The sequence below is a fragment of the Snodgrassella sp. W6238H11 genome, from assembly GCF_016100525.1.
GTDB classification, from domain to species: domain Bacteria; phylum Pseudomonadota; class Gammaproteobacteria; order Burkholderiales; family Neisseriaceae; genus Snodgrassella; species Snodgrassella alvi.
Genome location: NZ_JACFSH010000001.1, coordinates 57,672 through 173,014 on the forward strand (window position 1 = coordinate 57,672; position 115,343 = coordinate 173,014).

The 115,343-nt window shown below is 41.4% G+C and carries 96 protein-coding genes, 2 tRNA genes and 2 pseudogenes (2 of these 100 cut by a window edge); 52 read left to right on the forward strand and 48 right to left on the reverse strand.

Going from position 1 to position 115,343, the window contains the following annotated elements; translation table 11 throughout:
* The 7 genes from fdnG to H3V00_RS00310 form a co-directional block, all read left to right on the forward strand.
* Positions 1 to 2,119 carry the 3' portion of a formate dehydrogenase-N subunit alpha gene (gene fdnG / locus H3V00_RS00280; protein WP_198206712.1) on the forward strand. The gene continues 989 nt to the left of window position 1, outside the view, so 2,119 of the gene's 3,108 nt are visible here — the last part of the coding sequence; the start codon falls outside the window, past its left edge; the stop codon is at positions 2,117 to 2,119.
* Positions 2,120 to 2,131: 12 nt separating this feature from the next.
* Positions 2,132 to 3,046, forward strand: a complete 915-nt coding sequence (gene fdxH / locus H3V00_RS00285) for a formate dehydrogenase subunit beta (RefSeq protein ID WP_025330239.1) — start codon at positions 2,132 to 2,134, stop codon at positions 3,044 to 3,046.
* Positions 3,046 to 3,705 (forward strand): formate dehydrogenase subunit gamma, encoded by a 660-nt coding sequence (locus H3V00_RS00290; protein WP_025330240.1) that lies wholly within the window; start codon positions 3,046 to 3,048, stop codon positions 3,703 to 3,705. Before fdxH ends, H3V00_RS00290 begins: the two co-directional genes overlap by 1 nt.
* 141 nt (positions 3,706 to 3,846) lie before the next feature.
* Complete coding sequence (gene fdhD / locus H3V00_RS00295) at positions 3,847 to 4,647, forward strand: formate dehydrogenase accessory sulfurtransferase FdhD (RefSeq protein WP_025330241.1); 801 nt, start codon at positions 3,847 to 3,849, stop codon at positions 4,645 to 4,647.
* Between the two features lie 100 nt (positions 4,648 to 4,747).
* The gene (locus H3V00_RS00300) at positions 4,748 to 6,073 is read left to right on the forward strand and encodes a cation:dicarboxylate symporter family transporter (RefSeq protein WP_037393559.1); all 1,326 of its coding nucleotides are present in this window, start codon (positions 4,748 to 4,750) and stop codon (positions 6,071 to 6,073) included.
* Positions 6,074 to 6,317: 244 nt separating this feature from the next.
* A complete protein-coding gene (locus H3V00_RS00305) occupies positions 6,318 to 7,247 on the forward strand; it encodes a formate dehydrogenase accessory protein FdhE (protein WP_198206711.1) in 930 nt (309 codons plus the stop codon).
* An 88-nt stretch (positions 7,248 to 7,335) separates the two neighbouring features.
* Positions 7,336 to 7,899: a hypothetical protein gene (locus H3V00_RS00310; RefSeq protein ID WP_198206710.1), complete on the forward strand. Its 564-nt coding sequence runs from the start codon at positions 7,336 to 7,338 to the stop codon at positions 7,897 to 7,899.
* Here H3V00_RS00310 and H3V00_RS00315 read toward each other — a convergent pair whose 3' ends face one another.
* Positions 7,900 to 8,448: a TetR/AcrR family transcriptional regulator gene (locus H3V00_RS00315; RefSeq protein WP_078475087.1), complete on the reverse strand. Its 549-nt coding sequence runs from the start codon at positions 8,446 to 8,448 to the stop codon at positions 7,900 to 7,902. It abuts the gene before it with no gap.
* Between the two features lie 124 nt (positions 8,449 to 8,572).
* Here H3V00_RS00315 and H3V00_RS00320 point away from each other — a divergent pair, with 124 nt between their 5' ends.
* The gene (locus tag H3V00_RS00320) at positions 8,573 to 9,109 is read left to right on the forward strand and encodes an HPP family protein (protein WP_198206709.1); all 537 of its coding nucleotides are present in this window, start codon (positions 8,573 to 8,575) and stop codon (positions 9,107 to 9,109) included.
* 266 nt (positions 9,110 to 9,375) lie between these two features.
* Here H3V00_RS00320 and H3V00_RS00325 read toward each other — a convergent pair whose 3' ends face one another.
* Positions 9,376 to 10,443 carry a hypothetical protein gene (locus H3V00_RS00325; protein WP_198185756.1) on the reverse strand — a complete coding sequence of 356 codons (1,068 nt, stop codon included), beginning with the start codon at positions 10,441 to 10,443 and terminating at the stop codon, positions 9,376 to 9,378.
* A 532-nt stretch (positions 10,444 to 10,975) separates the two neighbouring features.
* On the opposite strand from H3V00_RS00325, the pseudogene H3V00_RS00330 reads away from it, so the two are divergent.
* Positions 10,976 to 11,380, forward strand: a pseudogene (locus H3V00_RS00330) (IS91 family transposase); the annotation flags it as partial.
* 106 nt (positions 11,381 to 11,486) lie between these two features.
* On the opposite strand, the gene H3V00_RS00335 reads toward H3V00_RS00330, so the two are convergent.
* The 4 genes and pseudogenes from H3V00_RS00335 to repC form a co-directional block, all read right to left on the reverse strand.
* Entirely contained in the window at positions 11,487 to 12,323 is an 837-nt protein-coding gene (locus H3V00_RS00335; RefSeq protein ID WP_000480968.1) for an aminoglycoside O-phosphotransferase APH(6)-Id, read from the reverse strand.
* Positions 12,323 to 13,126: an aminoglycoside O-phosphotransferase APH(3'')-Ib gene (gene aph(3'')-Ib, locus H3V00_RS00340; protein ID WP_001082319.1), complete on the reverse strand. Its 804-nt coding sequence runs from the start codon at positions 13,124 to 13,126 to the stop codon at positions 12,323 to 12,325. The genes H3V00_RS00335 and aph(3'')-Ib overlap by 1 nt, the downstream gene beginning before the upstream one ends.
* A gap of 60 nt (positions 13,127 to 13,186) precedes the next feature.
* Positions 13,187 to 14,002 (reverse strand): sulfonamide-resistant dihydropteroate synthase Sul2, encoded by an 816-nt coding sequence (gene sul2 / locus H3V00_RS00345; RefSeq protein ID WP_001043260.1) that lies wholly within the window; start codon positions 14,000 to 14,002, stop codon positions 13,187 to 13,189.
* 307 nt (positions 14,003 to 14,309) lie between these two features.
* A pseudogene (gene repC, locus H3V00_RS00350) lies at positions 14,310 to 14,462 on the reverse strand (replication protein C, IncQ-type); the annotation flags it as partial.
* Between the two features lie 68 nt (positions 14,463 to 14,530).
* Here repC and H3V00_RS00355 point away from each other — a divergent pair.
* Both H3V00_RS00355 and H3V00_RS00360 read left to right on the forward strand, forming a co-directional pair.
* Positions 14,531 to 15,670, forward strand: coding sequence for an MFS transporter (locus tag H3V00_RS00355; protein ID WP_198185759.1), 1,140 nt, complete (start codon positions 14,531 to 14,533; stop codon positions 15,668 to 15,670).
* Positions 15,671 to 15,908: 238 nt separating this feature from the next.
* The gene (locus H3V00_RS00360) at positions 15,909 to 16,478 is read left to right on the forward strand and encodes a TetR/AcrR family transcriptional regulator (RefSeq protein ID WP_078475083.1); all 570 of its coding nucleotides are present in this window, start codon (positions 15,909 to 15,911) and stop codon (positions 16,476 to 16,478) included.
* A gap of 203 nt (positions 16,479 to 16,681) precedes the next feature.
* Here H3V00_RS00360 and glp read toward each other — a convergent pair whose 3' ends face one another.
* From glp to H3V00_RS00380, 4 genes are read right to left on the reverse strand one after another with little or no spacing between them, the layout of a single operon-like run.
* Positions 16,682 to 17,872, reverse strand: a complete 1,191-nt coding sequence (gene glp, locus H3V00_RS00365) for a gephyrin-like molybdotransferase Glp (RefSeq protein WP_198206708.1) — start codon at positions 17,870 to 17,872, stop codon at positions 16,682 to 16,684.
* Complete coding sequence (mobA, locus tag H3V00_RS00370; protein WP_180296325.1) at positions 17,869 to 18,480, reverse strand: molybdenum cofactor guanylyltransferase; 612 nt, start codon at positions 18,478 to 18,480, stop codon at positions 17,869 to 17,871. Before mobA ends, glp begins: the two co-directional genes overlap by 4 nt.
* Positions 18,471 to 18,932: a molybdenum cofactor biosynthesis protein MoaE gene (locus H3V00_RS00375; protein WP_100125227.1), complete on the reverse strand. Its 462-nt coding sequence runs from the start codon at positions 18,930 to 18,932 to the stop codon at positions 18,471 to 18,473. The genes mobA and H3V00_RS00375 overlap by 10 nt, the downstream gene beginning before the upstream one ends.
* A gap of 1 nt (position 18,933) precedes the next feature.
* Positions 18,934 to 19,182 (reverse strand): MoaD/ThiS family protein, encoded by a 249-nt coding sequence (locus H3V00_RS00380; protein WP_025330251.1) that lies wholly within the window; start codon positions 19,180 to 19,182, stop codon positions 18,934 to 18,936.
* 186 nt (positions 19,183 to 19,368) lie between these two features.
* On the opposite strand from H3V00_RS00380, the gene moaA reads away from it, so the two are divergent.
* Positions 19,369 to 20,343, forward strand: coding sequence for a GTP 3',8-cyclase MoaA (moaA, locus tag H3V00_RS00385; protein ID WP_198206707.1), 975 nt, complete (start codon positions 19,369 to 19,371; stop codon positions 20,341 to 20,343).
* 71 nt (positions 20,344 to 20,414) lie between these two features.
* On the opposite strand, the gene H3V00_RS00390 is transcribed toward moaA, so the two are convergent.
* A complete protein-coding gene (locus H3V00_RS00390) occupies positions 20,415 to 22,058 on the reverse strand; it encodes a lactate permease LctP family transporter (protein ID WP_198206706.1) in 1,644 nt (547 codons plus the stop codon).
* Positions 22,059 to 22,680: 622 nt separating this feature from the next.
* On the opposite strand from H3V00_RS00390, the gene H3V00_RS00395 reads away from it, so the two are divergent.
* The 5 genes from H3V00_RS00395 to H3V00_RS00415 all read left to right on the forward strand — a co-directional run bounded on the left by H3V00_RS00395 (position 22,681) and on the right by H3V00_RS00415 (position 28,998).
* The gene (locus H3V00_RS00395) at positions 22,681 to 24,297 is read left to right on the forward strand and encodes an inorganic phosphate transporter (RefSeq protein ID WP_279118267.1); all 1,617 of its coding nucleotides are present in this window, start codon (positions 22,681 to 22,683) and stop codon (positions 24,295 to 24,297) included.
* 176 nt (positions 24,298 to 24,473) lie between these two features.
* Positions 24,474 to 25,619, forward strand: a complete 1,146-nt coding sequence (locus tag H3V00_RS00400; protein ID WP_084551814.1) for a polyamine ABC transporter substrate-binding protein — start codon at positions 24,474 to 24,476, stop codon at positions 25,617 to 25,619.
* A 454-nt stretch (positions 25,620 to 26,073) separates the two neighbouring features.
* Positions 26,074 to 26,826 carry a 5'/3'-nucleotidase SurE gene (gene surE / locus H3V00_RS00405; protein WP_037393579.1) on the forward strand — a complete coding sequence of 251 codons (753 nt, stop codon included), beginning with the start codon at positions 26,074 to 26,076 and terminating at the stop codon, positions 26,824 to 26,826.
* On the forward strand, positions 26,820 to 27,497 hold the full coding sequence (locus tag H3V00_RS00410) for a protein-L-isoaspartate(D-aspartate) O-methyltransferase (RefSeq protein WP_037393534.1): 678 nt from the start codon (positions 26,820 to 26,822) through the stop codon (positions 27,495 to 27,497). Before surE ends, H3V00_RS00410 begins: the two co-directional genes overlap by 7 nt.
* A gap of 457 nt (positions 27,498 to 27,954) precedes the next feature.
* A complete protein-coding gene (locus H3V00_RS00415; protein ID WP_198206705.1) occupies positions 27,955 to 28,998 on the forward strand; it encodes a zinc-dependent alcohol dehydrogenase family protein in 1,044 nt (347 codons plus the stop codon).
* Positions 28,999 to 29,071: 73 nt separating this feature from the next.
* Here the strand turns inward: H3V00_RS00415 and H3V00_RS00420 are convergent, their stop codons facing one another.
* The 12 genes from H3V00_RS00420 to tsaB all read right to left on the reverse strand — a co-directional run bounded on the left by H3V00_RS00420 (position 29,072) and on the right by tsaB (position 39,934).
* Positions 29,072 to 30,082 (reverse strand): aldo/keto reductase, encoded by a 1,011-nt coding sequence (locus H3V00_RS00420; RefSeq protein WP_198206704.1) that lies wholly within the window; start codon positions 30,080 to 30,082, stop codon positions 29,072 to 29,074.
* 191 nt (positions 30,083 to 30,273) lie between these two features.
* Positions 30,274 to 31,242, reverse strand: coding sequence for a LysR family transcriptional regulator (locus tag H3V00_RS00425; protein WP_084553962.1), 969 nt, complete (start codon positions 31,240 to 31,242; stop codon positions 30,274 to 30,276).
* A gap of 737 nt (positions 31,243 to 31,979) precedes the next feature.
* A complete protein-coding gene (locus H3V00_RS00430; protein WP_198206703.1) occupies positions 31,980 to 32,471 on the reverse strand; it encodes an MFS transporter in 492 nt (163 codons plus the stop codon).
* The gene (locus H3V00_RS00435; RefSeq protein ID WP_198206702.1) at positions 32,472 to 33,011 is read right to left on the reverse strand and encodes an MFS transporter; all 540 of its coding nucleotides are present in this window, start codon (positions 33,009 to 33,011) and stop codon (positions 32,472 to 32,474) included. It lies immediately after the preceding gene.
* A gap of 426 nt (positions 33,012 to 33,437) precedes the next feature.
* Positions 33,438 to 34,238, reverse strand: a complete 801-nt coding sequence (locus H3V00_RS00440; RefSeq protein ID WP_198206701.1) for an ABC transporter permease subunit — start codon at positions 34,236 to 34,238, stop codon at positions 33,438 to 33,440.
* The gene (locus tag H3V00_RS00445) at positions 34,235 to 35,179 is read right to left on the reverse strand and encodes an ABC transporter ATP-binding protein (RefSeq protein WP_084551808.1); all 945 of its coding nucleotides are present in this window, start codon (positions 35,177 to 35,179) and stop codon (positions 34,235 to 34,237) included. The genes H3V00_RS00440 and H3V00_RS00445 overlap by 4 nt, the downstream gene beginning before the upstream one ends.
* Before the next feature lie 460 nt (positions 35,180 to 35,639).
* Positions 35,640 to 35,716, reverse strand: a tRNA-Asp gene (locus H3V00_RS00450).
* Between the two features lie 32 nt (positions 35,717 to 35,748).
* Positions 35,749 to 35,824: transfer RNA gene (locus H3V00_RS00455), tRNA-Val, on the reverse strand.
* Positions 35,825 to 35,889: 65 nt separating this feature from the next.
* Positions 35,890 to 37,863, reverse strand: coding sequence for a monovalent cation:proton antiporter family protein (locus H3V00_RS00460; RefSeq protein ID WP_198206756.1), 1,974 nt, complete (start codon positions 37,861 to 37,863; stop codon positions 35,890 to 35,892).
* 99 nt (positions 37,864 to 37,962) lie between these two features.
* Positions 37,963 to 38,829 carry a uracil-DNA glycosylase family protein gene (locus H3V00_RS00465; RefSeq protein WP_198206700.1) on the reverse strand — a complete coding sequence of 289 codons (867 nt, stop codon included), beginning with the start codon at positions 38,827 to 38,829 and terminating at the stop codon, positions 37,963 to 37,965.
* A complete protein-coding gene (gene rimI / locus H3V00_RS00470) occupies positions 38,823 to 39,254 on the reverse strand; it encodes a ribosomal protein S18-alanine N-acetyltransferase (RefSeq protein ID WP_025330267.1) in 432 nt (143 codons plus the stop codon). The genes H3V00_RS00465 and rimI overlap by 7 nt, the downstream gene beginning before the upstream one ends.
* Positions 39,251 to 39,934: a tRNA (adenosine(37)-N6)-threonylcarbamoyltransferase complex dimerization subunit type 1 TsaB gene (gene tsaB / locus H3V00_RS00475; protein WP_198206699.1), complete on the reverse strand. Its 684-nt coding sequence runs from the start codon at positions 39,932 to 39,934 to the stop codon at positions 39,251 to 39,253. Before tsaB ends, rimI begins: the two co-directional genes overlap by 4 nt.
* Positions 39,935 to 40,195: 261 nt before the next feature.
* Between tsaB and gluQRS the strand changes: the two genes are divergently transcribed.
* From gluQRS to H3V00_RS00520, 9 genes are all read left to right on the forward strand, one after another.
* A complete protein-coding gene (gene gluQRS / locus H3V00_RS00480) occupies positions 40,196 to 41,089 on the forward strand; it encodes a tRNA glutamyl-Q(34) synthetase GluQRS (RefSeq protein ID WP_198206755.1) in 894 nt (297 codons plus the stop codon).
* 38 nt (positions 41,090 to 41,127) lie between these two features.
* Entirely contained in the window at positions 41,128 to 42,831 is a 1,704-nt protein-coding gene (cydD, locus tag H3V00_RS00485) for a thiol reductant ABC exporter subunit CydD (RefSeq protein WP_171991503.1), read from the forward strand.
* Positions 42,828 to 44,483 (forward strand): amino acid ABC transporter ATP-binding/permease protein, encoded by a 1,656-nt coding sequence (locus H3V00_RS00490; RefSeq protein ID WP_198206698.1) that lies wholly within the window; start codon positions 42,828 to 42,830, stop codon positions 44,481 to 44,483. The genes cydD and H3V00_RS00490 overlap by 4 nt, the downstream gene beginning before the upstream one ends.
* Positions 44,484 to 44,861: 378 nt before the next feature.
* The gene (locus tag H3V00_RS00495; RefSeq protein WP_198206697.1) at positions 44,862 to 46,406 is read left to right on the forward strand and encodes a cytochrome ubiquinol oxidase subunit I; all 1,545 of its coding nucleotides are present in this window, start codon (positions 44,862 to 44,864) and stop codon (positions 46,404 to 46,406) included.
* A gap of 9 nt (positions 46,407 to 46,415) precedes the next feature.
* Positions 46,416 to 47,564, forward strand: coding sequence for a cytochrome d ubiquinol oxidase subunit II (gene cydB / locus H3V00_RS00500; protein WP_041879090.1), 1,149 nt, complete (start codon positions 46,416 to 46,418; stop codon positions 47,562 to 47,564).
* A gap of 64 nt (positions 47,565 to 47,628) precedes the next feature.
* Positions 47,629 to 47,748, forward strand: coding sequence for a cytochrome bd-I oxidase subunit CydX (gene cydX, locus H3V00_RS00505; protein ID WP_025330274.1), 120 nt, complete (start codon positions 47,629 to 47,631; stop codon positions 47,746 to 47,748).
* A 260-nt stretch (positions 47,749 to 48,008) separates the two neighbouring features.
* Positions 48,009 to 48,290: a hypothetical protein gene (locus H3V00_RS00510; RefSeq protein ID WP_198206696.1), complete on the forward strand. Its 282-nt coding sequence runs from the start codon at positions 48,009 to 48,011 to the stop codon at positions 48,288 to 48,290.
* 371 nt (positions 48,291 to 48,661) lie between these two features.
* Positions 48,662 to 49,024: a DUF423 domain-containing protein gene (locus tag H3V00_RS00515; RefSeq protein WP_198206695.1), complete on the forward strand. Its 363-nt coding sequence runs from the start codon at positions 48,662 to 48,664 to the stop codon at positions 49,022 to 49,024.
* A gap of 28 nt (positions 49,025 to 49,052) precedes the next feature.
* Positions 49,053 to 49,541 carry a hypothetical protein gene (locus H3V00_RS00520; RefSeq protein WP_025330277.1) on the forward strand — a complete coding sequence of 163 codons (489 nt, stop codon included), beginning with the start codon at positions 49,053 to 49,055 and terminating at the stop codon, positions 49,539 to 49,541.
* Positions 49,542 to 49,638: 97 nt separating this feature from the next.
* Here H3V00_RS00520 and H3V00_RS00525 read toward each other — a convergent pair whose 3' ends face one another.
* From H3V00_RS00525 to H3V00_RS00535, 3 genes are all read right to left on the reverse strand, one after another.
* Positions 49,639 to 51,009, reverse strand: a complete 1,371-nt coding sequence (locus tag H3V00_RS00525; RefSeq protein ID WP_198206694.1) for an NAD-dependent succinate-semialdehyde dehydrogenase — start codon at positions 51,007 to 51,009, stop codon at positions 49,639 to 49,641.
* Positions 51,010 to 51,188: 179 nt separating this feature from the next.
* Positions 51,189 to 51,878, reverse strand: coding sequence for an LrgB family protein (locus H3V00_RS00530; RefSeq protein WP_025330279.1), 690 nt, complete (start codon positions 51,876 to 51,878; stop codon positions 51,189 to 51,191).
* A gap of 35 nt (positions 51,879 to 51,913) precedes the next feature.
* Positions 51,914 to 52,318 (reverse strand): CidA/LrgA family protein, encoded by a 405-nt coding sequence (locus H3V00_RS00535; RefSeq protein WP_080690438.1) that lies wholly within the window; start codon positions 52,316 to 52,318, stop codon positions 51,914 to 51,916.
* A gap of 105 nt (positions 52,319 to 52,423) precedes the next feature.
* On the opposite strand from H3V00_RS00535, the gene H3V00_RS00540 reads away from it, so the two are divergent.
* Together H3V00_RS00540 and H3V00_RS00545 are read left to right on the forward strand one after the other, a co-directional pair.
* Complete coding sequence (locus H3V00_RS00540) at positions 52,424 to 53,317, forward strand: LysR substrate-binding domain-containing protein (protein ID WP_144370498.1); 894 nt, start codon at positions 52,424 to 52,426, stop codon at positions 53,315 to 53,317.
* A gap of 230 nt (positions 53,318 to 53,547) precedes the next feature.
* The gene (locus H3V00_RS00545) at positions 53,548 to 53,898 is read left to right on the forward strand and encodes an antibiotic biosynthesis monooxygenase (protein WP_037393507.1); all 351 of its coding nucleotides are present in this window, start codon (positions 53,548 to 53,550) and stop codon (positions 53,896 to 53,898) included.
* A gap of 100 nt (positions 53,899 to 53,998) precedes the next feature.
* Here H3V00_RS00545 and coaD read toward each other — a convergent pair whose 3' ends face one another.
* Positions 53,999 to 54,514, reverse strand: a complete 516-nt coding sequence (gene coaD / locus H3V00_RS00550) for a pantetheine-phosphate adenylyltransferase (protein ID WP_025330283.1) — start codon at positions 54,512 to 54,514, stop codon at positions 53,999 to 54,001.
* An 845-nt stretch (positions 54,515 to 55,359) separates the two neighbouring features.
* Between coaD and H3V00_RS00555 the strand changes: the two genes are divergently transcribed.
* From H3V00_RS00555 to nagZ, 11 genes are all read left to right on the forward strand, one after another.
* Complete coding sequence (locus H3V00_RS00555) at positions 55,360 to 56,547, forward strand: efflux RND transporter periplasmic adaptor subunit (protein ID WP_084551801.1); 1,188 nt, start codon at positions 55,360 to 55,362, stop codon at positions 56,545 to 56,547.
* 3 nt (positions 56,548 to 56,550) lie between these two features.
* Positions 56,551 to 58,488 (forward strand): MacB family efflux pump subunit, encoded by a 1,938-nt coding sequence (locus H3V00_RS00560; protein ID WP_037393504.1) that lies wholly within the window; start codon positions 56,551 to 56,553, stop codon positions 58,486 to 58,488.
* 102 nt (positions 58,489 to 58,590) lie between these two features.
* Positions 58,591 to 59,964, forward strand: coding sequence for a TolC family protein (locus tag H3V00_RS00565; RefSeq protein WP_370570093.1), 1,374 nt, complete (start codon positions 58,591 to 58,593; stop codon positions 59,962 to 59,964).
* Positions 59,965 to 60,564: 600 nt separating this feature from the next.
* A complete protein-coding gene (dnaQ, locus tag H3V00_RS00570; RefSeq protein WP_198206693.1) occupies positions 60,565 to 61,305 on the forward strand; it encodes a DNA polymerase III subunit epsilon in 741 nt (246 codons plus the stop codon).
* Positions 61,302 to 62,009 (forward strand): 2-C-methyl-D-erythritol 4-phosphate cytidylyltransferase, encoded by a 708-nt coding sequence (ispD, locus tag H3V00_RS00575; protein WP_198206692.1) that lies wholly within the window; start codon positions 61,302 to 61,304, stop codon positions 62,007 to 62,009. The genes dnaQ and ispD overlap by 4 nt, the downstream gene beginning before the upstream one ends.
* Positions 62,006 to 62,488, forward strand: coding sequence for a 2-C-methyl-D-erythritol 2,4-cyclodiphosphate synthase (ispF, locus tag H3V00_RS00580; protein WP_084553989.1), 483 nt, complete (start codon positions 62,006 to 62,008; stop codon positions 62,486 to 62,488). Before ispD ends, ispF begins: the two co-directional genes overlap by 4 nt.
* An 87-nt stretch (positions 62,489 to 62,575) precedes the next feature.
* Positions 62,576 to 63,244 carry a ribose-5-phosphate isomerase RpiA gene (gene rpiA / locus H3V00_RS00585; protein WP_037393496.1) on the forward strand — a complete coding sequence of 223 codons (669 nt, stop codon included), beginning with the start codon at positions 62,576 to 62,578 and terminating at the stop codon, positions 63,242 to 63,244.
* Between the two features lie 161 nt (positions 63,245 to 63,405).
* Positions 63,406 to 64,056, forward strand: a complete 651-nt coding sequence (locus H3V00_RS00590; RefSeq protein WP_198206691.1) for a thermonuclease family protein — start codon at positions 63,406 to 63,408, stop codon at positions 64,054 to 64,056.
* Between the two features lie 12 nt (positions 64,057 to 64,068).
* On the forward strand, positions 64,069 to 64,710 hold the full coding sequence (gene nth, locus H3V00_RS00595) for an endonuclease III (protein WP_198206690.1): 642 nt from the start codon (positions 64,069 to 64,071) through the stop codon (positions 64,708 to 64,710).
* Positions 64,711 to 64,796: 86 nt separating this feature from the next.
* Positions 64,797 to 66,266, forward strand: coding sequence for a DegQ family serine endoprotease (locus H3V00_RS00600; protein WP_198206753.1), 1,470 nt, complete (start codon positions 64,797 to 64,799; stop codon positions 66,264 to 66,266).
* 165 nt (positions 66,267 to 66,431) lie between these two features.
* Complete coding sequence (nagZ, locus tag H3V00_RS00605) at positions 66,432 to 67,529, forward strand: beta-N-acetylhexosaminidase (protein WP_232335907.1); 1,098 nt, start codon at positions 66,432 to 66,434, stop codon at positions 67,527 to 67,529.
* A 65-nt stretch (positions 67,530 to 67,594) separates the two neighbouring features.
* On the opposite strand, the gene adhP is transcribed toward nagZ, so the two are convergent.
* The gene (adhP, locus tag H3V00_RS00610) at positions 67,595 to 68,608 is read right to left on the reverse strand and encodes an alcohol dehydrogenase AdhP (RefSeq protein ID WP_025330295.1); all 1,014 of its coding nucleotides are present in this window, start codon (positions 68,606 to 68,608) and stop codon (positions 67,595 to 67,597) included.
* Positions 68,609 to 69,422: 814 nt separating this feature from the next.
* Between adhP and truB the strand changes: the two genes are divergently transcribed.
* Together truB and rpsO are read left to right on the forward strand one after the other, a co-directional pair.
* Positions 69,423 to 70,346, forward strand: coding sequence for a tRNA pseudouridine(55) synthase TruB (truB, locus tag H3V00_RS00615; protein WP_084565417.1), 924 nt, complete (start codon positions 69,423 to 69,425; stop codon positions 70,344 to 70,346).
* 87 nt (positions 70,347 to 70,433) lie between these two features.
* Positions 70,434 to 70,700: a 30S ribosomal protein S15 gene (rpsO, locus tag H3V00_RS00620; protein WP_025330297.1), complete on the forward strand. Its 267-nt coding sequence runs from the start codon at positions 70,434 to 70,436 to the stop codon at positions 70,698 to 70,700.
* An 85-nt stretch (positions 70,701 to 70,785) separates the two neighbouring features.
* Here the strand turns inward: rpsO and H3V00_RS00625 are convergent, their stop codons facing one another.
* The gene (locus H3V00_RS00625) at positions 70,786 to 71,361 is read right to left on the reverse strand and encodes an acyl-CoA thioesterase (protein ID WP_025330298.1); all 576 of its coding nucleotides are present in this window, start codon (positions 71,359 to 71,361) and stop codon (positions 70,786 to 70,788) included.
* A 429-nt stretch (positions 71,362 to 71,790) separates the two neighbouring features.
* Between H3V00_RS00625 and pnp the strand changes: the two genes are divergently transcribed.
* Entirely contained in the window at positions 71,791 to 73,914 is a 2,124-nt protein-coding gene (gene pnp / locus H3V00_RS00630) for a polyribonucleotide nucleotidyltransferase (protein ID WP_198206689.1), read from the forward strand.
* Positions 73,915 to 74,056: 142 nt separating this feature from the next.
* Here pnp and H3V00_RS00635 read toward each other — a convergent pair whose 3' ends face one another.
* Entirely contained in the window at positions 74,057 to 75,097 is a 1,041-nt protein-coding gene (locus H3V00_RS00635) for an alpha/beta fold hydrolase (protein ID WP_198206688.1), read from the reverse strand.
* Positions 75,098 to 75,754: 657 nt separating this feature from the next.
* On the opposite strand from H3V00_RS00635, the gene H3V00_RS00640 reads away from it, so the two are divergent.
* Positions 75,755 to 76,171, forward strand: coding sequence for a hypothetical protein (locus H3V00_RS00640; RefSeq protein ID WP_025330301.1), 417 nt, complete (start codon positions 75,755 to 75,757; stop codon positions 76,169 to 76,171).
* Positions 76,172 to 76,454: 283 nt separating this feature from the next.
* Entirely contained in the window at positions 76,455 to 77,858 is a 1,404-nt protein-coding gene (gene mpl / locus H3V00_RS00645; RefSeq protein ID WP_198206687.1) for a UDP-N-acetylmuramate:L-alanyl-gamma-D-glutamyl-meso-diaminopimelate ligase, read from the forward strand.
* A 193-nt stretch (positions 77,859 to 78,051) separates the two neighbouring features.
* Here mpl and H3V00_RS00650 read toward each other — a convergent pair whose 3' ends face one another.
* Entirely contained in the window at positions 78,052 to 78,327 is a 276-nt protein-coding gene (locus tag H3V00_RS00650; RefSeq protein ID WP_110414038.1) for a hypothetical protein, read from the reverse strand.
* Between the two features lie 183 nt (positions 78,328 to 78,510).
* Between H3V00_RS00650 and H3V00_RS00655 the strand changes: the two genes are divergently transcribed.
* Positions 78,511 to 79,188 carry a helix-turn-helix transcriptional regulator gene (locus H3V00_RS00655; RefSeq protein WP_025330304.1) on the forward strand — a complete coding sequence of 226 codons (678 nt, stop codon included), beginning with the start codon at positions 78,511 to 78,513 and terminating at the stop codon, positions 79,186 to 79,188.
* 164 nt (positions 79,189 to 79,352) lie between these two features.
* Here the strand turns inward: H3V00_RS00655 and clpX are convergent, their stop codons facing one another.
* On the reverse strand, positions 79,353 to 80,615 hold the full coding sequence (clpX, locus tag H3V00_RS00660; RefSeq protein WP_198206686.1) for an ATP-dependent Clp protease ATP-binding subunit ClpX: 1,263 nt from the start codon (positions 80,613 to 80,615) through the stop codon (positions 79,353 to 79,355).
* A gap of 410 nt (positions 80,616 to 81,025) precedes the next feature.
* On the opposite strand from clpX, the gene H3V00_RS00665 reads away from it, so the two are divergent.
* The 3 genes from H3V00_RS00665 to H3V00_RS00675 all read left to right on the forward strand — a co-directional run bounded on the left by H3V00_RS00665 (position 81,026) and on the right by H3V00_RS00675 (position 83,712).
* On the forward strand, positions 81,026 to 81,976 hold the full coding sequence (locus tag H3V00_RS00665) for a D-alanyl-D-alanine carboxypeptidase family protein (RefSeq protein WP_084565414.1): 951 nt from the start codon (positions 81,026 to 81,028) through the stop codon (positions 81,974 to 81,976).
* A 471-nt stretch (positions 81,977 to 82,447) separates the two neighbouring features.
* Positions 82,448 to 83,200, forward strand: a complete 753-nt coding sequence (locus H3V00_RS00670; RefSeq protein WP_037391211.1) for an SDR family oxidoreductase — start codon at positions 82,448 to 82,450, stop codon at positions 83,198 to 83,200.
* 62 nt (positions 83,201 to 83,262) lie between these two features.
* Positions 83,263 to 83,712 carry a Fur family transcriptional regulator gene (locus H3V00_RS00675; RefSeq protein ID WP_370386278.1) on the forward strand — a complete coding sequence of 150 codons (450 nt, stop codon included), beginning with the start codon at positions 83,263 to 83,265 and terminating at the stop codon, positions 83,710 to 83,712.
* Positions 83,713 to 83,840: 128 nt separating this feature from the next.
* Here the strand turns inward: H3V00_RS00675 and H3V00_RS00680 are convergent, their stop codons facing one another.
* Positions 83,841 to 86,066: a UvrD-helicase domain-containing protein gene (locus H3V00_RS00680; RefSeq protein ID WP_198206685.1), complete on the reverse strand. Its 2,226-nt coding sequence runs from the start codon at positions 86,064 to 86,066 to the stop codon at positions 83,841 to 83,843.
* Between the two features lie 2 nt (positions 86,067 to 86,068).
* Positions 86,069 to 88,282, reverse strand: a complete 2,214-nt coding sequence (locus H3V00_RS00685) for an AAA family ATPase (RefSeq protein ID WP_198206684.1) — start codon at positions 88,280 to 88,282, stop codon at positions 86,069 to 86,071.
* Between the two features lie 406 nt (positions 88,283 to 88,688).
* On the opposite strand from H3V00_RS00685, the gene H3V00_RS00690 reads away from it, so the two are divergent.
* Positions 88,689 to 89,492 carry a carbon-nitrogen hydrolase family protein gene (locus H3V00_RS00690; protein WP_198206683.1) on the forward strand — a complete coding sequence of 268 codons (804 nt, stop codon included), beginning with the start codon at positions 88,689 to 88,691 and terminating at the stop codon, positions 89,490 to 89,492.
* Positions 89,493 to 89,691: 199 nt separating this feature from the next.
* Positions 89,692 to 91,053, forward strand: a complete 1,362-nt coding sequence (locus H3V00_RS00695; protein WP_198206682.1) for a sodium-dependent transporter — start codon at positions 89,692 to 89,694, stop codon at positions 91,051 to 91,053.
* A gap of 263 nt (positions 91,054 to 91,316) precedes the next feature.
* Here H3V00_RS00695 and H3V00_RS00700 read toward each other — a convergent pair whose 3' ends face one another.
* The 4 genes from H3V00_RS00700 to H3V00_RS00715 form a co-directional block, all read right to left on the reverse strand.
* Positions 91,317 to 92,159 carry a class II glutamine amidotransferase gene (locus H3V00_RS00700; protein ID WP_198206681.1) on the reverse strand — a complete coding sequence of 281 codons (843 nt, stop codon included), beginning with the start codon at positions 92,157 to 92,159 and terminating at the stop codon, positions 91,317 to 91,319.
* A 171-nt stretch (positions 92,160 to 92,330) separates the two neighbouring features.
* On the reverse strand, positions 92,331 to 97,118 hold the full coding sequence (locus H3V00_RS00705; RefSeq protein ID WP_181415812.1) for a calcium-binding protein: 4,788 nt from the start codon (positions 97,116 to 97,118) through the stop codon (positions 92,331 to 92,333).
* Between the two features lie 54 nt (positions 97,119 to 97,172).
* A complete protein-coding gene (locus H3V00_RS00710) occupies positions 97,173 to 98,057 on the reverse strand; it encodes a hypothetical protein (RefSeq protein WP_198206680.1) in 885 nt (294 codons plus the stop codon).
* 757 nt (positions 98,058 to 98,814) lie between these two features.
* Positions 98,815 to 101,046, reverse strand: a complete 2,232-nt coding sequence (locus H3V00_RS00715) for a calcium-binding protein (RefSeq protein WP_198206679.1) — start codon at positions 101,044 to 101,046, stop codon at positions 98,815 to 98,817.
* A 1,228-nt stretch (positions 101,047 to 102,274) separates the two neighbouring features.
* Between H3V00_RS00715 and hslO the strand changes: the two genes are divergently transcribed.
* On the forward strand, positions 102,275 to 103,189 hold the full coding sequence (gene hslO / locus H3V00_RS00720; protein ID WP_198206751.1) for an Hsp33 family molecular chaperone HslO: 915 nt from the start codon (positions 102,275 to 102,277) through the stop codon (positions 103,187 to 103,189).
* 74 nt (positions 103,190 to 103,263) lie between these two features.
* Here hslO and H3V00_RS00725 read toward each other — a convergent pair whose 3' ends face one another.
* The 6 genes from H3V00_RS00725 to H3V00_RS00750 all read right to left on the reverse strand — a co-directional run bounded on the left by H3V00_RS00725 (position 103,264) and on the right by H3V00_RS00750 (position 107,713).
* Positions 103,264 to 104,676, reverse strand: coding sequence for an aminopeptidase P N-terminal domain-containing protein (locus H3V00_RS00725; RefSeq protein ID WP_232335906.1), 1,413 nt, complete (start codon positions 104,674 to 104,676; stop codon positions 103,264 to 103,266).
* Complete coding sequence (locus H3V00_RS00730; protein ID WP_198206678.1) at positions 104,582 to 104,950, reverse strand: VanZ family protein; 369 nt, start codon at positions 104,948 to 104,950, stop codon at positions 104,582 to 104,584. The genes H3V00_RS00725 and H3V00_RS00730 overlap by 95 nt, the downstream gene beginning before the upstream one ends.
* An 11-nt stretch (positions 104,951 to 104,961) precedes the next feature.
* Complete coding sequence (locus H3V00_RS00735) at positions 104,962 to 105,171, reverse strand: hypothetical protein (RefSeq protein ID WP_025330322.1); 210 nt, start codon at positions 105,169 to 105,171, stop codon at positions 104,962 to 104,964.
* A gap of 63 nt (positions 105,172 to 105,234) precedes the next feature.
* Positions 105,235 to 105,963 carry a YebC/PmpR family DNA-binding transcriptional regulator gene (locus H3V00_RS00740; protein WP_025330323.1) on the reverse strand — a complete coding sequence of 243 codons (729 nt, stop codon included), beginning with the start codon at positions 105,961 to 105,963 and terminating at the stop codon, positions 105,235 to 105,237.
* Between the two features lie 170 nt (positions 105,964 to 106,133).
* Entirely contained in the window at positions 106,134 to 106,613 is a 480-nt protein-coding gene (locus H3V00_RS00745; protein ID WP_025330324.1) for a low molecular weight protein-tyrosine-phosphatase, read from the reverse strand.
* The gene (locus H3V00_RS00750) at positions 106,613 to 107,713 is read right to left on the reverse strand and encodes a conjugal transfer protein (RefSeq protein ID WP_198206677.1); all 1,101 of its coding nucleotides are present in this window, start codon (positions 107,711 to 107,713) and stop codon (positions 106,613 to 106,615) included. The genes H3V00_RS00745 and H3V00_RS00750 overlap by 1 nt, the downstream gene beginning before the upstream one ends.
* A gap of 214 nt (positions 107,714 to 107,927) precedes the next feature.
* Between H3V00_RS00750 and htpG the strand changes: the two genes are divergently transcribed.
* Positions 107,928 to 109,826 carry a molecular chaperone HtpG gene (htpG, locus tag H3V00_RS00755; RefSeq protein WP_198206676.1) on the forward strand — a complete coding sequence of 633 codons (1,899 nt, stop codon included), beginning with the start codon at positions 107,928 to 107,930 and terminating at the stop codon, positions 109,824 to 109,826.
* Between the two features lie 823 nt (positions 109,827 to 110,649).
* Here htpG and H3V00_RS00760 read toward each other — a convergent pair.
* The 4 genes from H3V00_RS00760 to H3V00_RS00775 form a co-directional block, all read right to left on the reverse strand.
* Complete coding sequence (locus tag H3V00_RS00760; RefSeq protein ID WP_198206675.1) at positions 110,650 to 112,023, reverse strand: amino acid permease; 1,374 nt, start codon at positions 112,021 to 112,023, stop codon at positions 110,650 to 110,652.
* An 82-nt stretch (positions 112,024 to 112,105) separates the two neighbouring features.
* Positions 112,106 to 113,356 carry a kynureninase gene (gene kynU / locus H3V00_RS00765; protein ID WP_078474310.1) on the reverse strand — a complete coding sequence of 417 codons (1,251 nt, stop codon included), beginning with the start codon at positions 113,354 to 113,356 and terminating at the stop codon, positions 112,106 to 112,108.
* Between the two features lie 161 nt (positions 113,357 to 113,517).
* Entirely contained in the window at positions 113,518 to 114,903 is a 1,386-nt protein-coding gene (locus H3V00_RS00770; RefSeq protein ID WP_232335905.1) for an amino acid permease, read from the reverse strand.
* Positions 114,904 to 115,064: 161 nt separating this feature from the next.
* Positions 115,065 to 115,343 carry the final stretch of an NAD-dependent succinate-semialdehyde dehydrogenase gene (locus H3V00_RS00775; protein WP_078474311.1) on the reverse strand. It continues 1,179 nt past the right edge of the window, so only the last 279 of its 1,458 coding nucleotides appear in the window; its start codon lies beyond the right edge, outside the window — the gene reads right to left on this strand; it ends in the stop codon at positions 115,065 to 115,067.

Below are 115,343 nucleotides of genomic sequence, written 5' to 3' on the forward strand. Positions count from 1 at the left end.
GACTGAAGACGGCAGCGCGGCACCGGAAGCAGCTCCGAAAGGTGCCAAAGGCGGGGCTGTCTATAATAATGCCAGCTGGACATACGAGCTGGATGAAAACGGCTATGCCAAAGCAGACCCGACTCTGGAAAATCCGCGTTGCGTCTGGCAGATAATGAAAAAGCATTATGCCCAGTACACCCCGGAAATGATGCACAAAATTACCGGTACACCGATTAAAGATTTTCTGCTGGTGTGTGAAGCTCTGGGGGCAACCTCGGCAAAAAACAAAGCCGGTACAATTCTGTATGCACTGGGCTGGACTCAGCATACTTATGGTTCGCAGAATATCCGTACCATGGCCATGATTCAGCTGATTCTGGGTAATATCGGTATGCCCGGTGGGGGTGTGAATGCTTTACGCGGCCATTCCAATATTCAGGGCTTGTCTGATCTTGGTTTGCTGTCTACCAGTCTTCCTGGCTATCTGAGCCTGCCTAACGAAAAGAAAAATCCGACTTTTGCTGATTATCTGAAAGTTCAGACACCTGCGGCCATGCGTCCGGGACAGCTTAATTACTGGAGCAATACGCCCAAATTTATGGTAAGCCTGCTCAAATGGTTCTTTGGTGATAAGGCTACCAAAGAAAATGACTGGGGCTATGACTGGCTGCCGAAGTGGGACAAAATGTATGATGTGCTGCAAATGACCGAAATGATGTATCAGGGCCAGATGCACGGTTTGCTGGTACAGGGTTTCAATGCCATGGGTTCCTTTCCGGATTCTAACCGTATCATCGAAGCATTTTCCCGCCTCAAGTGGATGGTAGTAATGGATCCGCTTAATACCGAAACGGCTACCTTCTGGGAAAATCATGGTGATGCGCATGACGTAGATTCCCGCTCTATCATGACGACAGTGTTCCGCCTTCCTGTCCCTTGTTTTGCAGAAGAAAATGGTTCGATTGTCAATTCTTCACGCTGGCTGCAATGGCATTATGCCGGAGCCGAAGCTCCGGAAGAAGCCAGAGCCGATCTTGAGATTCTGGCTGATTTGCATTTACGTATTAAAGCTCTGTATGAGAAAGAGGGCGGTAAAGTACCTGAACCGATTCTGAATCTGAGCTGGCCGTATAAAGTACCGCATTCACCGACACCGGAAGAAATGGCACAGGAATCCAATGGCTGGGCACTGACGGATATTAAGGACGAGAAGGGTAATATTATCGTGCCTAAAGGCGGGCAGCTGGATAGCTTTGCTCAGTTACGCGATGACGGCACAACAGCCTGCGCCTGCTGGATTTTTGCCGGTTCCTGGACTAAAAACGGCAACCAGATGGCACGGCGTGATAACAGCAATGCCGGACTGGGTAATACCCCGGGCTGGGCGTGGGCCTGGCCGGCAAACCGCCGTATTCTGTATAACCGCGCTTCCTGCGATCCGTCCGGCAAAGCCTGGGATCCTGACAGAATATTAATTCACTGGGACGGCAGCAAATGGATTGGGGCGGATGTGGCTGACTACAAGGCAGATCAGGCACCTGACACTAATATGAATCCGTTTATCATGAATGAGGAGGGTGTTGGTCGCCTGTTCTGTACCAAAAAACTGGTAGATGGCCCGTTTCCAACATTCTATGAGCCTACTGAATCACCGGTTGGCAAAAACCTGCTTTATCCTAAAGTACTGAATACACCCGCAGTGCGCTTATTTGACAGCGTTAAAGGTCGTATCGGCAATAAAGATGAGTTTCCTTGTGTCGGCACTACATATCGTCTGACAGAGCATTTTCAGTTCTGGACGAAATCCGTGAAATTGCTGATGATTGCTCAGCCCGAACAGTTTGTTGAAATCAGCGAAGAGCTGGCAGCACAAAAGAATATTGCTAAAGGCGATACAGTTAAAATCAGTACTAAGCGCGGCTGGGTAGAGGCCAAAGCCGTGGTAACCAAACGCCTGCGTCCGTTGGAAATTAATGGGCAGACCGTCCATCAGATAGGTATTCCCCTGCATGGTGGCTGGGTGAATGTTGGTGAGAAAAAACAGTTTCTCATTAACACACTCACACCATTTGTTGGTGACTGCAATACACAGACACCAGAATACAAAACCTTTTTATGCAATATCGAAAAAGCGTGAGGGGAATAAGTCATGGCTTTACAATCTTTGGATATAAAACGTCGTTCGGCTACTAATCAGCTCACGCCGCTACCACAGGCAAGAAAACCCATTGAAATTGCCAAACTGATTGATGTTTCGACCTGTATAGGCTGCAAAGCCTGTCAGGCTGCGTGTTCGGAATGGAATGACATTCGTGATGAAGTTGGCACCAATCATGGTGTATACGATAACCCGATTGACCTGAGTGCGGATAGCTGGACGGTAATGCGGTTTTCTGAAACCGAGCAATACGGCAAGCTGGAGTGGCTGATTCGTAAGGACGGTTGTATGCACTGTTCTGACCCGGGCTGTCTGAAAGCCTGCCCGTCACCGGGTGCAATCATTCAGTATGAAAATGGTATCGTCGATTTCCATCAGGAAAACTGTATTGGTTGCGGTTACTGTATTTCCGGCTGCCCGTTTAATATTCCGCGTATTTCGAAAAAAGATAACCGCGCTTACAAATGTACCCTGTGTTCAGACCGTGTGGCCGTTGGGCAGGAACCGGCCTGTGTGAAAACTTGTCCTACCGGCGCTATTCATTTCGGCAGCAAAGAAGACATGAAGTCTTTGGCCGGGGAGCGTATAAAAGACTTAAAACAGCGCGGTTTTGAGCAGGCAGGGCTCTACGATCCACAGGGTGTGGGCGGTACCCATGTTATGTATGTACTGCATCATGCGGATAAACCCAGCCTGTACCATGGTCTGCCGGACAATCCGCGTATCAGTACCACCGTTAAATTATGGAAGAGTATGCTCAAACCGATAGCAGCATTCGGTATTGCTACCGCTGCTTTTGCCGGCTGGCTGCACTACATTACCATTGGTCCGAATCGCCCTGACGATGATAAAGAACAGGTTCTGAATCGTGAAGGCGAAATCCTCAAAGATAAAGGGGACGCATAATGAAAAGATTATTAATTCAGCGATATAAAAAATCCGAGCGGTTTAATCACTGGGTAGTAGCCGGCTGCTTTGTGCTGCTGGCTGTTTCCGGTCTGGGTTTTTTCTATCCGTCTTTTTTCTGGCTCACTGAAGTTTTCGGTTCTCCGCAATTGGCACGCATCCTGCATCCGTTCATCGGAGTGGTGATGTTTCTGGGCTTTTTTATCCAGTTTTTCCGCTATGTAAAATATAATTTTTTTGAGCGGGATGATATTAAATGGTTACTGGGAATTAAGCATATTCTGCTGGGAAGAGAAATTGGTGATACTGGCAAATATAATGCTGGACAAAAATGTATGTTCTGGCTGATGTCCATCAGTATGGCACTGCTGCTTATCAGCGGGCTGATTGCCTGGCGGCAGTTTTTTTCCGGATATTTTCCAATTTGGGTGGTACGTATCGCTTTGCTAGTGCATTCTGCCTCTGCTATTCTGCTGATTGTCGGTATTATTATTCATGTATATGCCGCATTGTGGATTAAAGGCACAATTCCGGCGATGGTGGAAGGAGTGGTTAGTCAGGAATGGGCGAAAAAGCACCATCCACGCTGGTACCGCGAAATGATGGCAAAAAAAGAAGCCAAAGCGCAGCAAAATTCCACTTCACAGACAACTGAATAATTTAAATAATCATCATCTGTAGTGCTGTCTGTATGGCGTATTGTCATACAGACAGTAAAATTTTATCTTCTTGCATGATTCGGTTAATATGTCGGTACAAGTCTTTTCCGGCTGTTACCGGTTCATAAATACAGAAACCTCATGAATTACACCCCCGCCCAAAATCGCACTGTCTGGGTGGCACAGGCTGGAGAATGCAGTAGTACCAGTGATAATATCAGTGCCGAAATCCCAGTAGCACTTGTTTATAACGGTATCTCCCATGTCGTATTAATGGCTACGCCCGCTAATATTGCCGAACTGGCATTGGGTTTCAGCCTGAGTGAAGGCATCATTGAAAATGCAGAGCAAATTTATGCGATTGAAATTACTGAACATCTGCATGGAATTGTGGCTGAGATTGAGCTGGCCAGCGCAGCATTTGCACGTTTGAAAAGTCGCCGTCGCCAGATGAGCGGACGCACTGGTTGCGGACTGTGCGGTATTGACAGTCTGGCAGCTGTTCAGCCAGAAATAGAACCGGTTTTACGCGATTGGCATGTAGAATTTAGCATAATCGGGCGTGCTTTGACCGATTTTAACCATCATCAGCAACTGCGGGCGCAAACTGGTTCAGTTCACGGCGTGGCGTGGGCTGACAAGGCAGGTAAGATTGTAACCGTCCGTGAAGATATCGGCCGGCACAATGCTTTAGACAAGCTTATTGGCTGGGGATTACATGCAAAAGTGGATTGGAAGCATGGTTTTGTGGTATTGTCCAGTCGCGCTAGTTTTGAAATGGTAATGAAATCAGCAATAACCGGTATCGGGTGTATCGTGGCCGTATCTGCGCCCACCACCTATGCCATTGATTTGGCTCACAAGGCTAATATCACGCTGGTGGGTTTTGCGCGTCATAATCGCCAAGTAATTTATACCCATCCTCAATTTTTTCATCCTTAACGCATGTTTAAAACAAAAAATAATAGAATATACTCTATTGTTTTTGTTTCGCTTTTTAGATTGAATAAGAACTATATTACCACTTACAGTAAGGACGACTATGTTATCGATTATCAAACGATATAGCCGTAATTTGGCCTGGCAAATTTTAATCGCACTGATTATGGGGGTAGCACTGGGATTATATCTGCATACTTTTTCAGATCCTTCTCATCCCTACTACAAAACCTATCAGTCGTGGGTAATCAATGTATTACAACCGATGGGGGATATTTTTATCCGCCTGATTAAAATGATTGTGCTGCCCATCATTCTCAGTACGCTGACATTGGGTATTGCCGGACTGGGTAACTCCAAAAGTCTGGGTCGACTGGGCGGTAAAACCATTCTGTATTTTGAAATTATCACTACTATCGCCATTGGTGTGGGTTTACTTTTCGGTAATCTGTTTCACCCGGGTAGCGGCATTGATATTTCCAATCTGCACCACAGCAATGTCAGTCAGTACGTACAAAAAAGTGAAGCACTGGCCGAGAAGCCTCATGGTCTGGTTATAATGATTCTGGACATGATTCCGCATAATATATTTGATTCGCTTAGCAGCGGTGAAATTCTGCCGGTAATCTTTTTCTGTGTGTTTTTTGGTCTGGGCTTAACTAAGCTACCTGATAATCAGCGCCTGTTCTTTTCAGATTTTCTGAAAGTGATTTCAGACGTAATGTTCAAAATCACCAATATGATTATGCGTTACGCACCTATCGGGGTATTTGGTCTGATGACTGTTACCATCAGTAAATTCGGTTTCGGTTCGCTGATTCCGCTGATGAAACTGATTTTAATAGTTTATCTGGCGATGATAGTATTTACTCTGGTGATTCTGGGTGGCGTGGCCTATTTCTGCCGCTTTAACATTTTCACTATTATCAAAATTCTGAAAGATGAGCTGATAGTGGCTTTCTCAACCTCCAGCTCAGAAACTGCGCTGCCAAAAATGATTGAGAAAATGGAAGCATATGGCGCGCCGAAATCTATTACCAGCTTTGTGATTCCTACCGGATATTCATTTAATCTGGATGGTTCTACGCTGTATCAGAGTATTGCAGTTATCTTTCTGGCGCAGTTATACGGTATTTCTCTGTCGGTTAGTGATCAGGTAATGATTGTGATTACGCTGATGGTAGCTTCTAAAGGTATTGCCGGTGTACCGGGTGTATCGTTTCTGGTACTGTCTGCCACGCTGGCTACAACATCCATTCCGTTAGAAGGTCTGGGCTTTATTCTGGGTATCGACCGTATTCTGGATATGGGACGTACTGTAGTTAATGTAATCGGTAATGCTCTGGCTTCATTGGTTATTTCGCGCTGGGAACATGATTTTGATGATGAAAAAGCGCGGGAATATGAGAAATCACTTGGTATTAAATAATTAGTTTTCAGTAATAAAAAGGTTCAGAAATTTCTGAACCTTTTTTGTTATCCGATTTATCACATTTTGAAAAACAAATTGATAAGAGACATTATCTTTCTCTATTGATGGCATATAGAAAATCATAGACAGTAAATCCAGACAGAATACCTATTTTTGGTTAAACTTGGTTATTTAATTTGTTGATAATGATAACGGTACTATTACCTGAACAAGTAATATCGTTATATAACCGCGTTGATACATGAAAACACAAGCAACACCAGAAACCATACAAGCACAGGAATTTTTTCATATCCCGTTCTGGCAGCAGCCTCCTGTTGATATTTTCAGCCGGCGCGCATTACGGCTGAATGAATTGGCTGTAGAAGATAATAGTGACTGGCAATCATACTTACAGCTACTGGCTGTTATCAATAATGCTCAGCAAAATTTACTGGAGCAATATGCACAGGAAGCCTGGGTAATTCCTGAGACTGATAAAGATGAAGTTCCGCTTACTCTGGCATTACTGAGTGCCAATAGAGGCCTGATAGAGCGTCTGTTTACCGATTTACATGCTTTATTGCAAGCAGATTTGTCACCAACTGCTCAGCAGGTATGGAAAGAGTTATTGCAGCTCGACAGTGAAAGCCGCAACCAGTTATGCCAGCATGCATTTAATCAGCAGCTCGGAATAGCTCAGCAGGATTATCAGGTCTGGGTAAATGCAGTGGTGCAGATTGTTTATACTCATGCAGCGTTAAATCTGGCTGCTACAACGGTAAAACCTCTGTCTGAACCGGGTTTTTGCCCCTGCTGTGGTACTGATGCTGTGGGTTCAGTAATAGTCGGACAGGGTGAACTTGAAGGGTTGCGCTATTTGTGTTGTGGTGTATGCAATAGTCGCTGGCACAGTGTACGGGCACGCTGTAGTTTTTGTGATAATAGCCGTGATCTGGGCGTACACCGGATTGAACAGGTGAAAGAAGGTGTATTGGCTGGTGCAGAGGCGGAATGCTGTCCCAGCTGCCATGCTTACCGCAAACGTTATCGCCTGGCCAAGCAACAATATGCTGATCCGATTGCTGATGATTTGGCCTCTTTAGCTCTGGATATACTGTTGAATGAAGAGGGATGGCAGCGTGGCGGAGCTAATCCGTTTTTACTGATGGGAAAAATACCCAGACATTAAATTAAGCTAAAGCTGTTTGGCTTGAATAAATGATAGGGAGTCAAACAGCTTAAATAAGAAAATCTGATCTTACAGATGGATAATAAAGATGAAAAAAGCGGAGAAGTTTTTTTCCAGAGTAATTGGTCCTTTAATTATCGTATTGGGGATAATCTGTTTAGCTGAAAGTAAAAGCAATCACCAGCACTATTATCTTCCTTTGCAAAATAAAGCTAAATATCTTTTATCATTGAATTGTGCACCAAACCAATGTACTACACAGGGGAGAATGATATATAACCATCCGGAAAATATATCCGCTAAATCCATCAGTACACCAATTTATCATTTTCGCTATTATTTCCGGATAGCAGATAAAACCTATATTAATGATGATTTGCGTGTTTTTAGTGAAGGTTTTGGTTTTACCAAAACCGGACTGCGCTATTTTCCTGCAGGAGGCCTGAACTCAGCTGAATTTTTTTCAGAAGAAATCATTTTTGACCCGGCTAATCCAAATATAAATTTACCCGCGACATATGCAAAAGTTCTTCATGAGATTCCCAGCCCTTATGGCTTTTTTGAAGGTTTTTTTATTATTATAGGGGGAATTATTCTTACTCTAATCAGCTATTGGAATAAAATTTTTTTAAAAAACAGGCTTGATAAATAATTAAAGAAGTATTTCTGATACCCAATTAAAACTATTTTTTATTATTTCATCGTAAAGTAATTTATTATCTTTATAAATAAGACTGATATTACTCAGACCTTCTAATATAACCATTAATTGATTGGTTATTGCCTCATTTTGTGGGTTTTGCCGGAGTTTATCGCGGATTAAATTTCGAATAAATTCTTTATGCTCCATAACCAGCTCTTTTATTGCATTGTCGTTATGGATTTCTTCTCTTGCTCTGACAAATAAGCAGCCATTAAAATTGTCTTGATTATACCAGTCTAAATGCCATTTAAGTATCTGAATAATAGACTGTTGCTGGTCAAGATCAGCTATTGCTTCGGTAAGTTCTTGTTTAAATCGCAAGTCTCTTAGTTTTAAAACTTCAAAGATTAAATTGTCTTTGTTGCCAAAATGTTTATATAGCGTTGTTTTAGAGCAACCTGACTGGTCTCTTATTTCATCAACTCCTACGTTGCCAAAACCTTTTTGATAAAAGAGTTGTTCTGCTGTATCAGCAATTAATCTGTATGTTTTTTTCATTTATTATCCAAAGTGTTTGATAAGTGGACAGATCTGTACTATTATAAAAGTGAACAGATTTGTTCACTTTTGTGCTGGCACTAATTGCTAACACTCAAGCTAATCTTATAGGATATAAAGAATAATGAAACCATTTTTTTTCGGCAAGGAGAAACTGCCACCAAAGCCTACAAATAGTGAATTATTGCAAAGTCTGACCGGTGGTTTCGTAGCTATATTTTTTCTGATCTGGTTTAGTCGGGTAACCGGCTATACTTTAATAATGGCGCCATTTGGAGCAAGTTGTGTGATCTTGTTTGCTGTATCTCAGTCACCACTTGCGCAGCCAAGAAATGTTATTCTGGGACATTTAATTTCAGCTTTTTGCGGGTTACTGTTTTTAAAGCTATTCGGTCATGATGTTATTATTATTGCTTTGGCTGTAGGCATAGCAATTATCGCTATGCAATATTTTCGGGCAGTGCATCCACCAGCCGGTGCTAATCCATTAGTCATTTTATTAACAGCAGATAAAATAGATTATGATTTTACTTTTCTATTATTTCCAGTGCTGTCCGGGTCAGTAATATTGGTAGCAATTGCTTATTTAGTTAATAATCTTTTTAATAAAACGCATTGGCCTGTCTATTGGCTGGCACTCTTTAAAGAAAAGGAAAAATAATAATAAACCTATCATGTTGTTATCAGTAAATTGAAAAAACTGTGTGATACTTTTTTGGCGCAGAAAATTGGTCAGAAGATAAGGTAATCCAGTGTATATCAGCTTATGATAAGCTCGTAATATCCGCTGAATCAGCTGTTAAAAAAATCTTAGTTGAAATGATTTATTAATCTTTTCATGTACTGATTAATGAATCATAATCTTTTGTTTAATAAAAATATTTCAGAATTTATTGTCTGAAGACTTCGATAAACTTCAGATAGATATTAGTCGAAATCGATTTTCACGCCTTCTTTTTTAAGTATATTAGTTGCAATATTCATATCCGGCAGTGTTTCGCCGAAGTAAACCCGATTAGATAATTGCTGAGTGAATATCGAATGTATCTGATTAAATGCACCAATAGCGGTGAGATGGGACTGACCTTTAGGATCTGTAATGGATAAGACGGATTGAGTTGGCCGGTTGGTCGAATCTGTACCTGTGATATTGATTAAAATACGGTGCTCATCACCTTTACCCGGATTGTATAGCAGTTTCTGGCGAAATGTTTTAAAACGTTGCGTTGAGATTAAACGCCAGAAGCCACTATGAATTAATACATAGAAAAGGCGGTTGGTTATATTGCTGTTAAAACCAATTCGTGTGGATACTGATCTGGCTTGGGTTAACATTGGCAAGGTTAACTGATCAGGTGTATCAAAGCGATAAACCCGAAAACGTTTTTTTTCTGTAAAGCTGACCAGTCTGCTGTCTGAAAATGGCATACAGCTTTGAGTGTGTCTCTTGGCGACGACTTCAAAAGGAATCAGCATTCTGTCCATATAATCTACAGAATTGATTCCTGCGTTATCTTGCATAGAATAGAGAATATTAATATCTATGCTGTTTATCTGCTTGAATTTAAGTGTGTGCCGGATTATCAGGCTGGCAGCTACGCCAGCCATCCATGTGGAAGAAAATACTATGGGAGCATGCAACTGGTCGAATGTATGGGTATAGGTAATCGCTGTTTTTAATTTATCCGTCCAGCGAGTAATATCAAGATAGGCAATCTGATTTTTGATGGCAAAATGCAGTACGCGGTTATCGGGATCATTGGCCAGGGTTACGATTAATTGGGGTCGGATATTGTCTGGAAGCTGTGGTGCATTAATATCGAATTGTATTGCAGATGCTCTGGATAAGGTACTGGCAAATGCAGTTGAAGTATGTATATTGCGCCCGCCAATAATAATATGTACATCCGGATAATATAGATTTAACAGTGCCGCTACTTGTTTGCCTACTACACCATAGCCACCGATTAATAATACTGACAGCTGATTGTTCATGCAGACTTTCTATTTTAGGTTGATTGACCTAAAATAATATACTAAATAATTTATTTTTGGTCAATTGACCTATTTATAAAAATCATAATGTATTTCAGATATTAAAAAAGATAAACTTAACTCACTTTTTGTCAAATCATTACCACATCTTTTAGAAATGAATTTACCGGATGATTTTGAAATTATTTATCCTAATATGATTATGAATAATCATATTAGTTTAGGTTCCTCCACGAATGATTTTTTTAAATCTCGAAAATACCAACTTATGGCTTGGTTCAAGTAGTAATCCTGGTAATGTACATGGTGTTAGAGTTAATATTGAGCCGTTCAATTCAAATGTTTATATTGATATTTTATATCAACATGACCTTTGTAATGCTAATAGTGTACACACATTTTCAGAAAGTTTGATTAGAGCTTTAAATATGTTGATTCTATAAAGTTGATTATAAATGACTGACAAGGGGATCGTTGAAAGATTTGTTGTTAATATACGTAATGTAAACACAGTATTGCAAGGACGCGGAACATGCCTCATGTGGCGGCCAGGACGGCCAGCCGGGATCGGGATACTGGTCGTTACCAGAGCCACCGACCCGAGCAAACCCTTCTCTATCAGATCGTTGACGAGTATTACCCGGCATTCGCTGCGCTTATGGCAGAGCAGGGAAAGGAATTGCCGGGCTATGTGCAACGGGAATTTGAAGAATTTCTCCAATGCGGGCGGCTGGAGCATGGCTTTCTACGGGTTCGCTGCGAGTCTTGCCACGCCGAGCACCTGGTCGCTTTCAGCTGTAAGCGTCGCGGTTTCTGCCCGAGCTGTGGGGCGCGGCGGATGGCCGAAAGTGCCGCCTTGCTGGTTGATGAAGTACTGCCTGAACAACCCATGCGTCAGTGGGTGTTGAGCTTCCCGTTTCAGCTGCGTTTCCTGTTTGGGGTCGTTTGCGGGAAGGGGCGGAATCCTACGCTAAGGCTTTGGCCAGCGATATTCTCCGGTGAGATTGATGTGTTCCCAGGGGATAGGAGAAGTCGCTTGATATCTAGTATGACGTCTGTCGCACCTGCTTGATCGCGGCCGCGATAGCTAGATCGCGTTGCTCCTCTTCTCCATCCGCGTTCCAAGCTGCGGAAAGGCACCCATAAGCGTACGCCTGGTCGAGCAGGCGACGCGGATCGACGTCCAGCGCACGAGAGAATGCGTCCGCCATCTGTGCAATGCGTCTAGGATCGAGACAAAGGTCGTCTCTGTCAGCCGGATCGTAGAACATATTGGCGGCGCCAAAGCCCACTTCACCGACCAGACCGACGGGATCTATCACCAGCCAGCCGCGACTGGAGAACATGATGTTTTCATGATGCAGATCGCCATGTAGCCCACGCAGTTCCGAGGCATTGCTCATCATTTGATCGGCTATAATCGCCGCGTGGACGTAGTCAGTTTGACAACCTGCGTTTTGATCATCGCGCGCCCGCTGAAACAAAGCTGCAAAGCGATCCCGGATCGGGAGAAGGGCAGAAGGCAGGGGTTCCTCAGATGCGGCATACAGCTTCGCCATTAGTTCCGCTGCAATTTCGGTCGCCTGGTAGTCGCCGTGCTCGGCAACGATGTGAGAGAGCATTCGCTCCCCGGCATATTCGAGCAACATCAGATTGTTCTCACGACCGAGCAACCGGACTGCTCCCCTCCCATTGCGCCATACCAGATAGTCGGCCCCGCGCAGTTCATCAGCAATGTCTTCTATAGGTTTCAATCCCTTGACGATTGCAGGAGTCCCGTCTGGCAATGAAACTTTCCAAACGAGGCTGGAAAAGGTGTCCGCAATGAGAACAGGTTGCGAAACGTGCCAATGAGCAGGAAAAACAGGCGGCATGAACATCAACCCCAAGTCAGAGGGTCCAATCGCAGATAGAAGGCAAGGCGTTCGCGGTCGGGGGCTTCGATCCCCAATACATTGAATAGGACAGCGAAGGCGCGCTCTGCTTCATCTGGCGCTGCCCAGTTCTCTTCGGCGTTAGCAATCATGAGTGCCAAATCGGCATAGCGATCTGCTGTTCCGAGCCGCCCAAGGTCGATCAGACCCGTGCATTGAAGAGTTTTAGGGTCCACCATGAAGTTCGGCATGCAGGGATCACCATGGCAAACAACCATATCGGTGCGCTCTTGGTCGAGCCGCACCGGTAGCTCTCGTTCGACACGAGCCAAAAGATCGAGCTGCGGCGTACTCTTGTCCTCGTCCGGTAAGAAGTCGGGATTGACGGCATTGCGGGACACCACATCAACGGCGCGTCCGAACATTCGCGACAGCCTGCGCTCAAACGGACATTGATCAACCGATAGGCTGTGAACAGCGCCAAGTTGCTGCCCCATTGACGGCCACGCTTTGAGCAAATCCGCTCCAGACAGATCAGCCGCCGGTACTCCCGGAATTGCCGTTATCACCAAGCATGCACCCTCCTGTTCCTCCTGCCAGTTGATGACCTCGGGGCAAGCCACACCTCGACCTTTGAGCCAAATGAGGCGGTCACGCTCTCCAGCGAGCTCACCGCGGCGGGAAGCAGGTGCGATTTTCGCGAAGGCATGCCCGTCACCACGTCGAAAAACAAAATCACCAGATTCTCCGCCTCTGACAGGCAACCAGTCAGAATGCGATTCACCAAAAAAAATATTAGTTCGATTCAATGGAGGTTCCTTCAGTTTTCTGATGAAGCGCGAATATAGAGAAATATCCCGAATGTGCAGTTAACGAATTCTTGCGGTTTCTTTCAGCGCCGCCAATACCGCCAGCCCGTCGCGCAAGGGGCGCGGCTCGTGTGTGCGGATGAAGTCAGCTCCACCTGCGGCGGCGGCAAGCTCTGCAGCGAGTGTCGCGGCCCCGACATCCCCCGGACCACGGCCTGTGAGCGCGCGCAGAAAGGATTTGCGCGAAACAGACAGAAGCACCGGCAAATCGAAGCGCAGCCGCAATTCATCGAACCGCGCCAGCACCGAGAGCGAGGTTTCGGGAGCAGCCCCCAGAAAAAACCCCATGCCGGGATCAAGGACAAGGCGGTTGCGTTTGATACCGGCACCCGTCAGCGCCGCGATGCGCGCGTCAAAGAACGCCGCAATGTGATCCATGATGTCGCCAGCGGGTGCCTCGCGCCGATCTGCCTGCCCGTCTTGCACCGAATGCATAACGACGAGTTTGGCAGATGATTTCGCCAATTGCGGATAGAACGCAGCGTCTGGAAAACCGCGAATATCATTGAGATAGGCCACACCACGCGACAAGGCATAGGCTTGCGTCGCGGGTTGATAACTGTCGAGCGAGACGGGAATGCCATCTGCCTTGAGCGCGTCCAGCACCGGCGCGATACGCGCGATTTCTGTGTCGGACGAAACAGGCGCGGCGTCGGGATTGCTGGATGCCGGACCGAGGTCGATCACATCTGCCCCCTCGGCCATCAGCTTACGCGCCTGCGCAATGGCTGCGTCTGGCGCCAGATACCGGCCTCCATCGGAGAAACTGTCCGAGGTTATGTTGACGATGCCGAAAATGATGAGCGATTTATTCATGGGGGCTTCTATAATAATAATAATCGAGCATGAGTCTCATACGGATGCTCGGGTCGAAAGGGAATCCCCAGGCGAGTAACCTGTTTGCGGTGATCCATTAGCTGCAGGAGCAGAATAGCATACATCTGGAAGCAAAGCCAGGAAAGCGGCCTATGGAGCTGTGCGGCAGCGCTCAGTAGGCAATTTTTCAAAATATTGTTAAGCCTTTTCTGAGCATGGTATTTTTCATGGTATTACCAATTAGCAGGAAAATAAGCCATTGAATATAAAAGATAAAAATGTCTTGTTTACAATAGAGTGGGGGGGGTCAGCCTGCCGCCTTGGGCCGGGTGATGTCGTACTTGCCCGCCGCGAACTCGGTTACCGTCCAGCCCAGCGCGACCAGCTCCGGCAACGCCTCGCGCACCCGCTGGCGGCGCTTGCGCATGGTCGAACCACTGGCCTCTGACGGCCAGACATATTAATATTTAGTTTACTAATTATTTTAAATATGAAATTATCAAATAAACGGGATTCGATTATAAATTCATGAAAAATTATTTTGTTCTTGTTTTAGTCGGATTTGCTGGTTTTATCTCCGCCGCAGATAATTGGGTTGCTTCACTTCTTTTACCTGACATATCTGAAGATTTCGGTATTTCAATTTCTCAAGTAAGTATAGTTTTAACTGCCTATTTAATTCCATATGGGGTACTTCAACCTGTCTATGGTTATTATAGCGATCGGTATGGTAGAAAAAAAATACTATTACTACTCATGCTTTGCTTATCAATCTCCACTCTATTGTGTTCGATAGCGCCCAATATTGCTCTACTTACTGTATGTCGATTTATCACAGGGTTATTTGCAGCAGGGATTATTGCAGTTTCATTAGGGATTTTAGGAGAGTTATACGAAAAAGAAATTTTAACTAAATTTGTTGGAATTTTTCTTGGTTTAATATTTTTAGGCCAGGGATTAAGTTCAGCAGTTGGTGGGTGGTTAATTGAAATAAGCAATTGGAGAAATATATTTATATTATTTTCAATATTATCCTTATTGTCATTTTTTTCCATCTTTTGCTTACCTTCAAGTGGCTATATAAATACAAAAAAATCGGCATTTATCAAAGCTATTTGTTCATTACTAGCACAGAATACATTACGTAAAATTTACTTTCTTGCATTCTGTAATGGTTTTATTGTGCTTGGGACATATTCTTATATTGGTGCTTATTTTTCAACTTCTCTTAGTGTTGATTATAGATATGTCGGTATTGGTCTTATGTTATTTGGTATTATTTGCTTTATGACGGGGTTTCTTAATAGATTTTTTTTGAAAAATATTGCAAATAGGAAAGTATTAATATCAGGGTTTTTTTGTTCGGTAATCTTGTTACTTATGCTCATGTGCCATAACATACTTCTGACTTATTTCGCAACAATGTTTCTTGGAATGGGATATATTTTAGTTCAATCAATTCTTGCGAGTAGAGCGCTTGAGCTTGCGTTAAATGATAAAGGTCTATCATCAGGTATAATTGGTGTCGCCATTTTTGGCGGAGGGGGGATTGGTACTTACCTGGGAAGTTTGGTATTAGATGTTTCTGAATATCAAATGCTATTTTTATTATTTCTTTGTTTAATTGCGGTTCCGCTTTTGATTTCTATGTGTAGCAAGGATGTTTAAAGTTAATTTATTCAACTAGAATTGGATTCTAGTAACAATGTAATGATGGATGTCGGTATGGTTACATTGAATCCTTTAATAGTCAATCCATGAGTGAATTTTGAATTTATCGTTTTATTTATTCTAATAACATAACTGTTTCTATCGAATTTTAGTAAACTTATTACATTGAAATCTAAATTAATTTCGGAAAAATTGTTAATTAGCTTATAAAAACTTTCTTTGACAGAGAATATTGATGGCTAAATTATCTCCAAAAAAAGAACAAATACTGACTACTGCCGCGCGGTTGCTGGCGACACGGGGCGGGGTGAATTTCAGTATGCGGATAGTGGCAGATGAAATGGGAATACGGCTAAGTAATCTGCAATATTATTTCCCTACGCTGGAAAAACTCTTTAGCGCGCTGGTTGAAAATATGCTGCTACTGGTTGAGCGGAAAATAAATCTTGCGCTAAAAAGTGATGCTGAAACGATGAGTGTACTGATAGATATCATTTGCTCAGAACTTGATGATGTTTACAATTGTCAGTTAATGTGGGAAATCTGGGCACTATCTGAACGAACCACAGAAGCTCATCATGCTATTGATTTGTTTTATCAGGAATATTTAAAAAAAATAGCTTGTTTCGTCCAATCACAGAATACTTTACTCAATAATGATGAAATACAGCGGCGTGCATTAATCATTGTTAGCTTGCTCGAAGGTATATGGGTGGTTGCGGGGAAAAAACGCTCAGGCATTGAGTTGGATACAATTAAGGCAGATTTACTGCATACGATTAATCTGATTATCAGCAGCACCTGATCACGATGCGCAATATATTTATAAAACAAATTGAGCAGTAATTTAAACCAAATATAGTCGGCCATTAGCAAATTGAAATTCTGCTCAGGTTATCAGATTATTTGGCTAATCAGATAATAAAATCAGAAAAATCCTGATTATATGAAAGCCGGAAAAAGCTCTCTTGCTCTTTCCGGCCTTATTTTTGCTGAATAATTTATTTTTTATATCGGATAAACTGTCAGCCACTGTCCCTGCTGAATATCAGTTTGTGCGGGAATATCGATTAATACCTGTGCATTCACGCAACCGGAAAGCATATGTGAACCCTGTTTATTTAATGGAATAACCTCCGGACCATTATTGGTAAAGCGCAAGGTTCCGCGCAGGAATTCGCGTCGTTTTTGCCGGTTCGGGTTTATGCTGAAAGCAGCTTTGGCCTGATAGCATTCGGGTAGTGCTTGCAGAATATGACGCCCGGCGGCTGTTTGCAGTGCCGGTAGTCCAAGCAGTTTGAAGGTAACAAAGCTGGCTACCGGATTGCCGGGCAGAAGCATGACGCGGCATTCACCGATACAGCCCCAGCCAAAGGGTTTACCCGGTTTTATCGCCAGTTTCCAGTGTTCTATACTGCCTAATTGTTGCAGTGCCGGTTTAACCAGATCACGATCACCTACAGAAGCACCACCGGAAATAATAATGCTGTGGCTGCTGGTGGCGGCTTTGGAAAGGGTTTCGGTGATGATATCGAGATTATCCGGCAGAATACCGCCGTCAATGATTTCAATAAATGTGTAAGTTTGAAGACAGGCCAGCAACATGGGGCGATTACTATCATATATCTGATGTTGCTGTAACTGGCTATTGCCGCTTACCAGTTCATCACCGGTGGTAAATACGCTTACACGCAGTTTTTGGTAAACCTGTAGTTCACTGAATCCCTGTGAGGCGGCCAGTCCGATTGCCTGAGCATTAAGTAATGCACCTTTTTCCAGTAAAGTTGCCCCTTGTTTCAGCTCTTCGCCCTGACGGCGAATGTTTTCATTGGCAACGGGTGTGCTGGTGCAGCTGAGGGTGAGTCCTTCAACGCAGGTGTTCTCCTGCATAATTACTGCATCAGTATTTACCGGAATTCCGGCACCAGTGTAGATACGCATAGCCTGACCGTGTTGCAGGGTTAGCTGTCGTGTATCTCCTGCTGCGGCTGTATCGGTTAGTTGCCATTCAGAGCAATCGAGTCCGCATATCGCATAGCCGTCCATAGCGCTGTTGTCGAATGCGGGAGAGTCTGTAGTAGCTATAATGCTTTGGGCGAGAATACGCCCGGCAGCCTGATTAAGCGGTACGGTTTCAGTATCGACTATGCGGCTTGCCTGTTGCAACAGGGCTTCCTGCCCTTGGTAAAAATCCATCATAAGGTTGTTTCTCCGCTGCGCATGCTGGTAAACATTGCGCTGCTGTTATAGTTGGTAAACGGAATATTGTCGGCAAAGGTAACGATAGCATGCCGGTATGGCAGAATGACGGAGCGGATACTGTGTTTGCCAGTGCTGTTAAGCTGTTGCCGGATATGTTTTAAGTGACGCCGCCGCATCTGACAAACGACAGGGTGCAGAGTGAAAGAATCTGCGGCGCAAACAATATCAAGTTCAGGCTGGCCGGATAGTTTCTGATACAAACCGGCAATGATATCGGTGTTGAGTAATGGCAGGTCACACGGTACTATTTGCAGATATTCAATAGCTTCCGGTAAATGTTGTGCAGCACTGATGATACCGGCAAGTGGTCCCATCCCGCTATAGGCCGGTAGATCAGAATATACGGGATAGCCGTATTTTTCTATTCGGGCAATATCCCGGTTGGCACTGATAATAATGTGCTCGCTGCAGTGACCAAGCTGATGCAGAATATGTTCCAGCAATGGCTGACCATTTAGTGTGAGTAGGGCTTTATTGGCACCACCTACACGGGTACCGAGTCCGCCGGCCAGAATAATCAGCCCGAGATTTGCATTTATTCCCATGACTGTGTGCGTAGCTGGTCTGTATGTTTCATTTCTACCCAGTGCTGCTGACCATTGGCAAAACATTCTTTTTTCCAGAATGGTGCTTCGGTTTTGAGGTAGTCCATAATAAAATGATTGGCCTGATAAGCATGTTCGCGATGGCCGCTGGCAGTAAGTACCAGTACTATTTGTGCGCCTACTGGTAATTCACCCACACGATGAATGACGCAGGCGTAGGGTAAAGACCAGCGTTCGCCGGCACGGGTGATGATTTTGCTGATTTCCTGCTCGGTTACTTCCGGCATATGAGTGAGATACAGATGACTCAGTGGTTGCTGCGGGTTATCGTTGCCGCGCACTTTACCAATAAAACTGACTACAGCTCCGCAATCCGGCGCATTTTTTTCAGCCAGTGCCAGCTCATGACTGAGGTTGAAGTCTTCTGTCTGTATTTGTATGCGTGTCTGCATTTTAACCTCCGGTTACTGGTGGTAGCAGTGCGATGCTGTCTCCGTCTCTAATGGCTGTGTTGCCATGCTGAATAATATTATTTACAGCAATTTTATATACTTTTCCCTCGGCCAGTACCTCGGAGAACGGTATTCCGCGCTGCCGCAGATAGGCGAGCAGGGTATTGCTGTCATCAAAACTGCATGCAAGCTCTTCCTGTGCCATGCCCAGTTCTTCGGCAAAGCGTGCCAGATAAATAACCGTAATCATGATAAAGACATAGTTAAACCAATAATCGTTTATTATGCCGTGTTTTTTCTTTTTATGGCAGATAGCTGCTGCTAATGCTATTGGATTTAAGTAATAATTTAGGATAAAATGCCGTTCTTTTCTTAATTATTCCAATCATTTGCCTTATTCTGAAATTTTTTCTGATAACAGGCTTTTACCTATCTCATGCTGATTGACCGCTTCAACAGACGTATTGATTATTTACGAATTTCGGTAACGGATAAATGTGATTTGCGCTGTACTTATTGTATTCCGCAGGGATTTACAGAGTTTGAAAAACCGGTCAACTGGCTGTCGTTTGCTGAGATTGAGCGTGTTGCCGGCGCATTTGCCCGTATGGGCGTGTCACGTTTCCGTTTAACCGGCGGCGAACCGTTACTGCGCAAAAATCTGCCCGATCTGGTAGCACGGCTGGCGGCATTGCCCGGGGTTTCAGATTTGTCGTTAACCACCAATGGCACGCAACTGGACAGGTTTGCATATGATTTACGCAAAGCGGGACTAAACCGGCTGAATGTGAGTCTGGATTCACTGCGGCGTGAATGTGTACAGGAGATTTCCGGTAAGGATAGCTTTGATAAGGTAATAAATAGTCTTCAGACGGCACGCGATGCAGGCTTTGAGCAGATTAAAATTAATATGGTGCCGCTGCCGGGGGTTAATACCGGTGATATAGAGGATATGGTGGCGTTCTGTATTACCAATGGCTTTATTCTGCGCCTGATTGAAGTAATGCCGATGGGTGTAAGCGCCCGCGGACTGGATTATTTTAATTTACTGGAACTGATTGAAAATCTGCGCCCGAAATATCAGTTGCATGAAAGTAAACGTGTCTATGGCGGCGGGCCGGCTAAATACTGGGAAAGTGCGGATGGCCGTTTTACTTTAGGACTGATTACACCACGTTCCCAGCATTTCTGTGCCACCTGTAACCGGGTACGTATGTCTGTTGATGGGACATTGTATTTGTGTCTGGGGCAGGAGCAGAGTATGGCATTAAAACCTTTATTAATGGCAAATTGTTCTGATGTTCTGCTGGAGCAGGCAATTCAGCAGGCAGTGGATTTGAAACCGGAAAAACATGAATTCAATGAAAAACCGGATAAAATTGTGCGCATTATGGCCAAAACCGGTGGTTAGTATCCTGGTTATTGCTGTTACCGGAAACCAAAAGCCCGCTCAGGAGAGCGGGCTTTTGGTTTAGAAATAAATCAGAACAGGATGAGTGTCCACGGTAACAGATAAGTTTGTACGACGGTAAATAAGCCGGCGATTACACAGAAAAGCAGGCTATGACGTACGGTAAAGCGGAACAGATCTGATTCTTTACCAGCCAGACCCACAGCAGCGCAGGCAATGGCAATAGACTGCGGTGAAATCATTTTACCGGTTACACCACCAACTGAGTTAACGGCTACAGCCAGTACCGGATCCATACCTACCTGCATAGCAGTATTAGCCTGCAGGGCGCCAAACAGAGCATTGGCAGATGTGTCTGAACCGGTGAGGAAAACGCCTACCCAGCCAAGGAATGGTGAGAAAAACGGAAATGCTTTACCGGTATCAGCCAGCGCCAGAGCCAGTGTGGAGGAAAGACCGGAATAATTAACCACGTATGCAAAAGCCAGTACCAATCCGATAGACAGTACCGGATAGCGTAAGTCGTACAGAGTATGTTTGAATGTGTCGACAGCCAGACGTGGTTTTATTTTTAATAGCAATATGGAAATAATGGCAGCCAGTAATATGGATGTGCCTACTGCTCCTAACAGATTAAGTTTAAATTCGGCTGCGATAGGGGTGTTTTCCGTTACGATAGGTGCGGTTTTAATCACCAGATTATCAAGCCACGGCCATTGAATTTTAATCAGGCTGAATGAGTTAAACCATTCTTGCAGCGGTTTGATTGTCCAGACCGCAACACAAACAGTCAGAATAATGAAAGGCGACCAGGCCAGGGCAATTTGTTTGGCGCAGTATTCTGAAGTACTGCGTTGTTTTTCAGGCTGCTGCATGCCGCTGAACGTAAATATCTGTTTCGGCTGCCAGACCCGAAGAAACAGTGCCAGACACACCATACTAACCAGGGCAGATGTAACATCCGGCAATTCAGGCCCGACAAAATTGGCTGTGATGAACTGGGTAGCGGCAAAAGAAACACCGGAAACCAGTAAAGCAGGCCATGTCTGACGAATACCGCGCATCCCGTCCATGATGAATATCAGATAAAACGGAATAACGACAGACATCATAGGTAACTGCCGGCCGGCAAGCTGGCCGATATGAAATGGGTCAATACCTGATACTTGTCCGCCAACCAGAATCGGAATGCCCAGTGCGCCGAATGCTACTGGTGCAGTATCGGCAATCAGACACAGGCCGGCTGCATATAATGGTTTGAAACCAAGACCTACGAGTAGTGCTGCACTGATGGCAACAGGTGCACCAAATCCGGCTGCACCTTCCAGAAAAGAACCAAAGCAAAAACCAATCAGCAGCAATTGCAAACGCTGATCTTTAGTAATGGACAGAATAGATGAGCGAATGATGTCAAACTGTCCGCTTTTAACCGTAAGATTATAGAGAAAAACTGCGGTAATAATAATCCAGGCAATTGGCCACAGACCATAAAAGAAACCATACAAGGCAGAGGACAGGGCGAGAGCGGCCGGCATTTTATATGCGGCAACAGCCACGATAATTGACAGAATCAGCGTAATGGCTCCGGCAACGTGGCCTTTCATGCGCAAAACAGTGAGTGCTGCAAAAAAAAATATAATTGGTAAAAGGGCTGCCAGCAATGTGAGATAAATGCTGTTACCTAATGCCGAGTAACTTTGTACCCATTGGTGCATATATTTCTCCTCAATGTATGAGTCTGTGTGTGATAAGTTGATTGGTATGTGCGTTTTTGAAAATGCTGAGTACTATTAATTTTTTTAATGCTAACTAATACATAATGCCTTGCAGGCTGTTACTTTAAAAAATAAAAATGTTAACGTCAATGTTTGTATTTTATATTTTAATCTTTGTAATTAAAGCCGATGCGGCTGAATAAGTCTTTTTTCTGTTCAACCAGAAGATAAATTTTCAATGATAATATATTAATTATTTATTTTATTAGATTTTAGTATCTGAGAAAGCAGATTATTTTTAATTATAGGCTGGTTTGATCAGGTGATTTATAACTATATTGTTAATTTGATGTATGCTAGTGATAGCAGAGTTTAATTACTGTCTGTATACTGATACAGCAGAATGATAGATGTACAGTACTTGATTGCTGTGCGGCAAGAATAATATGAATATTGTGCTGGCGCAGAAATGCAGCTGTTTGTATACCGATTGTCTTTTATCAGCCAAATTTAGGTAATAAGGAGAATTCCGGCACTGGCAATAAAATTGTGTTTGTCACAAAACTGTCATGTTGGTCTTTTACAATAAGTCAGGGTAATTCCTAAAATTAGGGAGAAAGCTGTGTCTGCTTCGTCTGCGGCTTCGTCGTCTGGGGCAATTATGTCTGTATCTAGTAAAACCAGTAAAGTAAGTAAAATTTTATTCCTGCTGATACTAATGGGCGGTCTGGTCTATGCCGGCGTTTGTATTTATCATGATTTGCAGGGAATTCCCACTTCTTCATTGCTGGTATATGCCTTATTAACAGTAGCCCTTCTGATTGCGCTGGCGTTTGAGTTTGTGAATGGTTTTCATGACACCGCTAATGCAGTGGCCAGTGTTATCTATACGCGTTCGCTTAAACCCAATACTGCGGTAATCTGGTCTGGAACGTTCAATTTTCTCGGGGTGATGCTGTCTACCGGCGCCGTGGCTTATGGAGTGATTTCTTTACTGCCAGTAGAGCTGATTCTGCATATGGGCAGTGATGTTGGCTACGCGATGATTTTTGCTTTGCTCTCAGCAGCCATTATCTGGAATCTGAGCACTTGGTGGCTTGGCTTACCGGCTTCCAGCTCGCATACCCTGATTGGCTCAATCATCGGTGTAGGGGTGGCTAATCAGCTGATGTCGGCACATCAGGGAACCAGCGGCGTAAGCTGGAATCAGGTAATTAATGTTGGTGAATCGTTATTATTTTCGCCGTTACTCGGTTTTATTCTGGCTGCTTTGCTGTTAATTCTGTCTAAAAAATTATTGCGTATTCCTGCTTTATATAAAGCACCGGAAAATGATATGCCACCACCCTGGCCGATTCGTCTGCTGCTGATTTTTACCTGTACTACAGTAAGTTTTGCCCATGGCTCAAATGACGGACAAAAGGGTATGGGGCTGATTATGCTGATTCTGATTGGTACTGTGCCCATGGCGTATGCTCTTAACCATACTGTACCCAAGGAAGAATGGGCAAAATTTTCAGCTCATTCAGTGGCAGCACAGAAAACCATTCATGATTTGCTGCCAGCGGGCTTCGTGTTACAACAAGGTACAGATGTGCGGGCACAGGTTACAGCTTTAGTGGAAAATAAACAGGGTACGCCGGAACAACTGGACGCACTGGCTCAGTTGGTAGAAATTGTGGCGCATGATGTGAGTAAAAGCGACAGTCTGCGTAATTTACCGCCTGAACAGGTAGGTAATATCCGCAACGATATGTATCTGGTGTCTGAATCAATGACCTTGTTGCAAAAAAATGCCCTGGTTCATCAATACAGTCTTAATCAGGTACAGATGGACAGTTTAAAGACATATCATACGTCAATTGATCATGCCACTAAGTATATTCCGGTTTGGGTAAAGGTACTGGTTGCACTGGCACTCGGACTGGGTACGCTAGTTGGCTGGAAACGGATTGTGGTAACAGTGGGTGAAAAAATCGGCAAAACCCATTTGTCCTATGCACAGGGTGCTTCTGCAGAATTGGTAACGGCCGCGCTGATTTTTGCTGCTGATCGCTTTGGTCTGCCAGTAAGCACAACACATGTACTGACTTCTGGTATAGCCGGTACGATGGCTGCCAATAAAAGTGGCCTGCAAAAATCCACAATTCGTAATCTGGTAATGGCATGGGTGCTTACTCTGCCGGTTTCCATTCTGCTGGCCGGAGGCTTATTCTGGTTTTTTCGGATGATTTTCTGAGTATGTATTACTATTTGTGTTCTGAGTGGTTATAAACTCTGTAATAATTTGCCAAATGCTCTTGCATGGTACGGTATTTCACAGTTTAATGTCGGTTTAGTGGTGGCTGTGCTGGTGCACGTCATAGATACTTGCTTCCTCCCGTTTTAACGGGGCATACAAATTGGAAATCGTGTATGAAAAAATTACTGGTATTGTCAGCTATTGTAAGCTTGCTGATAGTTGCCTGCTCGGATGCCGGTACAGCAAATAAAGATGCTGCTTCCAATACTTCCAATAACGGAGTCATGAATCCGACTGACCAGCTTAATATCTATAACTGGTCTGACTATGTTGACCCTGATACAGTAAAAAATTTTGAAAAAGAAAATAATATCAAGGTTCGTTACGATTATTATGATAGTAACGAAACATTGGAAGCCAAAATTCTGATTGGTCGTTCCGGCTATGATCTGGTTGTACCATCCATTGCCAATGTCGGTCGGGAAATTAAAGCTGGTGCTTACCGGCCGGTAGATAAAAGCCAGCTGTCCTATTACAATAATATCGACCCGAATCTGTTGAAAATGATGGATAAGGTAGATCCGGGTAATAAATATGCAGTGCCTTATTTCTGGGGTATTAATACTATCGGTATCAATACCGCTATGGTAGAGAAAGCACTTGATGGCAAATTACCGGATAATCTCTGGGATCTGGTATTTAATCCGGAATATACACATAAACTGAAAAATTGCGGTATTTCTCTGTTTGACAGCCCTACAGAGCTGTATCCGCTGGCTTTGCATTATTTAGGTAAAGACCCGAACAGCAGTGAACCGGATGATATCCGTGCTGCAACCAATCTGATTAAATCCGTACGTAATGATGTGAAACGTTTTAGCTCATCAGGCTATATTGATGATATGGCTCGCGGTGATCTGTGTGTGGCTACCGGTTACGGTGGTGATTTAAACATCGCTAAAAAACGTGCTGAGGATGCTAAAAGTGGCGTGCATTTACAGGTGCTGGCACCGAAAGAAGGGGTTGGAATCTGGGTTGATTCGTTTATGATTCCTAAAGATGCCCAGAATGTAGCCAATGCTCTGAAATACATCAATTACACACTCGAACCTAAAGTTGCAGCGAAAAACGGTAATTATGTGACTTTTGCACCAGCCAGCAAACCGGCACGGGCACTGATGAGAAGTGAAATTGGTAGCGATCCCAGCATATTTCCTACTCAGGAAGTACTGGATAAGAGTTTTATCGTATCACCGAAATCACAGGATGCTGTGCGTCTGGCTGTGCGCCTGTTCCAGCAGGTAAAAGCAGGGCAGTAGCTGTTTGATATTCGCGCACGCAGGTTTCAATAAAAAACGAATCGTTCCGGTTCGTTTTTTATTTAAGATGATTAGCTTATCTTAGCGAATCATCGGAACATATAACTCTTTGAATGGGTGTAGTATGCTGATAATGGCAGAATCGTTATAGATATTAGCTGTCAGAATATGGGTAAACACTTATAATCAGAGGCTACAGCGCCAGTTCTGACTGCTGAAGGTCAGACAAAATTTGAGAGTGAATATCAGCATATTTTCATATAGCAGATAGTAAATCAATGAAATTATCAGTCATTATCGGAAATAATGGTTTTTTATTCATTTAAAATAAAAGTTTGTTCTGAGATTTACACGCTTAATCTTTAATCTGACTGGCTGCTCACGGCCGGATAAAAAGTGTAAAGAGCAGCAGCGTTAGCAGAATAAAGGTTTTAAAGTTTTAAATTGGATGGTTATGAAAATTTTAATTTGTAATGATGACGGTTATTTATCAGATGGGATCGCTTTACTGGCACAGGTAGCATCTAAATTTGCTGAAATAAGAGTTGTTGCTCCAGAAAGTGATCAGAGCGGCGTAAGCAATTCATTTACTCTGAACCGGCCTCTGTCGATTAAAAAAGCCGCAAACGGTTTTTATTATGTTAATGGCACGCCAACCGACTGTATCCATGTAGCTATGCATACCATGACTGACTTTAAACCTGATTTGGTTTTGTCCGGTATTAATCATGGTGCCAATATGGGTGATGATGTGCTGTATTCCGGTACAGTGGCTGCGGCTACTGAAGCTTTTCTGATGGGCATACCTGCACTGGCATTTTCAATTAATGATCGCAGCGGTGAGTATTGGGCAACGGCAGAAAAAGCCGTCATGACTATTCTGGAAAAAGTATGTGTACAGCCGCCGGCTGAACCGGTTTTATGGAATGTTAATATTCCGGCTGTAAAAGCAGAATCAGTGCAGGGCTATCGTGTGGCTAAACTGGGGCGCCGACACCATGACCAGTGTATCGTGCCGTATAGCAGTCCTCGCGGCGAAACCCTGTATTGGATTGGTGGCGTAGGTGCCGCTGATACTCGCTGGCAGGAAACCGATTTTAGTGATAACGAAGCAGGTTTTATTACCATTACGCCATTATCGCTGGACTTAACTAATTATCAGCAAATGGGTGCAGTCAGTACATTTTTACACGACATACAATGGTGACAGAAGTGGGACAGGGCGTAAGCTGGACCGGATATGAATTCCGGCGTGCACGAATGGTAGAGCGGCTGAAACAGATGGGTATTACCCGTGCTGAAGTATTGTCTGCTATGTCTGCTGTGCCGAGGCATGTATTCGTTGAAGAGGCTTTGCGTTCTCATGCTTATGATGATATGTCTCTGCCGCTGGGTTTAGGGCAAACTATTTCCCAGCCATATACGGTCGCAGTCATGACGCAGTTATTGTTTGCCAGACGGCCAATACAAAATAATCTGCGGATACTGGAAATCGGTACCGGTTGCGGTTATCAGACAGCTATTTTACAGGCACTGGGTTTACGTGAAATTTACTCAATAGAGCGTTTGCGTCCGTTACATGAGCGTGCCAAACAGAATTTACGTGCAGTACGTTTACTGGCTCATGCACGGCTGGTCTGTGGAGATGGTTATCTGGGTTTGCCGCAGGAAGCACCTTTTGATGGCATTATACTGACAGCTGCACCGAAAGAGGTGCCTTTGCCTTTATTACAGCAACTTTCAATTGGCGGGCGTATGGTTTTACCTTTGGATGAAGGCGGGGTACAGTTTTTATGGGTAATCGACAAAACTGCTGAAGGTTTTCAGGAAACCTGTGTGCAACAGACTTTATTTGTACCATTGGTAAATGATAATTAAACCAAAGGCATTCTGTCATTTTATTTTGCCGGTTTACATAATCACTTGAATCCAGGCATAGATACAATGCCTGTCAAACTGACTGATCACCTTTGCTGTCAGAAGAGCCTGAAAGAGTAAGCGGGATCACAGTATCAAATAACTGAACACCATTAAATGTATAAAAAATAGCTATCGTTATGAAATAACGAATAAATAATATGGGTTATGACGAAACCGACTGCTAATGTGCATTGCTTGCTGAAAAACTCTGTAAATAGCGTAAAATAATCTTGTCTTAGTATTTTTTAATGAAAAAATTAATGATGGCAAAGAGTTATTGCTAAACAATACAGAAAAAGCCGGAAAAATTCTTTGGCTCCTTCCGGCTTAATCTGAATAGTACTGATTCACTATGTTATATACAGTGATTTGGCTGTCAGAAACAGGTAAATCACAGTAATCTGGGAAAATAACTATGAAAGTAGCAGTATTCGTTGAACCCGGAAAAGTAGCTATACGGGAAATGGAAAAGCCGGTTATTCAGAAACCTACTGATGCCATTATCCGCATTATTCGTGCTTGTGTTTGCGGTTCTGATTTATGGTGGTATCGCGGAATCAGTACCTGTGAGCCGGAACGAATTGTCGGCCATGAAGCTATTGGTGTTGTTGAAGCTACCGGCAGCGCAGTAACTCATGTCCGTAATGGTGATTTTGTTATTGTACCGTTTACACATGGTTGTGGTCATTGTGCTGCCTGTAAAGCAGGTTTTGATGGTAATTGTCAGAATAAAGAAGATGAGCGCAACGGTGGGTATCAGGGTGAATATCTGCGCTTTACTAATGCAGACTGGGCTTTGGTGAAAATTCCCGGTCAGCCGCAGGATTATTCAGATGCTGTTTTAAATTCGTTACTTACTTTGGCCGATGTTATGGCTACTGGTTATCATGCTGCTGCCAGTGCTGAAGTAAAGTCAGGAGATACGGTAGTGGTGATGGGTGATGGAGCGGTAGGGCTGTGCGGAGTCATCGCGGCGAAACTGCGCGGCGCTGAACGAATTATTGCAATGAGCCGCCATCCTGACCGGGCAAAACTGGCAGAGGAGTTCGGAGCAACTGATATTGTGCCTGAGCGTGGCGATGAAGCGACAGAAAAAGTGTTGTCGCTTACCCGGCAGGCTGGTGCTGATGCAGTATTGGAATGTGTGGGAACTCAGCAATCACTGCAAACAGCAGTTGCTGTAGCCCGCCCCGGAGCAATTGTTGGTTGTGTTGGTATACAGCATGATACAGAAATTAAAACCAGCGATGTTTTCTGGCGGAATATCGGATTACGCGGCGGTATTGCCAGTGTCACCACTTATGATAAAAATTTATTACTGCAAGCTGTGTTAAATGAAGAAATTCAGCCGGGGAAAGTATTTACCCATCGGTTTGATTTAACCGATATTCAGGCTGCCTATCAGGCTATGGATCAGCGTCAGGCGATTAAATCATTAGTTATTGTCAGCCATGAATAATAGATAACTCCCGCAGCTTAACAAGCTGCGGGAGTTATCTGTATGAACAGCAACGCTTATTCTATCGATCTGATCAGAAAATTCCTTTCATACCTTCCGGTGTATAGCGTTCTCCCTGAATATTGATATGATTTTTCAGCTCATTCAATGTCTGAATATCTGCTGTATCCAGTTTTAACTGGCAAGCCTGATTATTTTCATTCAGGTATTTTTCACTTTTGGTTCCCGGTATCGGTACAATATGTTCCCATTGAGCGAGCAGCCAGGCCAGTGCGATTTGACCCATAGTGCAATTATATTTAACAGTCATGGGTTCTAATGCCTGAAGCAAACGTTTGTTATGTTCCAGATTATCATCCTGAAAACGCGGGTTGGTACGGCGGAAATCATTTTCAGCCAATTCATTTTTATTCTGAATTTTACCGGTCAGAAAACCGCGCCCGAGAGGTGAGTAGGGTACAAGACCGATATTCAATTCTTTTAGTAATGGCAGCACTGAATCATCTTCTATATGACGTGTCCATAGCGAATATTCTGTTTGCACCACATCAACCGGATGAACTGCATGGGCACGCTGCAAAACAGGGACAGAAACTTCACATAAACCGACATGGGCTATTTTCCCTGCCTGTACCAGTTCTGCCAGAGTCTGCATCGTATCTTCAATTGCAGCATTAGGATCTAAACGATGGATATAAAATAAATCGATCTGCTCAATGCCGAGTCTGGCCAGAGAGTCATCGCAGCATTGTTTAATATATTCAGGGCGATTATTAATGTTGCGGTTATAACCGGAAGTATTGTTTCTATCAATACCGCATTTGGTTGCGATAGTAAGCTGTGCCCGTACTGAAGCAGGCAGAGTTTTCAGTACTGAACCGATCAGTTTTTCGTTTTCACCACGACCATACATATCTGCTGTGTCAATCAGCGTAACACCGCTATCAATAACCTTGTGCATCATTGTGCTGGCATGTGCTGTATCTATATCACCATAAAATTCGCTCAGACCCATTGCTCCATAGCCCATTGCAGATACGGTAATGTTTTGTCCAAGTTTTCGTTGTGGTAAAGAATGGCTCATTATTTTCTATCCTCAGATTAGTTATATCTGAAACGCTTAATCAAATAATGCTTTTATTCGACTGCGGTCAGATAATTGTTAATTACTGATAGTGATAGTAATTAATTAACCTTGCTAAGAGAAATATAAAATCATTGATATAAAAAATATATCAATGATTTGAGTTTCTGAACCTTCCGGAAATATACATGTCACAATGGTGTATTAACTGAATTATGGTGCTTAAAATACTCAATAATGGTTTGTGTCACAGTATTTTCAGCCTGCTGATGCCAGAGCAGATGTATATCGATTGATAGTTGCTGTTCATATTCAGTAGTTAATTTTTTATATACCACTCCCGGGATATGTGCCTGTGCCATAGAAGCCGGAAGTAATAACATGCCTCTGCCCATGGCAATTTCCATCAGCATGGTTAAGAAATTAGGTAATTTCGGTTGTAAAACCAGAGAAGCAGTTAAGTTGCTGATGACTTTTTGCAGTTGATCATACAATCCCGGATTCTGGTACCGTTTACACCAGTACAGAGGTAAGTCTGTTACTGTATTTAAATCTATTTCATCCCGTGAACAGGCAGGGTGGTTTTCAGGTAAGGCCAGTACCAGTTTTTCCTGATAGACTAATAAACTATTTGCCTGATCATTATTTTTTTTATAATCTGAAATAATAACCAGATCAATATTGCTTTTATTAAATTCAGCTAATAGCTCTTTTGAAGAGTAGTCTTGCTGCAAAAGATCGATGTTTGGCTGGAATTTATTAATAAATTCGCTGAATAGCGGAATAAAATTAAAACCCAGAATTTTAGTTATGCCAACAGTTATTCTGTCTGTCGAATAATTATTAACATTGGTTATGGCCAGAGATAAGCCTTCCAGCCAGTTTCTGGCTTTGTCTCTGAATTGTCTTCCCTGTTCAGTAAGCATGACATAGCGGGTATTACGTACTAATAAAGTAGTTTGCAGCTTTTCTTCCAGCTCTTTGATTTGCATTGATAACGGAGGCTGACTAATACCCAGTCTGCTGGCAGCTTTGCGAAAATTGCCTTCTTCACATACTGCCAGAAAATATTGCAATTGTCGGACTGTTGGCAGATGTCGGCTGTAAATGGCGGAGTTATCGAGATTATGTTCTGTCTGAGCAGGTAATTGATTATACATATTTCCCCTGATTCATTGTTGTGCATCCGTTCGCAATTAAACTGTATAAGCGACAATATTTTCGTCAATCAGACTGGAAAAGCACATCATGCGAATGTTCAATGGAAATGATTTAAAAAAATCAAATCTAAAATTAAATTATCTGCAGGTAATTATTGATATCGTCGGGAATCATAACAGAAAAGATATAGTTAATGTTAGTATGAAAGTTAACGAGAAAATATTAATTAAATCTATAGAAACTAATAATGAGAGAAATAATACCAAATAATCTGGTGTAACAATCGTATGGAAAACTAAATATATGGTTTATAGATATCGGCTAAGCTGATTATCAATTATGCATTGGCTGGATCAGCAGAAAACAGATATTGTTGAAAATAAGTTGTGTCAGTTTCGCTTATGAATTCGTTTAGCTATTTTATTTAATAACAGAATCTCAAATATTGTCTGCAAATATGGATTTAGGTGTTTATGTATGATGTCAAAGAAAGTCTCTTTTTCACCGTTGGCGTTTACTTTAATTATTGAATTATTTGACTAATCTGTTACGTACATAAGCTCTGCGCTATCAAAGGCAATTGCTGTCGGAGTATTGAGCCCGGAACTGATCATTTTAAATTTTCCACACTTAATCATCAATAAATCAGCAAAATATAAATATCAAGAATGATAATAATCTTTTTTTCATAACGAGTTTCCTTATCAGTAAATTCCTGTATTTTTATTATTTATGATTATTTATGATTATTGTTAATAAGTTGAATACCAACTAACGCTAAGATCAGATTTAACGTTGATAACAGAACACAAATGGCAATTACTCCACTCCAGGTCATGTTTTGATAAACTATACCTAATAGATAAGTGCCAATACTGCCTCCTGCCAAACACGAAAGTAAATATAAAGACGAAATCGCACCGCGCGAATTAATTGGCACAATTTTATTAAGCATGGCTATAACTAATGGCTGAATGCCAAATACAAATAAAAACAAAGCAAAAATCCCGAATCCGATAACATACATTGCTGAGCTATAACCAATAGTCACAACCGATATACATACAGCTAGCAAACAGATGATTAAGAGAGACCGTTCTTTGATAATCTGTGATAATTTACCAGTAATTATGGTGCCAATAACCGCACTCAGACCGGCAAAATTAAGCCAGCCTAAAGTTGTTGCAGACAAATAAAAAGGTGAACTTTTCAAATAAAAAGTAAGCAATTAAGATAATCCTAAATAAACAAAAAATAGTAAAAAGCCGACTAATAAAAAAATAACTACCGTTTTATCAAGTAATAATTTAATTGCCGCTAAATAAGTACCCCGTGCACTATTAGCTGAAGGTTGGATTATTGAGCGTTTTATACTGTAAGGGACAAAAAAACATGTTGCAGTTATCAAACCTGCATAAATAATAAATGCAACTTGCCAAGACCAAAGATCGGTCAGCATTGCGACTATACTTCGACTAAAAATCATGCCCACAATAGAAGCTGAAATCATCATTCCCGTTGCTTGTGGTAACTTATGGTTAGGCGTGTTTTTAGCTGTATAAGCGAATAATGCCGCAGGAACAGCAGCAGCAAAAAAACCGATTAATGACATGGTGACCAAATACAACGTAAAAGAATCAACAATCACCGATAAAAATAAACAACAAACAGTTCCAATACTACCGACCAAAACTAACAACTTTGTCCGAAAGCGGGCCATAAATAAAAAAAGAAATGGCATAAAAAAAGCAAGATAAGCTGAATACATTTCTCGCTGCTAAAATATCGATATGATAGCTTTGAGAGATCTCTTGAAAAATAAGTTGGCTGATATAAACCGACCCGACTAACAGCATGATTAATAATGCTGATAACATTAAATTCGGTTTTGTCTGTACAAGATTTTCTTTAGACTTTGCTTCCATGAACAAAATCCCGATTAGCGAGTGATTGAGTTCAAGACAGGTTAACTAACAAAAAAAGAATTGAGAAATATATAATTTGTTATACGAAATTCGTATTGTAGAAAAAACAAGATAAACCAATGTAAAAAGCAAAGACCTCAATCATACTAATCTGATTGAGGTAGATAAATTGCAAAATAGCATAAAGGTCAGACTGAAAATATCAGTTAAATTGTTGAATTATTAAATAATATTTTGAAGCCTGACCTTTAAAATTTTAGTGTTAACAGTTAGTTGGATAATGAAATATCACGCCGTCTGAATATCAATGTGGCTATCAGGAAAAAAATCAATGCATAGACAATATTGGCTGCCAAGGTAATAAAAAATTCACTCTGGACAGGTTTTTCAACTGCATCCGCCATTAATTTAATCAAATAACTGTTTACATTTAATGGATTTAATTTGTATATCCATCCGTCTTCAGGTAAATGAAGATAAAAAAAGTTGATTATTTCCCAAAGATTATCAGCAAAGAAATAATACACAATACAGCTTCCGGTTACGAGTGCACTGCTGTTAAATACAGAAGAAAGCATCAGAGCAAAAGCAGTAAAAAATATTGTAATGGCTAATATGAATATGCTGTGTATTCCAGTGTACTTTAATATGATGCTAATTTCCGGCATTTGGTGAATTGTCAGTATATGTAATAATAGAGAAACGATTACAGATATAATCAGAAAAACAGGCATTAATATAGTAATCGCTGCAATTTTAGCCAGTAATATTTTGTAACGCTGATAAGGACGGGTCAGAATAAATTTAATTGTTCCTTTGGATATTTCAGAACTTAGAATATTAGATGAATAGATAATAGAGATAAAATTAATAAAACTGTAACAAATAGCGATACTAATTAAAAAGACTTGGTTACTATCATTTTTAGAAATTGAATGTGATGTATGAGTGGCCACAAAATGCATAGTGCTGAAATAAATAATTAGTGTCAATAATAATATTAGGGGTATGATAATGACACTTCGGGTGTTTTTAAGGTATTTACGCCATTCATTAATTAGTAATTTCATTTGTTGACCTTTTGTTGATTATCGTTTTTTATGCTTTGCAGAAAAGAATCTTCCAGAGAGTAATGAGTCAGCTTCAAACCAATTAAGGGAATATCATGTTGAACAAGAAGTCTGGCAATTTCTGCACGCGGATCGTGGTCAGTTGAATCAGTTGCAATTTCAAGATTATTGAGCTGACGGGTAACCTGATACCCGTTGTTCAGCAGAATTTTTTCTGCCGGTGCTAAATCTCCGTCTACTTCGATATGAATAATGTTATTGGATTTACCCAGAAAATCACTCATTGTTCCCGCATAGACCTGTCTGCCCTGATTAACGATAAAAATATCATTAACAATTTCCTGAAGCTCGGAAAGCAGGTGGCTGGAAATAATAATGCTGTTTCCATGCTGAACAAAATTTTTCATCAATGTACGAAAATCTTTCATTCCTTCCGGATCAAGACCATTCATGGGTTCATCCAGAATTAATACTTTAGGCTGATGAATAGTTGCGTTTGCGACGCCTAATCTTTGGCGCATACCCAGAGAATAGCCTTTGACTTTTTGGTGTTCTGCACCTTTAAGCCCGGTTCTGGTTAATGTTTGCATTAAATCATCTTTACTGATTGACTGACGGCTCATATCAGCAAAAATTTGCAGATTATTGAAACCGGACATGTAATTATAGAATTCCGGATTTTCAATGATGGTACCAAGATTAAAAGCTGCTTTTTCAAAGTCTTTTTGTATATTGTGTCCACAGATTTTAATGTCTCCGGAAGTGGGAAACATCAGACCTGTGAGTATTTTCAGCATAGTGGTTTTGCCGGCACCATTGGGGCCTAAAAAGCCCATAATCCGACCGGGTGCAATCTTGAAAGAAATGTTATCCAGAATCTTCCTGTTTTTAATCTTTTTGCTAACATTTTTAACTTCAATGAGATAATTGATTTTTCCCACTCTAAACCTTTCTTGTTCAGGGAGTTAAATTTATTGATTTTGTCGATGTTATATGAGTAAAGCAATACCTGTCTTTATGGTATACGGAATTTTTATTTTCCTTATTTATAATAATGTATTATACATAATTTAACAATATTAAAATGTCTGGTTTATTGGTGGTTTATTCAGCTGGACATGCTGAATATAAGTTGAGTGTTGCTTTTGAATCTTTTTTATATAATGAATCAGATAAATAGCTAAGCAGAAAAAATCTGACTGAAATAATTTTTGCTGTAATCGAAATTATCTACCAGAAAAATTCTGGGAATGATGTATAAATGGTCTGATTAAAGGATATCTGTTCTATAAGGATTATGTATTTGAATATTCGGGTTTGACGTAATAGGTTGTCTGAAAAATGTTTGTATATAATGAATAATAAAAAAGCACAGCTTATGCTGTGCTTTTTTATTCAATTTGGCGCGGCGGACGGGGCTCGAACCCGCGACCCCCGGCGTGACAGGCCGGTACTCTAACCAACTGAGCTACCACCGCGCAAGTTTTATGCAACGCATAAAACAGAAAACTGGTGGGTGATGACGGAGTCGAACCGCCGACATTCTGCTTGTAAGGCAGACGCTCTACCAACTGAGCTAATCACCCCTGCTTGGGAAAGACGCTATTAAACCAGATATGCCGTTCGCTGGCAAGTACTAGTGATGAAAAAATTAGTTCGTTCCCTGTAGTGACCAGTTTTCAAAAAGAATTACTTTGTCTCTGGGGCCGAGTACAACCAGAGTATCTGCATTTTTAAAACGGAATTCAGAGTCAAATTTGCGTAATTGATGAGCATTGCGGCGTACTGAGAGCAGTTTTACTTTCAATTTGTCCAGCGGAAGGTCGTCTACACTTTTACCTACCAGAAAAGCATCTGGCGGCAGAGTGAAAGCCTGACGGAAATAATGGATATTCTCATCAGAGACGGTGTCATCGCTGCCGGCAAATAAACCTTCAAGTGCCTGATAACGATTTTGACGAATACGCTGCATGATTTGATAGACTTCATCAAACGGTTTGCCTGAGCTTAATAATGCCTGACTGGCGAGTGTAAGGCTGGATTCTTTCTCATCAGAAACGATATCGTCTGCACCCATATTGGTTAGCACAGGAATGTTGTCGTCGTTGGTAACGCGCACGATTACCGGCATGGTAGGGGCAATCAGCATAATATTATTGAGAATATGCTTGGCCTCTGTCATGTTGTTGATGGTAATCAGTACGGTATTGGCACGTTTTAATCCGGCTGCCTGTAATACTTCCTGCCGTTTGGCATCACCGAATGTGACCGGTTCTCCGGCAGCTTTGGCTGTGGCAACCCGTTCAGCATCCAGATCAATGGCATAGTAGGGTGTATCCTCCTGTTGCAGGATACGGGCAATGCTCTGACCGCAGCGGCCGAAACCGATAATGAGAATATGGTCAGATTTGCTCATGGTATCTACCAGTATGCTCTGTAAATCAACTGCCTGTTCGTCCCAGCTGCGTTTAACCAGCAGTTTATTGATTTTATCTGCACTTCGCATAATAAATGGTGCCAGTATCATGGAAAGCAGGATGGCGGCAATGGCTGCTTGTTGCAGCTCAAGAGAAATGAGTTTTAATGCGCCGCTAATGGCCAGCATAACAAAGCCGAATTCGCCGCCCTGTGCGAGATACAAAGCTGTTTTAATGCTGTCGCCGGTATTTTCTTTCATGTAGCGGCTAATGCCAAATAGTACCGCTGCTTTCAGAATAACCAGCAGTGCTCCCAGTATCAGTATCATTAACCAGCTTGATTGTAAAACTTGTATATTCAGTTTCATGCCGATGGTAATGAAGAAGAAGCCGAGCAGTATGTCCCGGAAGGGGCGAATGTCATCTTCTACCTGATAGCGGTATTCGGTTTCTGATATCAGCATACCGGCAACAAAGGCGCCCAGTGCCAGTGACAGACCGGCCAGCTGAGTAAGATAAGCAACTCCGAGAGTGACCAGCAAAACGTTAATCATGAAGAGTTCGCTGGATTTGGTGCGGGCAATCAGACGGAACCACATAGGCATGATTTTACTGCCGACCACCAGCAGCAGACCTAAGGCAAGTGCCATGGTAAGCAGGGCTTTGCCCATTTGCAGGATCAGACCGTCACTGCTGTGAGCCAGAGCAGGGAATAAAATCATCAATGGAACGACGGCAATATCCTGCATCAGCAGTACGCCCATAATCATGTGGCCGTAATGCTGTCCCAGTTCGTTTTTTTCTACCATAATGCGGCTGACAATAGCCGTAGAAGACATAGTCATGGCTGCGGCAAGGGTAAACGCCCATGTCAGCTGAATACGCATAGCTGCAAACAGGATAAAAAGTATCAACAGGGTAAGTGCGACCTGTAATCCGCCTAAACCAAGCACCAGCCTGCGCATGGCTTTAAGTTTGCCGATGGAAAACTCAAGCCCGATGCTGAACATAAGAAAAGTAATGCCGATTTCTCCGATAAATTCGGTGGCATGACTCTGATTAATTAAATGCAGCCAGCCAGGACCGGCTATGAAGCCAACTACCAGGTAGCCTAGCATGGCGGGAATGTGTAAACGTCGGCAGATGATAGAGGCCAAAACGGCCACCAAAAGAATCATCACGACAGGGCCAAGAGAAATATGCATAATATATTGATTTTATTTAATTAAAATTTTATTATCATATTTTAACATAGATGTTTTGGCTTGTGCGGACTTATACCTTATAAAGATACATTTTTTAACAGATTATTGTAAGAAATTGCGCAATTGTTTAAGTGCTGTCCATGCATTGGCTTTTAAATGGCTTTGACGCAATAATCGTGCAGGGTGGGGCGATATTACGTAAGGAATATTGTGCAGATTCTGTGCCAGTATTGTCTGGTCGAGCTGGCTGAATATCTGCCCGAGCAGCAGAATAGCCTGAGGCCGGATATGTTCGATCTGAGCACTCAGATAAGGCAAACAGGCTTGCAGATGCTCATCAGTAATACGCAGGCTGACATTAGGCGCACACTTCACCTGACTGGTAAAAAAAACTTCTTCAGCAGTAATATTGATGGCTGCCAGCATATTGCTGAGTAATTTGCCGACTTCTCCGCTGAAAAGCTGCCTGCTGCTGTCGTCCGGCGGTGCAGGATTAGAGCTGATAACCAGAAGCCGTGCATTGCTTGCACCATATCCCGGCAGTGGGGTGCAGCGCTCCTGATGCAAATTGCAGCGGGTGCATGCGGTCAATGTTGCCGGAATGGATTCGAAGCTGATATTTAATTTATCACTTGTGGTAATGTGGCTGATTTTGCTCGTGTTATCTTCTTTGGTAATCTGTGTTACAGATTCAGTTGCCGGCTGATTGATAATTTGCCGAAGTGCGTCACGATGCCGGCTGGCTGGCCGAATTGCAGTAATATCAGCTGGTGAGGTCTGGTGAGAAGTTCTCACTGGTTGTGGACGGACAGAACTGTCCGGAGCAGAATGCGCAACAGGCCGGGTATCGTTTTTTACTGGCGTATTTGTTTCGGTAATCTCGGAAGGTATCAGATAAGCAGTTTGTGATAACCACATGGGGCCGAGACCCAGTGCTTCGTGCAGATAAAGATAGCGGCTGTCTAGCATGGTTTTTCCATTAATACAGCATCATCACCATTCTGGTAATAATTTTTACGTATGCCACAGGATACAAAACCATTGTTCGTATACAGTTGCAGTGCACCGGAATTGCCGGCACGCACTTCAAGCAATATCCGGTTCAGATGCTGTTGCTTTGCATGCTGGAATAAATGTTCCAGTAATTGTTGTGCATAACCCTGCCGTCTGAAATCAGGATGGGTGTCAAGCAAATGAATTTCGGCTTCCCCCGGCAGTTTTTGCCAGACCAGCATGCTGACAATTCCATGCACAGGCAGGTCGATTACCCATACAGGCTGTGGTGCATAAACGGTATTGGCCAGTTGTGTTGCTGACCATGGCGCCGGATTACACTGTTTTTCAAGCTCATGCAGAGCGGCGACATCAGCGAGAGTGGCGGCACGGATATTCATGCTATCTGACTCGCAGTTCGTCTGGCAGCCTGTTCGGCAGCTGTCAGAGCAATTTTATTGCGGACATAATGCAGGCTGGCATGAGCAGCATCAGTTGCTTTGTAACGACCGGATAAGGCCAGTTGCACATACTTCTGAGCTCCGGGCATAAGATTCTGCCCTGATACGGGTAAATTGATATTCAGCCCGTAAGCATTACCGATACCTGTAGCCTGATGCTGACCGGCCGGCAGACAGATGCTTTCGGCAGTACCCACCAGATAATCACTCAGACGTTTATGATTATGGGTGTCATACCATGCATAGAATAGTTCGTTCATACGTGCGTCTGTTGCGGCCAGTACGCAAGGCTGATCCGGTGCAAGAGCAGCTACAGCATCCAGACAGGGAATGCCAATCAGTGGCAGACTGAATGGCAATGCTAAACCAGTAGCTACACCCAGACCAATGCGTAATCCGGTGAAAGCACCGGGGCCTTGTGCGTAAATGATGGCATCCAGCTGAGACAGTATCAGTCCGGATTCTGCCAGTAACTGCTGTATACGCGGTAATATCAGTTCAGACTGTTTTGCACTGGCTGCTTCGCAGATGCTGTCAGTATGTCCGTTGTGATGCAGTCCCAGTGACAGATAACTGGTGCTGGTATCGATTACAAGCAGACGTGAATCATTGCTAATCATGATGTGTTAATGTATTCGGATAAATTGAATTATACCGTTTTATGCCTTTATTTTTTAGGTTAAATATTGTGCCAGAGTAAAGTTATAGGTAAGGGTAATAAATGCTATTTTTGGGTAATTTTTTGATAAATAATTGTTTATATTCTAGATTTAGTGATTAATTATCACGGCTGGTTTGTACTTTTTCGGGTGTGATGTTAAGTTATATTAGCTGTGCCGGCTGTGAAATTGAATTAAGAATGGAAGTTGTTTGTGGATGAGTTGTATGTAGGGCGTTTTGCCCCCAGCCCTACCGGTTTGTTGCATATTGGTTCGCTGCTTACTGCGGTAGCTTCTTATCTGGATGCGCGCAGCCGGCAGGGACGCTGGCTGGTGCGGATGGAAGATCTGGATCCACCACGTGAAATGCCGGGTGCGGCAGCAGCTATTTTATCTGCACTGGAAGCTTTTGAACTGTACTGGGATGGTGAAGTTGTTTATCAGAGCAAGCGTCATCACCTTTATGCTGCGGCTTTGGCGCAGTTAAAGGCGCAAGGACTGGTGTATCCATGCTTTTGCAGCCGAAAAACGATACAGGCTGAAGCACAGGGCATGGGTACGGATGGTTTTATTTATGGCGGACATTGTGCATCTTTGAATGCAGATATGTCTGTCTGTTCAGAGAAAATGCCGGCATGGCGTTTGCGAACTGGTACAGATATAACCGGTTTTACGGATGCAATACAAGGTTATAAGCAACAGTGTTTATCCAGAGATGTGGGCGATTTTGTTTTGTTGCGGGCAGATGGTTTCTGGGCTTATCAACTGGCGGTCGTAGTTGATGATGCGGATCAGGGAATCAATCATGTAGTACGCGGTCAGGATTTGTTATTATCTACCCCCCGTCAGATTTATTTACAGCAGTTACTGGGTTTTTCACAGCCGGCTTATGCTCATTTACCGTTGCTGACTAATACGCTGGGACAAAAATGGTCAAAACAGACGCAGGCACCTGCATTAGATTTGCGCCGGCGTGAAACTTTACTGCGGCAGGTTCTCACTTATCTCGGGCAGCCGCAGGCACCAGAGGTGGATAGTCTGTCTGATTTGCTGAGCTGGGCGGTGCAGCACTGGCAGCTTAAGCGTGTTTCACCACAGGCAATTGCAACAAATTAATGCTGATAGAAAGTTTTAGACAACGAGGGAGAAAAGGGTTGGTTCGAAGTAACTTACATGCATCTGCTCCGCGATTTTATCTGCGCTTATGGCAAAAACGACAACACCGCTCATACCGGCTGGCATGGGTGCTGATGGTTACCGCAGCCGTATTAATTATTGTACAGAGTGCTCTACTGGCTAACCTTTTTGCTTTGTGGCTTAATGGAGAGGATGTAACTGAGACTTTATTTCAGTTTCTACCTTATCTATTAATCTGCTGGCTGTTGCGGCCGTTACTGAACTATTTTAAAGACCGGTTGCTATTACGGGCAAGTGTGGCAATCAGATTACAGTTGCGCAGTCAGTTAATGAAAGCACTGGCATTACTGGGACCTGAGCGTAGCCAGTATGGCAGTGATGGAGCTCTGTCTACAATGGTTCTGGAACAGGTAGATGCTCTGGATGGATATTTAAGCCGTTATGTTCTGCAACAGCAACTTGCAGTACTGATGCCGGTACTGATTGCTGCGGCTACCTGTTTTTATAGTCCATTTGCTGCTGCACTATTATTGCTGACTGCGCCACTGGTTCCGATTTTTATGATTTTGCTCGGACAGGCGGCAGCACGTAAAAATCGTGCGCAGTTTTCAGCACTGGCGGCTTTAAGCGGACGTTTTCTGGATTTGCTGCGGGGTCTGCCCACGTTACGTCGTTTAGGTGCTCAGTTGCAGGCACAGAAGACTATTGATGCCGCTGCTGAGTCTTATCGGGTGCGAACAATGGCGGTATTACGGCTGGCATTTCTGTCTACAGCCGTTCTGGAACTGTTTGCTTCACTGGCGATCGCACTGGTGGCTGTCTATCTGGGTCTCGGACTGCTGGGTGTATTGCCCTGGGCAAACGGACAAATACCGGTACCTTATCAGGGGGCATTATTTATTTTATTGCTGGCGCCGGAATTTTATGCACCATTGCGTCAGCTTGGTGCTGATTATCATGATAAAGCTAAGGCAGAGGCAGCAGCCGAGACATTAATGCCACTATATAAAGTGGTCGAAAATATTCCTGCTGTTTCTGAAGAAGTTGATTTTGTATTGCAAACACCTCCCAGTTTGCGCGCAGATTATCTGGTGGTATACGGACGTGATGAACGTATCCGTCTGCCGCAATTCAGTTTTTGCATAGAAGCCGGAGAACGTGTTCTGCTCAGAGGAGCGAGTGGCAGTGGAAAATCCAGTCTGCTGCAGGCCTTACTGGGGTTTGCTCCTTACTCTGGTACTTTATGGATCAATCAGCATAATTATGCTGAATTAAATTTACCGCTATTACGACAGTCGGTGGCTTATCTGGCACAGACGCCACCAATATTGTCACTATCAGTTGCCGAAAATTTGCGGCTGGCCAGCCCGGATGCTACGGATGAAGAATTGCAGCAGGTACTGCAACAAGTAGGACTGTGGGTATTAATTCAGCGTTTACCTCATCAAATGGATACACAACTGGGTGAGCGTGGTCGTGGAATGTCCGGCGGACAGTTACAACGACTGGCGCTGGCACAAATGCTGTTACGAAAAGCACCGTTATGGCTGCTGGATGAACCAACCGCTCATCTGGATGCGCAAACAGCATCGGAAATTATGCAGTTGCTGGCGCAGCTGAGTATCGGTAAAACGGTGATACTCGTTAGTCATGATATTAGTTTTGCCGGATGGGTTGATAGGGAAATCATGCTGACTGACCGGCAGGAGCAATTACGATGAAGCGTTATCATTTGTTATGGTCACAACAGCAGCTGAAACTGTCTAATTTATTGCTGAGTCGCAAGAGTGCCTGGTTACTGGCATGGTTATTAGGGCAGGTAACGGCTATAGCCAGTATCGGACTGCTGGCTCTGTCCGGCTGGTTTATTACTGCTGCCGGGCTGGCCGGAATAATAAGTCTGGCAACAGCTTACACCTTTAACTATTTTACTCCGGCAGGGGTGATCCGTTTGCTGGCGATAGTGCGTACCGCGGGGCGCTATGGTGAGCGTCTTGGTTCACATGATGCAGTACTGGGTCTTCTGGCTGATTTACGCAGCGGGATGTTTTCTCGTCTGGCTACAGGTAAACAGCAGCAACAGAACGCTCTGCGGCAGATGCATTCTTTACTGAGTGATATTGAATTGCTGAATAACTGGCCGCTTAATGTTGTATTGCCATGGTTATGGGCATTATTCATGTTGCTGGGCATTCTGGGGCTAACTTTAATTGTGGCCGGCAGCAAACTGACATTGTATCTGTCTATTCCATTATTTCTGGCAACTGTCGTGATTCCGGCATTGGCTGCACTGTACGGACAAAACTGGGGCAAACAGCAGGCAGGATTGGCTGAAAAGCGGCGTACAGCTTTATTGCAACCACTTGAAGCAATAACAGCTTTGTTGCAATGGCAGCAATGGTCACGCTTTGCAACGGTTTTTCATGCCGAAGATCAATATTATGTCTCTGGCCAGTTGCATCAGCAGCAACTGGCAGGAAGAGTAGTATTGTTACAGCAGGTATTGATGGCTGCAGCAGTGGCTGTTTTGTTATGGCTGGGAAGTGAGCGTTTCGGTGGCGATGCAAACCTTTCAGTAGCCATGTTGCTGGCGCTGGTGCTGGCTGTATTTGGTTTTACAGAACTGGTGCTGGTACTGGGTATGAATATGATGACCTATGGTCTGTGTCAGGCTGCATGCATACGTCTTAATGCAATTACGCCCGCACTGACTGTTGAAGAATCAGATAAAAAGCCTTTACCGGCACAACTGCATTTACAGGCGCGTGCATTACAGGCACGCTGGCCGGATGCGCTGAACGGAGCGGAAAATGTCAGTTTTGATTTGGTTAACGGTAATATTTTGTTGCTGCAAGGAGCATCTGGTGCCGGGAAATCAACTTTGCTGGCAGTATTAGCGGGGGAACTGGAACCAGCAGCAGGGCAATTGTGTTGTAATCAGCAACCGTTTTCAGCATGGCAGTGGCAGGGAGAGGTGGGTTATCTGGCTCAGCAACTGGATATATTTGATTTAACTCTGGCTGAGAATCTGCGTTTGGGTAAAGCTGATGCTACTGAGGATGAGTTGTGGTCAGTACTTTCCAGCGTCGGGCTGGCTGTATGGGCTGAAAATCAGCCCCAGCTTCTGGAGACACGTCTGGGAGAATATGGAGCAGCTGTGTCAGGAGGGCAGGCACGTCGTATTGCTTTGGCACGTTTACTGCTGCGTCCTTATAAAATACTGATACTGGATGAACCGTTTGCCGGTATTGATGAGCAGGCACAGGCAGAGCTGGCTTCTGTGCTGCAACAGCATCAGCGGCAAGGTATTCTGATTGTAGCAAGCCATCAGACTAATCCGTGGTCTGAGGCTCAGATTTTGCAAATAAATTGAATAAATTCTGAATAAATTTTTAGCTGATTTACTTTTCTGGCAGCCATTTTGTGGCTGCCTTTATTTGATCTAGATCAAATAAATAACTAATAACAAATTTTAACAAAGACATTGTATTATAATTTCTAAATATATATTTTTAGCATTTATAATGTAAAAGTAAAATATATAATATTTTTAACAATAGAAGTTTAGTTTATTTTTAATTTTACATATTTAATGTAAACTTAAATAACTATATTTATTTGTTAAATTTATGCATTAGTTTAATATTTCCGATTTGTATAGTATATTAAATTCTATTAAATTGAAATATTTATCAATGCCGGTTTAAAGATAAATATAATTTTTATTAATATAAATTACAGGAACAAAGCCATGGATTTAGTGGAACTGTCAAGGCTGCAGTTTGCGCTGGTCGCGCTTTATCATTTTTTGTTTGTACCGCTAACATTGGGGATAGTATGGATTCTGGTAATAATGGAATCCACTTATGTGTTAACCGGTAAGCAGATATATAAAGATATGACGCGATTCTGGGGCAAATTGTTCGGCATCAATTTTGCTCTGGGTGTAACTACCGGTATAACAATGGAATTCCAGTTTGGTACCAACTGGTCATATTATTCGCATTATGTGGGGGATATTTTTGGTGCGCCATTGGCTATTGAAGCGCTGATGGCATTTTTTCTGGAATCCACTTTTGTAGGCCTGTTCTTTTTTGGCTGGGAAAGACTGAGCCGGCCTGGTCATCTATTAGTTACCATTCTTATGGCACTTGGTTCCAATCTGTCTGCATTGTGGATTCTGGTAGCCAATGGCTGGATGCAGGATCCGGTAGGGGCGCATTTCAATTTTGAATCAATGCGTATGGAAATGACCAGTTTTACTGACATTTTCCTGAATGAAGTAGCGCAGAATAAATTTGTACATACAGTCTCTGCCGGTTATGTAACCGCTGCGGTTTTCGTGATGGCTATTTCTGCCTGGTATATGCTGAAACGTCAGGATGTCGAATTTGCCAAGAAAAGCTTTCGTATTGCCGTAGCTTTTGGTGTGGCTTCAATTCTGTCAGTTATTATCCTGGGTGATGAATCCGGTTATACCGTGGGAAAATCACAGCAAACTAAAATGGCGACACTGGAAGCCATGTGGGAAACAGAACCGGCTCCGGCTTCGTTTAATCTGATTGCTCTGCCAAATGAGCAGAAAATGGAAAATGATTTCGCTATCGAAATTCCATGGGTAATGGGTTTAATCGGTACTCGGTCACTGGATAAACAGATTCCGGGAATTAAGGAAATCATTGCTGAGAATACGGAGCGTATTCGCAATGGACGGGAAGCTGTGATTGCGCTGGAAACATTGCGTAAAGACCGTACAGATGCACAAGCACAGGCTGCCATGAAAAAATATGGCGATGATCTGGGCTTTGGCTTACTGCTTAAATCCTATGTGCCGGATGTACGTCAGGCTACTGAATCTGATATCGCACATGCAGCCCGGGAAACAATTCCGCGTGTCGCTCCGATGTTCTGGAGTTTCCGCATCATGGTATTGTGTGGCTGTCTGCTGCTGTTGCTGATGGTTGTAGCATTTTATACTTCGGTTAGAAATAGTTTTGCAGATAAACGCTGGTTGCTTAAATGGGTGTTCTGGAGTTTACCATTGCCCTGGCTGGCCTGTGAGGCAGGATGGTTTGTTGCGGAGTATGGACGCCAGCCATGGACAGTATATGGTGTACTACCGACTAATCTTTCGGCTTCTTCGCTGACAGCTGCTAGTCTCTGGGGATCAATTTTCGGTTTTGTAACGCTGTACACAATCTTATTAATTGTGGAAGTGTATCTGATGGTACGGTTTTCCCGTCAGGGCCCGGGTTCACTGGGTACAGGGCGTTATGCTAATGAAGCAGAACATTAGGAGTAGACCATGGAATTCTTGGATTATTCGGTATTAAAATTCATCTGGTGGTTGTTGCTGGGTGTTCTGCTGATTGGCTTTGCCATCATGGACGGGCAGGATATGGGGGCAGGTTCTCTGCTTCCGTTTGTTGGCAGAAACGATAACGAGCGCCGTGTCATTATTAATTCAATAGCCCCGCACTGGGATGGTAATCAGGTATGGTTTCTTACTGGTGGTGGTGCTATTTTTGCAGCATGGCCATATGCTTATGCAACAGCATTTTCCGGCTTTTACTGGGCAATGATGGCTGTGCTGTGGGCAATGTTTTTCCGTCCGGTAGGATTTGACTATCGCAGTAAAATCAATAATGCCCGCTGGCGTACTACCTGGGACTGGTTACTGTTTGTCGGCAGTTTCGTTCCACCGCTGATTTTCGGTGTGGCTTTCGGTAATCTGCTGCTGGGGGTGCCATTTCATTTTGATGATGATTTGCGTTCTTTCTATACTGGTTCATTCTGGGCTTTGCTCAATCCTTTCAGTTTGTTGTGTGGTGTGGTATCGGCTGCAATGATTACCTTTCATGGTGCGATTTATCTGGCATTGCGCACAGATGAACAGGTAAGACAACGTGCACTGCGTGCCAGCACAATTGCTCTGATTGTTGTGGTAATCGCATTCTCACTGGCCGGTATCTGGGTCAATATGGGAATTAATGGTTACAGCATGGTTGAGGGAAGTTATTTGCCTGGAGCTTCACCTGATCCGCTGAATAAACAGGTGGTCAGTGCCACTGGTGCATGGATGAATAACTATCAGCAATATCCGCTGCTGTTAGTGATACCGGTACTGGCTTATGTTGGTTTTATAGTGGCATGGCTTCTGGCAAAAGGCGGGAAGAATTTTGTAGCATTCTGGTTTTCAGCATTGGGTCTTGGCGGCGTAATCAGTACCGCTGGTGTATCCATGTTCCCCTTTATCATGCCTTCAAGCACAGATTTGCGCTCCAGCCTGACGGTATGGGATGCCAGTTCGAGTGAATTTACTCTTAAAATTATGCTGGTGGTGGCATTAATTTTCGTGCCGCTAATGTTGTGTTATACCAGCTGGTGTTATCGGGTGATGCGCGGTAAGGTAACTACCGACATGATTCGCAAAAATGACCATAGCCTGTATTAAATTCGGCTTAGTCTGCCGCTGGTATTTTAGTCGGCAGACAAGCCAGTAAAACAAGGAGTATTTTATGTGGTATTTTGCCTGGTGTTTAGGTATTGGTTTTGCCATACTGCTTGGAGTAGTAAATGCATTATGGGGTGAATATCAGCAAGACAGAGATAAGTTAGATCAGCAATCACAACAATGAAATAGTGTATGCCAGTCTGATACATTCTGTTACTGAATTAATTAATTTTAAAAAAGTTCCTTTGGTTTGCTGTATACCAGTTTGCTTGGTATACAGCTTTTTCTTTTATACTAAAGGTAATACAAAGGTAATAATTGTATTTATTGAAATGATTTGTTCATTATTGTTTGATTTACAGTAAATTTGATGTATTTTGCTGGAAAGTGCTGGTTTTTTGTATTAGTATAATTAATGAATATAATCTTCGGAAAGGAATCCGAATGAATAAATCTATGCGTAATAGTCTGATTTTTGCTATTGGGCTGGTTGTAGCAGCAGGTGTTAGTGCTAAGGAAATCAAAGTAGCTAGTAATAACACTGCATATGCGCCGGAAGAAATACAGAAACTGGCCAATACAGCAGTAAAAATGGGTGTAAAAGAACCTCTGAATATGAACGTTGCTTCCGGTAATCTCATTGTTACCGGCAGTAGTGACACTAAATGTATATTTAAAGTAGGTACGGCAAAAACGCCACAAATTAGCGGTATCAGCTGTAAATAAATAGAAAATAGCTATTACAATCAAAAGATGAAAAACTGACCTGTTCATAGTAACTGGTCAGTTTTTTTATCGGTAATAGCATGATGAAAATTAGAAGAAAGAGTGAAAAGATTAATGTATCTTGGAGGAAAATTTACTCTTTCGATTGGTTTTTATAGATCTATTTTCAGCAATATAATCTTTCCTTTAATTTTTATTTTGGTTTTTATTTGCATGAAGGACAGAAAACGGGAATTTGCCATAATAATTGTATTTATGTAAGTAATTTGAGATTCAGTAAACCGACCTTTATACTGCGCTTAGCTGAATAGTCTGTTGGTAATAAAACAGGCACATCTATGGTTTAATTAATTGAATAATGGGGAATTGATATGTGGTTAGGTATTGCAGCAGTTAATCTGGCTTTGGCAGTTATGCTGGGTGCGTTTGGTGCACACGGATTAAAACATATGGCCAGTGCGCAGCAACTGGAGTGGTGGCATACAGCAACACTGTATTTTTTCTGGCATGCACTGGGATTACTGGTATTAGGCGTACTGGCAAAAGCAGTTCCGGCATTTATGGTAAAAATGCCGTTTTCTTTGCTACAGCTGGGATTGATTATTTTTTGTGGTTCACTGTATCTGATGGCTTTGGGTTTGCCACGCTGGCTCGGTGCAATTACACCGGTTGGCGGCGTTTTAATGATTGCCGGCTGGCTGACTCTGGCATGGCTGGCTTTTAAACAGCAGTAAAATTTACGAAACCTGACAGGAGGTTGCTATGCGCGGTAATGTTTATTCAATGATAATGAGTTTCTTACTGGCAGGCAGTCTGTGTGCTTGTAGCCATTCAGCAGCTGTAACAGCTAATAGTTCTGCTCAGGTTTTCAACCAATCAGCGACGCCAGTTGCTTATCAGCTGGCCGATAATTACTTCATTAAAAATACAGTAACCGGATTAGTCCCGAGACACATTAGTTCATCTGTTGAATTTGCCCGTTACTTCGGTATGGCTGCAACTATGGGGAAAAATGGGAAACCAACTCCTATTGATTTTGCAGCTCATGATGTAATTGTATATGATGCCGGAATCGTGCAAAAGCAGCTGGAAATTACGCCCTTAACCTTAAATTATGCTCAGGATAAGCTGGTATTAGATGTACGCATTCGTTCTGGAGCAAGACAAAGTTATCAGATGCATCCGTTTGTAATTTTGATTGTGCCTAAAAACTTACCTGATAAAGTGGAATTCAAATTGCTACAACCATAAGCAGTAAAGATATGGTTGGTGTTTTATGGCCAGTAACTGGTTATTATCTAAAAAAGCAGTCTGTATAAACAGACTGCTTTTTGCATAAATAGGAGGATTAGTCCTGTGCAAGTACCACAAGTTTGTGATTAACAAATTCTTTAATGCCCAGATCACTTAGTTCACGTCCGAAGCCTGAACGTTTAATTCCGCCAAACGGCAATTCAGCTACGGAATCACCGAAGCGGTTAATAAACACCATACCGGTTTCAATTCGCGAAGCCAGTTTTTTAGCGCGTTCAATATCTTTACTGAAAACAGTTCCGCCCAGACCAAAATTAGAATCATTAGCCAGTGTAATGGCCTCTTCGTCATTTTTTACAATATACAATTGTGCCACGGGACCGAAAAACTCTTCAAAGTAGGCCGGATTATCCCGGCTGATATCTGTAATCAGTGTAGGGGTAAAGAAATTGCCTTCAGCAGGTTTGTTACCACATAATACTTTAGCACCATGGGCAATGGCAGCATCAAGCTGCTCTTGTAATGTATCCTTGCTTTTACGAGATGAAAGTGGTGCCAGTGTCGTATTTTCGTCCAGCGGATCGCCCATCACTACCTGGGCAAAATCTTCCTGAACAATCCGGGTGAATTGTTCAGCCACTTTTTCATGCACGATAAAACGTTTTGCTGCAATACATACCTGACCGGCGTTAAACAAGCGTCCTGCTACTGCGGTATGTGCGGCGGCTACTACATCTGCATCATCTGTGACAACGAATACATCATTACCGCCCAGTTCCATAGTAGATTTTTTCAGTTTATTGCCAGCCTGTCCGGCTACAATACTGCCAGCACCTTCTGAGCCTGTCAGAGCCACACCCTGTACGCGTTTGTCACTGATAATGGTTTCTATCTGCTCCGGAGTTACAAACAGATTGGTATAAGTACCGGCAGGTGCCTGGGCTTCATGCAGCAGATCTTCCACTAGTTGCGCACATTGCGGAACATTACTGGCATGTTTGGCTACAACCGGATTGCCCACAGCAATAGCCGGTGCAATAACCCGGATAAGCTGGTAAATAGGAAAATTCCATGGTTCAACTGCCAGAATGATACCGATAGGATGATGTTCCACCCAGCCTTTGCCCAGTTTGCTCGGATAGGCTGCCGGTTTTAGCAATTCTGCAGCCTGTTTTGCATAGAACTGGACAATTTCAATGCAATTAACAATTTCGTTACGGCTCTCTGCAATACGCTTACCCATATCCAATGTGATAATACGGGCAATTTTTTCCTGGTGCCGTGTCATAATTTCAGCCAGGCGTTGTAGTAATGCCTGTCTTTCGCTGATGTTTTCCGGTTGTGACCATTCAGACTTGTATAGAGCATGAGCCTGAGTCAGTGCGTTTTCTACCTCAGTATTAGTATGATTGGAAAAAGTTCTGGCCAGCTCGCCAGTAAACGGATTGATAGATTGATAAGCCATATTCAGCTATCCTCCACAGATGTAATAGATAAGAGTAATTTGTCTGTAAAAATGCAGAGCAGAAGAAAGCGGCTGTCCGAATCATGCCCGAACAGCTTTAACGCAATTAAGAAATAGTAACAGAAGCCGCTAATGATTGTACGGCAGCGGTAAAGTTTATGTAAAGCAACTTATCTTTATTATAACCAGACTATGATTTTCACTATTAAAGGTCCGGCCAGCACCATAAATAGACCTGCCAGAATCATAGTCAGGCTGGCAACCACACCTTCGTCGGCATTACGCTGAATTGCCCGCGAAGTACCAAATCCATGAGCGGCATTACCAAAAGCAGCACCATTGGCCAGATGCATCCGGCTGCGACTAAAAGCCAGTGTGATATCACCAAACAGCATGCCTGTCAGTCCGGTTATGATGGTGAATACGGATACCAGCGCCGCTGAACCATGAATTTTGTCTGCGAGCTCAATGGCAAACGGAGTAGATACGGAACGTGCCATGAGGCTGTAAGTCACTTCGTGGTTAAAATGAAATAGTCGAGCCATCAGATAAGCACTACCCACTCCGACAAACATTCCCACAATAATAGCTGTCATCAGAATCGGTAACTGACGTTTCATTACATCACGATATTGATAAATCGGAATGGCAAAAGCAACAGTGGCAGGACCAAGTAAGCCGGAAATATAACGTGTATATTGATTATATTGTGTATAACTGATGTCCAGCCATTGCATGAGGGCTATGGTTAATACACTAAAAGTAATGGCGGGTGACAAAAATATAACCGGCTTGGCGCGATAGCATTTTTTTGCCAGTGCATACAATGCAATTGTCCAGATAAAACAGCCGGCAGCAATTATATTCATAACAGATATCCAGTTAGCAATTAAATATGGCCAGTTCAGACATGGCGATGTTTAATCCATACACGGCGCAGACGATAGCAGTATTTTAAGGTCAGAGCAGTACTGCTCATTACCAGAAATGTACCTGTTACGATGCTAATAACCAGTTGCCATCCTTCAGCAGCAAACAATGCCTTGTATTGAACCACTGCAATAAGAACAGGCATAAAATACAACATTAATTCACCCAGCAAAACCTGTGCACCACTGGCGATCCATGATAATTTCAATATGTTAAGCTGTAATAACAGCAATACCAGAAACAATCCGATTACACCGGCAGATAAAGGGATATGGGCAGCTTTTTCGATACCCAGCCCTATCAGCCAAAATAAAATGATTAATAAAATTTGTGCGCATATATGTAAGCAGTTTGCCATGCGAAGGTGTAACATATTCATTTTGGCTGTTCCTTATAGCCAATTATTGGAAACCACTCATTATAATTAGCCTTATTAGGCATAATATGAATTATAATTTTATTATTATTCTTTTTTTGAATATTTATGATTGATATAAAAGCACTTCAATGCTGGGTCACTCTGGTTCAGAATCACAGCTTTTCAGTTACTGCGGAAAAACTGGCATTATCCCAACCGAGTATCAGCAAAATAATTCACGCACTGGAAAATGAATTAAATGTAGCCTTACTGCAGAAAGGAGAAAACGGACGCAAACGTCAGGTTCTGCCAACAGAAATTGGTAAGCGTGTATATGAATATTCTCTACAGATACTTAATCAGGTGTCGTTGCTGAAACAGGAGGTAGAAGATTATCGTGAACTAAAATTGGGTACATTGCGTATCGGTATGTCGTTACTAGGGAGCCGTTTGCTAACACCGGCTTTTTTTAATTTTCATCAGCAATGTCCGGATATTGAGCTGGCTTTTATTGAAGCCGGTACTCGTGATATTGAAGCAGCCTTGCTGGATAACCGTCTGGATGTAGGTCAGTTACTGTTACCGGTAAGTGATGAATTTGATTATATTCCTTTATGCGATTACCCGATGATGGTACTGTTTCCGCGTAAACGGTTAGCAAAGATACCTGCATCTATGTCTTTGCGCAGTTTGCGTGATGAGTCTTTTATTTTGTTTAGTCGCGGTTTTGTTTTATTTGAACGTGTTGTTAATGGTTGTCGTGATCAGGGATTTGAGCCAAATGTGGTTTGCTGTACCAGCCAGTGGGAACTTTTGCGTGATATGGTAGCAAAAGAAATGGGCATTGCTTTACTGCCCAGTTATTATACGGATGAATTTGACGATAAAATATTTGCAGCAGTTCCGTTAACCGATCCGGCAATTAACTGGAGTCTGTCTATGGCGTGGCCTCGTCACAAAAAACTGACACCGGCTGTAAAAGCATGGCTTAAAGTTATCAGAGAGGAATTTTCCAAATAACTGTTCAACGTATAAGTAAGCAGAGTATTGGAAAAGCAGAAAAAAGTAACCAATGACAAACAGCAGCTTGAAAAATAACTTTCTTTATTGTCTGCAGAATGATAGTGATTTATATTTTTACAAAGGGTTATTGTAAAAACTAACTGAGGATAAATTCATATAATAACCGGAAAAACCCTTTTATCACTTTCCATAACAGAATACGGCAATCAAGAATAAAAAGGTTTTAAATGATCAGTAAAGTATTTGAATTACCCTATTATGCCGTTATTTTTACCTCTGAACGCAGCCCGGGAGATTTTGGCTACTCAGAGATGGCACAAAATTTATTAATTGAAGCCGAAAAAATAGAAGGATTTTTAGGAGCGGACAGTGTCAGAGACACAAAAGGAATCGGTATTACAGTTTCATACTGGCGAACACTAGAGGCTATTGATAAATGGAAAAACCATACGCTACACATAGAGGGGAAAAAAATGGGTATTAAACAATGGTACGAAGAATATTCAATTCGTATTTGCAAAGTTGAATATGAAAAATTTTTTGAATCCTCTGTTTTAAAACCAGATGGAATAGGGTAGCTGATAATCAGCTATCCTATTATTCAAGAATCAAGATTAATGCAAAATCAGTCTCTGAACCGGGCACGCAGGTTGCGACTGTCCGGATCATTCTGTCTGTTCAATTCTCAGTGTACATATGGTCTTGCATAATTTTTTCATAAACTGCATCAGGGACATAACGGCGAATCATGGCCTGCCAGTTTTGCGGGCCGACCATGCCTTTTATCATGGTTGATGACACTTCGGCATATTCACGCGGCGGTATCAGGAAGATAGTGGAAATTTCCGGTTGTAAGTCATGATTGATATGGCGCATGGAACGCTCATACTCATAATCAGAAGCGGTACGGATACCGCGGATAATGAAATCTGCACCAATACTGCGCGCATAATTAACCAGATACTGATTTTGAAAACTGGAGATTTTAACATTGGGAAAATTTGCCGTGATAGCCTGAAGCATTTCTTTGCGCTCTTCAACTGAATATGTGGCATTTTTTTCCGGATTAACACCAATAGCGACGATTAGTTCATCAAATAATGGTTGTGCTTCACGAATCATCCATAAGTGACCATTGGTAGGGGGATCAAAGCTGCCGGCATAGACTGCACGGCGGGTAGTTGAATTAGTCATTGTTGCTTATTCCAAACTGCTTTTTCATGTGCCGGAAAGTAACCAGTATGCAGATATTATCTGCTAAACATGATTGATTTAACTGTAAACAGTTATTATTTTTTTCAATGTCGTTAATACAAAGCTGCGCAGCTTAATCAGTTGTGTGTGCATTGTCAAAACATAAATGTTTTTTTATGAGGGAAAGAAATATTAAGCCGAATAAAGGTAAAGAATTCAAAAGAATAATATGAAATATTATAAAATAATCACTTTTGTTTTAATAGTGTAAATAGTAAGTAGTTTGCCTGCTTAATTTTGCCATATATGAATATTCAGATGAGATTTCGTCATTTTGTTTTAACGGTTCATATAAAAAGAGGAGTTTTTTAATTTCTATTTATATAATTTTTTATATTGATTTTATTAAAAAATACTTAAAAAAGAGGAATCCTTTAATTTTTTCTGCTGTATTTGTAGTGGTGGTTTTTCTTAATAACTACTATATATTTTTATTAGCAGAATTTCGATATGGAGCAGCAACCCTGTAGCCAATGAACAGTTAAATATATTTTCAGACTCTTATTCATATTTGAGTATCAGTAAAATGTTTATTTTGTTGAAATCATTTAAAATTTTATCATTATTTTTTTTTAAGCGAGCTAACGATTTAATATATATGATTTTATAATGATCTTGGATTATTATTTAATATTCATAAATTGATAATGGATATCAGATATTAATAACTAACATGATATATTGATGAGAATGGTTTTCATCCTTTACAATCTTAATCTTTTGCCGCTATTTATTAAATTTATTAATTAGAGCAAAATTTGAGTGATATACGGATTATTAAGCAAATGAAAAAAAAATGGGTTAAAAGGTTTGTATGGTTGTTAGTCGTGGTGGTGCTGGCTGCTGTTGTATGGAGCCTGTTTTTTAAACCTAAAGACCAGATGAATTTTGTGACAGATGATGTTCGCCGCAGCGATATCATGCAGACAGTTAATGCCACAGGAGAAATTGCGGCGGCACAATTGGTTGATGTCGGTGCTCAGGCTTCCGGCCAGATCAAAAAACTGTATGTCAAACTGGGCCAGCAGGTTAAAAAAGGTGATTTGATTGCTGATATCGATTCCACTACCCAGTTAAATACTCTCAACACTAATAAAGCTAAGCTGGATACTTATCGTGCTCAGCTGGTATCTGCTCAAATTGCATTGAAAATGAAACAACGTGCATTTGACCGTGAACGCGCGCTGATGGGGCAGGATGCTACCTCTAAAGCAGATTTTGATAATGCTCAGGATAATCTGGCCGCAGCACGGGCAAACGTGGCTGAGCTGAAGTCACAAATCCGGCAAACACAGATTGCCATTAATACTTCAGAAGCGGATTTAGGCTATACCCGCATTACTGCTCCGATGGACGGTACAGTTGTATCCATTCCGGTAGAAGAGGGACAAACGGTGAACTCCAGCCAGAATACGCCAACGATTGTACAGCTGGCTGACTTAAGCAAAATGCTGAATAAAATGCAGATTGCCGAAGGCGACATGAGTAAGGTTAAGGCAGGAATGCATTTAACTTTTACTACGCTGGCGGACAATAACAAAGTGCGTAAAGCTACTCTTGAAGCAGTAGATCCGGGGTTAACCAAGATGTCTCAGGGAAGTTATGACACCAGTACGGATACAACTGATACAGCTATTTATTACTATGCCCGGGCTCTGGTTCCGAATGATGACGGCACACTGCACATCGGGATGACTACTCAGAATAATATTTTTGTGAAATCTGTCAGAAATGTACTGACTGTATCGAATCAGGCAATCAGGCATAACCGTGGTAAAAAAGTGGTGAAGGTGCTGGGCGATAATCAGCAGGTTCAGGAAAAACAGATTGAGACTGGTATTACAGACGGTATGCGCACAGAAGTGAAATCAGGCCTGAAAGAGGGTGACCGGGTAGTTTTATCTGCGCTGAGCAAGGCAGACGCCAAAAATGGTGTCAGCAAAGAACCTAAAATGCGCGGTCCGAGAATGTAAGCCATGAGTTTATTGGAAATTAAGGCAATCAATCGCTGGTTCGGCACTGGTGAAAACCGGGTTCAGGTGCTCAAAGATATTAATCTGAGCATAGAAAAAGGCGATTTTGTAGCTATTATCGGTCAGTCTGGTTCGGGTAAGTCTACTCTGATGAACATCATTGGCTGTCTGGATGTGCCTTCCAGCGGTTCGTACAAAATTGATGGCGTAGAAACTGCTGCTATGACCGCAGATGAACAGGCCGCTTTGCGCCGTCGCAGCTTTGGTTTTATTTTTCAGCGCTATAACCTGCTCGGCACATTAACAGCACGTGAAAATGTAGCCTTGCCAGCTGTATATGCCGGTATGGAATACGATGAGCGAATGAAACGGGCGGATGAGTTGCTGGCTCAGCTCGGGCTTGCCGGTAAGGAAGAAAACCGTCCCAGTGAACTGTCCGGTGGTCAGCAGCAGCGGGTAAGTATTGCCCGTGCGCTGATGAACGGCGGCGAAATTATTCTGGCAGACGAGCCAACAGGTGCGCTGGATACCGGTAGCGGAAAAAATGTGATGGAAATCCTGCATAAACTGCATGATGCCGGTCATACCATTGTAATGGTTACACATGATCCGACGATTGCTGCTAATGCTAACCGGGTAATTGAAATTAGTGACGGACGGATTATCGCCGACCACAGTAAGAATACAGATATTCCGCCCAGCAATATTGAGAGTATTGAAGAGCATAATTCATGGCATTTTTACCGTGATCAGTTTTTTGAATCTTTTCTGATGTCTATTCAGGCGATTATGGCGCATAAGATGCGCTCGTTTCTTACGATGCTCGGCATTATTATCGGTATTGCTTCAGTGGTGTCGGTAGTGGCACTGGGAAGAGGGTCGCAGGAAAAAATTCTTGAAAATATCAATGCCATGGGCACAAACACGGTTTCCGTATATCCGGGTTACGGATATGGGGATCGCCGTTCTTCCCGTATTAAAACGCTGACTGTTGGTGATGCAGAGGTTCTGAAGCAACAGGACTATGTTGATAGTGTCACTCCGGGCGTTAATACCAGTGGTACGCTGACCTATGATAATCAGTCTCTTTCAGCTCAGCTATACGGTGTAGGTGACCAGTATTTTGATGTACGCGGTATCAAGCTTGCTTTTGGCCGGCTGTTTAATGAGGATGATGTAACTCAGAACAGTCAGGTAGTCGTAATTGATGACAATACCAAAAACAAATTGTTTGCTGATGGTACTAATCCGCTGGGAAAGGTTATTCTGTTTAATAAACGGCCGTTGCGTATTATCGGAGTAACAGAACCCAATAATAACGGCTTTTCGGACAGTGACAGTTTACAACTGTTTACTCCTTATACCACGCTGATGAACCGGATTTCCGGCTCTAAATACATTACTTCAGTTACAGTGAAGGTAAAAGATAATGTCAATTCACAAACGGCAGAAAAAGGCATTATTGAATTACTGAAAGTACGTCATGGTACAGAGGACTTTTTTACCCGTAACAGTGACACTATTAAGCAGACAATTGAAAGTACTACCGGCACCATGACTCTGCTGATATCAAGTATTGCGCTGATATCTCTGGTCGTAGGCGGTATCGGGGTGATGAATATCATGCTGGTATCGGTAACCGAGCGGGTGAAGGAGATTGGTATACGCATGGCTATCGGTGCACGTCAGCACAATATTCTTGAACAGTTTCTGATTGAAGCGGTGCTGATTTGTCTGATTGGCGGGTTGGTTGGTGTACTGTTTTCGTTTGCCATCAGTATGCTGTTTAATTTGCTGGCAACAGATTTTGCCATGTCATTCTCAACCATCTCTATTGTGATGGCTGTACTTTGTTCAAGTGTAATTGGTGTGCTGTTTGGTTTTATGCCGGCAAAACGTGCATCGCAGCTTAATCCTATTGATGCGCTATCACGCGATTAATTGTGTTGATGCTGAAATTTAAATCTGGCGGAAATGGCTGTGCTGCATTGATTAATGCAGTAAGCGTCAGAATAAAAAGTTACGATGATGAGAGATAATTTTGTGAAAAAACGCAGTACAGTATGGATGCTGAGTCTGAGTCTGGTGTTAACCGCCTGTGCTACGCATAGTTCCTATCCGCAGCAAAGCATGCATAAAGCCGGAATGCTAAGCAGTGCAGAAATTGCTGCGCAGTATCAGGTTAATGCTAACTGGTGGGAAATTTACCATGATGACACTCTGAATCAGCTGGTACATACTGCGCTGGCTAATAATGTTGATTTGCGTCAGGCAGCACTGACAGCTGAAAAAGCACGTTATAGTGCCCGTCTGACAGCAGTAGATCTGGTACCGAATGCCAGTGGTTCTCTTGGCGCCAGCAGCTCCAAAGATTTGAAACATGGCGGGGTGTCCAGCCGTAATTTTACCGGTCAGCTCGGATTAAGTTATGAGCTGGACGTATGGCAGAAAATTCGTGCCAATACCAATGCGGCACGCTGGAAATATCAGGCCAGTGAAGAGGATCTGGCAGCCAGCAGACTTTCACTGATTAATAGTGTCGTCGATAATTATTTTCATCTTGCCTACATTGATGGTGCAATCAGTTTAACCAAAGACAGTATAGAACAATACCGGCAGATTGCCAGAATTTCTCAGGCACAGTATCAGGTAGGTAAAGTCAGCAGCATTAATGCCACTAATGCCAAACAATCGTTACTGAGCGCAGAGAATAACCTGACCTCATTGCAGCAGAACCGGCTGGAAGTATTGCAGAATCTGCATAATTTACTCAATCAGCGTCCGGGTGAGGTAACGGATATTCAACCAACACCTTTAAATCAGATTCATTTGAGTGAAGTGAATCTGAATGTGCCATTGTCTGTACTGGCTAATCGCCCTGATTTACGTGCGGCAGAATATCGTTTGCAATCTGCTTTTTCCAGTCAGCAGGCAACTAAACGTAGCTGGTATCCGAGTATTAGTCTGAATGGTGCGGTTAATTCGCGTTCTGAGGCTGCTTCTTCGGCTTTACATTTTCCTGTCGGTACGGCAAGTGTTAATGTAAATTTGCCTTTTCTCGACTGGCAGACTCTGTATTGGCAGAACAAACAGGCTAAGGCAGATTTTGAAAGTGCAAAGCTGACTTTTGAACAATCTCTGACTACCGCCCTTAATGAAGTTGAACGCTATTACCGGCAATACACGCTTAGCCGCAATACACTGGCCAATAATGAACAAAAATACCAGTACGATTTAAAAAACAGTCGCTACTACCATGCCCGCTATCAATATGGCACTAATCCGCTTAGTGACTGGTTGGATGCATTGAATACTCAGTATTCTTCGGCACAAAACGTGTTAAACAATCGTTATAGTGTCCTGCAAAATGAAAATCTGATTTATCAGGCTATGGCCGGACGCTATCAGCCGCAATAATATTCAAGCCGGCCTGTTTGAAAATATACAGGCCGGCTTTTTATAGGTTAGTTGATAATTGAATTATTTTTCTGTTTTCATTACACTAATGACTAACAAAAAAATCGCCCCTCAAAAAGGGGCGCAAAAAGGAACACAAACCACTACCAATAGAAAAGTGCTAAATAAATTGTTGAACAAAAACAATCTATTTTAAATCTGTGAGTATGTTCAGAAATGGCTGCAAAATATTTGTGAATATTTGTGTCGTTTCGTGAACATAGATGCATCATAAACAAAATGTTTTCTAATTGCAAATGATAGTTATTATTATTTGCAAGAATAAATGAGAATTTTATTTATAGCTTTGTTTTTAAAAGAAAAATAAATAGTGGTATATATACCCGTTAATAGAGACTATGACAAAAAATACCAAAAATTAATGTTTTATCCGGATAAAGCCGCTTAATGACTATTAGTTTGTAATAGTCATCTGTTGGATTTGCCTGCTGAGTAATTTGTTTTACCGGCACGGACCGCTGTTATGCACCGGAGTTGATTTTTTAGTATTATCGGAGTTTTAAGTCAGCGGTGTTCAACCGCATAAAGCATTGAATCAATATGCGTCAAATTATTCTTGATACTGAAACCACCGGACTGTATGCAAATAATGGTGATCGCCTGATTGAATTTGCTGGTGTAGAAATGGTAGACCGGCGCCTTACCGGAAATAATCTGCATTTGTATATTAATCCTGAGCGCGATATTCCAGACGAAGCTGTGGCAGTACACGGAATTACACTGGAAAAGCTACACGAAATGAATGCTCCGGTGTTTGCCGGTGTGGCTCAGCAGATTGCCGACTACCTGCATGGTGCCGAACTGATTATTCATAATGCTGCGTTTGATGAAGGCTTTCTGGATATGGAGTTTGAGCGTCTGGGTATGCCCAAGATTGAAACGATTACCAGTGGGACAGTTGATACGCTCAAAATGGCCCGTGATAAATATCCGGGACAGAAAAATTCGCTGGATGCTTTATGTACGCGGCTGGAAGTAGACCGCAGTAAGCGTGTACTGCATGGTGCACTGATTGACTGTGAATTACTTGGTGAAGTTTATCTGGCCATGACCCGAAGCCAGTTTAGTCTGGTAGATGAACTGATGGCTACTGCTGCTGCCAGTGAAAATCAGATTGCAGACAGCAAATATCAGATAAAACATACTGGGTTAACAGTAGTGGAACCCAGTGCAGAAGAACTGGCTGAACATGAAGCTTATTTGCAGGCGCTGGATAAAATAGTTGGTGAACCCTGTATGTGGCGGAAATGGCAGGAAAATAACGGAGATAAATCTGTATGAATCGGCATGTAGTGTTGATTCCTGCCGCGGGTGTCGGAGCACGATTTGGAGCAGAATGTCCGAAACAGTATGTTACTTTAGCCGGTCAGACTGTATTACAGCACACAGTGTCGCGACTGGCACAAATCAGTGCAATTGATCTGTTTTTGATTGTTGTATCAGAACAGGATGAATATATCGATGCTGTCTATCCGGCAGATTTATTACCGCCGGATGTGCATATCCTGCGTTGTGGCGGAGCGACGCGGGCGCAAACTGTGCGCAATGGGATTGTGCAGGCGCAAAAATATTTTAATGTACAGGATAACGACTGGGTACTGGTACATGATGCCGCTCGCTGCTGTGTGAGTACGGATTCTGTAAAACGTTTATTAGCTGCTGTGCAGGATCATGCAGTAGGCGGGTTACTGGCGCTTCCCGTAGCAGATACGCTTAAACAGGCAGATGAGCAACAGCAGGTAAGCCGGACAGTGAACAGAACAGGTTTATGGCAGGCTCAGACTCCACAAATGTTTCGTACCGGTATTCTGTCCAGAGCACTGGCACAGGCAGATTTAGATGTGATTACAGATGAATCTTCTGCCGTAGAGGTGCTTGGTCTGGCTCCATTACTGGTAGCAGGGGACATACGCAATTTGAAACTCACCAGTGCACAGGATGCGTTACTGGCTAGCTATTTTTTACAGCAGGACACCATTAAATGAGTTCTTTAAGAATTGGTCAGGGTTATGATGTGCATCAGCTCGTTAGTGGGCGGCCATTGTTACTTGGCGGCGTAAAAATTCCTTTTGATAAAGGGTTGCTTGGTCATTCTGATGCAGATGCGTTATTGCATGCGATTACCGATGCACTGCTGGGTGCAGCCGCTTTAGGTGATATTGGCAAGCTTTATCCGGATACAGCTGCTGCAAATAAAGATGCCGATAGCCGTGTACTGTTACGCGGTGCTTGTGCTGCCGTTCGGGCAGCCGGCTGGCGTGTGGTTAACGTTGATAGTACGGTTATTGCTCAGGAGCCGAAATTGCGTCCTTATATAGATCAGATGCGCATAAATATTGCAGCTGATTTGAATATAGCTGTGGATGCAGTAAATGTTAAGGGTAAAACCAATGAAAAGTTAGGCTATCTGGGGCGGAAAGAAGCTATTGAGGCTCAGGCAGTCGTATTGCTGACGGCAGTTTAATCCTGTTGCGGCATCAGTTATAATTTCGTGCAGGAATAATTATTGTTTGAAATGTACTTAAAGTTAAGCTGATCAAGGAGCAGTAGAATGGCCACACAGGATGAGTTGAAACGTCAGGCAGCGCAAAAAGCTGTTGAATATGTCAATGAAAACGAGTATCTGGGTATTGGTACCGGTTCTACCGTGTATTTTTTTATTGAGGCACTGGCACAAAGTAAAAAGCAGATTAAAGGTGCAGTATCCACATCTGCCCTGACCAGTGAAACTTTAAAAAAATTTGGTATTCCGGAAGTAACACTCAATGAAGTGAATGGTTTACCGCTATACATTGATGGAGCTGATGAAATCAATCATTTATTGCAGATGATTAAAGGTGGCGGCGGTGCATTGTTAAATGAAAAAATTGTTGCCAGTGCTGCCGAGAAATTCATTTGTATTGCTGATGAAAGTAAGTATACCAGTCGTCTTGGTCATGTATCGTTACCAGTGGAAGTGACACCCAATGCCCGTTCACTGGTAGCGCGCCGCCTACTGAAACTTGGTGGAGAGCCTGAACTGCGTCTGGGTTTTACTTCTGATCATGGTAATCAGATTCTGGATGTAGCTAATCTGAACTTTGATGAGCCGATTAAAATGGAAGATGCTATTAATAAGATACCCGGTGTAGTGGAAAATGGTTTGTTTACTCACCATCCGGCTGATTTACTGGTGCTGGGTTGCAGCGATGGCGTTAAGGTATTAACTGCCAGAGTCTGAATTTGCTGCACAGAAGTATTTAATATTACAATTAATTAATATCTGCGCAGCCAGTTACCTGAAAAAAGGGTAGCTGGCTGCTGTTGTTTTAAGGGTTTATTTTACTGTCTGTGGTTTATTCTGTTCAGGCCGGCATATTTAATAATGTGGTTTTCTGATAAATGCATAAAAGACAAAAAATTCTGACTAACTGGCGTAAAATTCTGGTCTGGGTGGCTGTTATTCTGACACTCGCTAAAGTGTGGTTGCCGGAAAGTATAATTACACCTTTAGCGGAATGGACACAGAAAGCGGACAGTATTGTGCGCTCTGTACAGGATTTGCTTAATGGTAAGCCGCCTGTAAGAGGAAAAAAGTGGGCAGTAGCCAGTAAAGGACGCTATTCCGGTAATGTTGACAGTGTGCATGACGGAGATACTGTGCATATCAGAGACAAGGACGGGCATACGCATAAAGTTCGTCTGGCTAATATTGATGCGCCGGAAATCAAACAAGCTTATGGTATAGCCAGTCGCGATGCCTTAAAAGCACGTATTGAGGGTAGGTATGTTGATGTCAATGTGGTTGCTATAGATCAGTATCAGCGTGAAGTTGGTCAGATTACATTGAATAATGCAGATATTAACTTATGGATGGTTCAACAGGGATATGCTTGGCATTACGACTCAATTGCTAAAAAGCAGCAGGATCGATTAGGTTTTGGCCGTTATCAGAGTGCTCAGATACAGGCGCGCCAAAATCGTCTCGGTTTATGGCACAATGCCAGTGCAATAGCACCGTGGCAGTTTCGTCAGCAACAAAAAAACCGATAATGGTTTAATTTCATGAATGCACAAAAGCGCAAGAAAATATTCACTCGTTTGCAGGCCGTCTGTCAGAATCCGACTACAGAGCTGATATATCATTCACCATTTGAATTATTGATAGCTGTTATGCTCTCGGCACAGGCAACGGATGTTTCTGTCAATAAATGCACTGTACATTTATTCCGAATGGCACCCACGGCACAAGCTATGCTGGAGTTAGGAATAGATAAAGTTATGGAGTGTATTAGGACCATCGGTTTATATAAAACCAAAGCCAAACATGTGATGGAAACTTGCCGGATTCTGGTGCAGCTGTATAACGGAGATGTACCGCAAACCAGAGAAGAGCTGGAGGCATTGCCGGGAGTAGGGAGAAAAACGGCTAATGTTGTCCTGAATACAGCTTTTGGTCATCCAACGATTGCAGTAGATACGCATATTTTCCGGGTATGTAATCGTACAGGTCTGGCACCGGGTAAAACGGTACATGAAGTTGAGGATAAATTAATGCAGGTGGTGCCGAAACAGTTCAGACTTAATGCACATCATTGGCTTATTTTACACGGACGTTACATATGTAAAGCGCGTAAACCGCTGTGTGAGCAATGTCTGATAAATGATTTGTGCGAGTACCCGGCAAAGACGACTTTAACCGTCTGATTGTGTAACTTAACGCCTCTTTTCGTTACAATATTATTAATCTTCGCTTGTGTAAGAAAACAAAAAAGTTAGGGAAGTGGATGCGGATAAATCGCAAATATATGTTGACGGCAATTTTGTCAGTGTTGTTGGTAGCAGCAGGTTGTGAAAGGCTGGAACAATGGTTTGGCAAAAATAAGGATGGTCAGGGTTTTGTGAAGGAAATACCTGCCGGTACTGATGGGAACAGCAATCAGGTAGCTATGTTGTTGCCCGATTTTACCCGGCTGGTCGACCAGCAAGGTCCGGCAGTAGTCAATATTCAGGCTACACGCAATAACCGGAATATCGATAATGAAGCTGGTCCGGATGCTTTGCCTGACAATGATCCGTTTTACGAATACTTCAAACGCCTTTTGCCAAATGTACCGCAAACCCCGCAGGCAAATGATGATGAATATAATTTTGGTTCAGGTTTTATTATCAGTAAGGATGGTTATATTCTTACCAACACTCATGTAGTCAACGGTATGAATAATATTAAGGTTTTACTGAATGACAAACGTGAATTTCAGGCAAAACTGATTGGTGCTGATGCTCAGTCTGATGTTGCATTATTAAAAATCAATGCCGATGAATTACCGGTTGTAGAACTGGGTAATCCTGAAGAATTAAAAGTCGGAGAATGGGTAGCGGCCATTGGTGCGCCGTTTGGTTTTGATAATAGTGTGACTGCCGGCATCGTTTCAGCCAAAGGACGCAGTCTGCCGGAAGAAAACTATACGCCGTTTATCCAGACTGATGTGGCTATTAATCCCGGAAATTCAGGTGGACCATTATTTAATCTTAAGGGACAGGTAGTAGGAATTAACTCACAGATATACAGCCGCAGTGGTGGCTTTATGGGTATTTCTTTTGCCATTCCGATTGATGTGGCCATGAATGTAGCCGAACAATTGAAAACATCTGGTAAGGTACAGCGAGGCCGGCTTGGAGTAGTTATTCAGGAAGTCAACTATAATCTGGCCAAATCTTTTGGTCTGGATAAAGCTAATGGTGCGCTGATTACTCAAGTTGTTGCCGGCGGACCGGCAGCTAAAGCAGGCTTATTATCCGGTGATATCGTACAAAGTGTGAATGGCGATGAGCTAAAGAATTCAAGCGATTTGCCGGTGAAAGTTGGTTTACTGCCACCAGGTAAGCAAATCGTTCTGGGTATCTGGCGTAAAGGTCAAAAAGAAGAAATCAGGGTAACGCTGGATAATGTGTCTCCGGCTGTAGCTAATCCGGCCAGTTCTGCCAGTAGTACCATTATGCCAACTGACGGAACCAGTTTTGCCGAACACCGTCTCGGTCTGGTATTGCGGGCAACAGCTCAGGGGCTGATTATTGAAGACATCAGCGGGCTGGCTGCACAGGTAGATTTACGTCGTGGCGATATTATTATCGCCGTTGGTCAGAAACTGGTACATGATGAAAAAGATTTTGATAATGCAGTAGCAGCCAGTGGAAAAAATGTACCTCTGTTAATCAGGCGTGCAAACAATACCCTGTTTATTGCTATGATGTTGCCGTAATTTTTCATAAAGATGTTGTTTTAGGATATGTTCTAGTTGGGTTATCAGTTAATCGTACAGGTCGTTTACACCATTATGCAGGTTTTATTAATTGCTCCATTGTTAATGATGGATCACTTTCTGGTCAGACCACGCGATTCATTCAGAAAAATTTTGGAATAATTTATGTTGTCAGTACATCCCAAAGCATTAGCACGTGGTCCGGTTATGGCTGATGTGGCAGAGTTCAGGTTAAGTGATACCGAACGTGAACGTTTATGTCATCCGGCCATTGGCGGTGTGATTCTGTTCCGGCGCAATTATCAGTCCCGTGCTCAGTTAACCGAGCTGGTTACGGAAATTAAAGCATTAAGAACACCGGAGCTTATTGTCGCTGTTGATCATGAAGGCGGGCGGGTACAGCGCTTTATTCCCGAATTTACCCGATTGCCGGCCATGCGTACTCTGGGACAGTGCTGGGAGCAGCATGGTGCAGCAATGGCCGACAAAATGGCCGAAACGGTAGGCTGGGTACTGGCTACTGAATTACGTGCCTGTGGCATAGATTTATCATTTACGCCTGTTCTGGATTTGGACTGGGGTGAATGTGCTGTTATCGGTAATCGCAGTTTTCATCAGCAGCCGGCTGTAGTCAGCTCTCTGGCAGTAGCTTTGCAACGTGGTCTGGCTCGTGGTGGTATGGCTTGCTGTGGCAAACATTTTCCCGGGCATGGAGCCGTCAGTGGTGATAGCCATCTTACCTTACCAGAAGATAACCGCAGCTGGGAAGAATTATGGGCTGATGATATTCAGCCATTTAAAGATTTAATTCATAATGGTATGCCGGCACTCATGCCCGCACACGTGGTATATCCTAAAGTTGATCCGACAGAACCGGCAGGATTCTCCACTATCTGGCTGGAGGGTGTTTTACGCGATAAAATGCAGTTTGACGGAGTGATTTTCTCTGATGATTTAACTATGGAAGGAGCCAGCTGCGCCGGTGATATCCATGCACGTACAGCGCAGGCTTTTGGTGCCGGCTGTGATATTGCTCTGGTATGTAATAAACCAGACTGGGTAGATAATCTGCTGACCGATTTTGTCTGGCCGGATATCAGCCGGCTGGCACAGCGCTGGCAGATGATTGCCGGTAAGGGGAGTGCAACAGAATATGTTGCTACTATGCAGACACCTGAATTTCAGGCAGCTCAGCAACTGGTAGCCAGTCTGGCCTCTGCTCAGGACACTCTCAATGGTGTTCAGGTAGGCGAAGCCTGCTAATTACTTCTCCGGACAACAAAAAAGCCATAGTCAGACTATGGCTTTTTTAAACTGCCTAACAGATATCAGGCATTTTTAAAGTCGATTACCATACGACCAGTAAACTTACCGGCAGTCATTTCATCGAAAATATCATTGATATCTTCCAGAGGGCGCATAGTTACTTTTGGTACTACTTTACCTTCTGCACCAAACTGGAATGCTTCACGCAAATCTTCACGTGTACCTACCAGTGAACCTACCACTTCAATACCATCCAGAACCAGACGCGGAATATTCAGATCCATAGTGTCAACTGGCAAAGCTACAGCAACAATACGTCCGCCGGCACGAACAGAGGCTACGGCTGAATTGAAAGCAGATTTAGCTACAGCTGTAACCACAGCAGCGTAAGCACCACCTACTTTTTCCTGAATGATTTCTTCTACTTTTTCTTTAGCAGGGTTCAGAGTCATATCTGCACCCATTTCGCGTGCCAGCTCAAGTTGTTTTTCATTAACATCAATAGCAATTACTTTAGCATTAAACACGTTTTTGGCATACTGCAACGCCAGATTACCTAAGCCACCAAGTCCATAAATCGCAATCCACTGACCCGGCTGGATGTGTGATACTTTGATTGCCTTGTAGGTTGTCACACCGGCACAGGTAATACTGCTGGCTGCTTCAGAACTCAGTCCGTCTGGTACTTTAACTGCATAATCTGCTACAACGATACATTCTTCAGCCATACCACCGTCTACAGTATAGCCGGCATTTTTAACTTCACGGCAGAAGGTTTCGCGACCACTGTTGCAATATTCACAATGTCCGCAGCCTTCAAAGAACCAGGCAACACTGGCACGGTCACCCACTTTTAAAGAAGTAACATCTTCACCTACAGCAGTTACAACCCCAATACCTTCATGTCCCAGTGTTACACCAGTTACGTCGCCAAAATCCGCATTTTTTACATGCAAGTCGGTATGGCAAACGCCACAGCATTCCATTTTCAGCAATGCTTCATTGGCTTTCAGCGGGCGTACAGCTTTATCCTGGATGGCAACTTTTTTGTCTTTTGTTACTACGGCTGCTTTCATAATGAACCCTTTTCATCAGTAAAGAAGAAGTGTTTAGTCTGTTAGTTTCTGTTCTCAGATAAACAGACCGGTACAACCAGAAAATCATTTACCGGATAAAATCGATACCGGTATAAATATAATCCTGAATAAAAATGACAGAAAAGTATAGAGGTGTAAATGTACCTCATATTACCGATTAAATGTCATTTAAAACAGGATTAAAATATTTATTTTCTACCAGTTATTCTGACAGATATATCAGTGCAGTACCAGCACTGGTATATAAAATAATTGTAACTCTAAATAAAGCATCTGCGTAAGACTTAATTGCAGCAAAATACCATATACTTATAAGAAATTTTAATAAATTTCAATGATTCCTTTTTGCTATTATCCTACTAATCAGATCTGCTCAGGTAAGAAAACATAAAATCTGCATAGAGGCTGCACACCTAAATTAAGACAATAAGACAGTATGCAAAATTAACTGTCACATGGGTAAACATCGCTGGAAATCAGGAATAGTATGACTATCGGCATATACATCTGATTCATACACCTATCTGGGTTCGCAGATTTCACTGATAGTGAAATCTGGTAATTATGTCATCTGTGTGCATCCTGATAAGATGCTTTTATAGTCAGTTTTTAAGTTTGAAAATATAGATGTCCGAAGTTCTGTTATCGGCAGAGCCGGTAATTTTTAAAAGCCAGTACCGGTTCTCAAGCCTGTTTCTGATCGAAAAAGCGACTAATCCTGAATAGGCCGGATAAAGCATGTTATGATGCGCTCGCCTAATGATCCTGAAACTGAAATTAGATAAACAACATCATGAATACCCAGACTAGCCGGCGCAAACGCGTTCTTAATGGTGTGCTGTTACTCGATAAAGACAGCGGAATGAGTAGTAACAGTGCTTTGCAGCGGGCGCGCTTTTTATATGGTGCGGCCAAAGCAGGGCATACCGGTGTACTGGATCCGCTGGCAACAGGTTTGTTACCCGTATGCTTTGGAGAAGCAACTAAATTTGCTCAGTATCTTCTGGATGCAGATAAAGCTTATATAGCGACTTTACAGCTGGGTGCGGCTACTAGCACAGGTGATGCTGAAGGTGAAATCGTTGCCACTGCCGATACAGTGATTACACTGGCGCAGGTACAGGCAGCCATTTCTGCTTTTAGTGGTGAAATTACTCAGACACCGCCTATGTATTCAGCTATTAAATATCAGGGTAAGCCATTATATGAATATGCACGTGCGGGTATCACCATCGAACGGAAAAGCCGTCAGGTAACGATTTATCAGATAGATATTATTGAATTTACTTTCCCGCGGCTGGTCATCAGTGTGCGTTGCAGTAAGGGAACGTATATACGTACTCTGGCTGAAGATATGGCCAAACATATGGGAACTGTAGCGCATCTGACTGCATTACGCCGCACTGCTACTGCCGGCTTTACCATTGAACAGACTCATTCACTTGCCGCAATCAGTAATCTGGATGAAGCTGCACGGGATAACTGGCTTTTGCCTTGTGATGTACTCGTACAACATTTTCCGGCTGTCACTCTGAATGATAAAGATATTTTGCAGTTACAGCATGGTATAGCCGTGCATTCTGAGCAAAATTATGGCACAATGTGCCCCTTGCGTATTTATGCTGTTGATGGCCGCTTTATCGGGCTGGTGCAATATCAGGCTCCCAGCAGGCGTTTGAAAGTGCTGCGTCTGATGAATACGGCTTATATCAGTTAAATATGTATCCGGAGTTGGTATTTGTTAATGACATATATTAGCTTGGCCAACTTGTCTGCCGTAAGGCTTTTTTTAAGAGTAAATTACATGTTATCTGTTGAACAAAAAGCACAAATTATTAAAGATTATCAACGTGCCGAAGGGGACACTGGTTCTTCTGAAGTACAAATCGCGTTATTGACTTTCCGTATTAATGATCTGACTGGTCACTTTAAAGCTAACCCGAAAGACCATCACAGCCGTCGTGGTCTGTTGAAAATGGTTAGCTCCCGTCGTCGTTTGCTGGCGTACATCCGCCGCACTAAACCGGATACCTACCGCGAATTGATTGCACGTCTGGGTCTGCGTAAATAAGCATTCTCCATCTGAAAAAAAGCCGCCTTTTAAAAGAGGCGGCTTTTTTTATACATCAAACTAAAACCATTCAGGCAATATTTGATTATCCTATTTCGTTATATAAATCCGGATTTAAACGCGCATTCTGTGTCTGACACCAGTCCAGATGATCCTTATTTAAATGAAAAGCTTTTGCCTGAAATTCTTTCAAAGCTTCCTGCTGTTCCATCTTACGAGTATATGAGCGTACAAAACGGCGTACTTCATTGGATGTTTCCAGAATCAGACCGGGTACCGACTGTGGTTTACCGGTGGCAGAATCAATGGCGACCATGGTGAAATAACTGGAATTACTATGACGAATTTCTCCGGTAACCAGATTTTCCGCTTCTACACGAATACCAATCATCATGGACGATTTACCTACATAATTGACTCGTGCTTTAATTGAGACCAAATCACCCACATAAATTGGCGTACGGAAATTAACAGTATTAATAGCTGCTGTTACCGTTACAGAACGTGAGTGTTTACAGGCGCATGCATACGCGGCCTGATCCATTAAAGCCAGAATACGTCCGCCAAAAATAGTGTTGTTTGCGTTGGTATCTTCCGGATGCATCACAACAGATAACAGTACATCACTGTCAGTTGGTTTTTTATATAAAAATTCAGACATTACTTTGTCCTCAATAATACAGGTACAGCCAGATCCGGTTGAACCAATATGGTAATTTACATTAGTAAAATCAATTCTAACATACAAGTAAATAGTTTTAATATTAATGATTTTGGGTAAAGAAAAAATATACAGCCAATAGAAATATTTTTATGGCAGATTGAAAAAGACCAAAAATGCATATCCTGAGCTTAACCAGCGTCGGGACAGTCATTGAGTTTGCGATAAGGTAAAAAATATATGTTAGAATTTGACCATAATACAAAATGTATTTATAGCCTGTTACAGGCTTGATTAAAACCTCATTAATAATCATTTTGCAAATCACGCCCGGCCAGAAACCCTACCTATGTATATGCCAGTTACGTGTACATTGTTAGGTTTTTTAGCAGGTGCGGTATCTGCAAAAAATTAGAATGGAAACACAATATGTTTGATAAACACATTAAAACCTTTCAATACGGCAATCAGACAGTTACTTTGGAAACTGGTGAAATTGCCCGTCAGGCAGCCGGTGCAGTAAAAATTTCTATGGGCGATACTGTGGTACTGGTAGCCGTTACAGCTGCTAAAGAAGTTAAACCTGGTCAGGATTTCTTTCCGCTGACCGTAGATTATCTGGAACGCACCTATGCAGCCGGTAAAATTCCGGGCGGATTTTTTAAGCGGGAAGGTAAACAAAGTGAAAAAGAAATCCTTACCAGCCGCCTGATTGACCGTCCGATTCGTCCTTTATTTCCGGAAGGTTTCTACAACGATATCCAGATAGTTGCCATGGTAGTTTCAGTTGATCCGGAAATTGATTCAGATATTCCGGCTATGCTAGGTGCTTCAGCTGCACTACTACTAACAGGTGTACCTTTTGCCGGTCCGATTGGTGCAGCCCGTGTCGGCTATGTCAATGGTGAATATGTTCTTAATCCGACAAAAAACCAGCTGGCTCAGTCACAACTGGATTTGGTTGTTGCCGGTACAGAAAAAGCCGTATTAATGGTGGAATCTGAAGCAGATGTACTGTCTGAAGAAACCATGCTGGGTGCAGTAGTATTCGGTCATGAACAGATGCAGGCAGCCATCCGTGCCATCAATGAATTTGCAGATGAAGTTAATCCGGAAATGTGGGACTGGCAGGCTCCTGTTGCTGATGAAAGCCTGATTGCCAAAGTACGTGAGCTGGCTGGTGCAACAATTGATGAAGCATTCAAAATCAAGCAAAAACAAGCCCGTACAGCAAAACTAGATGAAGCATGGTCTGCTGTTGAAGCGGCTTTGATTACCGAAGAAACTGATACCTTACTGGCTAACCAGATTCGCGGTATTTTCAAAGATCTGGAAAAAGAAGTAGTTCGTGGCCAGATTCTGGAAGGCCAGCCGCGTATTGACGGCCGTGATACCCGTACTGTTCGACCTATTAATATCCGGACCGGCGTATTACCGCGTACACATGGTTCTGCCTTGTTTACCCGTGGTGAAACTCAGTCACTGGCTACAGCAACACTGGGCACTCAGCGTGATGAACAGATTATCGATGCTCTGAGTGGTGAATATACTGACCGCTTTATGCTGCATTACAATTTTCCGCCATACTCAACCGGTGAAGTAGGTCGTATGGGTGCACCAAAACGCCGTGAAATCGGGCACGGCCGTCTGGCAAAACGCGCACTGCTGGCTGTATTGCCTGATGTTGAAGATTTCAGCTATACCATGCGTGTAGTATCTGAAATTACTGAATCCAATGGTTCTTCTTCCATGGCCAGCGTATGTGCCGGATGTCTGAGTTTGCTGAATGCCGGCGTTCCTCTGAAAAGCCATGTTGCCGGTATAGCCATGGGTTTAATTCTGGATGGCAATAAATTTGCTGTACTGACTGATATTCTAGGCGATGAAGACCACCTTGGTGATATGGACTTTAAAGTTGCCGGTACCACTACTGGTGTGACTGCTCTGCAAATGGATATCAAAATTCAGGGAATTACCAAGGAAATCATGCAGATTGCACTGGCTCAGGCGAAAGAAGCTCGTTTGAATATTCTCGGACAAATGCAGGAAGCAGTAAAAGGTCCGCAAGAATTATCTGCACATGCACCACGTTTATTTACTATGAAAATCCATCAGGACAAAATTCGTGATGTTATTGGTAAAGGCGGTGAAACCATCCGTGCATTAACCGCAGAAACCGGTACTGAAATTAATATTGCTGAAGATGGTACGATTACCATTGCGGCCAGCACCAGTGAAGCAGGAGAAGCGGCCAAACGCCGTATTGAAGAAATTACTGCTGAAGTAGAAGTGGGTAAAGTATACGAAGGCACAGTAATCAAGATTCTGGATAACAATGTTGGTGCTATCGTATCAGTTATGCCGGGTAAAGACGGCTTGGTACACATCAGCCAGATTTCACATGATCGTGTGAAAAATGTAAGCGATTACCTGCAAATTGGTCAGCAGGTTAAAGTAAAAGCGCTGGAAATTGATGATCGCGGCCGTGTACGCCTGTCAATCAAAGCTTTGCTTGAAAAGGCACCGCAAGAACCAAAACCGGCTGAAAATTAATCGTTAATATTGAGTATTCAAGACTGCCTTACATGTAAGGCAGTCTTTTTTTGTAGCAAAATAGAGTATTACATCATTTATTAGGGGTATAACCCATTATAAGAATAATAAGAAACTGCATCATTTAAAGCAGTTTTTGAAATCAGTTTTTATAATTTGAAAATGTCTTAGATAAAAAATCAATAATGAGATGAGTAATTTCACGATGAATCTCACTTCTATCCCGACTGCCGCCATCCTTACAAATAATTCCTTCTCCTTCTTTTTCTTGATTCAATATATCAATTGCATCAGATTTACAAATTTGGATAAAACTAAAATGCATTGCATCTGGAATAATAATATAAGTTGAGGACGATTTTGGTAGAAATTCTTGTACATAACCCGATTCAAGTTGTGTATTTGTATCACCTATATCAACTCCTGCACCAATAATAAGAGATGGTATTTTGATTTTTTGTAAGCTTTCAATGGTAAACCCTCTTGTCAAACCAGCATCCAATGATACGAATGCTTTTATCCTGGGGTCTGACATATTCCTATTAAGCTCTGAATTTGCCAAACCAAGTTCAGATATCAAATGACAAGCTTTTAAATATGAATATTTATTACAATCTTTCTTAAAGGACTCTGTATCAAATCTGGCTCCGGAAAGTGCAATTACTGACCAACCACCAAGCGAATGGCCTATAGCGGAAATCTGATTTAAATTAATGATATTTGAGAATGTTTGATTTTCAGCCAGCGCATCAATAGTTTTACTTAAATCTTGCGGCCGTAACCATAGTTTGGCTGACTGCTCAGTATTCTGATCAAATCCAGTTGTCCCCGGATGATTAGGAGCTGCAACAATATATCCCTTTGTAGCTAATGCATGTGTAAGCCAGCTTAAACTTCGCCAGCTCCCACCGTAACCATGTGAAAGTAAAATTAATGGCGATTTAGTATTCTTTATTTCCGGTACTGCATCAGCAATAACTTCAGAACCTTCGAAAATAGCATTATCAGCTATAGTTATTGAATTTTGCTTATTATTAGTGACATACCAAACAGCAATATCTAATGGTCTTCCATCATGTATATCATAGTGAATTCGCTTAAAACCAATATGTTCTGAAGCGTTGGAGATAAGTGGAAAAAGTAAAATAAATGAATTGATAAAGCAAAAAAGTAATTTAATCATAGCATCCCTTTTTAATAAGGGAGTGTTGTTATAATAATTTCAAATAATATAATAAGGAATAAATCAAAGCCATTATCAAAGCAGTAATCAATGTTCAATATTCCGTTATATAAATCAAATTCAAATCCGGAAATGAATATAAAATTCAGCGTTTACTTGTTTTTTATGATAAAAATAATCAGCTTTTCAGAAAACCATTCCGATTAACATCATAACGGTGGAAACTTATCAGCATTTCAAAATAATCAGCGAGTTCAACAAGACAATACTGAATTTGATATGTCCTAGCAACTATGTCTATTATAGATATGAGGGCTATACTGCTGTTTGCAAACAGATATTGTCAGAGCAGTTTATGCAACGGAATCAAGGAAAATTGATTCAGTTATAATTTGCTGATTAAAAAATAGGCAGTTAAATTTAATTTATATATAACAAGGCTATAAATTACTTATCCACAGTTTATGTGCAACACCATCCCAATAATCACAGGAATAATGTGTATTTATTCATCTTATCGCATACACTGACAGATACGTGGATAAAAACTGGGAAAAACAATATCAGGTATTATGATTGTGGATAAACTAAAATATATTTATTATATTGACAGGATTAAAGAAATTTTGAATTTTTTAAAAATTACGGATATCTTATATGAGTAATGGTTTAAAGTTAGAAAATATCGAAGCATATTTTGAAGAGCATAAATTACCAAAATTCGACAGTTCATCAATATTGTATGGATCAATAGATGCAAAATTATGGCTAAAGATTGTAATAACTCAATTTTCTGGATTATTTATTAAACATCTGCTTATTTATTTTAATGCAGAAAAAATAATTCTGATTGGTTTAACCTTGAATACAAATATAACAGATGCAATTACTGTTATTCCTATGACAGAAGTTTCTGAACTAAGCTTCAAATCAGGCTTTATCAGAGGCAAGCTGACATTTAAATTTAAACAAAAGGAATATCTTATAAAAGTCCCGAACTTTATTCTTGTCGCGAAATGGCAAAAAAGAAATTTGAAAAATATCCTTCAGCGTTACATTATTAAATATTCATAAAAACACCAAATAATTATTTCTCAGTATTAGCAGATAATAATATATTTGATAATCAAATATTTATAATGATTCAATACAAACCCTTTTAAATTAATCATAATAGTCTGTTTTCTGTTTTCTGTTTTCTGTTTTCTGTTTTCTGTTTTCTGTTTTCTGTTTTCAGTGCCTGTTTGTATTTTGAATTTAACTTCAGTGGTGATAGTGTATAGAAAATACAAAACATCCATGTAGTAAATATGAGGAAAGTCTATAATGCTGGTTTTCATCGCATAGAGACAGAGAAATGCAGCATATCCACATCATTGGTATCGGCGGAACATTTATGGGAGGAATTGCCGCTATAGCCAAACAGGCAGGCTATCAAGTAACTGGTTGTGATGCCAAAATGTATCCGCCCATGAGTACACAACTGACTGATTTGGGTATTGATGTGGTGGAAGGATTCGAAGCAGCACAGCTGGACAGATATCCCGCTGATGTCTATGTAATTGGTAATGTTGCCCGTCGCGGCATGCCTGTCATTGAGGCCATCCTTAATCGTAACTTACCTTATACTTCCGGCCCGCAATGGCTGGCTGAAAATATTCTTCAACAGCACTGGGTACTGGCAGTAGCCGGCACTCATGGTAAGACAACGACAGCCAGTATGCTGGCATGGGTGCTTGAAGATGCTGGTCTGGCTCCCGGATTTCTGATTGGCGGGGTGCCGCAAAATTTTGCTGTATCAGCGCGCCTGCCTCAGGTACCACCGGCTGAGCAATCTACATCTGAACCAGAGTGCAGTCCGTTTTTTGTTATCGAGGCAGATGAGTATGACACAGCTTTTTTTGATAAACGCAGTAAGTTTGTCCACTATCGTCCGCGTACGGCAATTCTGAACAATCTGGAATATGATCATGCGGATATTTTCCCCAATCTTGCAGCAATTCAGACTCAGTTTCATCATTTGATTCGTACAATTCCCAGTGAAGGGCTGATTGTCGTTAATGAACAATCTGCTGCACTGGACGAAGTTTTACAGCAAGGCTGCTGGTCAGAAGTAGAAGGTTTTGGTCTGAATAAGGATTGGCAAATTGGTGAAATTTCTGCATCCGGTGGCTTCGATGTCCTCTATCAGCAACAAAAGGTTGGACATATAGAGTGGAAACTACTGGGGCAGCATAACCGCATGAATGCACTGGCAGTGATTGCTGCGGCACGTCATGCAGGTGTGTCGATCCGGCAATCTTGTGCAGCATTGTCTCGTTTTGAGAATGTTAAACGGCGCATGGAGGTCAAAGGTGTTGTTAACGATATTACGGTTTATGATGATTTTGCTCATCATCCGACAGCCATTGCCACAACTATTGCCGGTTTGCGTCAGAAAGTCGCTAATGCACGTATTCTGGCTGTGCTTGAACCACGCTCTAATACTATGAAGCTGGGTACCATGAAAGCTGCTTTACCTGCCAGTCTGGCGGAAGCTGATAAAGTATTCTGTTATGCCGGCGGGGTTGACTGGGATGTTGCGGCTGCACTAAGTCCGTTACAGGATAAAGTAGCAGTTTTTCAGGATATGCAGTCACTGGTTGAAGCTATCACTGCACAGGCAGAGCAGGGGGATCATATTCTGATCATGAGTAATGGCGGGTTTGGTGGTATTCATCAGCAATTACTGACTCAGTTACAACACAAAGCAAATAATTAATTATTTTTGTACTGAATTCAAGGTAAAACAATAACCCCTGTTCAGATTTTCTAAAGGCCGGAGCTATCTGTTATTTCAGGTACTCAGGCTTTTATTTTATGTGTGTTTTAAAACAGTGCAGTATCAGGGTAAATATAAAAAATAATGAAATTACGTGATTAATAGTACAACAGAAGCGGAACGATACAATATTTCAGGAAGCCTCATAAACCGTAGCTTTTGCCATTTCAGTATGATTCATTTTCCCGTATGCATTCTGCCAGCTTTGTGCAGCTTCACGCTGGTCACAGTTTTTGGCTACTTTAATCTGGGTTGGATTCATTTCAGTATAAGTTAAATTCGCCAGATGCTGGCAGTCCAGCGTTTGCGAAATCAATGCCGCAGGAGCTGTAGCACGAGCTGGTATTGAATGAAAATTGCCCAGCAACAATAATAAAGCCATTAACCCATATATTTTTAATAATTTCATAATCCATTCCTTATTTAGAAAAATCTAATAAATTGTTTAATTTTTATTATATTAATTAGAAAAAAATAAATATTCAAGGAATTTATTTCTTAAATATTTAGTTACTTTTCATTTTTCTAAAAATGAAGTATAATAAAAACAAATTTATTGACGATATTTCTAAGAAATTGCCGGAATTTGTGCATGCAAACATTTAAAGACCGTCTGGCTTCACTGTGGCCGGGTGAGCGCCAGTCTAAAATTGCCACAGACATTGATATGACTATGGCCGGTTTCAGCCGTATCTGGCATGAAGGCGGGTTACCCAAAGCAGAAACCCTGAAACGTATCAAAGAATTAAAAGGTTGCAGTATTGACTGGCTGCTGACCGGAGAAGGGGAGCCCTTTCCTGAACAGCAAACTCAGGCAGCACATGATACGCTGGGTAATCCGGTGAATACTGAAGATTTTGTTTATGTGCCGCGTTATGCAATTGAAGCAGCTGCCGGACATGGTAGTTTAGTTGCTAATGAAAAACCGATGTTTACCATGGCGTTTCGTAAGGACTGGATAAATTCAATGATTAGCCCTGAAGTTAGTGGCTTGTCAGTGATTTCGGTCAAAGGCGATTCAATGGAAGGTGTGCTCAATGACGGAGACACCATTCTGGTACAGCAAATGAATCATATACGCCGTGATGGTTTGTATGTATTGCGTATTAACGATAATCTGCTGGTTAAGCGTTTACAGCTGATGCCGGGTAATGTAGTGAATGTTATTTCTGCTAATGAAGCCTATCCGAGTTTTGAAATCCGGCTGGATAGTGAAAGTGATGATGTACAAATCATCGGTAAAGTATTGTGGTTTGGCCGTTATCTATAATGTTCTGATGATAAAATTTTATACTGAAGAGTCGGTTTGATAATCCGGGTATTACTGCGGACACATTATTAACCGGTTAACTCATTTATTCTGGACATAAAAAAACCGTCTGAATTTTGGAATTCAGACGGTTTTTTTATGTACGTAAAATTCAGCTTATGGTTTTAGCCTTTATAAGCACTGCCATCAGCCAGTAACCATTCAGGTTCAGCACCTTTATCAATTACATCCTGATTAACAACCACTTTTTTTACATCGTTTAAATCCGGCAAAGCATACATAGTATTAAGCAACGCTTTTTCTACAATTGAGCGTAAGCCGCGGGCACCGGTTTTGCGCGCCATGGCCAGCTTGGCAATTGCCCGTAATGCAGAGGGTTGTACCTGTAGCTCCACACCTTCCATCGCAAACAGAGCCTGAAACTGCTTGATTAATGCATTTTTAGGTTCGGTAAGGATATTAATCAATGCATCTTCATCCAGCTCAGTAAGCGTTGCAATAACTGGCAGACGACCGATCAGCTCTGGAATCAAACCGAATTTAATCAGGTCTTCCGGTTCTACCGTCTGAAACAACTCGCTTACATTGGTATTTTCGTCTTTGCTGTGTACCGCAGCACCAAAGCCGATACCACCTTTTTCAGTACGCTGACGGATAACTTTTTCCAGTCCGGCAAATGCACCGCCACAGATAAATAGAATATTAGTAGTGTCTACATTAATAAATTCCTGATTAGGATGTTTGCGCCCACCCTGTGGCGGCACAGATGCAACAGTTCCTTCTATCAGTTTAAGTAAAGCCTGCTGAACACCCTCACCGGATACATCGCGGGTGATAGAGGGATTATCACTTTTGCGGGAGATTTTATCGATTTCATCAATGTATACAATGCCTTTTTGTGCTTTTTGTACATCAAAATCGCATTTACCCAATAATTTAGTGATAATCTGTTCCACATCCTCACCAACATATCCGGCTTCGGTAAGTGTGGTGGCATCAGCCATCACAAACGGAACATCCAGTTTGCGCGCCAGAGTCTGAGCGAGCAGAGTTTTACCCGAACCGGTAGGTCCGATCAGCAGAATATTGGATTTAGACAGCTCTACCTGACCTTCTTCCTTACCCAGACGCAAGCGTTTGTAATGATTATATACCGCTACAGCCAGTGATTTTTTTGCTGTTTCCTGTCCGATTACATACTGGTCAAGATTAGCAACAATTTCTGCCGGAGTAGGCAGTTTTTCCTGCCCGTCTCCGTCAGCTGTCGGCATGCCATTCTCTGTAGAAGACGCACCCGGATTATGTAGCATTTCATTGCATGTATCCACGCACTCATTACAGATTAATGCGTTTTCACCTTCAATTAAATTTTTAACTTCGTTTTCAGGTTTACCGCAAAACGAACAATAACGAATTTCTTTACTCATAAACAGGATTTCATCAAGAAAATAGAGCTTATATTGAACGCCGGACCAAATACATAGATGATATCGTATCGGATTCAGCCAAAAAACGAGTATATAGTTTTATCAGGCTGATATCAAACTGAATGCTAGTGTGGTTTTAATCACTGAAGAAATCAGTTTGATAATGAAAATCTGATTAAAATATCGTTTATAAACACCTTTTTTAGCCGAATATAATAAGAAAATACCGGCCGTAAGCAAATTTGTCTTATAATTAGATTGAGAAACAATATATTTATTGAATAATTGGACGTTAAAAACTTCTTTCAAACACAGACAATAATTATGTCTGTCTCTCTATTGCGTTCAGTTTGAGTAGTATTTTCTTGAGAAATAAATTACCCTGATTCAGGGTCAAAAAGGAAGTTATCATGTCATGTTTATCACGTCTGCGTCGTTGGCAGTGGGTAAGCCTGTTAAGCAGCAGTCTGTTTTTTGCAGTACCTGCTGTAGCCGGAGACCTTGATGTTCTCGGCCAGTTTATCGAACAAAAGCAGGCAGGTGGTCAGTCAGACACACTCAGCACATTTATCAGCAACCATCCCGATGCCAATCTGGAAACCCGTGCACAGATTGCCGGTCCTTTATTAAGCTCACAATCGGCTCTGATTATGAATAATCAGACCGGTGAAATTCTTTACCAGAAAAATATCAATCAGGTACGTTCAATTGCATCCATTTCTAAGCTGGTTTCAGCAATGGTAGTGCTGGATGCCAATCAGAACATGAATGATCAGATTACCATCACAGATGCCGAAATTGACCGGCTGAAAAACTCAACCAGCCGTCTGTCTGTTGGTACAGTAATGACCCGGCGTGAGCTGTTGCATATTGGTTTAATGAGTAGTGAAAACCGGGCAATCCATGCTCTGGCACGTACTTATCCGGGTGGTATGCCGGCATTTGTAGAAGCCATGAATAATAAGGCAGCTGAGCTGGGAATGACTAATTCACGTTTTTACGAACCAACCGGTCTTGATCCGCGCAATCAGTCCACTGCACGGGATTTGGCTTTACTGGTGCGTGGTGCCAGTCAGTATCCGCTTATCAGACAATATTCAACTGACAATTCCGGTTCGGTATACACCAGTAATGGCAGAGTAGAGCAATATCACAACTCCAATGCGCTGGTACGCGAAGGTTTATGGCCGATCGCGCTGCAAAAAACCGGATATATTCGTGAAGCAGGTCGGTCTATGGTGCTGTTGACCAGCGTGCAGAACCAGCCGGTAACCATTGTTTTACTGAACTCTCCCAGTTCAACAACTCGTGTAAGCGATGCCCGCGCTTTACGTTCATGGGCGATGCAGCAATCTTTATAAACCATATATCTGTTATCAAAGAGCCCCGTTAGCGATAACGGGGTTTTTTCTATCAATAAATCAATCTGTTTATATCGTAATGTAACTGTCAAAGCAGTTAATGAACATGATAGAAAGCCTGACATAATGAATTAACATCAGCAACTAAAAGTAATTTAACAGATATGATTAATAGCGTTTTATAAATGTGTCAGTTGATTCGTCTGCATCTTTTGTTTGTAAAATAATGGGCAAAGCATAGTTTCTAAGAATAGTACTGAATAAAAAGCTTAATCATCAGTGTAAAATATTGGTTCTCAGACTGATAAATATTCCTGAGGTATGAATGAATGGATGTCACCGGTTGATAAACAAGACTCAGTCGTAGCAAAATAGAAATGTAATACCATAATATCGGAAATGGAATAAATATAGACTTATCTCATAAGGGACAAATAGAGGTGTTATCTTTAAACAAAGAAAGATACTGACATGACAATATTAATTACAGGTGCTTCTGCAGGATTTGGCGCAGAAATGTGTCGTGTGCTGGTTCATGCCGGTTATCAGGTTATTGGTGCCGCACGGCGGCTGGATAAGCTGCAACATTTACAGGCAGAACTGGGTGCACAGTTTTTACCATTACAAATGGATGTAGTCGATAAAAGCAGTGTAGATAATGCATTAGCCTCCTTACAGGGTACTTGGGCGGATATTGATTTACTCGTGAACAATGCCGGGCTGGCACTGGGCATGGAGCCGGCTCAGGAAGCAAACTTTGCTGACTGGGAAACCATGATTCATACCAATGTTCTGGGTTTAACTTATGTCACCCGGCAAATATTGCCACGTATGGTAGCCAAAAATAGCGGCTATATCATTAATCTGGGTTCTACTGCCGGCTCATGGCCATATAAAGGTGGCAATGTTTACGGTGCTACCAAAGCTTTTGTACGCCAGTTCAGCCTGAATTTGCGTACTGATCTGGCCGGTACACGCATACGAGTAACCAATATTGCCCCCGGTTTATGCGGTGATACTGAATTTTCCAATGTACGCTTTCGCGGCGATGATAAACAGGCTGCTGCCGTATATGAAAATATCAGCTATCTGCAACCGGCAGATATTGCCAACACCGTATTATGGCTGTATCAGACTCCGGCACATATGAATGTTAACCATATTGAAATTATGCCGGTATCACAAACCTTCGCCGGTCTGAGTGTAACCCGTGACTTGGCTTAAGATTTACAGGTATGTCTAACCCTACAGTATGGCAATCCAAAGCCGAAGAAAAAGCACGTATCATGGCACAGTGTGCTCAGCAAGGAGTTACTGTTACCCAACTGCGTACTCAGGTACTGGATATTGTATTAAATATGAGTGGTGTTATTAAAGCCTACCAGGTACTGGCATCTATGCAACAGCACAGTAACAGTACGGTTGCTCCGCCTACTGCTTACCGGGCACTGGATTTCTGGGCTGAGCAGGGTGTATTACATAAAATACCTGCTGTTAACGGCTATATACTTTGTCGTCATGTACAACATGAGTGTGATAGTCACTGTCAGGACAATACCGTTCATCACAGTGATTTTGTTCTGGTATGCAACCAGTGCGGAGCTGTAGATGAACAAAGTCTCAGCTCAGAATGGGCAGCATTACGGCAGCGTGCTGCAGATAATGGATTTATGCTCAATGATGAGCATATCGTACTAACAGGTATATGTACACATTGCCAAACTAAACTGACCTAAGTATTAAGTTTGATTGATACAAAAATTCCGGATATCTGTTTTTTTAAATTAAGCATATATCTGGAATCTTTTATTGAATATGAATTGTTCATTAATTTTTTTACTGAATAATTAATAGTAAAAGCAGACTAATTTAATTCTGGGACAAACGCTTTAATTGTGCCGAATAAAGATTCAATCTCTTTTTTGATATCAGTAATGTCATCCAGATAAAGTATCCATAGATTTTTACGTGCTCTGGAACATGCTGTATAAATTAAATTACGTGTATTTTCCAGCTCCTGTTTCTTTTCCAGTACTGTATCAGAAGATAGACTAGAAAAATAATCTTTAAATTTATTTTTTTTCCTTTGCCCAAAACTGTTTTCCATAATGATAACTACATTTTCATATTCCTCTCCTTTTGTACCATGATAAGTATGATAAATTACCGGATCATTTTCATCATGTTCTTCATTAATAAAAGCTATCCAGCGCTGCCAGTAAATTAATTCTATATTTAATATATTTTGGATTTTATCTCGATTATCTTGAATAATTTTATTTGCGTTTTCACTTTCTAAGTTTATCAAATCTGAATTGCCGTACATGTCTTCATATAAATTATCGTATATATAATCGGCAAAAGCAGAGTCATCTGAATCTTTATTGTGGCTTTGAAATACGTCAGAGATATTAATTCCAAAGCAGTTTTTCAACCAAAATGTGATTGCTTTATTTTCTTTTTGGTCTCTGAAAATCTTTAAATTGGCTGAAAAATATTTTATTAAATCATCTAAAGTTTGAGGGTGTCCGTTTGTAAAAATTTCAACTAATTTACTTGCTTCAGCAAAAGTAACCTTATGCTGAGTATTTCCGAACAAATCATAAAGAGTAGTATTTTGATTATTCAATGTATTATAGGCTGTTACCAGCTGATACAGACGTAGTATAGCTGGATGCAATTTATTGAGTAAGTGTGAAAATATCATAACATTCATATTATCCCAGTAGATAAATTCTGCTTTTTCAATAGCGCTATAAATTTGTTGCAGACCGCTCATAAAAGCAACTGAACGATTAAGTAACAGCAGACAATCAACAGGTCTGTTACAGTTTAAAGTGGTAATATATTTGTTAATAAATTGATTAATTACTAAAGCATCATTTTCTTCATTTCTGATTGATTCTTGGTTCTTCAGAAAATAAAATTCAACTATGCCATTTTTCTTAGCCGGATCAATTGGCTTTTGTTTTACAGTATCATTTCTAATTTTATTAATTAAATCAATAATCTGATTTTCTGAGCGTCTGTTAAAATTTTTAATAATTTTTTTTAATTTAATTTCCGGTATTTCCTTATTTCCCGATATTTCCTTATATATATTCTCGATATTATCGCCAATACCAGTATCATAAATACTTTGTTTACTATCACCAAAATATCCAGCGAGCCATTTCTGCTTTCGCTGATAGGTATACTGGTGTAAATTTGCCAGTATTCTTACAACAGATTCATTTGTATCCTGATATTCGTCAATAAACATATAAGGATATTTATCTGTCAGTAATTTTTTAAACATATCATATTTTTCTACTAGCTGTAAGCTATATTCAAGCAGAGTATCGTGGCTAAATTTCATTGAAGCCAAACGGTCACTGTTAGAGTTACTGTCATATTCTACAGATAAAATATTATTATTGTTTTGAGAATTATTTATTTTTTCTATTGCTTGTTGAAAGGTAATAATTTTGTTAATATATTTAAAATACGTTTTGAAATTATTCAAATTTTTTAAGGATTTTTCTAAAATTTCCTGATTTAATATTGGATTTGTTTGATTTATTTTCATTATCTCTTTTCTGAATTGTTGTGTTTCGGTTACTTTTTCCAGATTAAAAAATTGTTTTTTGTTTTTTTGCACAAACTGTTTAAATAACTCTTTATTTTCCTCTGTATTCAGATAAGAAAGATTTAGCTTATTAGCTTTATTTGTTATTTCCGATTCATTTTCTCTAAGCTCTTTCTCAAGTTTATTTTTATGTAACTCGATCAATTCATCTTGTTTATACAATCTGATTTGTTGCCAAAGCATTTCATGAATAGTTGACACCTGAATATATTGGCTTTCTCCTAAGCGTTGGCGGATTTCATTAACGGCCACATTAGTATAGGTAATACAGATAATTTTTTGATTGTGTCTGTGCAAGGTATCTAAATGATGACTCAAAATATATTTGATTGCTTCAATCAGTGTGTAGGTTTTACCAGCACCGGCACCAGCATAAACAATAAAACTTTCAAACTTATCAATGGCTGTAAATATTTTCTTCTGTTGCTGAATTTCTTGATTCAGATTTTCTTCCAGACTCATATTTATTTCCCTTTATCACTTTTCAATTGACTTATTAACCAATCAAAACCATCAGTAATATACTGAGGTAATTCAGGTATGATATTCGATGAGTCTGGATCTGTATTAGCAGTAACGGTAATCATATTATAAAGGAGTGTGCTGGCAAATTTTGTTTTACCCCCGTTCGTATTGAGTTTTTTCTGTATTTCAAAAGAACTATTAGGATTAATCCTATTATTATCCATTATAATATTAAACATTTCGGTGGATATAGTTGATTTAAGTGATTCGATAACCAACTGGTTATCATAATTGGTTAAAATAATTGCTTCTTCCAGACTGGTAGCATATTGCTTGTTAATGGGGTCTTTTTGAAAAACAATATAAGTATTGCTGATTTCTTTATATTGTAAATTATCATTCAGTTCTTCAATTCCACATAATATTTTCAATGTATTGTTGGTAGTTTTTCGATTTTTTAAACTTCTAATTTGTTCAGAACTTGTAGATTCACATGGCTCAGTGTTATTGCGTTTAATATCTATATCAGTAATGATTACACAAGGTATTTGTATTTGTTGTAATAGTGGGAAATAAATATGAGCATAAGCACCATCAATTCTAAATATTGAAATATAGTAGTTTCTTAATTCTTTTTCTTTTTCCAGATAATAATTGAGTAAAATTTCTTCAGTTGTTCCTTCAACCACAATGATTGCATCTGAAAAAAATAATTCAGATACTTTATATTTAATGTGTTTTTTTAGAAATAATAAATCTCTTTGATCTAATTTATGATTTATTTGTTGACCAGTTTTCTGAGAACTTTTTTTAGAAAAGTCTTGAATAAATAATGCGTCATATAATGGTATTACCTTGCTACATTTATTCTTTAAAGTTAAATAATTAATATTATCAAATGAACTGGAACTGTGTATTTTACTGTTTACTATATGTGAAGAATGAGTAGTTATTATAATCTGACACTTAAGAGACATGTAATCTCCTGCATCTGCATCAGGTTTTATTTCACTGATGGCCTTGTTTACCGCTAAATCAATGCGTTTAATAAAAAATTCTTGCATCTGTGGATGCATAAAAACCTCTGGTTCTTCTATAACCAGTATATTAATTCGGCTTCTGTGACTATTTTCTTCATATGAGCTAATATAATAGATAATTTCGCCGATAATATTAACTAAATTAATATAGCCCAAACCAAACTGATCTTCCGGGATATAGTCATCGCCATCACTAAAGCTGTATTTAATCAGCTTTTTTAAAATATCTTCTTTACTGACATTTCCGCTCAGTTTCATGTCAATATGATTTAACTGTTCAATTTCTCCTATTATTTCACTTACAGAATCATTTTTATCTTTAACAGTATCTGTGATAGTAGTATTAATTACTGTTATTTCGTCGATAAATAATTCTTTACTGTTATTTTTAATATTTTTGGTAAATAAAGAATTAACAATACGCTGGAAAACATTAGACAGAACATTTTCATCAAGATGGCGATTAGCTTTGATACATTTAATTTCCAGAAGATCGCGCAAAGAAAAATTTTTGACTTCTCTATTGAGATTATTTGTGAAGCTTAATTTGTATTCTGTTTCATCTCTATTGTCCAGTAATTTACAGATTTCTTCCAGCAGTTTATTATTTAACTTTATATTGTGTTCAGACTGTTCTGAGTCACTATTCTCAGACGTAATCCGATTGTTTTGAATCAGATCTTTAACCTGCTGAAGAAAATTAGCTTCTTCTTTCAGTGCATATGTAGCATTGATAATAATTTCTTTATTGCGGGAGAAATCATTAATCGGAGTAAACTCAGATAGATTTGTGATTAAATCTTCATTAAGATCATCTAATTTGATTTTTAATCGGAATTCCAGTTTTGGAGTTTCTAGATGTTTTTGAGAGTCGTTTTTATCATTCTGGAAAGCCTCTATATAGCTTATAATCAATTTTTTAAGATAAGATAAATTAAAATCACTGGATTTTATAGACAACTTATTTTCAGATAGCATACTTAATGCATTAGTAATAGTTGTTTTACCAGTATTATTTTTGCCGATAATTAATGTACTGGACGGAGAAACCAGTGGTTGTGTTATCTTATCCCGATTCTGATAATTTATTTTATTAGAGCTGACAAATTGTAGTTCATTGTCTTGATCCCCGAATTTACGAAAATTTTTAATAGTGAAGCTTTGTAGATACATTATGATTATTCCTGAGTAAATTAGAATAATTTCTAGATTATTCTTAATTTCTATTTAATTATTTTATCTAGCAGAGTGAAAATTACTCACAGGCAGCCAATCAGGTTATCTTGTTTAAATAATAGTGTCTGGTATTTGGTTCGCATTTATTATCCTGTTAATATGTTATTTAGGTGGCGTTAAAGTTTAATTTTGTTAAAGTAAGTACTTATTGTAGTGAATAATTTATGCTAAAGTCAAAATGAATTAATTAATGTATGAATTGTTTTTATTTACTATTGATTTTGTTTTGCACAACTTTCAGTGTTTTTAATTTACCAAGACAAATTATTTGCCTATTGAAATAGTTAAGACTATAAATAACCCAACTGACAAAGTTATGGCAAAAGTATTGAAGGAGTAATACATGAATGGTATCAAAGTTGGCATCGTACAAATGGTTTCTGGTACTGATATTACTGAGAATATTCAAACCATGCAGCATCTGGTTCGGCAAGCTGCCAATGCAGGTGCGGAATGGGTAGTATTACCTGAATACTGGCCGATAATGGGTAAAGACGAAACAGATAAAGTAGCTGTGGCTGAGGTTTTTGGAGATGGCCGATTGCAAACAGCTTTAAAAACTCTTGCTGCTGAACTGAGGATCATATTATTTGGTGGTACCTTACCTTTACAAAGTACGGATAAAACCAAAATATTTAATACCATGCTGGTGTACGGACGCTCAGGAGAATTGCTGGGTTTCTACCATAAAATGCATTTGTTTGGTTACACTGGTGCCAATGAGTCTTACGCAGAAGCAGATACAATACTGCGGGGCATGGATGTACCGGAGCTGAGAATTGATAATATCGCTGTGGCTCAGGGTATTTGTTACGATTTACGTTTTCCTGAATTTTTCCGTGCCCAGCTTCCGTTTGAAGTACTGGTGTTACCGGCAGCATTTACTTATACCACGGGTAAAGCACACTGGAACACATTATTAACTGCCAGAGCAATTGAAAATCAGTGTTATGTGCTGGCGTCTGCACAGGGTGGGCAGCATCAGAATGGCCGCCGTACATATGGCCATAGTATGATTATTAATCCTTGGGGAGAAATCCTGGCTTCTTTGCCAGAAGGAGAGGGTGTTATTTGTGCAGAGCTGGATGCCGAATTTCTGCAATCAGTACGTACTAAGCTACCGGCACTACAGCATCGACTATTGTAAATATGTTTTTTTAAGTTAGTACTTTTTGGAACTAGCCTGAATTTAATCCATATTTAAGCTCATTATTTGGACATAATGTCTGAATAATGGGCTTAATGGTCTCAAAAACGGTACATTCATAATCATTTCTTGTCCAAAAATGCGATTCATGGCATGATTATTGATTAAAGTTTGAATTAAGAAGTAAGGGGCAGTAGCGATGAGTGGCGGAACAAAGAAAAAGTCGCATTCTCAGTGGAGCTCGCGGATTGGGTTTATGCTCGCCGCAGCAGGTTCAGCAGTTGGTTTGGGTAATATCTGGAAATTTCCCTATATGGCCGGTCAGATGGGCGGTTCTGCATTTGTGCTTACCTACCTGATTTGCATGTTTGTGATTGGTTTGCCTATTCTGGTGGCTGAGTGGCTGATTGGCCGTCGCGGGCAGAAAAATCCGATTCATACCATGGAAGATGTAGCTGCTGATGAAGGGCAATCTAAATCATGGCGCTGGGTAGGTATTATCGGCGTACTTGGTTCATTCCTGATTCTTTCTTTTTACAGTGTTATTGGCGGGTGGGCTGCTGATTACATTTTTCTTGCCGGTACTGGCACTTTTAAAGGTTTAAATGGCGAGGGTACCGGTCAGGTCTTCCAGCAATTTCTTGGTAGTGTAAGCCATTTACTTACATGGCATACCGTCTTCATGTTTGCTACTGCTTTGATTGTAGCCATGGGCGTAGGTGCCGGTTTGGAGCGTTCGTGTAAAGTGATGATGCCGGGGCTGGGTCTTTTACTGATTGGTCTGGTAGTTTATGCGGCTGTTGTCAGCGGACCTTCATTTGGCAAGGCTTTTGCTTTCCTATTTACTCCTAACTGGTCTGCTATTACCGGTAAGGCAGTACTGGCGGCATTGGGGCATGCATTTTTCAGCTTGTCTCTGGGCATGGGTATTATGATGGCTTACGGTTCCTATCTGGGTAAAGATGTGAATCTGATTTCTACAGCACGTACTGTAGTTATTCTGGACGTTATTGTTGCCATGTTATCTGGTATGGCCATTTTCCCGCTGGTATTTGCCAATGGTCTGCAACCGGGAGAAGGTCCGGGTCTGATTTTTGTTACCTTACCTATCGCTTTCGGCAATATGGCCGGTGGTACTATTATTGGTATCGTATTCTTTATTTTCCTGACCTTTGCCGCCCTGACTTCCTCAATTTCATTGCTGGAGCCGACAGTTGAATTACTGGAAGAAAAAACCCATTTGGGACGTAAATCAGCGACTTTAGTAAGTAGTTTATTTATCTGGGCATTGGGCATTGCCTGCCTGCTGTCTTTTAATGAGTGGCAGGATGTTACAATTTTCGGCAAAAATATTTTTGATTCTCTCGATTATCTGACCAGTAAGCTTATGCTACCGTTAACCGGTCTTGGTACGATTGTATTTGCCGGCTGGATGATGAATCAGGAGAGAATTCGTCAGGAACTGAATTTAGGTCCGGCTGTATTTGCTTGTTGGAAAGTGCTATGCCGCTATGTTATTCCGATAGCCGTAATAGCAATTCTGATTTATGGATTTATGTAATCAATATATAGTTAATATTCTCATATCTGAGTAACAAAAAATCCCGGAATTATCCGGGATTTTCTTTTATGGATTCACTAATTACTATAGAAAATGCTTGAAAACAGATATAGATATTTAATAAATATCTGGATTTACATCAAATATCTGCAATTGTTACTATACTTTAATCTGGTTTCAATCCATTCTGGATAAATAACATAAGATAGTTCAGTTAATAACAGATTTTCTGAAATTTTAGTTTCTTAGTTCAATTTAATCTGTTACATGCTGACGCCGGCTTTGCGTGCGATGGCCAGACCATCTTCTACACTCATATATTGAGCCGGCTGGATACAATCGCGCAAAACAATTTCTCCCTGGCTGAACATCACCAGTTCATTAACCGCCAGTTGCTGCCACTGCTCATTACAGGTAAGCGGTAATGTGGCAATTACGGCTACACGATCATATGGTGTAGTAACCGCGGAAAAATCAATAGCTACGTCTTCATCTGCCAGAACAGCTTTACCAAAAGGCGCCTGCCGGATAATATAAAAAAGCAGGGTGCTGGCATGGGCAATTAACCAGTCACCATTCGAAAGCATATAATTAAATAAACCATACTGACGCAGCTCAGCAGTAATTTCTGCTATAGCATTAAATAAAATTTCCCGAGAAGGCTTGTGACGAAAGCGCTGGCGTAGCTGCTCAAGCAGATAGCAAAAGGCCTGTTCTGAATCCGTAGAGCCTACCGGGTTGAAATATTCACCTTCAGAAGGATTAAAACGGCGCAAATTGCCATTATGTGCAAACACCCAGTATTCTCCCCATAACTCGCGTACAAACGGATGTGTATTTACTAAATGTACTTGTCCCTGAGTAGCTTTGCGAATATGGGCTATTACATTTTCCGATTTAATTTTATATTGCTGCACCAAATCTGCGACAGGTGAGCTGGCACAAGGCTTATCATCCTGAAGTAGACGCACTCCGTGCCCCTCGAAAAAAGCAATGCCGAAACCATCTGCATGGCTGTCAGTCAGACCTCCCCGCAAACGAAAACCTTCAAAAGAAAAGACAATATCAGTAGGGGTATTGCAATCCATGCCTAACAACTGGCACATTTATTATTTCTCCATAGATAAATTAATAATTTAATATTTGCTGTTTCATCAAGTAAAGATTATACATCCTGATTATAGTAATCGATAACTGATGCCAATATTTACCTGTAAAAAAAGCCTGTAACTGCTGTTACAGGCATAAATTCAAATTAACAGAACAGAAACTTGCTTTTATACAGCCGAAACACTCAAATAATTATCAGCAGTACCTAAAAGTTTATCCTGTGGCGGTGATATTGCCATGCTGCTATTAGCAAGTCCTGAACTCATAGCCGCCATTGCCTGCTTGAGTAACATCGCATCAGCGTAATTAAAACCGGAATTGATAATTTCATTGGCATAGTTATCCGGCGCCGCATTCTTTACAGGAATTCTGGCAAGGCCTGCGGCATAATTGCCTGAATCTTTATGCAGACTATTGTCAGCAGAATGGAACAGGTGATTACTGAGAGCCGAATCTTTTTCAAACTGCGGAATAAGGGGCATATCAACAGGTTTTCGCTTTGTAAGCAGGCTTAATAAAGTTTGCCCATGCTTACCATCTTCGGTAAATATAATATTGCCTAAATCAGAATCTTTGCCCCGGTTTTTCAAATTATAGCCGAGCAGATAAATAATATCGCCTTTAACCCCGTTTTTAATCACTATTCCGTCTTTATAAGCACTGAAAGTAAGCGATTTTATCTGATCAACCTTAATATAAGACAATCCATTATGGTCTTCAATTATAGTGATGCCGTCGCCGTTTTTAATTACATACATATCATCACCCATACCGCCATTTAGATAGTCATTGCCTTTACCACCGTTAAGCAAATCATTACCGGCTCCGCCATATAAATTATCATCGCCCAGGCCTCCATACAGCTGATCATTGCCATCATCACCCTGTAAATTATCATTGCCGCTGCCGCCACTGATAAAATCGTTTCCATCTCCTCCGAAGATAACGTCATTACCACTGGTTTTTGCATTATCGCTATTTACAGGTTCTTCACTGTCGCCATAAATAATATCATTACCATCACCACCATAAATCACATCATCACCATCACTGCCAATCAGCCGGTCGTTACCGATACCTCCATCAATGTAATCATTACCATAACCCCCATTAATATAATCGTCTCCTCCTTCACCATATAAAACATCATTTCCAGAAAAACTTTCTAATTCTTGCAAAACATCTCCATATATTCTGTCATTACCCTCTCCGCCGTATATAACATCATCGCCGGTATATTTAGAATTTTCGGTTGTAATTAAAATAGGATCACTAGAACCACCCGAACCAATTCCCCAACCAATAATATTATTGAAATCACCGATAATTATATCGTCGCCATTTCCACCATAAAGGTAATCATGACCACCGCCGCCGAATATAACATCATTTCCTTCGCCGCCATCAACTTCATCAGTACCATATCCGGCATCAATAATATCATTACCATTTCCGCCAAACAGATGATCATTACCGTTTATTGAACAGTCAGCATCGACAAAATTTTTATTCTCATCACCCCATATCTTATCATCGCCATCGCCCCCGAAAATCCAATCGTCTCCACCGCCGCCTATTAAACTATCATTGCCGGCGCCGCCATCAATATAGTCTGCACCCTGAATTTCTTTGTTATTCTCATCATCCCCGTAAATAACGTCATTGCCTTCATCGCCATAAAGCTCATCATTACCGTGGCCGCCATAAATTTTGTCATGATCAGCGCCGCCATGAATCACATCGTCTCCGTAGCCACCATACAGCTCATCATTACCGGCATCGCCCCAGATATGATCATTGCATGTTAATTGTGAAAAATTTCTATTCATATCATAAGAATCGCCATATATAATGTCTTCGTCATTACCGCCATAGAGAAAATCATCGCCACCACCACCTACAATAAAGTCTTTACCGGCACCGCCATAAATGGTGTCACTACCATGATATTGGCTATCAAGTATTTCTCTTGATGTCTTTCCACCATCATCGCCATAAATTTTGTCATCACCATCGCCGCCAATAATCACATCATTGCCACCACCACCAATGATTTCATCATCACCATCGCCGCCATCAATGTGATCATCTCCATGAGCCCTGCCAGCAAGAGAATTTAAGTGACCTAGTCTAACAAGACCATCGCCATATAAGATATCTTTGCCCTTGCCACCGACAATATAATCATTGCCACCCATACCAAAAACGACATCATCTCCTTCTTGCGTACTGCCCGGTGCTACCGAATCACCTTCGATATAATCATTCAGATTACCGCCAACAATAAAGTCATTGCCCTCATCACCATATAGAAAATCTCCCCCATATGACATACCGTCCACAGCAGAGATGGGCTCATCAAAACAGTCGCTAATACCAGAGATAATCAAATAATTACCTCTTTCTAAAAATATACCCCAGTTTGGGCCAGCATGAATCAGTTTTTTACCATAATCAGGCATCTTCCAGCGCTCATCCGGCTTCTCTCGTTGAGATATCGTTAAATGATTATTGGCAAAAATATAATCATCTCCGGCACCACCTCTGATGGTATCGGAGCCACCGCCGCCTGCGAGCAGATCCATGCCATCGCCACCCAGAATCACATCATCACCGGCCATGCCATCAATAGCATCGCCGCCGTCCAGCCCCGAAATTTCATCATCATTGGCTGTGCCGAAAATAACATCCTCAAAGCCGTTTTCTTGTTTACCATCGATAATACGGCCGTCGGCACTGCGCTTATCCCAATCATAGTGATAATGGCCTTTAAGAGACTCTAACTCTTCCTCAAAATGGCCTTCTACATGAATGATTTTCGTGCGCCAGTCGCCCAGAATTTTATTTTTTTCCTTAGGCGGGCGCATATTGGGTAAATTAATGCCGAGTTTATTTCCTTTAAGCTCATTCCATCCCTCAATAGTAAGAATATCTTTATTGTCTGTCAGGGACTGAATGCATAAATCACCGGTTTTATTCAGCCACACCTGCCATTTATTATCCTCTGACTGCCATACATTCAGCTCTTTCCCTATCCACTGATATGATGAAAAAATCTTATTGTCCAGATAGATATAGCCATTACCATCACTATCGATAATACGATCCTGCCCATCATCTGCATTGAAATAATAACGGTCTGTTCCCTCACCACCAGTCAATAAATCATTGCCGCTACCGCCAATCAACGTATCATTCCCGGCACCACCATATAAATAGTCATCGCCGGCGCCGCCATCGATAACATCATCACCGCGACCACCTATAATCACATCGCCTAAACTACTGCCAGAATGAGTACCAGTGGCATTATCAGAAAGCATCAGCACCACATGGCCGGCTTGAGTTATCGCACCATTGGTCACCCAGCTTAGGCCGGTATTCGCATCACGAAAACGAATCACATCATCTTTACCAAAACCATATTTCGTCCGGATAGACTCAACCAGCTCTTTCTGTTGCCGCAGATGCATGGTTAGCTGCTGATTAATATCAATCTCGGGAGCCGGAGTAGGCGACAGCCCATTGAGCAGGGCACGTACATACTCATTGTGTTCTACTGCCTCAGCGTATTTCATCTCCTGAATGGCCCAGCAGCGGATTTTAATCCAGTCTTCACCTACATCATCCACACTTCTTTGCTGTGGCGTAAAATCCGGATTCAATACCACCACCGGATTCAACTGCAACAGCGCATGTAAATACTGCGATACCTTAGCTGTTTCTCCCTTATTGGTTAAATTCTGCAAAATACTCAGCACACTATCCGGCGTAGCATCAATATATTCCAGCTCATATTTGAATTCATACTCATCTGTTGCACCCGCTATCGGCCTGCGATGCCCAGCTTTAGGCTCAAAAACAAACCCCAATCCCTTATCCAGAAAGTTAATCTCATTAATGGAAGACAGTAGCGCGCTAGAACTATCGGCCAGATTTTCATTTAATACCGCGGCGATAATCCATTTAGTCATACTCGCGCCGCCCATCAATTGCCAGTTATTGGCCAGCCGCTTCTGCGTGGCAGCAGAAGTATTCTGATTGGCAAAAAACTTGCCGGTAAGCCTGTTTTCCGGCGTAGCATAATCCTTATACCAAGTATGAGTTGAACCATAAACAAGTATATTATCGCCAACCTTTTCCTTGGCAAAAGCAGTGAAAGCAGCCGCCATATCCGTATCTTTGCACCACTGCCGCGCCTGCTGCTGCTCAGCACTGGAAACGGCCACCTTTTTATAGCCAAGTACATTAGCCAACTTCTCCACATCGGTGCCTACTACAATATTAGCGATAGGAAAATTAATTGAATAAGCAGCATTCTTGATAATGTAGTCTATTGGCGCAACCTCACCGTTGGACTTATTAACGTAAATGTAGCCCTTCTGCGCATCCCGCATTACTCCGTATAACATCAGACTTACCCATGAGCCTGTAAGCTTGGTTCCCTTAGTAGCCCGCATATGCTGCCACATATTTTCTACAACCTGCTCACCGTCAATCTCCTGACCATTGCTGCCGGTAGCCGAAGCATGGTTCTGGATAATCGACATTGGTGTATACAGCGTCCAGTAGCCGATATCCAGCTTATTGTTATTAAATACTTCTACATGAAATTCTAACATTTCATAATAGGTAATATCTTTACCGCCTTTACCGTTTTCCAATTTCTCTTTCAGCATAGCCAGATAGCCCAGCGCCATATCGCGCCGTACACTGTCAACCCGTGCTTGGGGGAGCTTTTGTTTATGATCTTTGGCCACCGCCTGCATAAACTGCAAAGCGCCATTGCCGGTAAGGGTATCAGCTGTGGCCACCCCAAATGCCCATTGAGCATAGTCATAGCCCTTTTGGGCCAGCGCCTGATACACTTCCCCTATGGCCGATAGCTCGCCGGTTTTGATTTGCTCGCTCCAAGCATCTATTTCTTTTTTAGTTAAGACCTGTGGTTGAGACATATTTTTACCTCTTTCATCAGTTGTTAACAATATAGACATAAATAGCAGGAATATTTACACCTTCCCTGCCTGCTTCTTAATTAATGCGCCTTTATCCGTAACCACCCAGCTATCCAGTATGCCGGCTATATTTTTTTCGGTTTGCTGCCAGAGTTTCAAATAGTGGCGGTTAAAACGTATACGTATCAATATAGGTAAATTATCAAGATAAAATCGATGTTTGCATTGCTGAACATCGCCAATAAAATCACACTGAATATAGGTTTTAATCTCGCCTTGCGCATTTTGGGACATCAAAATATCCGGCCCGGCGATATTATCCTGCCACGGCTGATTGGTGCTGGGATCAATCCCATTATTGGCTTTGAAATAAGTTAAGCCATATACTTTTTGTGGTTGTTCAATATATTCAAAGTGCCAGACTTCTTTTTTAGCTTGCTGAGTGTCAGTAAACGCTTTATTAAAATTAAGTGGCTGGTGTGGATCAACAATGTTGTAAACAATGGTATAGCCCCATGGAAACGGCTTTCCCTGTGGAATCAGAGTTTTATTATCACGCAGATAATCCTCATCTGTCTGCTCTCTTCTGGTTTTAACCGCGCCATCTGTTAGCCGGTACTGAAAATCAAAACCTTCAATAGGCAATTGGTAAGTAATCGGCGGGCGCTGATACTTTTGCGCTTGTTTGCTGGTATCGAAATCACCCGGGTCGCCGATATAGTGTACCCAGGTAAACACCACTCCGCCGGGGATACTTACCGGCTTGCCGCCCAGATTACCAATAGAATCATAGCGGCCAAATCTGTCCTGATGGCGAATAGGGGTGGGTTGTTGCTGTACCACATTTTTTTCAGAGTGATTATTATCGGAACAGCCGGCTATCAGCAGCATGCAGTTTAAACAGACCAGCCTGAGGTGCAAATTGAATGAGTTTCTCATAAGCTGAACTTCCTTTGAAGACAAGGTACAAATTACCATAAATATAATTTAAAATAAACAGTAATATATACAAATATTAACACATATTGCTTTTATAATATTTAAGATTTATGATGTTCAGATTCAGGCTGTTTGCATAATATAGTTATTATTTTTTATATTTTTCCGATATGTTTTTTAATTAATTTACTCTCATTTGTAACTATTCAACTATTAAGAATATTAGTTTTGTTTTCAGCCAAAGCTTTGAATAAATACGGCTATGGCCAATATCAAATATGATGTAAGAATTATTATTAATTTAAAATAAGTGTAATTAAAACTTAATTTAACTATAAAATCACATTATTAACCCTGATGGCGAACTGAGTGAGGTTGTTGGTATGTTAAATTTCTTTTAAGTGTTTATATCGGTAGCAGATTATCAGCAGTATAAATATTAACCTGGTAAGCCTTAAATCCAATTTAAATTAGCTTTTTATCAACTGAATATTCTTAAAGATACTACAATTAAATTATTTTATATAAAAAATTTTATATTTAAATATTTAATATATATATTTTATAGTAAAGACCAAATTCATAATTGTTTTATATTTGGGTATATTAATTGTTTATTTTTGATCATTGGTAAACTGATTAAATGAAAAATTGCTAAATATATAAATAAAATAAAAATCTAAGTTTGAAAGTCAATAAAAATTACCTGTCAGTTTAAAGCTGGCAGGTAATAATTAAAGTTAATTAAATCGGTTGACTAACCCCAATAGGCAGCAACATTTGCTTTTTGTATAAATTGCTGCATCTGACTGGCAATATCTGGAGAATTAAAGTCGCAATCATTTGTAAATGCAGCCATGGCTTCAACCAGTTGTTGTATCTGATTTGAATTTATCTTTTTACCATCAGCAGTAATAACATTATAGTGTTGATAATCAGTATCTTCAAACCATGAAGTAACTGTTACCTGATCGTTTGTTCCGATATGACTGATAATCAAATCAGATCCATCCTCTCTGAACCATAATTCATTACTATTATATTCTGTAAATTCGAGTGAGTTGATGTCTTTAGGATTTACGTCCCATTCTGTAACCGTATCCTGTCCATGGCCAGCTTCAAATATATAACGATCGCTTCCGCTTCCTCCATCAAGAAGATCATTTCCACTGCCACCGATTAAAATGTCGTTACCTTCATCTCCTGAAATTTCATCATCACCGGCACCTCCATAGATAATATCATCACCTTCATATCCGTAAAGAGTATCATCTCCTGCACCCCCGTAAATAATATCATTTTTTTCGCTACCCTCAATGTAATCATTATCACTGGTGCCATTAATTGGCAGGTTTTTAGGAATATCAATACTTGATATAGTACCATCATCAAATATCAGTCTGTAATCTTGATAATATTCAGCATAAAAGAATTCTTTTAATCTAACTGAATCATTACTGTTATATGCACGAATAATTAAATCATTGAGTTCACGGTAGAATTGGATATTATTTTTTTGTGCGCCTTTAAATACCAGCTCATTGGTTAAAGCTCCATCTTTGAAAGTACTATTTTCACCTGCATCTTCGATGGTATCCTGACCATGACCTTCTTCAAAAATATAGATATCCTTACATCCTTCAGAACCAGTCATGTAATCGTTACCACGACCACCGATCAAAATATTATATTCACCGTTTGCAATCAGAGTGTCATCACCATCGCCGCCATCTAGAAAGTTATATTCATTTTCTCCAGATAATCTATCATTACCACTGCTGCCGATTAGCTGATTATACAATTCACCGGTTTCCGAATTTTCGCCTGATAAAATATCACCGAGTTTTGAAGCAGTCTGTACACCCTGAGTAATGAAATTATCAAGTATATCTGCCATGCTTTCACCACTTTGCTCTGACAGTTTCTGTGCAACACCACTAATATCCAATGTCTGATCCTCAAAACAAAAGATAAATGCCCGATGGAAAGCATCTTTAAAATAATCTTTTAGTCTGACACAGTCATCATTTTTGTATGCATAAACTAATAAATCTTCTCCGTCACGTTTGAATACTGCATCAGTGCTTTTGGCCTCTGTAAATTTGAGCTGATTGCTCTGAGATAAGAATGGCAACTGATCGTAGCCCATATCTTCTATAATGTCTTGCCCATGACCTTTATGAAAAATGTAAAAATCACTTTCCCAGTCACCGCCAGCCAGATAATCGTTACCGGCTCCTCCAATCAGGGTGTCGTGTCCGCCACCTCCATAAATTTCATCGTCTCCGTTACCACCGTCAAGATAGTCGTCGCCATCCCTGTTAGCATCAGGATAATAATTTCCTCCATAGAGAATATCATTACCATCTCCTCCGTAAATAGTGTCATTACCCATTCCTCCGTTCAATTCGTCATCACCATCATAGCCATAAAGAATGTCATCACCGTCGTAACCAAACAAAGTATCTGCTTTTGAACTACCTTTGATAATGTCAGTTCCCAGCCAGCCTGTATAATCATTAAATAACGGATTATATGGAGTTTCAAAAGGCATATGACTAATGTCATTCAGCGTAATTGTTTTATCCTGAAATATAAATTTATAGTTTCTATATCTATTGTTGTCTTCCGGATTAGCAGGATCAATGAAAAAATTACGTAAAGTGACTGAATCTTTTTCCCCATAAGCTTTAATAATTAGATCATTTCCGGACCTGATAAATGCGGTATTAACTGAATTTGAATCTTTGAAAATTAATTCGTTAATTTCATTTTCAAAATTTTCTAATTGTTTTTGCTCATCCGATTCTTCATAGTATTCCAGAGTATCATCCGGGCGGCTTGCAAAGCCAATATCTTCAATAATATCTTGTCCGTGACCTTTCTGAAAAATATAACGATCTTTTTTATTATCTGTACCTTTCAGAAATTCATTTTTTGAAGTGCTAACAACAGTATTAACGGTTGATGTATTTTGAGATTGGGGCATTATTATCTCCTAAATGTAATCATTTCAATATAAAATAAAATTATTCTGATCATATTTTGTATAATATTAATATGATCGCCATATATTTACTGCTCATAATGAATTTGATTATCTATATGCTTCTCCTTTATAAATTAAAAAATATTTTTATTAGTAATAGAATATAGAATTAATTATAATTTTATATTCTAGGATATTGTGACAATTTAATTTTCATCTCTCGAAAGAAAATTATACTGTATCAAAGAGTTAAAAAGTTAATATAAATCAAATATTGTCTTTAAATTTGATTTATATTAACTTTTTAATACAGGTTATTGAAAAAAGAAACCATTTCCAAATAAAAAACACCCGCCAGCTATTGAATGGCAGGTGTTTATACAAAAACAAGCAGAGCTAAATCTATTAATTAATCTTATATGGCAGCTAAGTTTGCATACGAATTAAACTACAGCATTTAGTTGATTATTTCTGGATTAAAACAGGTAGAGGAAGAACAAATATACTTATTTATTCAAATATCAGTTATATTTATTTCATTGGTATTATAATATCCAGATAAAGCATTAATTAGTTATCTGAGCTGAGCTGCACCTATTTGTTTGTATCGGAAGTTGTGATATTAAAATGTTAGGTAATTGAGCCTTATGAACTAATGTTTATTTAGTCTGAGGTATCTATGTGATTAATGATTAATTCATTAAAATTTAAGCTAAACAAAGTTCATTGCTGGCGCAGCCGGAGACAAAGATGGTTTTATATCATCAGGAAGAATGGTATTTTCTACTATTTCATCCAGCCCGGATCCTGCTATAAAAAGTAGATGTTACTTTCGGTTGTTCCCAGAGAGAATTAAGACTCTTACCTTCAATCAGGATACAATTATTATTATTTCTATATATGACAATCATTGCCACTTCTGCAAATTTATAGTTACTTAGTTGCAATAATAGTATTCATATTTTATGCATTTTTGCTTTTAATATTGTTTTTAAGTTAAGTATGTATATTTATAAATAATTTATTAAATTGTTATAGTTAATTTTTGGGTTGAAATTATTAAATGATAATTAAAATTTAATTTATATATATCTAAGTTTAATTTTATATTTTTGGTATAGACTGATTTCTCAGGTCAAATATATATTAATGCAAACGCAAATTTCTTTTACTTGATTTTTGGTCGGATGAGGTCATATTGTCTGATTATTTTGCCGGGATTGGAATGATGACAGAAAATAAGATGGTGCAAGCAGATCAGTTAACGAGGTTTATGTTTGATGACTGTCCTGTACGTGGTCTGCATGTGAATTTGCAGCAGGTATGGCGGCATGTGGCAGCAAATAAAGTTTATCCTAAGGCAATTCATCAGGCTCTGGGTGAGCTGACTGTGGCTGCGGTATTGTTGGCCAGTAATCTGAAATTTGACGGTAATCTGATAGTACAGGTGCAGGGTAAGGGCGTTTTGAAAATGCTGGTGGCGGAAGCCACATCGGCAGCAACCTGCCGTGCAACAGCTCGCTGGGATGAATCTGCTGTCATTGATGATAATATGACACTGGTAGATTTACTTGGCGAAGGAGGAATGTTTGTACTGACTTTGCAGCCCTCTCAGGGTGAATCCTGGCAGGGTATGGTGGAGCTTAGTGGTAGCAGTATTGCTCAGATGCTGATGAATTATATGGCGCGTTCCGAACAGCTGGCCACGTATATTATGCTTGCTGCGGATGATGAGCATGCCAGCGGTCTATTACTGCAAAAGTTACCCGAACAGGATATAGATGAAGATAGCTGGACAGAGTTATCAGCTTTATCTGAGACGCTTACAGCGGATGAGTTGTTGCGGCTGGATGTGCAGACATTGTTATACAGGCTGTTTCATGAGCATGAGCTAAGGGTGTTTACACCACAGAATGTTGAATTTTCCTGTACCTGCTCGCGCGCTAAGGTTGGTGATATGCTGCTATTGCTTGGCGGGCAGGAAGTAGGTGAGGCTGTAGCGGAGCAGGGTAGTATTGAGGTGAACTGTGATTTTTGTCATGCACGCTATGTATTTGATGAGGCAGATGTGAATTCTTTGTTTGGTACTGACATTGTGGCTACTGCGCAGGAGGAACTGGCCGCACGTCAGCTTAATCATTAAAAGTACATTTATAAAAAATAGCCGGATAAATGTTATCCGGCTATTTTAATGGCTAATACTGATCAGATTCTGATTTAGTGCTGCATCAATGTTTCGATTTCTGCGGTAGTTTTAGGTACAGAAGCAGTGAGTACTTCATTACCGGTTTCTGTAATCAGAACGTTGTCTTCAATGCGAATACCAATATTATGAAATGCCTGAGGTATATCATCTGCTGCGCTGATATATAAACCAGGCTCTATGGTCGTTACCATTCCCGCCTGAAGCAAAATAGGCTGTTCATTGCTGTCAAAACGGCCACCAACATCATGAACATCCAGTCCGAGCCAGTGTCCGAGTCCATGCATATAAAAACGCCGATAAGTCTGAGTTTCAATATTCTGTTCGAGACTGCCATGGAGGATGCCCAGATCAATCAGCCCCTGGGTTAGCATGCTGATGGCTGTAGCACTGATATTCTGCCAGTTTGCTTGTTTTACAGTAGAGGCAATGCTCGCCTGGTTAACAGCCAGTACTATATCGTAGATATCTTTTTGTGCACTGCTGAAACGCCCGCTGACGGGAAAGGTGCGGCTAATATCACCAGCATACATCTGGTATTCGGCACCTGCATCAATCATGAGTAAATCATTTTGCTGCAACTGACAGTTATTGCTGACATAATGCAGACAACAGGCATTTTTGCCCCCGGCAACTATGCTGTTGTACGATGGATAGCGTGCTCCGCGTTGCATGAATTCATGCAGAATTTCTGCCTCTACCTGATATTCATACTGACCGGCATGAGTAGTCTGCATGGCACGAATATGAGCTTGTGCACTGATTTCTGCGGCAATGCGCATGATCGACTGTTCATGTTTATCTTTGATAAGACGCATCGGATCAAGGATGCTGGCCAGATTTACCAGGCTGTCAGGTGCAATCGTACTGCCATTGGCACTGCGATAATTAGCTATACGGGCAATTTCATACCATAATTCAATGAGCTTAGAGTCATTTTCAGGATATAGTCCCCACAATGCGAAGAGTCGTCGGTGACCAGCCAGTGCTTGTTTAAGCAAAACAGGCCACTGGTTGATATCATCGGCTGAGTCGAAAGCAAATTGCTCTCGTGCAGCTGTATAACCATATCGGAAACCGTTCCAGATTTCGTGTTCAGGGTCTTTATTGCGGCACAGAAGAGTGGAAGTGTGTTCACGTCCATTCAGTATCAATGCTGCTCCGGGTTCAGGAAAACCGGTCAGGTAATGAAAGTAGCTATCCTGTCTGAAGGGGTATTCTGTATCATTACTGCGGCGTTGTTCCGGAGCGGCAAATATAATGGCAATGCCATCTTCGCCGATTTTATTCAGTACAGTCTGACGGCGTTGCTGATAAACGGTAATATCCATTTTAATATTTCTCCCTGCTGCTGTTGCGGCGAGCTGTTTGTATTTGACGAGCCAGCCAAAGTGCCAGTGCGGCACCGATGAGATCGGCCATTGCATCCATTATATCGCCCTCACGTTTAGTGAACAGTGCCTGAATAATTTCGCTGGAAGCAGCCCAGATAATGGCAGTTATAATTAGCAGGCGTAGCGGAATTGTGATGCCGGCACTGAAGCAGGTTTTGGACAGGAGCCAGAATTGGCCGAAAAATAAGCCGAAGTGACAGATTTTATCAAATTGCGGAATAGGTACCGGATTACCGCTTGCTTTGAAGAATAAAAAATACAGGCTGGCCAGAAACCAGATGACGGCAAGGAACAGCCATTTATTCATGCATGATGATTTCATAATGAGTCTGTTTCAATAAGCCATTGCTGACACAGGGTAGCCAGACGGTTAAATTTACTGCCGCGCTGTTGAAACAATTGTTGCCATAATTTTACTGTATGTACATCTGGTGCTTCATCAAGGCTGCATTCGTTGAGCCAGAAATCTAAAATTTCAGCGCATTCACCGGCAGAAGCTGTTTGAAAAAGTTCGGTTATAGCTTGCATGAATCAATGGTAATAATATGCTGTTAATGATAAAAACGGACTGAGTAACAGTCCGTTTTATGTTTACTCAGTTTCCAGTACGGCTGTAGTATAAACGTTCTGAACATCATCAAGATCTTCAAGTGCGTCTAGTAAACGCTGCATTTTTTCAGCTTCTGCTCCTTGCAGAACGGTTTCATTAACTGCACGCATGGTTACCTCGCCATCGGCCGCGTGCAAACCCGCTGCTTCCAGTGCTTCTTTAACACTGCTGTACTGATAGGGTTCGGTGATGACTTCTTTAGAACCATCTTCCTGTACGATAACGTCTTCAGCACCTGCTTCGAGAGCAGCCTCCATCAGAGTATCTTCATCCACTTCCGGGCTGAAGAGTAAATAGCCCTGATGAACGAACTGAAAGGCTACTGAGCCGTCTGTACCAAGATTGCCGCCATGTTTGGTGAAGGCATGACGTACATCGGCTACGGTACGGGTTTTATTGTCGGTCAGGCAGTCTACCATTACTGCTGCTCCGCCAATGCCATAACCTTCGTAACGCAGTTCTACATATTCGACACCTTCAAGATTACCTGTACCTTTATCTATTGCCCGCTGAATATTATCTTTGGGCATGTTGGCATCAGTGGCTTTATCCATTGCCAGACGCAGGCGTGGATTGGCATTCGGATCGCCACCGCCCAGACGGGCTGCAATGGTAATTTCTTTAATCAGGCGGGTGAAGATTTTGCCGCGTTTGGCATCCTGACGACCTTTACGATGCTGGATATTGGCCCACTTACTATGTCCTGCCATTTTAAATTCCTTATTGCTGTGTTGATTTTACGTACCAAAACAATGCCAAAGCTGAGCGCTTTGGCAAGTTTTAATACCATCAAATAATTGAAATATGGTATTAATTTTACCATATTGCTCTTTTATTGAGTAGATTCTATCCGGATAGTATAAACGGCGGGTAATCTGGATTACTGTTTGCCTGCTGAGGTTTGCCAGTATTTAAGCCATGCCTCGCAGCCGGCATGGATAATGGTGCAGGTTTCTGTAAAATTACCGCTGAAATAAGGGTCTGGTACGTAGTCATATTCGCTGTCTGGTAATAAATCGGTAATTTTGTAGACTTTATCCGGACGGCTACACCCAAAAATACGGGATAAGTCCTGCAGGTTTTTATCATCCATAGCAATAATATGATCGTAAATGGCAATATCCTCCGGCCTTACTTCACTACTTTGAAAATCATTAGTACTGATTTGTTTTGCGTGCAGAATTTCTTTGGTTCCTGAGTGCATGTCTTCACCATTGTGCCAGCCGGAAGTACCGGCACTGGCAATTTCAATCTGTTCACTCAGACCTTTTTTTGTTACCAGGTCGCGCAGAATGTATTCTGCCATGGGAGAACGGCAGATATTACCCAGACAGACAAATAATACTTTAGTTGCAGCCATCAGTGACTCCGTGGAAAAAGTGGGTTATGCCCGACCATATTGATAGATTGGGCATAATTAGGCAATTGGGCTTGTACACTGATTGGTTCATGTAATAGGCGAATATTTTCAACATGGCACTCAGCCAGCAGATCAATGAAATTTTGTATTATGCTGTCAATGTTGTCTGTCTGTGTCAGCGGCCAGCGGAAAATTTGTGGCTGAAGTTCAAATACACTGTCGGTAGCATTGAAACCAAATAATATATTGCCGCCTTCCTGAGCAGCAATAACTACACCAACCCGCGGACTTTGCAGGCGAATCGACCGGATAGCATTAGTCGTAAAGACATCACAGGCCATTCGCAGACGCATGGCACTGCCAGAGCGTAAGGCGTTTAATGGTGATTGTGGCGCAAGCGGGTTGATAAACAGCGTAGCACCGGCTGTAGCCAGATGAGTTTGCCAGACTTGCATGAGCGGCAGGGCATTATCTGCCAGATTGCAGTTAAGGGCAGACTGAATGTCTGGTCCGGAAAAGCCAAGGGCATAAAAAACCTGTACTGATTGTCCGCTTTCAACTATCAGTGGTGTTTTAGGTAACTGACCGAGAAGATCTGCAGCCATCTGTTGGTTTTGTTTAGCAGCATACCATTGACTGGCTTTGATATGGGTCAGGGTAGTATCACTTACAAGATGTGATGCCCAGTGAATTTTATTCCATTCATCAGACCATGGACGGTTTTTGAAGATTTCAGTGATGGCTTCTGCGGGTATGCTGTCTGGCAGAGAGATATTTTCTTTAGCACCACCTACTATTATCACGGGCAAGGCCAGCCATTGTACTTCTGTCTGATTACGTGCTTGTAATACAGTTTCCATACTGTTCCACAGTGCATTGTAAATATCACTATTGGCCGCCATAGCCAGTGCTACAGAAAGGTTGGTATAGTGATTTTGTGCCAGCATACGGCTGATTTCAGTTTGCAGGCTCTCACGGGCAAGGGTAGTTTGTGCTTTTGATGCAGGTGTGACCAGACTGGCTGCATGCAGCAGCAGTTCGTTTTTAACCTGATCGGTAGGAAATGCGCGGGTATCAGGCAAACAATGATGGGTGTTCATGATGTTGATCGGTTTTATTTAGTAGACTTAGTAAATATTCTATTGTAACAAATTAGCTTTGTCTGAAATGTATATACTGATATTTGTCTGATATTTTGTGCTTGCAGCAAAAGCTGTACAACAAGCAAACATATGACTATCCGGCTTGAAACTGAAATGTGCTGCCCATATTTTAAATTAACAACAATCATATATTTGGGCTTTTGAGAAAATTATGAAACAGACACACAGTTTTCAGACTGAAGTAAAACAGTTGTTACAGTTGATGATTCATTCTTTATACAGCAATAAAGAAATCTTTTTGCGGGAACTGATTTCCAATGCTGCCGATGCGTGCGATAAATTGCGCTTTGATTCTCTGAATGATGCTTCTTTGCTGGGAGATGATGCAGAATTCAGGATTAAGGTTACTGCTGATGCAGAAGCTAAAACCATTACTGTATCTGATAATGGTATCGGTATGACTGAAGCCGATATTATTGATCATCTGGGAACCATTGCTAAATCCGGTACCAAAGCATTTCTGGAAAAACTGACTGGCGACGATAAAAAAGATGCCAATCTTATCGGGCAGTTTGGTGTAGGTTTTTATTCTGCATTTATCGTGGCTGATAAGGTAACTGTTGAAAGCCGCAGGGCAGGTGCTGCTGAAAATCAAGCTGTACGCTGGGTGAGTGCTGGTGACGGCGAATTTACTGTTGAACCGATTAGTAAATCTGCCCGTGGTACAGATGTAATTCTGCATCTTAAAGATGATGAAAAAGATTTGTTGTCTGACTGGACTTTGCGCCGGATTGTAACGACTTATAGTGATCATATTTCTGTGCCGATTTATATGAAGAAAGCGCCTGAATATGATGAAGAAGGTAATGTAAAAGTTTCAGATGAGCTGGAAGTGGTTAATCAGGCTCAGGCTTTATGGCAGCGGCCGAAAAATGAAATTACCGATGAGCAGTACCAGACTTTCTATCGTCATGTATCACACGATTATGATGATGCTTTAGCGTGGACACATTTCCGTGTGGAAGGACGGCATGAATACACCGGATTGCTGTACATTCCGAAACATGCACCATTTGATTTATATGAGCGTGAACCTAAGCATGGTGTACAGTTATATGTAAAACGTGTATTCATTATGGATGATGCGAAAAAGCTGATGCCTTCTTATCTGCGTTTTATTCGCGGAGTGATCGACAGCAGCGATTTGCCTTTGAATGTATCCCGTGAAATTTTGCAGGAAAGCCGTGATCTGGATGCAATTCGCTCTGGCAGTGTTAAAAAAGTGTTGTCTCTTTTAGAAGATCTGAAGAAAAATCAGCCGGAAAAATATACAGAATTCTGGCAGGTATTCGGTAATACACTGAAAGAAGGTATTGCTGAAGATTTCACTAATAAAGACAAAATAGCCGGTTTATGCCGGTTTGCCTCTACGCATAATGATAGTAGTGAGCAAAATGTTACTCTGGCTGATTATATTGGCCGGATGAAAGAGGGGCAGGAAAAAATTTACTATATTACTGCTGATAGTTATGCTGCTGCTAAAAATAGCCCGCATCTGGAAATTTTCCTGAAAAAAGGTGTTGAGGTATTGCTGCTGACTGATCGTGTGGATGAGTGGGTGGTTAATAGTTTATCTGAATTTGATGGCAAGGGTTTGGTAAGTGTAGCCAAGGGTTCACTGGACTTAGGTAATCTGGCTGATGAGGAGGAAAAAGCAGCCCAGGCTAAAACAGAAGAAGACAATAAGGAACTGGTAGAGCAAATTAAAACTGCTCTGGGTGATAAAGTTGACGCTGTTCGTGCCACTGCCCGTTTAACAGAAAGTCCGGCATGTCTGGTTGTTGGTGAGCATGATATGAGCCAGCATCTGGCAAGAATGCTGGAAGCTTCCGGTGCAGCCGGTCAAATTCCGCAGACCAAACCAACACTGGAAATTAATCCGGATCATCCTTTGATTAAAAAAATTGCTTCTGAACAGGACGAAGTACAGCGCAATGAACTGGCTGAGCTGGTATATGATCAGGCTTTGCTGGCTGAAGGCGGTAAACTGGAAAATCCGGCGGCATTTGTAAAACGCATGAATCATTTATTGCTGACACTAAATCAGTAATATTGTTTTTATCAGACCAAAAGAGCTGCTTTCATATAAGCAGCTCTTTCAATTCATTTATAAAAATTTCAAACAAAATGTTCAAATTTTCTTAAAAATAATTATTTATATTATAATTAACAGCTTTTTGTAAAAAATGAAGTTTTTTGGTTTTAGCATACTTATAAATTATTTATGGATAATAATAGTATTTAAAAACCATGTGATTCTTCCGATATGGCACTTAGTGAAGCATAGCTGTTTGGATTTAAGTTTTATGAAGAGAATGGATTACCTAAATTTAAACCCACTGAGCAGTTTCAGAAAAATTATAATAATTTACCGTGTGAATAAAAGTTTAAGTTAAATAGAAATATATTGGCATTTTTAGTCCATGGTATTTTTTATATTTAGCTATGTGGCGTAAAGCTATTTCAATGACATTCTGTTTAATGGTGCTTTATTTTATTATAGTGATGTTTATTCCGTTTAAACCTTCTACTGGTATCAGTGTGGGCGATTTTTCAGCCAGAATGTTTTTTTGGATTCCGGGTTAATTTTCTTATGACTTACATAAAGTAAAAAATCAAAAACTTTCAATATTTTTGAAGGATTATATTAAATAATTTAATAATCTAAACAATATCTAATTTCTAAAATGACTATTTACTGAATCTCAGTAAATAGTCATTTTATTATCAATCTGAAAATATATTTTTTAATATATAAATTTTTATGTGGCTCAGATTTTTCCAGTCTGATATTACAAATGGCATTCTATCAATTTAACAACAGCATCAATGCCAGTGGGCATTGATGCTGTGAGGGTATATACACTTAGTATTTATTTGTACTTTTTATGGTATATCTGAATAAAATATGCCAGAATTAAAAATGCCAGAAAAGGCACGCCAAATAATAAAGTAGCATGGAATATCGGGGTAAACCATGTGGTAATCATGATGCTGATTATGGCCAATAAACCGGCTATAGTGACAAATGGAAAACCGGGTACACGAAATTTCAGTTTTTGCTGTTGCCGCTGCATCCGGATGCGAAAACACAGATGTGTCAGAAATACAGCCCCCCAGCTGAATAATGCACCAAACATAGACAAAGCTATCATAACCGGAAAAGCCGTTTCCGGATTTAAAATATAAACCAGTGCGGCGACAGCAATACCGGCAGAAGATAAAGCCAGTGCATTCAGTGGTACGCCATTACTTTTTACTTTACCGAATATTTGTGGTGCTTCGTTAGCACGAGACAGACTGAACATCATACGAGTGGCAATATAGAGCATACTGTTCATGGCTGAAAGTGCAGCAACAATGACAATAAAGTTCAGAATACTGTCGGCAAATGGTATACCTACATTTTTCATTACGCTGACAAACGGGCTGGTGCTTCCTTCTTTAATTAATTCCTGCCACGGTACCAGCATGACAATCAGACTGAGTGCAAGCAGATAAAATATCAATAGCCTTGCAAAAGTTCCTTTAAACGCGGTTTTAACTGCCTGTTCAGGATTGGTGGCTTCACCTGCGGCTATAGCGATCATTTCAATACCGAGATAGCTGAATATGGAAATAATAACACCGGTCCAGATACCGGAAAATCCATGCGGAGCAAAGCCGCCGCTAAACATGTTTTGTTCAATTCTGCTGATACTGCTTTGCGTTAGTAATACACTGATGGCCAGTACAATAAATACGATAATGGCAAAAATTTTAATGGTGGAAAACCAGTATTCAACTGAACCGAAAGCTTTGACACTATAGGCATTAACGCCGATCAGACAGCATGAAAACAGTGCAATCCATATCCATGAATCAACCTGTGGAAACCAGAACTTCATGTATTCAGCGATGGCTGTGACTTCTGTACCCACAGCCAGAACAATACAGGCCCAGTAACTGTAACGCACCAGAAAACCGGCCAGAGGATGCAGATAAAATTCAGCATACGCACCAAAAGAACCCGAAGTAGGGTGCTGCACAGTCATTTCTGCCAGACATCCCATTAAAGCCAGTGCAATCATGCCGCCCAGTGCATAACTGATGATAACAGAAGGGCCGGCAAAGCCAATGGCAAATTTGCTGCCCAGAAATAAGCCGGTTCCTATTGCTCCGCCAATGGCAATCATGCTCATCTGACCGGCGGATAGCTTTTTGTGTAATCCTGTTTCCCGAGACTGAATACGCTCGAAATTACCCATCGTTTTTCCTTAAGATGAGAAGCATAAGCCGAGCAGAATATTCATGCCCGGCCTGTACCTGTGTGGATTAAAGAAATGCAAATCAGGTTACCTGTCCGCGCGTGTGAAACTGTGGCTGTGCCCACTCCTCATTAATTAATACCTGTTTCAGATGCTGAACAGCATGCCAGATATCGGTATAGCTCAGATACAAAGGTGTAACTCCCAGGCGAATCACTTCCGGTTCGCGATAATCTCCGATTACACCGCGGGCAATCAGAGCCTGAACTATGGCATAACCATGAGGGTGACGCAGGCTGACATGGCTGCCACGGTGAGCATGTTCACGCGGTGTAATCAGCGTTAAGTTATGTCCGGCACATTCCTGCTCAGTAAGGGCAATCAGTAAATCAGTTAGTTGCAGAGATTTGTGCCGTAATGACTGCATATCTGTTTGCAAAAAGATATCTACGCCGCTTTCTATCAGGCTCATAGATACAATTGGCTGTGTACCGCATAAATAACGACGGATATTGTCTGCGGGTGTATAGCTTTCAGCCATATCAAACGGCCGCGCATGACCCCACCAGCCGGATAATGGCTGGCTGAATGCAGTCTGATAACGCTCATTTACCCACAGCATAGCAGGTGCGCCGGGACCGCCGTTCAAATATTTGTAAGTACAACCAATAGCAAAATCACTATTACTGGCATTCAGATCAATAGGTACAGCACCGATTGAATGACACAAATCCCAGATAAGTAATGCACCATGCGAATGTACCAGTGCATTGATTTCTTCCATGTCGTGCAGGTAACCGGTACGATAGTTAACATGAGATAACACTACAACAGCAGTGTTTTCATTAATACGGGCGGGCAGATCTGCCGGTGTATCTATTAGATGAAGCTGATAACCCTGATTAATCAGAGCCATGAAACCTTCAATCATATAAATATCGGTAGGGAAAGAATCACGCTCAGCGATAATGATTTTACGGTTATTGTCATTATTCTGCTGGATATGGATGGCTGAGGCCAATACTTTAAACAGATTCAGACTGGTTGTATCGGTAACAACGGTTTCATTTTCCTGAGCACCAATCAGCTGACCGACTTTATTGCCTAGTCGTACCGGTAAATCCCACCAGCCGGCTTTATTCCAGCTATTAATCAGATCGGTACCCCATTGCTGATTAATTACTGCCTGAGCATTTTCTGCAGCTTTTCTGGGTTTCGCACCCAAAGAGTTACCATCCAGATATATAACCCCTTGTGGTAATTCAAACTGATTTTTTAGGGGAGCCAGAATATCGGCGGCATCCCATTGCTGACATTGTTCTAGTGTAATCATTTTGTGCCGGTTAAATTTCAAAATGAATAGTGTACTGAATTGTTGCCAGTTATGGCGAATAAAATTTAAATTAATTTATCCGAATATTTATCTTAATCAATCTGTGTCAAGATAGATAAATATTATTACTGCTCTAAGCTGTATAAAACCAATATTAAATATTATTCTGTTTTATTCTGCTGGCTGCCGATTTTAAATATTTGTGCCACTATGCCCATTATCAGGATGATGGCCGCCAGTATGCTGGTATATATTACTTCATATTTATAGGTTCCTTCGATAATCATAATAATAATCGAAGCAATAATCAGCCCGATAACCAGATAAGTCAGCCATGGAAAGCACCACATTTTAAATGTCAGTGTCTGCCCTTGTTTTTCCAGTTTTTTACGCAGAAATAATTGTGAGCAGCTGATAGCGAGATAAACATACAAGGCAATCGTACCGGTAGCAGTCATCAGTACATCGTAAACATCCATTTTGGAGGTAGCGGTGAGATACACTGCAAACAGGGTAAAGACACAGGAAATAAGCACGCCAATTTGCGGACTGCCATTTTTCGAGGTGTAGGACATGATCCGATGAGCATCACCGCGTTTTGCCAATGAATATAACATGCGCGAACAGGTATACAGAGCTGAATTAAAACAGCTTAAAACTGAAGTAAGGACAACAAAGTTGACGATATGACGTGCCTGAGGAATTCCCAGTGAGGTTAATACTACACTGTATGTTCCCCATGTGGCATCATTCAGCCGTGGGTCGTTGTACGGAATCAGACAAACGGTAATAAAAATCGAACCTACATAAAACAGAATGATGCGCCAGACGACAGATTTTGTGGCTTTACGAATTTCTGTAGCCGGGTGGTTGGATTCTGCAGCCGCAACAGTAACGATTTCAGCACCAATATAGGCAAACATAACACCCAGCAATGCTGTTACCACAGATGATGATCCTTTAGGCATGAATCCCTGATCAGTTAAGTGTGTCCAGCCTTTTGCATCTGCCTGACCCCACGGCCATAAATAGATAATAGCCAGACTGCCTACAATCAGAAATAATACAATGGCGACTACTTTGATTAAAGCAAACCAGAATTCAAATTCCCCGTAATTTTTAACATCCATCAGATTGATAACAACCAGAGCTACGGTTACTGCCAGCATATAGCTCCAGATGGGAAATACAGGAAACCAGTTATTAAGAATTTTACCGGCTACATAGGCTTCCCAGCCCATGAGCAATGCCCAGAAAAACCAGTATAACCAGCCAATGCTGAAACCTGCCCAGCGGCCGATAGCAGTATCGGCATATGTGGAAAAAGAACCGCTATCCGGATGAGCTACAGCCATTTCTCCTAACATGCGCATAATCAGCATGACCAGAAGACCGCCGGCACCATAGGCAAGAATAGCTGCGGGTCCTGTATGGTAAATTACAGAGCCGGAGCCAATAAATAAAGCCCCTCCGATCACGCCAGCAATAGAAATCATAGTCAGATGGCGTGATTTAAGTCCGTTTTTCAGTGTGGATGATGTGCTCAAATTAATTCTCCTTTGGAAAGAGTAATATCAGACTGAAACACCTTTAGCTGGCTGAATTCAGTCAACAACGCCCCATCCTGATTTATGCAGTGCATTCAGGATTTTTATAATTATGAAGAAAGCGGCAGCGAAGCAGATTATGGCTGCCGCGGATTCAGGAATTACTGGTCAATGCCGGCAAGAAGTACATATTTAATTTCAACGTAATCTTCTATACCGTATTTAGAACCTTCCCGACCAAGACCGGATTGCTTGACGCCGCCAAAAGGTGCTGCTTCATTTGACAGCAGTCCTGTATTGATGGCTACCATGCCATAATCCAGATTTTCGCTGACACGTACTATTCTGCCGATATCGCGGCTGTAGAAATAACTGGCCAGCCCGAATTCGGTGTCATTAGCCCAGCTGACAACTTCGTCTTCGCTTTCAAAACGAAATAC

Coding starts and splice junctions, on each gene's coding strand:
- fdxH (WP_025330239.1), top strand. CDS start 2,132: ATGGCTTTACAATCTTTGGATATAAAACGTCGTTCGGCTACTAATCAG.
- H3V00_RS00290 (WP_025330240.1), top strand. CDS start 3,046: ATGAAAAGATTATTAATTCAGCGATATAAAAAATCCGAGCGGTTTAAT.
- fdhD (WP_025330241.1), top strand. CDS start 3,847: ATGAATTACACCCCCGCCCAAAATCGCACTGTCTGGGTGGCACAGGCT.
- H3V00_RS00300 (WP_037393559.1), top strand. CDS start 4,748: ATGTTATCGATTATCAAACGATATAGCCGTAATTTGGCCTGGCAAATT.
- H3V00_RS00305 (WP_198206711.1), top strand. CDS start 6,318: ATGAAAACACAAGCAACACCAGAAACCATACAAGCACAGGAATTTTTT.
- H3V00_RS00310 (WP_198206710.1), top strand. CDS start 7,336: ATGAAAAAAGCGGAGAAGTTTTTTTCCAGAGTAATTGGTCCTTTAATT.
- H3V00_RS00315 (WP_078475087.1), bottom strand. CDS start 8,448: ATGAAAAAAACATACAGATTAATTGCTGATACAGCAGAACAACTCTTT.
- H3V00_RS00320 (WP_198206709.1), top strand. CDS start 8,573: ATGAAACCATTTTTTTTCGGCAAGGAGAAACTGCCACCAAAGCCTACA.
- H3V00_RS00325 (WP_198185756.1), bottom strand. CDS start 10,443: ATGAACAATCAGCTGTCAGTATTATTAATCGGTGGCTATGGTGTAGTA.
- H3V00_RS00335 (WP_000480968.1), bottom strand. CDS start 12,323: ATGTTCATGCCGCCTGTTTTTCCTGCTCATTGGCACGTTTCGCAACCT.
- sul2 (WP_001043260.1), bottom strand. CDS start 14,002: ATGAATAAATCGCTCATCATTTTCGGCATCGTCAACATAACCTCGGAC.
- H3V00_RS00355 (WP_198185759.1), top strand. CDS start 14,531: ATGAAAAATTATTTTGTTCTTGTTTTAGTCGGATTTGCTGGTTTTATC.
- H3V00_RS00360 (WP_078475083.1), top strand. CDS start 15,909: ATGGCTAAATTATCTCCAAAAAAAGAACAAATACTGACTACTGCCGCG.
- glp (WP_198206708.1), bottom strand. CDS start 17,872: ATGATGGATTTTTACCAAGGGCAGGAAGCCCTGTTGCAACAGGCAAGC.
- mobA (WP_180296325.1), bottom strand. CDS start 18,480: ATGGGAATAAATGCAAATCTCGGGCTGATTATTCTGGCCGGCGGACTC.
- H3V00_RS00375 (WP_100125227.1), bottom strand. CDS start 18,932: ATGCAGACACGCATACAAATACAGACAGAAGACTTCAACCTCAGTCAT.
- H3V00_RS00380 (WP_025330251.1), bottom strand. CDS start 19,182: ATGATTACGGTTATTTATCTGGCACGCTTTGCCGAAGAACTGGGCATG.
- moaA (WP_198206707.1), top strand. CDS start 19,369: ATGCTGATTGACCGCTTCAACAGACGTATTGATTATTTACGAATTTCG.
- H3V00_RS00390 (WP_198206706.1), bottom strand. CDS start 22,058: ATGCACCAATGGGTACAAAGTTACTCGGCATTAGGTAACAGCATTTAT.
- H3V00_RS00400 (WP_084551814.1), top strand. CDS start 24,474: ATGAAAAAATTACTGGTATTGTCAGCTATTGTAAGCTTGCTGATAGTT.
- surE (WP_037393579.1), top strand. CDS start 26,074: ATGAAAATTTTAATTTGTAATGATGACGGTTATTTATCAGATGGGATC.
- H3V00_RS00410 (WP_037393534.1), top strand. CDS start 26,820: ATGGTGACAGAAGTGGGACAGGGCGTAAGCTGGACCGGATATGAATTC.
- H3V00_RS00415 (WP_198206705.1), top strand. CDS start 27,955: ATGAAAGTAGCAGTATTCGTTGAACCCGGAAAAGTAGCTATACGGGAA.
- H3V00_RS00420 (WP_198206704.1), bottom strand. CDS start 30,082: ATGAGCCATTCTTTACCACAACGAAAACTTGGACAAAACATTACCGTA.
- H3V00_RS00425 (WP_084553962.1), bottom strand. CDS start 31,242: ATGTATAATCAATTACCTGCTCAGACAGAACATAATCTCGATAACTCC.
- H3V00_RS00435 (WP_198206702.1), bottom strand. CDS start 33,011: ATGTATTCAGCTTATCTTGCTTTTTTTATGCCATTTCTTTTTTTATTT.
- H3V00_RS00440 (WP_198206701.1), bottom strand. CDS start 34,238: ATGAAATTACTAATTAATGAATGGCGTAAATACCTTAAAAACACCCGA.
- H3V00_RS00465 (WP_198206700.1), bottom strand. CDS start 38,829: ATGCTAGACAGCCGCTATCTTTATCTGCACGAAGCACTGGGTCTCGGC.
- rimI (WP_025330267.1), bottom strand. CDS start 39,254: ATGAATATCCGTGCCGCCACTCTCGCTGATGTCGCCGCTCTGCATGAG.
- tsaB (WP_198206699.1), bottom strand. CDS start 39,934: ATGATTAGCAATGATTCACGTCTGCTTGTAATCGATACCAGCACCAGT.
- H3V00_RS00490 (WP_198206698.1), top strand. CDS start 42,828: ATGAAGCGTTATCATTTGTTATGGTCACAACAGCAGCTGAAACTGTCT.
- H3V00_RS00495 (WP_198206697.1), top strand. CDS start 44,862: ATGGATTTAGTGGAACTGTCAAGGCTGCAGTTTGCGCTGGTCGCGCTT.
- cydB (WP_041879090.1), top strand. CDS start 46,416: ATGGAATTCTTGGATTATTCGGTATTAAAATTCATCTGGTGGTTGTTG.
- cydX (WP_025330274.1), top strand. CDS start 47,629: ATGTGGTATTTTGCCTGGTGTTTAGGTATTGGTTTTGCCATACTGCTT.
- H3V00_RS00510 (WP_198206696.1), top strand. CDS start 48,009: ATGAATAAATCTATGCGTAATAGTCTGATTTTTGCTATTGGGCTGGTT.
- H3V00_RS00515 (WP_198206695.1), top strand. CDS start 48,662: ATGTGGTTAGGTATTGCAGCAGTTAATCTGGCTTTGGCAGTTATGCTG.
- H3V00_RS00520 (WP_025330277.1), top strand. CDS start 49,053: ATGCGCGGTAATGTTTATTCAATGATAATGAGTTTCTTACTGGCAGGC.
- H3V00_RS00525 (WP_198206694.1), bottom strand. CDS start 51,009: ATGGCTTATCAATCTATCAATCCGTTTACTGGCGAGCTGGCCAGAACT.
- H3V00_RS00530 (WP_025330279.1), bottom strand. CDS start 51,878: ATGAATATAATTGCTGCCGGCTGTTTTATCTGGACAATTGCATTGTAT.
- H3V00_RS00535 (WP_080690438.1), bottom strand. CDS start 52,318: ATGAATATGTTACACCTTCGCATGGCAAACTGCTTACATATATGCGCA.
- H3V00_RS00540 (WP_144370498.1), top strand. CDS start 52,424: ATGATTGATATAAAAGCACTTCAATGCTGGGTCACTCTGGTTCAGAAT.
- H3V00_RS00545 (WP_037393507.1), top strand. CDS start 53,548: ATGATCAGTAAAGTATTTGAATTACCCTATTATGCCGTTATTTTTACC.
- coaD (WP_025330283.1), bottom strand. CDS start 54,514: ATGACTAATTCAACTACCCGCCGTGCAGTCTATGCCGGCAGCTTTGAT.
- H3V00_RS00555 (WP_084551801.1), top strand. CDS start 55,360: ATGAAAAAAAAATGGGTTAAAAGGTTTGTATGGTTGTTAGTCGTGGTG.
- H3V00_RS00560 (WP_037393504.1), top strand. CDS start 56,551: ATGAGTTTATTGGAAATTAAGGCAATCAATCGCTGGTTCGGCACTGGT.
- dnaQ (WP_198206693.1), top strand. CDS start 60,565: ATGCGTCAAATTATTCTTGATACTGAAACCACCGGACTGTATGCAAAT.
- ispD (WP_198206692.1), top strand. CDS start 61,302: ATGAATCGGCATGTAGTGTTGATTCCTGCCGCGGGTGTCGGAGCACGA.
- ispF (WP_084553989.1), top strand. CDS start 62,006: ATGAGTTCTTTAAGAATTGGTCAGGGTTATGATGTGCATCAGCTCGTT.
- rpiA (WP_037393496.1), top strand. CDS start 62,576: ATGGCCACACAGGATGAGTTGAAACGTCAGGCAGCGCAAAAAGCTGTT.
- H3V00_RS00590 (WP_198206691.1), top strand. CDS start 63,406: ATGCATAAAAGACAAAAAATTCTGACTAACTGGCGTAAAATTCTGGTC.
- nth (WP_198206690.1), top strand. CDS start 64,069: ATGAATGCACAAAAGCGCAAGAAAATATTCACTCGTTTGCAGGCCGTC.
- nagZ (WP_232335907.1), top strand. CDS start 66,432: ATGTTGTCAGTACATCCCAAAGCATTAGCACGTGGTCCGGTTATGGCT.
- adhP (WP_025330295.1), bottom strand. CDS start 68,608: ATGAAAGCAGCCGTAGTAACAAAAGACAAAAAAGTTGCCATCCAGGAT.
- truB (WP_084565417.1), top strand. CDS start 69,423: ATGAATACCCAGACTAGCCGGCGCAAACGCGTTCTTAATGGTGTGCTG.
- rpsO (WP_025330297.1), top strand. CDS start 70,434: ATGTTATCTGTTGAACAAAAAGCACAAATTATTAAAGATTATCAACGT.
- H3V00_RS00625 (WP_025330298.1), bottom strand. CDS start 71,361: ATGTCTGAATTTTTATATAAAAAACCAACTGACAGTGATGTACTGTTA.
- pnp (WP_198206689.1), top strand. CDS start 71,791: ATGTTTGATAAACACATTAAAACCTTTCAATACGGCAATCAGACAGTT.
- H3V00_RS00635 (WP_198206688.1), bottom strand. CDS start 75,097: ATGATTAAATTACTTTTTTGCTTTATCAATTCATTTATTTTACTTTTT.
- H3V00_RS00640 (WP_025330301.1), top strand. CDS start 75,755: ATGAGTAATGGTTTAAAGTTAGAAAATATCGAAGCATATTTTGAAGAG.
- mpl (WP_198206687.1), top strand. CDS start 76,455: ATGCAGCATATCCACATCATTGGTATCGGCGGAACATTTATGGGAGGA.
- H3V00_RS00650 (WP_110414038.1), bottom strand. CDS start 78,327: ATGAAATTATTAAAAATATATGGGTTAATGGCTTTATTATTGTTGCTG.
- H3V00_RS00655 (WP_025330304.1), top strand. CDS start 78,511: ATGCAAACATTTAAAGACCGTCTGGCTTCACTGTGGCCGGGTGAGCGC.
- clpX (WP_198206686.1), bottom strand. CDS start 80,615: ATGAGTAAAGAAATTCGTTATTGTTCGTTTTGCGGTAAACCTGAAAAC.
- H3V00_RS00665 (WP_084565414.1), top strand. CDS start 81,026: ATGTCATGTTTATCACGTCTGCGTCGTTGGCAGTGGGTAAGCCTGTTA.
- H3V00_RS00670 (WP_037391211.1), top strand. CDS start 82,448: ATGACAATATTAATTACAGGTGCTTCTGCAGGATTTGGCGCAGAAATG.
- H3V00_RS00675 (WP_370386278.1), top strand. CDS start 83,263: ATGGCACAGTGTGCTCAGCAAGGAGTTACTGTTACCCAACTGCGTACT.
- H3V00_RS00680 (WP_198206685.1), bottom strand. CDS start 86,066: ATGAGTCTGGAAGAAAATCTGAATCAAGAAATTCAGCAACAGAAGAAA.
- H3V00_RS00685 (WP_198206684.1), bottom strand. CDS start 88,282: ATGTATCTACAAAGCTTCACTATTAAAAATTTTCGTAAATTCGGGGAT.
- H3V00_RS00690 (WP_198206683.1), top strand. CDS start 88,689: ATGAATGGTATCAAAGTTGGCATCGTACAAATGGTTTCTGGTACTGAT.
- H3V00_RS00695 (WP_198206682.1), top strand. CDS start 89,692: ATGAGTGGCGGAACAAAGAAAAAGTCGCATTCTCAGTGGAGCTCGCGG.
- H3V00_RS00700 (WP_198206681.1), bottom strand. CDS start 92,159: ATGTGCCAGTTGTTAGGCATGGATTGCAATACCCCTACTGATATTGTC.
- H3V00_RS00705 (WP_181415812.1), bottom strand. CDS start 97,118: ATGTCTCAACCACAGGTCTTAACTAAAAAAGAAATAGATGCTTGGAGC.
- H3V00_RS00710 (WP_198206680.1), bottom strand. CDS start 98,057: ATGAGAAACTCATTCAATTTGCACCTCAGGCTGGTCTGTTTAAACTGC.
- H3V00_RS00715 (WP_198206679.1), bottom strand. CDS start 101,046: ATGCCCCAATCTCAAAATACATCAACCGTTAATACTGTTGTTAGCACT.
- hslO (WP_198206751.1), top strand. CDS start 102,275: ATGACAGAAAATAAGATGGTGCAAGCAGATCAGTTAACGAGGTTTATG.
- H3V00_RS00725 (WP_232335906.1), bottom strand. CDS start 104,676: ATGCAATGGCCGATCTCATCGGTGCCGCACTGGCACTTTGGCTGGCTC.
- H3V00_RS00730 (WP_198206678.1), bottom strand. CDS start 104,950: ATGAATAAATGGCTGTTCCTTGCCGTCATCTGGTTTCTGGCCAGCCTG.
- H3V00_RS00735 (WP_025330322.1), bottom strand. CDS start 105,171: ATGCAAGCTATAACCGAACTTTTTCAAACAGCTTCTGCCGGTGAATGC.
- H3V00_RS00740 (WP_025330323.1), bottom strand. CDS start 105,963: ATGGCAGGACATAGTAAGTGGGCCAATATCCAGCATCGTAAAGGTCGT.
- H3V00_RS00745 (WP_025330324.1), bottom strand. CDS start 106,613: ATGGCTGCAACTAAAGTATTATTTGTCTGTCTGGGTAATATCTGCCGT.
- H3V00_RS00750 (WP_198206677.1), bottom strand. CDS start 107,713: ATGAACACCCATCATTGTTTGCCTGATACCCGCGCATTTCCTACCGAT.
- htpG (WP_198206676.1), top strand. CDS start 107,928: ATGAAACAGACACACAGTTTTCAGACTGAAGTAAAACAGTTGTTACAG.
- H3V00_RS00760 (WP_198206675.1), bottom strand. CDS start 112,023: ATGGGTAATTTCGAGCGTATTCAGTCTCGGGAAACAGGATTACACAAA.
- kynU (WP_078474310.1), bottom strand. CDS start 113,356: ATGATTACACTAGAACAATGTCAGCAATGGGATGCCGCCGATATTCTG.